At 74.3% G+C, this 90958-nt stretch carries 78 protein-coding genes and 1 pseudogene; 48 read left to right on the top strand and 31 right to left on the bottom strand.

Translation table 11 applies throughout. From position 1 onward, the window contains the following. Window positions 1-206: 206 nt before the first annotated feature. The 4 genes from O4J56_RS06220 to O4J56_RS06205 all read left to right on the top strand — a co-directional run bounded on the left by O4J56_RS06220 (window position 207) and on the right by O4J56_RS06205 (window position 5181). Complete coding sequence (locus tag O4J56_RS06220; RefSeq protein ID WP_270684241.1) at window positions 207-944, top strand: TVP38/TMEM64 family protein; 738 nt, start codon at window positions 207-209, stop codon at window positions 942-944. 131 nt (window positions 945-1075) lie between these two features. Continuing rightward, a complete protein-coding gene (locus O4J56_RS06215) occupies window positions 1076-3376 on the top strand; it encodes an ATP-binding protein (protein ID WP_270684240.1) in 2301 nt (766 codons plus the stop codon). 480 nt (window positions 3377-3856) lie between these two features. After that, the gene (locus tag O4J56_RS06210) at window positions 3857-4360 is read left to right on the top strand and encodes a MaoC family dehydratase (RefSeq protein ID WP_270684238.1); all 504 of its coding nucleotides are present in this window, start codon (window positions 3857-3859) and stop codon (window positions 4358-4360) included. After that, window positions 4357-5181 (top strand): HpcH/HpaI aldolase/citrate lyase family protein, encoded by an 825-nt coding sequence (locus O4J56_RS06205; RefSeq protein WP_270684237.1) that lies wholly within the window; start codon window positions 4357-4359, stop codon window positions 5179-5181. Before O4J56_RS06210 ends, O4J56_RS06205 begins: the two co-directional genes overlap by 4 nt. Window positions 5182-5205: 24 nt before the next feature. Here O4J56_RS06205 and O4J56_RS06200 read toward each other — a convergent pair whose 3' ends face one another. From O4J56_RS06200 to O4J56_RS06190, 3 genes are all read right to left on the bottom strand, one after another. Then, on the bottom strand, window positions 5206-6162 hold the full coding sequence (locus tag O4J56_RS06200; RefSeq protein WP_270684235.1) for a LysR family transcriptional regulator: 957 nt from the start codon (window positions 6160-6162) through the stop codon (window positions 5206-5208). Between the two features lie 18 nt (window positions 6163-6180). Further along, window positions 6181-7371, bottom strand: coding sequence for a cytochrome P450 (locus O4J56_RS06195; RefSeq protein WP_270684248.1), 1191 nt, complete (start codon window positions 7369-7371; stop codon window positions 6181-6183). Window positions 7372-7453: 82 nt separating this feature from the next. Next, window positions 7454-8086 (bottom strand): class I SAM-dependent methyltransferase, encoded by a 633-nt coding sequence (locus O4J56_RS06190; protein WP_270684233.1) that lies wholly within the window; start codon window positions 8084-8086, stop codon window positions 7454-7456. An 812-nt stretch (window positions 8087-8898) separates the two neighbouring features. On the opposite strand from O4J56_RS06190, the gene O4J56_RS06185 reads away from it, so the two are divergent. The 17 genes from O4J56_RS06185 to O4J56_RS06105 all read left to right on the top strand — a co-directional run bounded on the left by O4J56_RS06185 (window position 8899) and on the right by O4J56_RS06105 (window position 32467). Continuing rightward, the gene (locus tag O4J56_RS06185) at window positions 8899-10143 is read left to right on the top strand and encodes a YcaO-like family protein (protein WP_270684232.1); all 1245 of its coding nucleotides are present in this window, start codon (window positions 8899-8901) and stop codon (window positions 10141-10143) included. A gap of 27 nt (window positions 10144-10170) precedes the next feature. Further along, on the top strand, window positions 10171-10782 hold the full coding sequence (locus tag O4J56_RS06180) for a cyclodehydratase (RefSeq protein WP_270684230.1): 612 nt from the start codon (window positions 10171-10173) through the stop codon (window positions 10780-10782). 30 nt (window positions 10783-10812) lie between these two features. Further along, the gene (locus tag O4J56_RS06175; RefSeq protein ID WP_270684229.1) at window positions 10813-12435 is read left to right on the top strand and encodes a tpaE; all 1623 of its coding nucleotides are present in this window, start codon (window positions 10813-10815) and stop codon (window positions 12433-12435) included. A gap of 3 nt (window positions 12436-12438) precedes the next feature. Continuing rightward, window positions 12439-13137: a nitroreductase family protein gene (locus tag O4J56_RS06170; protein ID WP_270684228.1), complete on the top strand. Its 699-nt coding sequence runs from the start codon at window positions 12439-12441 to the stop codon at window positions 13135-13137. Window positions 13138-13232: 95 nt separating this feature from the next. Next, complete coding sequence (locus O4J56_RS06165) at window positions 13233-15008, top strand: hypothetical protein (RefSeq protein WP_270684226.1); 1776 nt, start codon at window positions 13233-13235, stop codon at window positions 15006-15008. Further along, entirely contained in the window at window positions 15005-16903 is a 1899-nt protein-coding gene (locus tag O4J56_RS06160) for a YcaO-like family protein (RefSeq protein WP_270684225.1), read from the top strand. The genes O4J56_RS06165 and O4J56_RS06160 overlap by 4 nt, the downstream gene beginning before the upstream one ends. 17 nt (window positions 16904-16920) lie before the next feature. Further along, window positions 16921-19614 (top strand): lantibiotic dehydratase, encoded by a 2694-nt coding sequence (locus O4J56_RS06155; protein WP_270684224.1) that lies wholly within the window; start codon window positions 16921-16923, stop codon window positions 19612-19614. Then, on the top strand, window positions 19595-20569 hold the full coding sequence (locus O4J56_RS06150) for a lantibiotic dehydratase C-terminal domain-containing protein (protein ID WP_270684223.1): 975 nt from the start codon (window positions 19595-19597) through the stop codon (window positions 20567-20569). Before O4J56_RS06155 ends, O4J56_RS06150 begins: the two co-directional genes overlap by 20 nt. 244 nt (window positions 20570-20813) lie before the next feature. After that, the gene (locus O4J56_RS06145; RefSeq protein WP_270684222.1) at window positions 20814-20969 is read left to right on the top strand and encodes a thiocillin/thiostrepton family thiazolyl peptide; all 156 of its coding nucleotides are present in this window, start codon (window positions 20814-20816) and stop codon (window positions 20967-20969) included. A gap of 136 nt (window positions 20970-21105) precedes the next feature. Further along, on the top strand, window positions 21106-22173 hold the full coding sequence (locus tag O4J56_RS06140) for a hypothetical protein (RefSeq protein ID WP_270684221.1): 1068 nt from the start codon (window positions 21106-21108) through the stop codon (window positions 22171-22173). A gap of 44 nt (window positions 22174-22217) precedes the next feature. Next, a complete protein-coding gene (locus tag O4J56_RS06135; protein WP_270684219.1) occupies window positions 22218-24158 on the top strand; it encodes a RiPP maturation radical SAM C-methyltransferase in 1941 nt (646 codons plus the stop codon). Between the two features lie 22 nt (window positions 24159-24180). Continuing rightward, window positions 24181-24858 carry a DUF5825 family protein gene (locus O4J56_RS06130; protein ID WP_270684247.1) on the top strand — a complete coding sequence of 226 codons (678 nt, stop codon included), beginning with the start codon at window positions 24181-24183 and terminating at the stop codon, window positions 24856-24858. 99 nt (window positions 24859-24957) lie between these two features. Beyond that, complete coding sequence (locus O4J56_RS06125; protein ID WP_270684217.1) at window positions 24958-25305, top strand: type 1 glutamine amidotransferase family protein; 348 nt, start codon at window positions 24958-24960, stop codon at window positions 25303-25305. 532 nt (window positions 25306-25837) lie between these two features. Then, the gene (locus tag O4J56_RS06120; protein WP_270684215.1) at window positions 25838-27451 is read left to right on the top strand and encodes an FG-GAP-like repeat-containing protein; all 1614 of its coding nucleotides are present in this window, start codon (window positions 25838-25840) and stop codon (window positions 27449-27451) included. Window positions 27452-27717: 266 nt separating this feature from the next. Next, complete coding sequence (locus O4J56_RS06115) at window positions 27718-30120, top strand: FtsX-like permease family protein (RefSeq protein ID WP_270684213.1); 2403 nt, start codon at window positions 27718-27720, stop codon at window positions 30118-30120. A gap of 35 nt (window positions 30121-30155) precedes the next feature. Next, window positions 30156-30944: an ABC transporter ATP-binding protein gene (locus O4J56_RS06110; RefSeq protein WP_270684211.1), complete on the top strand. Its 789-nt coding sequence runs from the start codon at window positions 30156-30158 to the stop codon at window positions 30942-30944. Window positions 30945-31411: 467 nt separating this feature from the next. Continuing rightward, window positions 31412-32467 (top strand): YeiH family protein, encoded by a 1056-nt coding sequence (locus O4J56_RS06105; RefSeq protein ID WP_270684209.1) that lies wholly within the window; start codon window positions 31412-31414, stop codon window positions 32465-32467. 223 nt (window positions 32468-32690) lie between these two features. On the opposite strand, the gene O4J56_RS06100 is transcribed toward O4J56_RS06105, so the two are convergent. Together O4J56_RS06100 and O4J56_RS06095 are read right to left on the bottom strand one after the other, a co-directional pair. After that, window positions 32691-33878: an ARPP-2 domain-containing protein gene (locus tag O4J56_RS06100; RefSeq protein WP_270684208.1), complete on the bottom strand. Its 1188-nt coding sequence runs from the start codon at window positions 33876-33878 to the stop codon at window positions 32691-32693. After that, window positions 33875-35341 (bottom strand): hypothetical protein, encoded by a 1467-nt coding sequence (locus O4J56_RS06095; RefSeq protein ID WP_270684207.1) that lies wholly within the window; start codon window positions 35339-35341, stop codon window positions 33875-33877. Before O4J56_RS06095 ends, O4J56_RS06100 begins: the two co-directional genes overlap by 4 nt. Before the next feature lie 351 nt (window positions 35342-35692). Here O4J56_RS06095 and O4J56_RS06090 point away from each other — a divergent pair, with 351 nt between their 5' ends. Next, window positions 35693-36415, top strand: a complete 723-nt coding sequence (locus tag O4J56_RS06090) for a DUF4389 domain-containing protein (protein WP_270684206.1) — start codon at window positions 35693-35695, stop codon at window positions 36413-36415. A 100-nt stretch (window positions 36416-36515) separates the two neighbouring features. On the opposite strand, the gene xylB is transcribed toward O4J56_RS06090, so the two are convergent. The 6 genes from xylB to O4J56_RS06060 form a co-directional block, all read right to left on the bottom strand. Beyond that, window positions 36516-37922: a xylulokinase gene (gene xylB / locus O4J56_RS06085; RefSeq protein WP_270684204.1), complete on the bottom strand. Its 1407-nt coding sequence runs from the start codon at window positions 37920-37922 to the stop codon at window positions 36516-36518. 90 nt (window positions 37923-38012) lie between these two features. Next, the gene (locus O4J56_RS06080; RefSeq protein ID WP_270684203.1) at window positions 38013-38960 is read right to left on the bottom strand and encodes a PfkB family carbohydrate kinase; all 948 of its coding nucleotides are present in this window, start codon (window positions 38958-38960) and stop codon (window positions 38013-38015) included. 132 nt (window positions 38961-39092) lie between these two features. Next, a complete protein-coding gene (locus O4J56_RS06075) occupies window positions 39093-39944 on the bottom strand; it encodes a carbohydrate ABC transporter permease (protein ID WP_270684201.1) in 852 nt (283 codons plus the stop codon). Then, a complete protein-coding gene (locus tag O4J56_RS06070) occupies window positions 39941-40897 on the bottom strand; it encodes a carbohydrate ABC transporter permease (protein ID WP_270684200.1) in 957 nt (318 codons plus the stop codon). The genes O4J56_RS06075 and O4J56_RS06070 overlap by 4 nt, the downstream gene beginning before the upstream one ends. Next, window positions 40894-42252, bottom strand: a complete 1359-nt coding sequence (locus O4J56_RS06065; protein ID WP_270684198.1) for an ABC transporter substrate-binding protein — start codon at window positions 42250-42252, stop codon at window positions 40894-40896. The genes O4J56_RS06070 and O4J56_RS06065 overlap by 4 nt, the downstream gene beginning before the upstream one ends. Window positions 42253-42290: 38 nt before the next feature. Beyond that, window positions 42291-43301, bottom strand: a complete 1011-nt coding sequence (locus O4J56_RS06060) for a zinc-dependent alcohol dehydrogenase family protein (RefSeq protein WP_270684245.1) — start codon at window positions 43299-43301, stop codon at window positions 42291-42293. A gap of 194 nt (window positions 43302-43495) precedes the next feature. Here O4J56_RS06060 and O4J56_RS06055 point away from each other — a divergent pair, with 194 nt between their 5' ends. From O4J56_RS06055 to O4J56_RS06045, 3 genes are all read left to right on the top strand, one after another. After that, entirely contained in the window at window positions 43496-44428 is a 933-nt protein-coding gene (locus tag O4J56_RS06055) for a sugar-binding transcriptional regulator (RefSeq protein WP_270684243.1), read from the top strand. A 94-nt stretch (window positions 44429-44522) separates the two neighbouring features. After that, entirely contained in the window at window positions 44523-44975 is a 453-nt protein-coding gene (locus O4J56_RS06050) for an SgcJ/EcaC family oxidoreductase (RefSeq protein ID WP_270684196.1), read from the top strand. A gap of 157 nt (window positions 44976-45132) precedes the next feature. Next, window positions 45133-45651 carry a hypothetical protein gene (locus tag O4J56_RS06045; protein ID WP_270684194.1) on the top strand — a complete coding sequence of 173 codons (519 nt, stop codon included), beginning with the start codon at window positions 45133-45135 and terminating at the stop codon, window positions 45649-45651. A gap of 13 nt (window positions 45652-45664) precedes the next feature. On the opposite strand, the gene O4J56_RS06040 is transcribed toward O4J56_RS06045, so the two are convergent. Next, complete coding sequence (locus O4J56_RS06040; protein WP_270684192.1) at window positions 45665-46921, bottom strand: MFS transporter; 1257 nt, start codon at window positions 46919-46921, stop codon at window positions 45665-45667. A 121-nt stretch (window positions 46922-47042) separates the two neighbouring features. Between O4J56_RS06040 and O4J56_RS06035 the strand changes: the two genes are divergently transcribed. After that, window positions 47043-47651 carry a TetR family transcriptional regulator gene (locus tag O4J56_RS06035; RefSeq protein WP_270684191.1) on the top strand — a complete coding sequence of 203 codons (609 nt, stop codon included), beginning with the start codon at window positions 47043-47045 and terminating at the stop codon, window positions 47649-47651. Between the two features lie 188 nt (window positions 47652-47839). Further along, the gene (locus O4J56_RS06030; RefSeq protein WP_270684189.1) at window positions 47840-49210 is read left to right on the top strand and encodes an HNH endonuclease signature motif containing protein; all 1371 of its coding nucleotides are present in this window, start codon (window positions 47840-47842) and stop codon (window positions 49208-49210) included. A 57-nt stretch (window positions 49211-49267) separates the two neighbouring features. Here the strand turns inward: O4J56_RS06030 and O4J56_RS06025 are convergent, their stop codons facing one another. Both O4J56_RS06025 and O4J56_RS06020 read right to left on the bottom strand, forming a co-directional pair. Beyond that, the gene (locus O4J56_RS06025) at window positions 49268-50734 is read right to left on the bottom strand and encodes an amidase (protein ID WP_270684187.1); all 1467 of its coding nucleotides are present in this window, start codon (window positions 50732-50734) and stop codon (window positions 49268-49270) included. 61 nt (window positions 50735-50795) lie between these two features. Next, complete coding sequence (locus tag O4J56_RS06020; protein WP_270684185.1) at window positions 50796-51416, bottom strand: TetR/AcrR family transcriptional regulator; 621 nt, start codon at window positions 51414-51416, stop codon at window positions 50796-50798. A gap of 143 nt (window positions 51417-51559) precedes the next feature. On the opposite strand from O4J56_RS06020, the gene O4J56_RS06015 reads away from it, so the two are divergent. Further along, on the top strand, window positions 51560-52060 hold the full coding sequence (locus tag O4J56_RS06015) for a DnaJ family domain-containing protein (protein ID WP_270684183.1): 501 nt from the start codon (window positions 51560-51562) through the stop codon (window positions 52058-52060). A gap of 257 nt (window positions 52061-52317) precedes the next feature. Here the strand turns inward: O4J56_RS06015 and O4J56_RS06010 are convergent, their stop codons facing one another. The 9 genes from O4J56_RS06010 to O4J56_RS05975 all read right to left on the bottom strand — a co-directional run bounded on the left by O4J56_RS06010 (window position 52318) and on the right by O4J56_RS05975 (window position 59238). Beyond that, window positions 52318-53820 (bottom strand): tyrosine-type recombinase/integrase, encoded by a 1503-nt coding sequence (locus O4J56_RS06010; RefSeq protein WP_270684182.1) that lies wholly within the window; start codon window positions 53818-53820, stop codon window positions 52318-52320. Then, a complete protein-coding gene (locus O4J56_RS32095; protein WP_408639086.1) occupies window positions 53817-53990 on the bottom strand; it encodes a helix-turn-helix domain-containing protein in 174 nt (57 codons plus the stop codon). The genes O4J56_RS06010 and O4J56_RS32095 overlap by 4 nt, the downstream gene beginning before the upstream one ends. A gap of 350 nt (window positions 53991-54340) precedes the next feature. Continuing rightward, on the bottom strand, window positions 54341-55759 hold the full coding sequence (locus tag O4J56_RS06005) for a replication initiator (RefSeq protein ID WP_333563784.1): 1419 nt from the start codon (window positions 55757-55759) through the stop codon (window positions 54341-54343). 230 nt (window positions 55760-55989) lie between these two features. After that, on the bottom strand, window positions 55990-56274 hold the full coding sequence (locus O4J56_RS06000) for a hypothetical protein (protein ID WP_270684178.1): 285 nt from the start codon (window positions 56272-56274) through the stop codon (window positions 55990-55992). A gap of 43 nt (window positions 56275-56317) precedes the next feature. Next, window positions 56318-56725 (bottom strand): UTRA domain-containing protein, encoded by a 408-nt coding sequence (locus O4J56_RS05995; RefSeq protein WP_270684177.1) that lies wholly within the window; start codon window positions 56723-56725, stop codon window positions 56318-56320. 334 nt (window positions 56726-57059) lie between these two features. Then, window positions 57060-57278: a hypothetical protein gene (locus tag O4J56_RS05990; RefSeq protein ID WP_270684175.1), complete on the bottom strand. Its 219-nt coding sequence runs from the start codon at window positions 57276-57278 to the stop codon at window positions 57060-57062. Next, window positions 57275-57625 (bottom strand): hypothetical protein, encoded by a 351-nt coding sequence (locus O4J56_RS05985; protein WP_270684173.1) that lies wholly within the window; start codon window positions 57623-57625, stop codon window positions 57275-57277. Before O4J56_RS05985 ends, O4J56_RS05990 begins: the two co-directional genes overlap by 4 nt. Before the next feature lie 68 nt (window positions 57626-57693). After that, on the bottom strand, window positions 57694-57903 hold the full coding sequence (locus O4J56_RS05980; RefSeq protein WP_270684172.1) for a hypothetical protein: 210 nt from the start codon (window positions 57901-57903) through the stop codon (window positions 57694-57696). Window positions 57904-58020: 117 nt separating this feature from the next. Then, window positions 58021-59238, bottom strand: coding sequence for a helix-turn-helix domain-containing protein (locus O4J56_RS05975; RefSeq protein WP_270684171.1), 1218 nt, complete (start codon window positions 59236-59238; stop codon window positions 58021-58023). Between the two features lie 904 nt (window positions 59239-60142). Between O4J56_RS05975 and O4J56_RS05970 the strand changes: the two genes are divergently transcribed. Next, window positions 60143-60541 carry a hypothetical protein gene (locus O4J56_RS05970; protein ID WP_270684169.1) on the top strand — a complete coding sequence of 133 codons (399 nt, stop codon included), beginning with the start codon at window positions 60143-60145 and terminating at the stop codon, window positions 60539-60541. Between the two features lie 404 nt (window positions 60542-60945). On the opposite strand, the gene O4J56_RS05965 is transcribed toward O4J56_RS05970, so the two are convergent. Further along, complete coding sequence (locus O4J56_RS05965) at window positions 60946-61755, bottom strand: helix-turn-helix domain-containing protein (protein WP_270684168.1); 810 nt, start codon at window positions 61753-61755, stop codon at window positions 60946-60948. 35 nt (window positions 61756-61790) lie between these two features. Here O4J56_RS05965 and O4J56_RS05960 point away from each other — a divergent pair, with 35 nt between their 5' ends. Then, window positions 61791-62231, top strand: a complete 441-nt coding sequence (locus O4J56_RS05960; protein WP_270684167.1) for a VOC family protein — start codon at window positions 61791-61793, stop codon at window positions 62229-62231. 22 nt (window positions 62232-62253) lie between these two features. Here O4J56_RS05960 and O4J56_RS05955 read toward each other — a convergent pair whose 3' ends face one another. Next, window positions 62254-62970, bottom strand: a complete 717-nt coding sequence (locus O4J56_RS05955) for a sulfotransferase family protein (RefSeq protein WP_270684165.1) — start codon at window positions 62968-62970, stop codon at window positions 62254-62256. Window positions 62971-63088: 118 nt separating this feature from the next. Between O4J56_RS05955 and mmuM the strand changes: the two genes are divergently transcribed. Then, on the top strand, window positions 63089-63982 hold the full coding sequence (mmuM, locus tag O4J56_RS05950; RefSeq protein WP_270684164.1) for a homocysteine S-methyltransferase: 894 nt from the start codon (window positions 63089-63091) through the stop codon (window positions 63980-63982). A gap of 117 nt (window positions 63983-64099) precedes the next feature. Further along, the gene (locus O4J56_RS05945) at window positions 64100-66301 is read left to right on the top strand and encodes a serine/threonine-protein kinase (RefSeq protein ID WP_270684163.1); all 2202 of its coding nucleotides are present in this window, start codon (window positions 64100-64102) and stop codon (window positions 66299-66301) included. 13 nt (window positions 66302-66314) lie between these two features. Here the strand turns inward: O4J56_RS05945 and O4J56_RS05940 are convergent, their stop codons facing one another. Then, window positions 66315-67238: a LysR family transcriptional regulator gene (locus O4J56_RS05940; protein WP_270684161.1), complete on the bottom strand. Its 924-nt coding sequence runs from the start codon at window positions 67236-67238 to the stop codon at window positions 66315-66317. A gap of 158 nt (window positions 67239-67396) precedes the next feature. Then, window positions 67397-68011, bottom strand: coding sequence for a MarR family winged helix-turn-helix transcriptional regulator (locus O4J56_RS05935; protein WP_270684160.1), 615 nt, complete (start codon window positions 68009-68011; stop codon window positions 67397-67399). A gap of 101 nt (window positions 68012-68112) precedes the next feature. Between O4J56_RS05935 and O4J56_RS05930 the strand changes: the two genes are divergently transcribed. The 5 genes from O4J56_RS05930 to O4J56_RS05910 all read left to right on the top strand — a co-directional run bounded on the left by O4J56_RS05930 (window position 68113) and on the right by O4J56_RS05910 (window position 76911). Beyond that, the gene (locus O4J56_RS05930; RefSeq protein ID WP_270684158.1) at window positions 68113-70389 is read left to right on the top strand and encodes an LLM class flavin-dependent oxidoreductase; all 2277 of its coding nucleotides are present in this window, start codon (window positions 68113-68115) and stop codon (window positions 70387-70389) included. Between the two features lie 140 nt (window positions 70390-70529). After that, entirely contained in the window at window positions 70530-70952 is a 423-nt protein-coding gene (locus O4J56_RS05925) for an SRPBCC family protein (RefSeq protein WP_270684157.1), read from the top strand. A gap of 112 nt (window positions 70953-71064) precedes the next feature. Further along, complete coding sequence (locus O4J56_RS05920) at window positions 71065-72084, top strand: zinc-binding dehydrogenase (protein ID WP_270684156.1); 1020 nt, start codon at window positions 71065-71067, stop codon at window positions 72082-72084. A 1841-nt stretch (window positions 72085-73925) separates the two neighbouring features. Further along, the gene (locus tag O4J56_RS05915; protein ID WP_270684154.1) at window positions 73926-75755 is read left to right on the top strand and encodes a nitroreductase/quinone reductase family protein; all 1830 of its coding nucleotides are present in this window, start codon (window positions 73926-73928) and stop codon (window positions 75753-75755) included. 55 nt (window positions 75756-75810) lie between these two features. Further along, entirely contained in the window at window positions 75811-76911 is a 1101-nt protein-coding gene (locus O4J56_RS05910; protein WP_270684152.1) for a pirin family protein, read from the top strand. A 64-nt stretch (window positions 76912-76975) separates the two neighbouring features. Here the strand turns inward: O4J56_RS05910 and O4J56_RS05905 are convergent, their stop codons facing one another. Further along, window positions 76976-77938 (bottom strand): TetR/AcrR family transcriptional regulator, encoded by a 963-nt coding sequence (locus tag O4J56_RS05905; RefSeq protein ID WP_270684150.1) that lies wholly within the window; start codon window positions 77936-77938, stop codon window positions 76976-76978. Window positions 77939-78062: 124 nt separating this feature from the next. Here O4J56_RS05905 and ribA point away from each other — a divergent pair, with 124 nt between their 5' ends. The 8 genes and pseudogenes from ribA to O4J56_RS05865 form a co-directional block, all read left to right on the top strand. Then, window positions 78063-78818, top strand: a complete 756-nt coding sequence (gene ribA, locus O4J56_RS05900; RefSeq protein WP_270684149.1) for a GTP cyclohydrolase II — start codon at window positions 78063-78065, stop codon at window positions 78816-78818. After that, window positions 78811-79656 carry an inositol monophosphatase family protein gene (locus O4J56_RS05895; RefSeq protein ID WP_270684148.1) on the top strand — a complete coding sequence of 282 codons (846 nt, stop codon included), beginning with the start codon at window positions 78811-78813 and terminating at the stop codon, window positions 79654-79656. The genes ribA and O4J56_RS05895 overlap by 8 nt, the downstream gene beginning before the upstream one ends. After that, window positions 79643-80491: a CDP-alcohol phosphatidyltransferase family protein gene (locus O4J56_RS05890; protein ID WP_270684146.1), complete on the top strand. Its 849-nt coding sequence runs from the start codon at window positions 79643-79645 to the stop codon at window positions 80489-80491. The genes O4J56_RS05895 and O4J56_RS05890 overlap by 14 nt, the downstream gene beginning before the upstream one ends. A gap of 4 nt (window positions 80492-80495) precedes the next feature. Further along, entirely contained in the window at window positions 80496-81470 is a 975-nt protein-coding gene (locus tag O4J56_RS05885) for a zinc-dependent alcohol dehydrogenase (protein WP_270684145.1), read from the top strand. Window positions 81471-81503: 33 nt separating this feature from the next. Then, window positions 81504-81902 (top strand): 6-pyruvoyl trahydropterin synthase family protein, encoded by a 399-nt coding sequence (locus tag O4J56_RS05880; RefSeq protein WP_270684143.1) that lies wholly within the window; start codon window positions 81504-81506, stop codon window positions 81900-81902. Next, window positions 81899-83026: a glycosyltransferase family 4 protein gene (locus O4J56_RS05875; RefSeq protein WP_270684141.1), complete on the top strand. Its 1128-nt coding sequence runs from the start codon at window positions 81899-81901 to the stop codon at window positions 83024-83026. The genes O4J56_RS05880 and O4J56_RS05875 overlap by 4 nt, the downstream gene beginning before the upstream one ends. Next, window positions 83023-83871, top strand: coding sequence for a class I SAM-dependent methyltransferase (locus O4J56_RS05870; RefSeq protein ID WP_270684139.1), 849 nt, complete (start codon window positions 83023-83025; stop codon window positions 83869-83871). Before O4J56_RS05875 ends, O4J56_RS05870 begins: the two co-directional genes overlap by 4 nt. A 446-nt stretch (window positions 83872-84317) precedes the next feature. Then, a pseudogene (locus tag O4J56_RS05865) lies at window positions 84318-85271 on the top strand (lysylphosphatidylglycerol synthase domain-containing protein); the annotation flags it as partial. A gap of 107 nt (window positions 85272-85378) precedes the next feature. Here the strand turns inward: O4J56_RS05865 and O4J56_RS05860 are convergent. Then, on the bottom strand, window positions 85379-86104 hold the full coding sequence (locus O4J56_RS05860; protein WP_270684137.1) for a creatininase family protein: 726 nt from the start codon (window positions 86102-86104) through the stop codon (window positions 85379-85381). A gap of 185 nt (window positions 86105-86289) precedes the next feature. Here O4J56_RS05860 and O4J56_RS05855 point away from each other — a divergent pair, with 185 nt between their 5' ends. Continuing rightward, window positions 86290-87024 (top strand): PIG-L deacetylase family protein, encoded by a 735-nt coding sequence (locus O4J56_RS05855; RefSeq protein ID WP_270684136.1) that lies wholly within the window; start codon window positions 86290-86292, stop codon window positions 87022-87024. Window positions 87025-87069: 45 nt separating this feature from the next. On the opposite strand, the gene O4J56_RS05850 is transcribed toward O4J56_RS05855, so the two are convergent. Further along, a complete protein-coding gene (locus O4J56_RS05850) occupies window positions 87070-88245 on the bottom strand; it encodes a 4-hydroxybenzoate 3-monooxygenase (protein WP_270684134.1) in 1176 nt (391 codons plus the stop codon). Between the two features lie 113 nt (window positions 88246-88358). On the opposite strand from O4J56_RS05850, the gene O4J56_RS05845 reads away from it, so the two are divergent. Further along, the gene (locus O4J56_RS05845; RefSeq protein WP_270684132.1) at window positions 88359-89189 is read left to right on the top strand and encodes an IclR family transcriptional regulator; all 831 of its coding nucleotides are present in this window, start codon (window positions 88359-88361) and stop codon (window positions 89187-89189) included. A 9-nt stretch (window positions 89190-89198) separates the two neighbouring features. Here O4J56_RS05845 and O4J56_RS05840 read toward each other — a convergent pair whose 3' ends face one another. Beyond that, on the bottom strand, window positions 89199-90386 hold the full coding sequence (locus tag O4J56_RS05840; RefSeq protein WP_270684131.1) for an AI-2E family transporter: 1188 nt from the start codon (window positions 90384-90386) through the stop codon (window positions 89199-89201). 396 nt (window positions 90387-90782) lie between these two features. Between O4J56_RS05840 and O4J56_RS32090 the strand changes: the two genes are divergently transcribed. Next, on the top strand, window positions 90783-90958 hold a 176-nt coding region (locus tag O4J56_RS32090), incomplete at its 3' end, for a helix-turn-helix domain-containing protein (RefSeq protein ID WP_408639087.1).

Here is a 90958-nt window from a genome sequence, read left to right as displayed (position 1 = left end):
GGGCCATGCGCGCCGACAAGGCCGCGCGCACGGCCCGCGAGCAACAAGCACTCTCCTTGGCCGCTTGACATAGAAGCGTCAACGGCGAGCACGCCCGCCCATCCGCGCGGGCACTACGGCGGGCGGATCGCTCCGCAGCCCCAGCCCCGATGCGCCGGGTGCGCCCGGCCGGTGCCTCCCGGCCCCCTCGACCCCAAGGAGAACCGGTGAACGAAGGGCGCCCTGTCGGCGGCCGGCGCTCCGCCGCCCGCCGCGCCGTCCTCTTCGTCCTGCTCACCGCGGCGCTCCTCGTCGCCGGGACCCAGCTCCCCGGGCTCGGGGAGATGCGCGCGGCCGTCGAGGCCGCCGGCCCCGCCGCGCCCCTGGTCGTCCTCGGCCTCTACCTGGTCGCCGCGCTCCTCCTGGTGCCCCGGCCCCTCCTCCACGCGGCCACGGGGGCGCTGCTCGGCCCGGCCGCCGGGTTCGCGGTCGCGAGCGCGGGCGCGGTGACCGTGGCGCTCGCCCAGTTCTGGATCGCCCGGGTCATGCTGCGCGGCGCGGTGCACGCCTGGGTGCCGCTCGCCGTCCGCGACCGCCTGGACCGCGCCGTCGCGCGGCACGGCCTGTTCGCCGTGCTCTACCTGCGGCTGATGCCGATCGCCCCGTTCTCGGCGATCAACCACGGCCTCGGGGCCACCGCCATGGGCGTGCGGACCTTCGTCGTCGGCACCGCAGTGGGCTGCATGCCCTACACCGCCGCCCTGGTCGTCCTCGGCGGCTCGGCCGCCGATCCGCTCTCGCCGGAGTTCCTGGCGGCGGGCGCCGCGACGGCGCTGCTCGTCGCCTCCGGGCACACCGCCGTGGTGCTCATGCGGCGCGCGGAACGCGCCCGCGCCGCCGAGCGGGGTGGGGACGGCACAGGGGCCCCGGAGGGCACCGCCCCGGCGGCGGCCGGCCGGGACTGACGGCCGGCGCGGAGCCGGGCCCCGCCGCCCCCGGCGATTCCCGGAAACGCCCCATACGCAGGACTCTGTCTCGGTACAGTGCGGACTGAGGCGGAGTCGAGCGTCGCAGCGGGCAGGGCGAGGACCGGATCATGATCCAGCGGACGGCGGGGGCGCTCCCCCGGCAGCTCACGGGGTTCGTCGGCCGTGAAGAGGAGGTCTCCCGGATCACCGGCCTGCTGGGCCAGGGCCGTCTGGTCACCGTCCTGGGCCCCGGCGGCGTCGGCAAGACCCGTATCGCCCTGCACGTGGCCGAGCGCGTCGCCTCCCGGTACACCGACGGCGCGCGCTTCGTGGAACTGTCCGGGCTGCGCGACCCCGAGCTGATCGCCCACACCGTCGCCTCCACGCTCGGGCTCGCCGAGCAGGACGCCCGCTCCCAGCTCGACGTGCTCCTGGAGTACCTGCGCGCCCGCTCCCTGCTCCTGGTCCTGGACACCTGCGAGCACCTGGGCGACGCCTGCGCGATGCTCGCCGAGGTCGTCCTCCGCGAGTGCCCCGGGGTGACGGTCCTGGCCACCTCCCGGCACGCCCTCAACGTGCTCGGCGAGTTCAGCCACCCGGTCCCGCCCATGCCGGTGCCCGACCCCGACGACGCCGACGCCGTCCGGCACAGCGCCGTCGAGCTGTTCGAGCGGCGGGCGGCCGCGGTGGTCCCCGGTTTCACCCTCACCGACGCCGACCGGCGCCACGCGGTGCGCCTGTGCCGCCGCCTGGACGGCATCCCGCTCGCCATCGAACTGGCCACCGTGCGCCTGCGCGCCCTGCCGCTGCAGCGCCTCGTCGAGCGGCTGGAGGACCGCTTCCAGCTCCTGACCGGCGGCACGCGGGCGTCTCTGCCGCGCCACCAGACGCTCCGCACCGGCATCGAGTGGAGCCACGACCTGTGCACGCCGCAGGAGCGGGTGCTCTGGCGCAGGCTGTCGGTCTTCGCCGGGGGATTCGACGCCGACGCCGCCGAGGAGGTCTGCGCGGGCGAGGGCCTTGAGCGCGGCGAGGTGCTGGAGGCGCTCATCGGACTCGTCGACAAGTCCGTCGTGCTGCGCGCCGACCGGGGCGGGGACCGCTACCGCCAGCTCGACACCCTGCGCGAGTACGGCGCCGAGCGCCTCGCCGAGGCGGGGGAGGAGCAGGAGTACCGGGGGCGGCACGTCGAACGCTGCCAGCGCCTGGCGGACCGGCTCGACCGGCGCTTCCCCGAGGACCAGCTCGGCCGCTTCCGCGCGCTGGCGGCCGAGCACGCCGACATCCGCAGGGGGCTGGAGTACGCCTTCGCCGCGCCGGGCTGGGAGTCGCGGGCCGCCCGCCTCGCCGCGTCCCTGTGGGGGTACTGGCAGATCTCCGGCCGCCTCAAGGAGGGCCGCTACTGGCTCACCAAGGCCGTGGAGTCCCTGCCCGACGACAGCCCGCAGCGCGCGTGGGCCCTGGGGGTAAGGGCCTACCTCGGCACCTTCCGGGGCGAACTCGACGCGGCCCTGGCCGACCTGGACGCGGCGATGCCCCTCCCCGAGGGGAACACCGACGAGCGGCTCAAGGGCCGGATGCACCTGTACCGCCACCTGGCCCTGGTGTTCGCCGGACGCCACGGCGAGGCGCTGCCCGAATACGAGGCCTGCACGGCCGCCGCCAAGCGCGCGGGCGACTTCGCGACCTCCGTCTCCCTGCTCGCCCAGCAGGGCTACCTGCACCTGCTCAGCGGCGAGCTCGACGAGGCGGTCGCGGTGTGCACCGAGGGGCTGGCGCGCCTGGAGGGGCTGGACGCCGAGATGTGGCTCCGCTCCTACATGCTGGTCATCACCAGCGCCGCGCTGACCTTCAAGGGCGACGCCGCGGGCGCCGACGCCGCCGGAGGGCCGGCCCTGCGCATGAAGTGGGAGCTGGGCGACTTCGTCGGGCTGGCCTACTGCCTGGAGGTCACCGCCTGGCGGGCGGTGGGCCAGGAGCGCTTCGGCCGCGCCGCGTGGCTGCTCGGCGCGGCCGCCCCGCTGTGGGACCGGGCGGGGGTGAGGCTCGGCGGCACCGCCATCATGGAGGCCTTCCACCAGGAGGCGGTGGGGTCGGCCCGCGCCGGGCTGGGGGACGAGCACTTCGCCGAGCTGTACGCGGAAGGGGCCGACCACCCCCTGGACCGGATCGCGGACGCGGCCGTCGCCGACGCCGACGCCCTGACCCCCGGGCGCCAGGACCCGCCCCCGGGCCGGGCCGCGCTCACCGCCAGGGAGCGGGAGGTGGCCGGGCTGATCGCCGAGGGGCTGTCGAACCGGGCGATCGCCGAGCGGCTGGTCATCTCCAAACGGACCGTGGACACGCACGTGGAGAACATCCTGGCCAAGCTCGGGGTGTCCTCCCGGGTGCTGGTGGCCCAGCGGCTGGCGGACGCCGACACCGCCTGAGGCGGCCCCCGCGCAGGGGGAGAGGGCCGCCGTGCCGCCTTCCTCCGCGCGGACGGGCGGCGCGGGCTGGACAGGAGGCGGTCACGGCGGGAGAGTGGTCCCTGGAGGAGCGGCGACGCCGCTCCCCCTCAAGCGACGTCCGCACACGACTCCCCCAGGGGATCCCCTCGGTGCGGGCCGGGATTCCAGGACTTCCGCGGCCGCACCACCAATTCTGGGGCCGCGAGGGGCGATGACGCCGCAGCTCCGGCCCGGATGGGTGCACGGAACTCGCACCGTGCCCCTGCCTAGAGGGCCTCCGCCCCCTTACCCATACGGATACGTGTCCGAGGGGACGGGAGTCACCGAGGAGGCGGCTCTAGGGGTACGGACGGCGTGCGACGGGAGCTCCCGGGCGAGGCGGGCGGGCAGGGGTGTGCAAGCATGTCGGAGTGATCACGGGCACACCCCGCCCGGACGACGGCTCGACGAGGAGGCGACGTGGAGGAACGCGGTCCCGAGGCGACCCCTGAGCGGATCGTGCAGCGCGGCCTGTACTTCGAGGAGCTGAAGGAGGGCGCGGTCTACCAGCACCGGCCCGGACGGACCGTCACCGAGGCGGACAACACCTTCTTCAGCACGCTCACCATGAACCCGCAGAGCCTGCACCTGGACGCCCACTTCAGCGCGTCCACCGAGTTCGGGCGCCCCCTGGTGAACAGCCTGTTCACCCTGTCGACCCTGGTGGGGCTGAGCGTCGCGCAGCTGACCCAGGCCACCACCGTGGCCAACCTGGGCTTCGGGGAGATCGCCTTCCCCCGCCCCGTCTTCCACGGGGACACGCTCTACGCCGAGACGACGGTGCTGGAGAAGCGGCTTTCGTCCTCGCGCCCCGGCAACGGGATCGTGAAGTTCGAGCACCGGGCCCTGAACCAGGACGGCGTGCTCGTCGCGCGCGCCGAGCGCAGCGCCCTCATGCTGTGCAGGCCCGAGGAGGAGCGATGAGCGGCACCCCGGGCATCCCGGGCCCGGCGCTGCTGTTCTGCCCCGGGGACCGGCCCGACCGCTACGCCAAGGCGGCGGCGCGCGCCGACGCGGTCATCATCGACCTCGAGGACAGCGTCGCCCCCGACGCCAAGGACGGCGCTCGGAGGATGCTCTCCGAGGCCTGGCCCGGACTGGACCCCGAACGCACCATCGTGCGGGTCAACCCCTACGGCGGCCCGTGGTGGGAGCAGGACGTGCAGGCGGTCCGGGACCTGGGCGTGCGCCTGGTGATGCTCCCCAAGGCCGAACGGGTGGAGGCGGTGCGCGCGCTGGCCCCGGCGCGGGTCGTCGCCCTGTGCGAGTCGGCCGCCGGGGTGCTGGCGGCCCCGGCCCTCGCCGCCGAGCCCGGGTGCGCCGCGCTCACCTGGGGCGGGGAGGACCTGATGGCCGACCTGGGCGGGGCGTCCAGCCGCCGGTCCACCGGAGCGCCGCACGACGTGGTCGTGCACGCCCGCTCCTCGGTGCTGCTCGCGGCGGCCGCGCACGGCAAGCCCGCCATCGACACCGTCTACCTGGACATCTCCGACACCGACGGGCTCGCGGCGGAGGCGCGCGAGGCGGCCGAGACCGGGTTCGCGGCGAAGATGTGCATCCACCCCGGCCACGCCGACCCCATCCGCGACGCCTTCCGCCCGCCGGAGGAGGACGTGCGCTGGGCGCGCGGCGTCCTCAAGGCGGCCGAGGAGAACCCGTCCGGGGTGTTCCGGTACGAGGGCCGGATGATCGACGCGCCGCTGCTGGGGCAGGCGCGGGCGATCCTGCGCCGAGCGGGGGAGTGAGGCCGGGGGCGGCCCGCCCCGGTGTCACTCCTCCTCGGCGCCCTCGGCCGCGATCCGGACGAGCAGGTCGGCCGGGGGGACCGGGCGGGTGTGCGGGCGGCGCACGGCCCTGAGCGGCCGGTGCAGGTCGACACCGGTGACCGGCACCTCCCGCAGGCGCCCGTCGGCGAGTTCGGCGGCGACGGCGAGTTCGCTGAGCACGGCCGGGGCCGCCCCGCTCTGGACGGCGACCTTCACCGCCGCGTTGGAGGGCAGCTCCAGCGCCGGGGGTTCGGGGTCGGCCCCGAGGGCCAGGCGCAGCGCCTGCTCCAGGGTGGTGCGAGTCCCCGATCCGCGCTCGCGGGTGACCAGCGGGGTCCCGGCCAGCGTGCGCGCGGTCAGGGGCCGCCCCCGGGCGGCCCAGGGGTGCCCCGGGGCGACGACGGCGACCAGCCGGTCCCGCCGGACCAGGAGCCGGTCCAGCCCGTGCGGGGCGTCCAGGGACTCGACGAACCCCAGGTCGGCGTCGCCCTCCCGGACGCGCTGGGCGACCTCCTCGGAGTTGAGGACGTCGAGGGCGACCTCCACCTGCGGGGCCTGCTCGCGCAGGCGGGCGAGCCAGCCGGGGACCAGGTACTCGGCGACGGTCATGCTGGCCGCCAGGCGCAGGGTGGCCCGCCGGTCGCGGCGGAGCGCGGCGACGCCCCCGGTGAGGTCGCGGGCGGCCTCCAGGACGCTCTGGGACCACCCGGCGACGGTGCGCCCCTGCGGGGTGGGCCGCGAGCCGCCGGTCGTCCGGAACAGCAGCGGCAGGCCCAGCTCCCGTTCGAGGGTGTCCAGGCGGCGGCCGGCGGACGCCTGGGTGAGCCCGGCCCGGGCGGCGGCCCTGCCGATGCTGCCCTCCTCGACGACCAGGAGGAAGAGTTCGAGGCTGGCGAGGTCGGGCCAGGCGCGCCGCACCCCCGCCCCCGGCGCGCCGTCGCGCGGGTGGCCGTTGGTCATGCGGTCACTGTATGCGGGTCACAGCAGCAGCGGCAGCTCCCTGACCCCGGTCATGCTCAGGCTGGGCAGGAAGCGCGGCGGCCGCTCGGGGGCGCGCCGCAGGTCCGGGAAGCGGTCCAGCAGGATGTTCAGCGCCACCCGCCCCTCCAGCCGCGCCAGCGGCGCGCCGATGCAGAAGTGCGCCCCCCGGCCGAAGGCCACGTGCGGGTTGGGGTCCCGCTTCGGGTCGAAGGTGTTCGGGTCGGTGAACACCTTCGGGTCCCGGTTGGCCACGCCGAGGAAGGTCACCACCAGGGAGTCGGCGGGGATGCGCTCGCCGCCGAGCTCGGTCTCGGCCGTGGTGGCCCGCGCCGTCCCGGCGAAGGGGCTGTAGTACCGGAGGGCCTCCTCTATCGCCGCGGGGAGCAGGGCCCGGTCCGCGCGCACGCGGGCGAACCACTCCGGATGGGTGTCCAGGCACAGGATGGCGTTGCCGAGCAGCATCGTGGTGGTGATGTGCCCGGCGATGAGCAGGACGTTGGAGAAGTTGACGACCTCGTCGTCGGTGAGCCGCTCGCCGCCGGCCTCGGCCTCGACCAGCTTGGAGATCAGGTCCCCGCGCGGGTCCCTGCGCCGGTCCTCCACGTGTTCGCGCAGGTAGTCCCCGAGCAGGGCGACCTTGTCCATGGCCTCCCGGAGCCGCTGCCGCTGCGTCTCGCTCGGCTCGGCGAACGAGAACTCCTGGGTGCTCTCCATGAGCGCTCCGCCCCAGTCCCGGAACCGCTCCCGGTCCGAGGCGGGCACCCCGAGCAGTTCGGCGATGACGATGACCGGCAGGGGGTAGGCCAGGTCGTCGACCAGCTCCATGCGGTCGCCGCGGGGCAGGGCGTCGAGCAGCTCGTGGGTCAGCTCGGCGATGCGCGGCTCCAGGTCGGCCACGACCTTGGGGGTGAACGCGTGGCTGATCAGCCCGCGGAGCTTCTTGTGCTCCAGCCCGTCCATCTGGATGAGGTTGCCCTCTTTGAAGCGGTCCTGGCCCTCCATCATCTCCTGGGGGATGACGCGCTGGGTGTTGGAGGAGAACAGCGAGGGGGTGCCCAGGACGTGCTGGACCTCCCGGTAGCCGTACACGCACCAGATCCCGGCCTCCGCGTCGTAGTGCACCGGCGCCTGGGGCGCCTGGTCGCGGAGCCAGAACTGCGCCTCGTGTATCCCCCAGGCGTCGGCCATGGAAGTCACGTATCGTCACCCTTCGCTCGATCGTCGGTGGGGACCCGCTCGGGGGAGCGGGTGGACTCGGTGCCGGGCGGCGCTAAGCGCCGGGCTTGCGGGCGGTGACCCGCTCGACGACTCCCAGCTTGAGCCGCTTGGAGTACTCGATGGCGAAACCGGCCCGCTCGACCAGGGGGAGCGGGCGGCGGGTCTGGTAGTCCCCGCACTGCTTGAGCATGTTCCTCTCCAGCATGCGCTGCCAGAGCAGGATGAGCCGGTGGTGGCTGCCCACGTGGTCGAGCAGCACCAGCCGCCCGCCGGGCCGCAGGACCCGGTACATCTCGGCGATCACCGGGCGCTCGTCGGGCACGCTGCACAGGCCCAGCGTGCACACCACCGTGTCGAAGGCCTCGTCCGGGAACGGGAGCGCGTGGGCCTCCCCCTCCAACAGCTCGACGGCGCGGCCGAGGGAGTCGGCGCGCTCCCGGGCCAGGTCCAGCATCGGCGGGCTCAGGTCGAGCCCGGTCAGCGATACACCCTCCGGATAGAACTCCAGGTTCCGGCCGGAGCCGATGGCGACCTCCAGGACCTCCCCCTGGGCCTGCGCGCACGCCCAGGAGCGCCCGTCGTCGAGCAGCATGCGTTCGAGCAGGCCGATATCGCGGTCATAGCGGTGCGCGTATTCCTGCCACAGGTCGCGGAGCCGCCTGTTCTCCTCGGTCACGTCGGTCACGTCGTCACTCCTCCTGTCGATCCGCCCGGCCCCTTCCCGTGAATACGCCGTGGCCGTATACCGCGGGCGCGATCGCCGCTGCGGCGGGCCATTCGGGAAAGCGGTGTCAATTGCGGCGCCGTATCCCCGGGACGGCCGGCGCGGCGCCGCGGCCGTCCCCGGCCGCGTCCCGGCGGCGGCCTTTCGGAATTCCCTCCCAATTGTTCAGTGTCCCGGTAGGGATTAGGGGTCAACGGGGCGGCGCCGCGGGCGCCGCGTCGGCCCCGGGCCCATCGCGCATGCGGATCAGAGCAGAGTTCGAGCTGGTCACGGCGTTGGTGTCCGAATCCCCCCGGAGACGTCCGAACGGCTGGGCGGCACCGCCACGCGGGTGGGCCCCTCGCCTGGCAGTGGAGAGTACCCCCGTCCGGCCCCGTGGGGGGAGGGCGATGCAGAACGGCGTTCTGTCCGTTTCCGGCCAGCGGTCAGGCGTGCGCTTTCGAACGCGTGCGGGATCGCAGGTATGCGGGGGATTCCCGGAGTATCGGGCGAACGTGAAGAGGTCTTATGGGGTGCGCCCCACGTATCCGGTTTGACCTGCGGACATAAAAGCGAGCAGCGAAAAGCGGCCGGTCACCGGATCGGCGATTGACAGTCTGGGCCCCGCAGGTCGACCATCACTCGGGGCGACCGCCGGGGGGCGCGGCCGCATCGCAGGAAGGGAACGGGGGAGATCCTGTTTGGACGTTAATCCGGACGATTCGGATGAACTTCGGCGAATTGCGGCCCTGGCCTCTCCGTACGGCCTCGTCTCGCGCACCGCGACGCTTCCGGTGGCCGACGGGGACCCGTCCTTCGCCGTCCGCGCCTCCGGCATCGGGGACCCCTCCAAGGCCCTGCCCGCCATGCGGGGCTGGACCGGCGACGGCGACCTGGGCAACCTCGACGGCGTGGGCAGCGCGCTCTCCGCCGAGCGCGCCGGGCTGGTCTCGATCGCCGAGGCGCTGGAGCGGTACTCGACCTGCGCCTGGCACGAGGAGGACCTCGTCGTCGCCGCCGAGGACGCCCTCGGCCCCGAGGCCGTCTCGCCCGCGCGGTGGCCCCGGTGCTCGGAGCGCGAGCTCGCCCGGGACGACTGCGGGCTGGTCCCCTACGACCCCTCGGTCCCGATCAGATGGGCCCGGGCCTGGTCGCTCACCCGGCGGCGCGCCGTCCTCGTACCGGCCGTCGCGGTCCACCTCCACATGGCGCCGCGGTCGCCGTCGGAGCTGTTCACCCGGGGGATCACCACCGGAGCGGCCGTGCACTCCGACATCCGCCGCGCGGTCCTGGGCGGGCTGTCGGAGGTGGTGGAGCGCGACGCGCTCTCGCTCGCCTGGCTGCAGCGCCTGCCGCTGCCGGAGCTGGCGGTCGACCCGGGGCTCCTCGGCACCCAGGAGCGCGCCGACCACGCCGCCGGCACCGGACGCCACCTCGACGTGCGGCTCTTCGACGCCACGACGGACTTCGGCGTCCCCGTGGTGTACGCCGTGCAGCTGTCCCCCTACGAGGACCGCCTGGCCCAGATCGTCTGCGCCGCCTGCGACGCCGATCCGCGCAAGGCCGTCGGCAAGGTCCACCGCGAGCTGGCGTCCGTGCGCGTGGCGCTGCGGGAGCGGGTGGCCGCCGGCCCGGCGGCGCGGCCGGACGACGGGACCGTCAGCGTGACCGGGTCGGCCGCCTACAACGCCTCGGCCGCGCGGCGCGGCGCCTTCCGGCACCTGCTGGAGGGCGAACGCAAGGTGCGGCGCCTCGAAGAGCTGCCGGACCTGTCCCTTGAGGCGGACCCGCTGGCGGCCGCGGTATCCCGGCTGGCCGAGTGCGGGGCCGAGGTCCTCGTCGCCGACATCACCACGGACGAGGCGCGGCAGGTCGGCATGCACGCCGTCAAGGTCATGGTGCCCGAGGCCGTCCCCCTGTCGTTCATCCACGGCGAGCGCTACCTCGCCACACCCCGGCTCTACACCGCCCCGGCGGCGATGGGGTACCGGAGCCGCGGTGAAGAGTCGCTGAACCCGGAACCGCAGCCGGCCGCCTAGCCGCTGCGTGGACAGGAGGTCGAACACGTGCCGGCGGAAGAGTCGCAGGACTGCCTGTACCTGGTCAGGGATGCGTTCGGAGAGCAGTACGCCGACGCCTACCTGGCGGCGGAGCCGATCCGGGTCACCGGAAGCCGCCTTCCCGACGCCGTCCGGGACGCGCCCGCGTCGATGATCGCGGTCGTGCACGCCGGACAGGACGGCGACCTGCGGGACGCCCTCGACCGGCTCGGCTTCGAGCGGGGCGTGCCGACGGTCGGGGTCGGCCTGCTCCCGACGCGGATCGTGTGCGGCCCGGCCGTGATCCCCGGATCCACGGCCTGCCACGCCTGCCACCGGCGGCGCATCGAGCAGCACCGGGACCCCGCGCACGCCGACGACGACCCGGACGGGGCCGCCCGGGGGCTGCCGGAGGGCTTCGGCCGGATGCACCTGGCCATCGCGCACGGCCTCCTGGAGCTGGCCAAGGCCGAGATGCGCGCCGGACCCGAGGGGATCGGCGGCACCGTGCGCAGCCACGACCTGGTCTCCGGGGGGCTGTCGACCGCCGCGACGGTGGCGGTGGACCGCTGCGCGCGCTGCGGCGACCGCTGGAGCGGCCTGCGGGACGGCGCCGCCGCCGTCTCCGGTCTCATGTGACGTTTCGGCTGTGGGGGAGGAGAGCAACCGATGGGTGCTGAACTGAGGGGGGACACCCTCGGACGGGTCGCGCGCCGGGACAAGCAGATCGAGGTCCCCGTCCGCCCCGTCCTGCGCAAGGGCGTCCGGCTGCGCCGCTCCGGCGACACCGTGATGCTCGACGGCGCGGAGAAGCGCCAGGCCTTCACCGGCAGGTTCGCCCGCGAGCGGCTGGCCGGACTCGCCGCCGCCTGCGACGGCACCGCCACGCACGCCGAAATCGCCGCCGCGCTGGGCCTCGACGAGTCGGTCGTGTACAAGTCCCTGGCCATGCTGTGGGCGTCCGGGGCCCTGGAGGAGGGCGACCGGGACGGCCCGCCCCCCGAGGTCCCGTCCGAGCTCGCCTGCCTGATGTCCCGGCTCGGCGGCTCCACCGGGGTCAACCCGTCGTGGACCGACGCGGCGGCCCGGCTCGGCCGGACCGTGGTGGCGGTCGCCGGGGACGGCGGCCTCGCGGAGGCGACGGCGGCCTGCCTCGACGGCGTGTGCGAGGTGGTCCGGGACGCCGACCGGCCGCCGGAGGCCGAGGGCGCCCTCGTCGTCTTCTTCGAGACCCGGAGCTCCCGGCCCGCGCTGGCCGCGATCCGGGACCGGTGCCGGACGGAGGGGCGGGCCCTGCTCAGGGTCCGGGCCGACGGCGCCTCGATGACCCTGGGCCCCTACGTGGACCCCGCGTTCACCCCGTGCCTGGAGTGCGGCGCGTCGGGCGAGGACGAGCCGGAGGACGACCCGCCCGCGCGCTCGACCGAGCTCATCGCCGGCCTGGCCGCCCACCACGTCCTGGCGCTGGTGTCCCGGGCGGTCCGCACCTTCCTGCCGCTCGACTCCGCCACCGTCGACCTGGCCACCCTGGCGACGCGGTACCGCCCGAGCGCCGTCCGCCCCGGCTGCCCCACCTGCTCGTTCAGCGAGGGCCCAGTGGCTCCCGAGCCGACGTCCAGCGCCCTGTACGAGGCCGCGGTGGCGCTGCCGCCGCGCGGGTTCCTGGACACCGCGGGACACCTGGCCCACTTCCAGTCCTCCAACGTCGAACTGCAGTGGCGGTTCCGCACCTGGCCCGGCTGCCCGCGGGTGGAACTGCCCGAGGCGGACACCTCGAGGCTGGCCGGGGCGCCCTCCGCCGGAGGGGACCGGACCGGCCTCGGCCGGCCGGAACTCGCCCTGCTGCTCGCGATCGCGTTCGGCGTGCGGGAGAGGACCGAGGGCTGGGTCCAGCGGTGGACCGCGGCCGGGGGCAACATCGGCTCGGCCACGGCCTACCTGATCAGCCGCGACGAGGACGTCCTGCCGGTGGGCGGCTACGCCTACCGCGACGGGGACCACTCCCTGGCCCGCGTCGCCGACGGCGGCCCGCCGGGCGGCCCGGGGCCCGGGGCGCCGGTGACGCTGGTCGCCACCGCCAACCTCAAGAAGATGGCCGCCAAGTACGGCACCTTCGGGTACCGGCTCTCGCTCTGCGACGCGGGCTGCGCGCTCGCGTCCGCCCGGAGGGTCGCCGACCGCCTGGGACTGGAGGTCTCCCTCGCCGCGGACTGGGACGACGGCCTTCTGAGCGGATACCTGGGCCTGAACCCCTCCGAAGAACCCGTCGCCGCCGTCATGGAGGTGGGCTGACCCGTGCGCTCCGACTCGTCCAAGCTGCAGGACCTGCTCGACGGCCTGGCCACCCGCGCGCCCACGGGCGACGGCCGCGCGGAGCAGCGGTCGCCGAAGCCGTTCCCCGGCGCCGCCCCCGTCGCGGTGGCCGAACCGGGGGAGGACCCCGGCCGCACGCGCGACCTGCGCGACACCCTGGCGGCGCGCCGCTCCACCCTGCACTACGCGGACACACCGGTCCGCACCGGCCTGGTCCTCGGCCTCGTGCGCACGGCGCTGCGGCGCGATTCCGAGGACTGGGGGCTCGACGGCGAGACCGGCCCGCTCGAGGCGTTCGTCTTCGCCCTGCGAAGCGAAGGCGAGCCCGCCGGGGTCTACCGGGTCACCGCGCGCGAGGCGTCGTTCATCGCCCCCGCGTCGGACCTGGGCGACCCCGAGCTCCTGGGCGTCCAGCGCGAATTCGCCGACGCGGCCGGGATCGTCGGCGTCTTCGCCGACCTCGACCGCGCGGACTCCTGGGCGGGAGCGCACGGCCACCGCATCTGCACGGTGCGCGCCTCCATGGCCCTCTACGACTTCCACCTCCGATGCCAGTCCCACGGCCTCGCCGGAACCCCCTTCGGGGGGTTCATCGGCACGGCGGTCCGCGGCCTCGTCCAGAACGACGGCGCGACCCGGCACCCCCTGCTGGCCGCCACCTACGCCCACCCGGTCTCCTGACCGGCGCCCGGCCGCCGTCCCCTGCCCCGCCGTCGGCCGGCCCCGCAGCCGCAGGCTGCGCGATGACACGCTGCGCGACGAAAGCGAGTGCGTTCATGAACAACGAGGGTGCGCCGCACGCCACCGGCGCCGTCCTCGCCCGCCCGGACGTGTCCGTGCTGCGGACGGGGCAGGGGGCATGGATCGGCGTGGGCTCCGCGTCCTTCACGGTCAAAGGGGCGGCCGCCTACACGGTGGTGTCGGCGCTGCTGGAGCGGTCGGACGGCGACCGCACCGGCCACGACCTGGTGAGCCGCTTCCCGGACCGGGCGCGTCCCGGGGTGTGGCGCGTCCTCGACGCGCTGGTGGCCAACCGGTGTCTGACCGTCCTCGACGCGCCGATGGGCCGCCTCGTCGCCGACAGGGGGCCCGCGGCGGAGTGGCTGATCCCCTTCCTCTCCCAACTGACCGGTGACCCGGTGCGCGCGCTGGACCGCGTGCGCGCCACCGTCCTCCACGTGTACGGGCGCCCCCGCCGGCTCGGCCGCCTGCGCCGCCTCCTGGAGGACGCGGAGTCGGCCGGCATGCGGACCGTCGTCCACGACGCCGCGGAGGACGCCGTCCCAAAGGAGGAGCGGCTCCCGCGGCCCGGCGCCGACCTGGCCCTCATCGACGCCGACGCCATCCCCCGCGAGCGCACCGTGGCGATCCAGGACGCCCTGCTCGGCCGCGGCGTACAGCACGGGGTCGTGGGAGAGGCGGGCGGCCGCCGGTGGATCCTCTGGTCCGACGAGGAGTCGACGGGCTGCTGGGCATGCCTGCACCGCTACGGCGAAACGGCGGAGCGGGGAGCCCCACCGCCGACCGCGTCCCCCGCGCCCGACGACGCCGTCGCGGCGGCGCTCCTGCACGCGGTCTGCAGGCGCGGCGCGGGGCTCGGAGGGGACGCGGCGGTCTCCCTTCCCCTCGGCGCCGACCCGCCGACGGTGAAGCCGCATCCCGCGTGGCCGGTCGCGGGGTGCCGCTGCCACCGGGCGCCGGCACCGCCCGCCCCCGATGGCGGCGGCACGGCACAGGACGAGCCGGTCCGCCGGAACATCGTCGGCCCCGACGACGACCCCCGGCTGGACGACGCCCACCAGGGCATCATCGACACCCTCGCCGGCTGGACGGACGAGTTCTCCGGCCCCTTCCGGTACCTGGACGGGGGCGACCTGGCCCAGATCCCGTTCGGACGGGCCCGGGCCACCGTCCTGGCGGGGGGCGCCGGGGCGTGCCGGGTCCGTGGGACCACCGCCGCGACGCTGTCCTCCCGGGAGGCCCTCTACCAGGCGGCGCTCAACGGACTCGAACTGTTCGCCCTCGAAGCCGGCCCCGAAGGCGCCCCCGAAGGCGGCACGGCGCCGCCCGGCGGGTCCGGCCCGCACGTGGGCGCGGGGTGGACCCTGGACGAGGCGGTCTACCGCGCCCTGCTCAGGTCGGCCCTGGCCCGGCCGGCCCACGGCGCCGGGGAGGCGCCGGTGGACCCGGACGACCCCGGCGACCTCGGCGACGGCGAATGCGCCGCATTCGCCCGGTACATCCGGCGGGGCGCAGGCCTCGCGGAGCTGCGGTGGACGGCCACCCGCCTGCCGAACGGCCTCCACCGGGCCACCGGGAGCGACACCGCGACCGGGAGGCCGGTCGCGCACGGCGCGGGCGCCTGCCGCGCCGAGGCGGTCGCGACGGCGCTGCTCCGCCTGGTCAACGACGGCGCCCTGGTCCCGCTCAACCCGCACTTCGCCACCTGGGCGGAGGTATGGCGGCACATCGCGCCGCCGGCGTGGACGGAGACGACCGGGCGGGTGCTCCCCTTCGCCCGCAACAAGGCCCGAATCGTGGAGGTGGCGTGACAACGGAAGCGCGGACCGCGCCCTTCGAGGACCTGGTCGCCGCCCTCGCGGACGGCGCCGGTGCACCCGCGCCCGCGGAGGTGCTCCTCGGGCCGCTGACCGCCCCCGCCCGGGTGCACGGCGCCGGGGACGGGACGGGGCCGGGCGTGGCGGTCCTGTTCTGGTGCGGAGGCGTCCACGTCCTGGCCTACGACCCGCCGCACCGGGGAGACGGAAGCGGCGGCGGAGGCGGCCGCGACGGCGGGTGCCCGCAGTGCCTGGCCTGGTTCCTCACCAGGAGCGCGGCCGACGCCGACACGCCGGCCGAGGCGGTGCCCGACAGCGGCCCGGAGGGCGACGCGCGCAGCCGCGCACTGTGGCGGCAGGCCGGACCGGCGCTGCGGACGACCACGGTGCGCCTCGCCCTGGACCTCCTGCGGGGGCCCACCCCCTCGGGGGCGCTCGCCACCATCGACCGGGCCGCGGGCACGGTCCGGCAGGGACGCGTGCCGCCGAGGGCGGGATGCCCGGCGTGCGGCCCGGCGACGGCCGCGACCACGGTGCCGTTCGGCTCCGCGCCCGAGCTGCTGGAAAAGGCCGACGGCACGCTGCGGGCACGGCGCCCGCTGCCGCCGACGCTCCTCTCCGACTACCTGGGGCCGCACTCGCTGTTCCGGGAGCCGCTCGTCGACCTGGACGGCCCGGTCCCCACGGCGCAGGTGAGCCTGCCCCTGGCCGACGGCGGCCGGGAACCGGGGGTCGGACGGACCCGGACCTTCGACGCCAGCAGGAGGACCGCCGTGCTGGAGGGGCTGGAGCGCCACACCGGCCTCTGCCGCCGGACGCCCCGGGACACCGTGGAGGCCACGCTCGCGGAGCTGGGGAAGCGGGCCGTCGACCCCCGCACCCTCGGCTGCCACACCGACGGGCAGTACGCGCAGGACGGCTTCCCCTTCGCGCCGCTGGGCGCCGACGAGACGGTGCGGTGGGTCCCGGTCACGCCGGTCGGCGGCGGCCCCGCCGAATACCTCCCCGAGGCCGCCCTCTCCTGGGTGCACCGCCCCGGCGAGCGCAGGCCGTTCTTCTACGACACCTCGAACGGCTTCGCACTGGGCCAGAGCCACGAAGAGGCGACCCTGCACGGGATCCTGGAGGTCGTCGAACGGGACGCCTTCCTGCTCGCCTGGTACCGCCGGCTGCTCCTGCCCGAGCTCAGGCCCGGACCGGCCGACGGGGGCGTCAGGGACGTGATGGCGCGCGTCGAGACGGCCACCGGGTTCCGCGTCCGCCTCTACTGGGCGACGCTGGACATCGACATCCCGGTCGTGCTGGCCATGGCCCGGCGCGAGGCCGACACCGGTCCCTGCACGCTCGTGTCGACCGCGGCCGGCCTGGACCCGCGGGCGGCGGCCGAGTCCGCCATCTTCGAGGTGGCCGCGCGCGTCGCCTCCATCCGGCACATGTACGACGACGACCCCGAGCACCGGCGGCGCCTGGCCGAGGACTTCGGGGCGCTGCGCACCATGGAGGACCACAGCCTGCTCGGCGCCCTGCCCTCCTCCCGCGAGTGGTTCGCGTTCCTGACCGAGCCGGACCGGCCCGAGATCGGCCTCACCGAGGCGGCCGAGGCGGCCCCGGCGCACGCCGCCCTCGACGAGGACCTGGAGTACGTGCGCGCCAGGGTCGAGGCCGCCGGCCTGGACGTCTACGCGGCCGACGTCACCACACCGGAACTGCGCTGGCGCGGACTCGTGTGCACGCGCAGCTTCGTACCCGGATGCCTGCCCATGACGTTCGGGCACGGCAACCGCCGGCTGGAGGGGCTGCCGCGGCTCGACGGCGGGACGCTCCCGTGGGCCTCCCGCCTGCCCCCCGGCCGGACCCCGGCGGACGTTCCGCCCCACCCGTTCGCCTAGAGAAGGAGGAGAGGCCCGTGGAATCCGAAGAGCGCCCGGAGCACCCGGAGCCCCCGGTCGAGGCCGCCGCGAGGATCAGCCCCTATGTCGTCTTCCGGCGGAGCCGGCTGCCCGTGGCCGAGCTCGACGCCCTCCGGTTCGACGGGTTCTGGGAACGGGTCGAGGAGGGCCGCCGCCTCCGGGCCGACTGCGCGCGGCGCGCGGAGGAGGTGTCCGACCGCCTGGCGGAGGAGGTGCCGCGGCTGGAGGGCGAGCAGCGCGCCGAACTCGTCCGGCTGCGCCGCGACGTCTACACCCGGCGCGCCGACCCCGCGGCGCGGCGGATCGGGGCCGTGGAGCCCTTCCTCGACGCGGACGCCCTCGCCGGGGTGCGGGAGTGGCACGGCCTGGCCCGCAGGGCGCTGCGCAGCGAGGAGGAGTCGCGGTCGCTGTTCGAGGAGCGGATGGCCGCGGCGCGCGCGGCGTTCGGCCGCATCTTCGAGCACGACGCGATGGCCAGGAGCATCCAGCTCTCGGGCGACCAGCTGTACGAGAGCCTGCGCCGGTACACCTCCGGCGGGTCCGGCGCGCTCAAGCCGAGCCGGCGGCGGGTCCTGGAGTCCTCGCTGGTGAACTTCGCCTACCGGGCCGCGCTGAAGCCCTCCCCCTTCGGCCGCTTCACCGAGGTGGGCGCCTTCCCGCCGGACCTGCCCGGGGCGGCCGGCCCCGGCGGGGGACCGGCCCCCGGAGGCCGCACGCACTCCACCGCGACCCTCAACCGGGTCCTGGTGAACTGGCTGGCCGCGGGGGTGCGCAGGGTCGACGGCGGGATCGACCTGGGGCGGGTGCTGCTGAACTCGTCGGTGCGCGTGGAGGAGCGGGCGATCCGGTTCATCGGGCTCGCCCCCGCCGACAACGAGCACGGGGTCGCCGAGGCGGTCGTGGCGCTCAAGCGCGACAGGGTCGTCGAGCGCGTCCTGGCCGTCATGGCCCATGGGTCGGCGCCCGTTCCCGAGGTGCTCGCGGCGCTGACCGAGCTGACCGGCGACGACGCGGTCAGCCGCAAGGCGCTGCGGGCGCTGATGCGCACCGAGCTGCTGTTCGTCGCCCCCGGCTTCGACGAGCAGGACCCGGACTACTCCGAGCGCCTCGCCGGCCTCCTGCGCACCGGGACCACCGGGCCCGTGTCGGTCCTGAGCGGGCACATGGACACCCTGCGGGAACTGGAGTCGGCGCTGCCCGACGCGCCCGCGGAGGAGCGCGGCCCCCTGCTCCGCGCCGCGGGCGGGGCCATCACGGGCGTCGCCGAGACCTGCGGGATCGACACGCCCCCGCCGGAGATCTCCCGGGCCCCGGTGTACGAGGACCTGTGGACCCCCGACCGGCCCGCCACCTGGGACCCCGGCTCCCTGGCCGCGGGCGTGCCCGCGCTGGAGAGCCTGTGGCGGCTCGCGTCGACGCTCGACTACGGCCACACCAAGCGGCTGGGGCTCCACGCCTTCGCGGCCTCCGCCTTCGGCGACCGCGAGACCGTGCCGTTCCTGACCTTCTTCGACCGGCTCGTCCGGCTCTCCGAGGCCGAGCAGGACGCGGTGTTCTGGGGGCACGGCTCCCCGGCGGCGGAGAGGTTCACGGCCCAGCGCGACCGGGCCCTGCGCGGCCTCGGCGAGAGCTTCACCGCCGAGGACGGGGTCGTGCGGGTGGCGCCGGAGGCGGTCACCGAGGCGTGCGCGGCGGTGGAGGACCGCATCGACCCGGAGTCGATCACCTTCCGGGTCCAGTTCGCCGGCGGCGCGCCCTCGCCCGACCTCGTGGTGAACGGCGTCCTGACCGGGTACGGCGTCTACTTCTCGCGCTTCGCCGCGTTCATCGAGGGCTCGGCAGCCGAGGGGTGGACGCTCCGGTCCGCCGTCCGGGAGCACCTGCGCAAGGCCTTCCCGGGGCAGGTGGACCTCAACATGGTCGCCGGGCTCAACTTCAACCTGCACCCGCCCCTGACCGACCGGGTGCTGAACTACCCCGGGACCTGGCCCACCTCGCCCGACGAGCTGAGGGCCTACGACCTGTCCCGGCTGGCCGTGCGGATCGACCACGACGCCCGGCGGGCGGTCCTGTGGGACCCCGAGCGCGAGGAGCCCGTCGACCTGATCCCGATGAACTTCCTGCTGCCCGTCGTGGTGCCGGTCCTCTACCAGCTGCTGGAGACGCTGAGCCCGACCATCCGCTACAACTGGAGCCCGATGGACGACATCGGGCGCGCGATGGGCCACCGCGGGTACCCGGGGTCGTCCCCCCGGCTGATGGTCGGCGACGTCGTCGCGAGCCGCCGGACCTGGACGGTGCCGGCGCGGGAGATCCCCGAGCTGCCCGAGCTGAGCAGGGACTCCTACGACGCGCTGCTGCGGTTCGACGCCTGGCGCGTCGCGCGGGGCCTGCCCCGGCACGCCTTCGTGCTCACGCAGCGCCTCGACGAGTACAACCTGCTGGCCGGCCAGGTCGAGGAGATCCCCCGGGACTGGTCCGACTTCCGGCACCTGCAGAGGGCCAGCGTCCACAAGCCGATGTACGTCGACTTCCGCAACCCGTACCTGGTGCGGAGCTTCGCCAAGTCCGCGCTGTCACGCGACGGCGTCCACGTATCGATTCGCGAGTGCCTGCCCGCCACCGACGAGTACGGGGGGAACGGGCCGGCCGCGGCGGAGGAGTTTTTCGTTGAGCTCTACTCGGACTGAACCCGTCGGGGAGTGGTACCCGCTCCACACCTACCTGCCGATGTCGCTGCAGACCGGCTTCCTCCGGGAGGTGGTCCGCCCGGCCGTGCGGGACGCCGGGATGGAGGGCCGGGTCTGGTTCCTGCGGTACTGGCAGGGCGGTCCGCACATCCGGCTCCGGCTGCACCGGCCCACCGCGGCCGCCGCCGCGTCGGTGCGCTCCGCCCTGGAGGCCGGATTGCCGGAGCTCACCGCCGAGCACCGCGCCGAGTTCGACCGGCAGGCCTCCCTCCAGCCGGGCCTGGGCGAGCTCGAAGGGGCGGACCCCCTGGAGGCCAGGGCGGCCGGCACGGTCGAGCACGCGGTCTATTCGCCCGAATACGCCAAGTACGGCGGGACCACGGGGCTCGCCGTCGCCGAGGAGCTCTACCGCGCCACATCGGGGGCGGTACTGGACCTGATCGCGAGCCGCTCGGATCTCGAACTCAAGGCGCCGGCCGGACTTGCCATCCGCACCATGGCCATGGCCCTCAAAGGGTCCGGGCTGGACATGAAGCAGAGCCGGGAATTCCTCGGCATCTACGAAGAGGAATGGCGGCGGTGGGTTCCGCCCGGCTACGACGATAAGTGGCCGGGCATGTACGAGAAGACGCGGGGAAAGGTCGTGGGCCTGTGCAGGGCGGTCTGGTGCGAGGGGGCGTCGGACGTTTTCCACGACGCTTATGCGGCCGCATTGGAATCCGCGCGGGCGGTGCAGTGGGGGGCGACGGGCGGTGACGTCCAGGACCTCGTTCTAGAGGAAACGCCCTACGCCCACTGCCTGGCCAACTACATCCACACGACCAACAATCGGCTCGGGATCCTTCCGGCGGCCGAGGCCTTTTTGGCTTATGTCGTCCAGCGTGCCATCACCGACCTCCAGGCCGCGCCGGACGAGGCGGAAAGCGCAGGTGAGCAGGGGGTAGCGACCGGGTGAGCCGCGGCCGGCCGGGTCGGTTCCGACCCGGCCGCACCGGCTTTCGAAGGCGCCAGAACCGAAGAACGGCCGACCCGGCCGCGCAAAGGGCGCGAGCAATTCATGCCGCCGCGCCCCTGGTCATTGATGCCATTTTCAGAAAACGATCGCGAACAGATTTCCCGGCATTTTTTCGCTCCGATCCCTACCGTTCCCCGAACCCTTTCGGTAGTGTGGCGGCGAACCACGAAGGGAGGTGATTCACGTGGATGCTGTTGAGGACTTCGACCTGAACGCCATGGAGATCTCGGACCTCATCGAGGACTCGAACTACAGCGACGAGACGCTGTCGCAGATCATGGCGGCTTCGTGCACGACCACCGGTTGCACGACCAGCTCGTCCTCGTCTTCGTCGTCCTGACACGGGTGATGAGGCACGCTGCTGTCGTCGGGCGCCATCCATCGGGTGGGCCCGACGGCAGCGGCATTCCCAGAGGCTTTCCCCTTTTTCCCGGCACATTCCCCGGAACCGTGCGTCGCGACCATTGGAGGCCCGAGTGCACGTCTTCGTGACGATCCCCCTCGACCAGGGCGGCACGGCGCCGGCGCAGGTCGTGCGGGAGGTCATCGCCGACCTCTTCGGGCCGCGGCGGCCGCCCTGGCCGGGCGGCCACTACGCCGTGCGGACCTGGGACCGGGCGGACGGCGGCGACCTGTTGCAGGTCAGCCTCGCCTCCGACACGGCCCCGGCCGACCGGGCCATCGACCGGGCCGAGGAAGCGGCCCGCGCCCACGGCCTGCGGCCGACCGCGGCCGAGGTCCCGCTGGAGGAGGTGCCCTCGCCGCTGTGGAACTCGGGGGTCGCCGGGCCCGGGTTCGACGCCGCCTCCAAGCGGCTCTGCGCCGCCGTGGCGCCCGCCCTCGCCCGGGCCGCGTCGGAGCTGGTCCACGACACCGGCAAGGCCGGGGCCTACCGGCTCGCGCTGCGCCTGATGGCCGCCAACGCCGGGGCCGCCGTGCTGGAGTCCGAACAGCGGCACCTGACCTCCCGGGACTTCGGCGAGCTGGTGAGCCTGCGGCTGCTCAGCTACCGCTCCCACTACGAGGGGGCCAAGAACGCCCGGGCCACGGACCCCGACGCCTTCGAGCGCAGGTGCGCCGGCTTCTACGAGGCGCTCGGGGCCTACGCCCGCGACCTCGTCCGCGACTGCGCGGCCTCACCGGTGCCCGCCGCCGGAGACGAGCCGGCCCGCACCTGGGTGGAGGCCGTCCGGGGGCGGTTCGGCCCGCTGCGGGACCTGTGCCGCGACGGGCTCATCGCCCACGAGGGGCCCACACTCGACGCCTACGGCGGGGAAGGCGGCGCCCGGCCTCCGGCGAGCGCCTTCCACGCGGACCTGTCCGAGGCGATGTCGGAGCTCCTGCACCGGAACCCGGACTTCATGGCGTACCGGATCCAGACGAGCCTGCTGTACAGCTGCCTCCACACGCTCGGGTTCACCCTGGCCGAGCGGTACCTCTTCTGCTACATCCTCGCGCGCGCCAACGAGGAGGTCGCCGGCAGGGGCGCCGAGGAGCTGGCCCAGGGGCTCGACGCCGTCGCCCGGGAAGTCGCGGCCGGGTAGCCGAGCGGCGGTCCGGCCGAAACCGACCTCAACGGAGGAGAGACATGCACATTGTGCTCGCTAATGTGCCGTGGAGTCCGATCGGGTTCCCGTCCCTGGCCCTCGGGCTGCTCAAGAGCCTGACGCTGAAGGAGTTCCCCGACGCCGACGTCGACGTCGTGTACGGGAACCTCGACTTCGTGGACTGGATCACCGCGCACCGGCCCGACTTCGACTACGAGGACTACCGGTACTACGACCTGGAGAGCTGCTACATCGGGACCGGCGACTGGGTCTTCTCCTCGGCGCTGTACCACGACCCGCAGTGGAAGGTCCAGGAGTTCCTGGAGAAGTTCGGGCCGCAGGCGGCGACCGAGCCCGGCCAGGACCTCGCGCACGGGAACACCCATGAGGCCCGGACGCAGACCACGCTGTGGCTGCACGAGCACGTCGAGGAGTTCACCGACGAGCTGGCCGGGCGCATCGCCGCCGGGGCCCCCGACATCGTCGGCTTCACCACCACCTTCCAGACCCTCACGGCGTCCCTGGCGGTCGCCCGGCGGCTCAAGGAGCTCTCGCCCGGGACGGTGACCGTCTTCGGCGGCGCCAACTGCGAAGGGGCGATGGGCGAGGCGCTGCACCGCAACTTCGGCTTCATCGACTACGTCGTCCGCGGCGAGGGGGAGCTGGCCTGGCCGGGCCTGCTGCGCGCGCTGCAGGAGGACGAGCCGTCCTTCGCCGGCATCGCCGGACTGTGCTGGAGGGACGCGGACGGGAACTCGGTGTACAACGAGGTGAGCACCAAGCCCCTGCCGCCGGCCGCCATGGTCCTGCCCCACTACGACGAGTACTTCGAGCGGTTCGCCGAGTCGCGGGCCCGCTTCTGGCTGGAGCCCCGGCTGGTCCTGGAGAGCTCCCGCGGCTGCTGGTGGGGCGAGAAGCACCACTGCACCTTCTGCGGGCTGAACGGCGCCAGCATGATGTTCCGCAGCAAGCGGCCCGACCAGTTCATCGACGACCTCGTCACGCTCGCGCGCCGCCACCGGGTCCTCGACGTGATGATCGTGGACAACATCCTGGACATGGCCTACCTGGACTCGCTCCTTCCCCGGCTCGCCGAGGAGGACGTCGACCTGCGGCTGATGTACGAGATCAAGGCCAACCTGCGCTATGAGCAGCTGGAGATCATCGCCAAGGGCGGCGTGGTCTGCATCCAGCCCGGGGTCGAGAGCCTGAGCAGCAGGGTCCTCAAGATCATGGACAAGGGCGTCTCCGGCTGCCTGAACGTGCGCATGCTGCGGGACGCCCAGTCGCTGGGGCTCACCGTCATCTGGGCCTACCTCTACGGCTTCCCCGGGGAGACCGATGAGGACTACGCCCGGATCATCGAACAGTTCCCGAAGCTGCACCATCTGGGCCCCGCGGGCGGGGACGACCGGCTCGCGGTCCAGCGCTTCGCCCCGTACTTCGAGAACCCCTCGCTCGGCTTCCAGGAACGGTGGGCGGCCACGCAGTACGGGCTCACCTACGACCTGCCCGAGGAGGAGCTGTTCGACATCGCCTACATCTTCGACGCCACGCACCGGGGCATCGGCAACGACATGGCGTGGAGGCTGCGGGCCGGGCTGGACGAGTGGCGCGAACAGCACTGGCGCAGCCAGCTGTCCTACTTCGCCACCGACGACGGCGTGACGATCACCAACACCCGCCCGGCCTTCGACTGGGACGTCGTCCGGCTCACCACCGACCTCGAGCTGACGCTCTTCCGGCTGCTCGACCAGCCCCGGTCGATGGAGTACCTGGAGCGCCAGTGCGCCGGGCGGTACACGCCGGCCGACATCGCCGCCGTGATCGAGCGGTGGACGGAGCTGGGACTGCTCTTCAGCGACGCCGGCCGCATGATCCACGTCGTGACCGAGGACCGCAACCAGCGGTTCATGCAGATCCAGGTGGGCCAGGGGCTGACGGCGTCCGACCGGCCGTCCCCGGCGCCCGCGGCAGTCTGAGGGGGAACACGCAGTGCCGACGATGAACGACACCGCCGCGGCGGCCGGGACCGGGGCCCAGGGCGGTACCGGTGTGCGGTACAGCATGTGGCGCCACGGCTCCGCCGCGGTCCGGGACCGGGTGGACAGCCACCTGGGCGACGGGGTCCTCGGCGGGGACGCCATCGCCGAGGCGCGCCGCATCCACGAGTCCCAGGCGCGGTTCGTGTCCATCGAACCCGTGGTCGACCTCGGCGGGCGGGGGGCCGACCCGGACACGATCCCCGCGCTCTCCTTCGTCCGCGAGCTCACCAGCCACGGGGTGGAGGTGGACTGGCGGGCGCGCCTGGTCGCGGACAGCCCCGAGTGGTGGGTGTTCGGCCACCTGTTCCCGCCGTCGGTCCTGGAGGGGCCGCGCGGCGACGAGGTGGCGGCCGTCTGGCGGGGCCGGTACCACGTCGGGCGGTGCTTCCTGCGCCGTGGGCCCGGGTTCGTGCAGATCCGGGACCGGCGCCACGCCGGCCTGCGGCGGCTCACGATCTCCGACGGCGGCCTCGTCTCGGCGATCGACGCGCTGCTGGCCGACCGCGGCGCGGACGCCGTCCCGGACAAGGCGGTCGCGGCGTTCGAGAAGCAGCACCTGGCCGTCCGGATCGGCGGCGGCGTCTGGTGGGCGCCCTACCGGCTGAAGCGCTGGGCCCTGCCGGCCTGGGAGGTCTGAGGGCACGGGCGGTGGGCCCCGCCGCGGGGCGGGGGCAGGACGACGGCCGGCCCGACCCGGCCCGTCCGGTGGGACTTCGGAGGGACTCGGAGGGACGGCATGTACATCAGCATCGTCGTGTGGAACCTGGCGGAGTCGGAGGCCACGGTCGAGAGCCTGCGCGAGTACCTGCGCGACTACGCCGTGGACGCCTTCTCCACGCTCCGGGGGATGCGGATGAAGACCTGGTTCGCGGACGCCGAGAAGGGGTACTGGGGGGCGGTGTACCTCTGGGACGGCGAGAAGATGGGGAATCCGCGCTCGGTGAGCAAGGCGATCGAGCTCATCGGCTACCCCCCGACGTCCACGAGCGTCTTCGCGGTCGAGGCGATCGCCGAAGGGATCAGCGCGATCGAGTCGTTCGAGGGCGTGGGCCGCGCCTTCGAGGAGGCGCCCGAGCGGGGGTGAGTCCCCCTCCCGGACGGCGGGCGGCGGTCCCGCCGGGGCACGACGCGTTCCGGGCGTGCCGGGTTGACCACGCTCCGGGGCCGGTTCCGGCCCGGCCGGCGCCGCGTCCATGAAATGGGCCCTACACGGGCGAATCGGCGCCTCCCCGGCCCGGAACGGTATCGGTCCCACATGTTCCCGTGCGCCGACCGGTGAGAAACGGCGACGCCTGGGCACAAGCGGGACATGGACGTGAGCGCCCCGCCCGGAACGCGCAGCCGCGATCGGCGCGTCCCCCGGGTGCGCCGGTGCAGGGGTCCGCCCCGGTGTGAGCGCGCCCCGCATCCGCCCCTCTGGCCCCTGCACTCGGCCTCGCACACGATCCCGATCCCCGGCCCCGCGCCACCGGCCCCGGCCCGGGCGGGCGGCCGGACCCGAACTTCGTCATCCCCTGCCAGCGCCGCGCGGCCGTCGGCCGCGCCCGGTCGATGCCCCCGCTCCACGGCCCGTGGCCGACGCCGCTCGCGTGCTGTGAGCGAGAAGGAGCAGACCGGTGTTGATCCGAACCATCGGCGCATTAGGGCTCGCCGCGGTGACGGCCGCCGCGGTGGCGGCCCCGGCCGCCGCGTCCCCGTCCCCCGACGGCCAGGGGCGGCCCCTGCCGTCGTCCCCGTCCACCGCCCCCGGAACGGCGGGGGAGGGCCCATCCGCCCAGCGGACGTGCCCCGGCTCCGCGTCCCCGACGCGCAGCGACTTCAACGGCGACGGCCACGCCGACGCCGCCGTCGGTGACCCGTTCGCGGCGGTCGGCGGCACCAACGACGCGGGCGCGGTCACCGTGCTGTACGGCGGTGGCGACGGCCGCGTGGGCGAGGGCGAGCGCGCCCGCATCACCCAGGACTCTCCGGGCGTCCCCGGAGGGGTCGAGGGCGGCGACTGGTTCGGCGCCGCGCTGGAGCCGGTGAACCTCGACGGCGACGGCTGCACCGACCTGGTCGTCGGCACCCACGGCGAGGACCTGGACGGCGCCGAGAACGCGGGCGCGGTCGTCGTCCTGTACGGCTCCCCGGACGGGCTGGGGGCGGGCCGCGGATCGCTGTGGATCGACCAGTCCACCGCGAAGGTGCCCGGGTCCTCCGAGCGCCTGGACGAGTTCGGCTACTCGCTGAGCGCCGCCCCGGCCGAAGGCGCCGACGCGGCCACCCTGGTCGTCGGCACCCCCTACGAGGACATCGGCTCTCTCCAGGACGCCGGCGCCGCCACCGCGCTGTGGTTCACCGAGGAGGGCGGGATCGCCGCCGCGGCCCGGTTCGACCAGGACACGCCGGGCGTCCCCGGGCGCCCTGAGACGAGCGACCTGTTCGGCCTCGGCGTCGAGCTCGCCCGGGTGTCCGGGAGCACCGGCCGCTGGGACCTGCTCGTCGGCGTGCCCTACGAGGACGTCGGCTCGGTGCGCAACTCCGGGGGGCTGATCCGCATCGGCGACATCGCCGAGGCGGCCGCCGAGTACCCCTCGGCCTGGTGGGACCAGGCCTCCCCGGGCGTGGCCGGGTCGGTCGAGGCCGGCGACCTATTCGGCACCGACCCCGAGTACGTCCCGACCCCCGAGGGCGGCTACGCCGCCGTCGGCGTGCCGGGAGAGGACCTGTCCGGCCGGCACGACGGAGGGATGGCCCAGTCCTTCACCGGCACCGGGGACGGCCTCCGGGCGGACCGCTCGTTCCACCAGGACAAGGAGGGCGCCGCAGGGGCGGTCGAGGACAACGACTACTTCGGCTTCGTCCTGGACGGCGTCCCCGGGACGGTCGCGGGCGGGGACGCGCGCGTCGTCTTCGGCCTGCCCTACGAGGACATCGGCGCCGAGGAGGACTCCGGCGCGGCCCAGTCCTTCTCCCTCGACGCCGCCGGGTACGACGACCGGTGGATCGACCAGTCCACCGCCGGGGTCCCGGGCACCCCGGAGGCGGGCGACTTCTTCGGCCAGGAGGTCGCCACGGCCGGGGACGAGGACGAGCAGGCGCTGCTGGTGGGGGCTCCCGACGAGAACGCCCACGGCACGGTGACGGTCCTGCCCTTCGGCGGCGGCGCCCGCGCCTGGGAGCCGGGCGCGGGCGGCGTCCCGGAGCCGGCCAACCGGTTCGGCGCGTCCCTCGCGGGCCACGCCTGAGCCTGTTCCGCTCCCTCCCGGAAGGAGGATGGGCCCTGGGGCGCTTCGGCGCTCCGGGGCCCACCCCGTGCGGCTCCGTGCCCGTCCCCGGGGAGGGGCCCAGGGACAGGCGCCGGGGCTCCTAAGGGCCATCTCCGGGTGGGCCCAGGGGACTGCCGGACTCCCGGGAGGACGGGGGGAGGCGAGTATCGGGGTGCGCGCCGCTGAGGCGCCCACCCCCCTCGTCACGGACCGGGCGTCCGTGCCGGAAGGATCGGAGTCCCCCTGTGATCACGAGAGCCCTCCTGCACCTCAGGCATGTGGGCAACGACCTCTCCCGCGACAAGGGCGTGAACCTCGCCCTCGCCGCCGTCCTGGTCCTCAGCGCGTTCCTGATGGCCACCGGGGCCATGGTCATGGAGCGCGTCGTCGGGTCCGTCGACCAGCTCTTCGAAGAGGCCCGGCCTCCCCACTTCCTCCAGATGCACAGCGGCGACTACGACCCCGGGGCCCTGGAGTCCTTCGCCGAGCGGCACCCCGACGTCGAGGCCTGGCTCATCGAGGACATGCTGGGGTACGACGGCGCGGCCCTCTCCTGGAGCCGCGCATCGGACGGCGAGTCGGGGGACTTCTCCGACAGCCTGATCGACAACCTCTTCGTCACGCAGAACGACGGGTTCGACCTCCTCCTGGACGGGACCGGCGCGGCCCCGAGGCCCTCCCCGGGAGAGGTCTACGTGCCGGTCGCCTACCAGCAGGCGTACGACCTGCGGGCCGGGGACGAGCTGACGGTCGAGACCGACGCCGGGAGCCGCGGGTTCCGCATCGAAGGATTCGTGCGCGACGCGCAGATGGGGTCGTCGCTCAACGCGTCCACCCGCGTCCTCGTCTCCGAGGAGGACTTCCGCGAGCTGGGCCGCGCCGGGGGCGGCGCCCCGGAGATCATCGCCGAGTTCCGCCTGGCCGACCCGTCCGCGGCGGCCGACTTCCAACGGACCTATGAGGCCGACGACGCCCTGCCGAAGAACGGGCAGGCGGTCACCTTCGACATGATCCGCCTCATCAACGCGGTCGGCGACGGCCTTCCCGCGGTGGCGCTGGTCTTCGCGAGCCTGGTGCTCATCGCGATCGCCGTCCTCAGCGTGCGCTTCGTGATCCACGGAACCCTGGAGGGCGAGGTCCGGGAGATCGGCGCCATGAAGGCCGTCGGCATCCCCGACCGGTCGATCATGGGCCTGTACCTGACCAAGTACGGCGTCATGGCGTCGGCCGCGTGCGTCGTCGGCGGAGCCCTGGCCGTCGTCGCGACCGGCCTGCTCACACGCGGCGTCGAGGCGAACTTCAGCCAGGCGCCGCCCGGCGCCGCGACGGTCCTGGTCCCCGTGGCCGCGCTGGCGGCCGTGTTCGTGTTCGTCATGGCGGTCTGCCGCGGCGTCCTCGGCAGGGTCGCGCGGATGCAGGTCGTCAACGCCCTGGTCCACGGCAGCCTCCTCGACGAGCGGCGCGAGGCGCGCCGCGCGCGCAGGCGGGCCCGACGGCTGCGCCCCAGCGCCCTGGGGTCCCGCAGGGGCCGGGCGGTCAACAGGCGGCTGGCCCTGCTGGACCTGCGCGCCGAGCGCGGCCGGTGGATCCTCCTGCCCGTCGTGTTCTCCCTCGCCGCGGTCCTGATGGTCCTCCCGATGAACCTGCTGAGCACGTTCGCGAGCCCCGGCTTCGGCGCCTACCTGGGGGTGCCGGACAGCGGCGTGCGCGCCGACGTCCGGTTCGCCGACGACGTCGAGGCCGTGCACGCGGACGTGGTCGAGGGCATGCGCGGCGACGACCGCCTGACCGACGTGCGCTCCTTCGGCAACGTGCTCATGGAGGCGGAGGACGCCGACGGGCCGGTGAACCTCCGCGTCGACGTGGGGGACCACCGGCGGGCCGCGGTCGAGTACCTGGAGGGCGGGCGGCCGGAGTCCGGGGAGATCGCGCTGTCGCTGCTGAACGCCGAGCGGTTCGGCGTCTCGGTCGGCGACGAGCTGGTCGTGGACGGCGGGGACGGAGCGGCCCCGCTCACCGTCAGCGGCGTCTACCAGGACGTCTCCAGCGCCGGGTACACCGCGAAGATGCAGGGGGAGCCGCCGAGCGGGGCGGACGCCTACGTCGTCTTCGCCGACATGGCGGGGGAGGAGGCCCCCGGCGACGTGGCCGCCGAGTACGAGGAGCGGTTCCCCAGCGCGTCCGTGATCCCCATGCGCGAGTACATCCAGCAGACCATGTCGTACGCGACCGACGCCCTGCGCGGGGCCGCCGTCCTGTCCGCGGTCTTCGGACTGGGTGTCGCGCTGCTCATCACCAGCCTGTTCCTGCGCCTGGTGCTGTCCCGGGACCGCGGGAAGACCGGCCTGCTGTCCGCCATCGGTCTCTCCTCGGGAGAGATCGTCGGCCAGGTGTGGCTGAAGGTGCTCGTCGCGGCGGCGGCCGGGACGGCGATCGGGGTCGTGTTCGCGGCGACGGCGGGGGAGTCCTTGGCCGGCGCCCTCGTCGCGTCGGCGGGGCTGGGGATCGGGGAGCTCACGTTCATCCCGGACCCGCTGATCGCATACGCGGCGTACCCGATCGCCCTCATGGGCGCCGCACTCCTCGGCACCCTCATCCTCACCGCCCCGCTCCGCAGGGCGGACAAGAGCTCATGGCTCGGACAGTGACTCGGGAAATGCTTCGGACGACGACGGGAGCGACCATGACGCAGGCCGTGACGCAGGCGCCGACGGCGGCACTGGAGTGCCGCGACCTGGCGAAGACCTACTACTCCACCGACCCTCCGACCGAGGTCGTCGGCGGGATCGACCTGGACGTGCGGCAGGGTGAGTTCCTCGCCGTGATGGGGGCATCCGGGTCGGGGAAATCGACGCTGCTGTACAACCTCAGCGGGATGGACCGCCCGACCGGCGGGCGGGTACTGCTCGAAGGGCGCGACCTGACCTCGCTCGACGACCGGGAGATGAGCAGGGTCAGGCTGACGCGGGTGGGGTTGGTCTTCCAGCAGGCCTACTTCCTGCGCACGCTGAACGTGCGCGACAACATCCTCCTGCCCGCCCTCAAGGCGGCGTCGGGGAAGCGGCAGGCGGCGGAGGCGGCGGCCAGGGTGGACGCGCTGATGGAGCGGTTCGGGATCGCCCACGTCGGGCGGCACGGGATCACGCAGGTGTCCGGGGGACAGCTGCAGCGGGCCTCGATCTGCAGAGCGCTGGTGTGCGAGCCGTCCGTCCTGTTCGCGGACGAGCCGACGGGTGCGCTGAACAGCAGCATGACGAAGGAGGTCATGGACGCGCTGACCGACGTGCACTCCGGGGGCGCGACGATCGTCATGGTGACGCACGACCCGGCGTGCGCCGCCCGCGCCGACCGGGTGGTGTTCCTCCGCGACGGCCGGATCGTCGATTCGCGCGAGTTCGGCACGTGGAGCGGGGAGGAGGCCGGGCGCCGCGAGGACGACCTGATCACGTGGCTGAGGAAGCTGGGCTTCTAGAGCGGGTCCCCGGGCTTTCGAACGGGAAACGGCTCCTCCCTGCGCGGGAGGAGCCGTTTCCGGAGGCGCACCCCCGAGATCGGGAGGTCGAAAGCGGAATTGTGCCCAATGCTCTACCGACTGAGCTACACCGGCCGGGCCGGTGGCAGGATTCGAACCCGCGACCCTTGGATTAGAAGTATCCGCCGTCTTCGCACCGGGAGTGCGTGAAGAACGGTACCGGCGCCTTCTACGGCGATGCAACGGATTTTCCGGCCGCCGGGGCGTGCAGAGCGGCGGTTCCACCACCCGATCGCTGTCAGCGCGGCGTTTTCACCACGCTGGATGCCCGGACGGGCGGTCTCCGAGCCCAGCACGCGGGCGGCCGGGGCGCGGGGAGGAGTGCGGGGCGGGACATGCAGTCACTGCATGCCCTGCTCCGGAATCGGCGGCTACCGGCGGAGGACCGGCGGCGGGAGCGTGGGGGCATGCTCAAGAAGTCGCCTTCCTCCGGCCCGTCCCCTTCCCGGATCCGGGTGCGCCTCGCGCCGTTGATGCCCGGGGCGCTGCTGGTTGCGGCGGGCGTGGCGGGGGCGATGGGCGTCCACGCGGTCGTGCCGGGAGCGGGAACCCTGGTCGTCGCGCTGGTGCTCGGGGCGGTCCTGGCCAACGCCGGCCTGGTTCCGGGCCGCGCGCGTCCGGGCCTGAAGGCGGCGGCGAAGACGCCGATGCGCGCCGGGATCGTCCTGCTCGGGCTGGGGCTGTCGCTCCCGGACGTGCTGGCCCTGGGAGGCCCGGTGCTGCTGGTGGTGGCCGGAGGGCTCGTGGCGACGTTCGGCGCCACCGTGGCGATGGGGAGGGTGCTGGGCATCGGCCCCGAGCGGAGGATGCTCATCGCGGCCGGGGTGTCGGTGTGCGGGGCGTCGGCGGTCGCGGCGGCCAATGACGCGGTGGGCGGCGACGACGATGACGTGGCCGCGGCGGTGGCCCTGGTGACCGTGTTCGGGACCATTGCGATCCCGGTGCTGCCGGCACTGGCGGCGGGGTTCGGACTGGGGCCGGACCTGACGGGGATGTGGGTCGGCGCGAGCGTGCACGAGGTGGGCCAGGTGGCGGCGGCCGCGGGAGCGGTGGGCGGGACGGCCCTCGCGGCGGCGGTGGTGGTGAAGCTGACCCGGGTGGTGCTGTTGGCGCCGCTGATGGTGGTGCTGGGCGTCTGGCGGCGGCGGAGAGCGGACGTCGGCGCTGACGGAGGGGATGAGAAGGGGAGACAGACGGTCCGTCGACCGCCGCTGGTGCCGCTGTTCGTGGTCGGGTTCCTCGCAGCGGCGGCGCTGGGCGGGACCGGATGGCTGCCGGAGGGCGTGCTGGTGGTCGGGGGAGTGCTGCAAACGGTCCTGCTGTCGGCCGGGCTGTTCGCCATGGGGACGGGAGTGCACCTGCCGACCCTGGCGAAGAGCGGCGCCCGCCCGCTCGCGCTGGGGGCTGCGGCGAGCGCGTTCATAGCGGCGGTGACATTGGGAGGACTGACGGCGGTCGCGTAATGGGGATGGTCGCCTGCGTTGCGCTACCGTTGCCGGGAGCACCAAAGTTGCATGAGAGCGTGTCCGACGCTGAAGAACCCCCAGGTCAGTAAGACTGCTCCCCGCACACGCGGGAATGGACACAGTGCAGTGGTCACGTGGAGGCAGTAAAATGCCCCGCACCGGCCGGGGATGAATACAGAGGGGCGGGGCTTCGCACCGCCCCTCCGCCTTTCGCCGCCTTTTACGGGTTCGGATTTCCCGCCCAGAAGCGGTCCAGGATGTCCTGCCTCAGCAGGTGCTCCATCCCCGCCGACCGCATGCGCGTGATCAGTCCCCGGCGGTCCGTCCCCAGTGACGCGGCGGTCGCGTCCAGGTGCCACCCCGCCGCGGCCAGCCTGCTCAGCAGGTGCCCCCGCTTGGTCTGGGCATTGGAGAGCACGAACGTCTTCAGGTACCCCAGCTCCCCGTCCTCGCGGGTGATCGCCTCGCCGATGTGGTTCGTCCTGGCGGGGTCGAACGACGGCAGGAACCGTTCAAGCGTGAAGTCCCCCATGCGGTGGACCGGGGTCAGCGTGTAATCGGCATCGGTCAGCGGCGCCAGCATCGTCTCGTCGTGGAACTCCCTCCACGACGCCCGCTGCTCCTCCAGCGCCGCCCTCAGCCCTGCCAGGTCCGACACACCGCGCGTCCTCAGCGGCGCGTGCAGGTGCGGCGACTCGGCGAACATCGCGTTCCGGTAGATCGCCTCCCCGAACATGTCCAGCACCAGCGTCGGGTGCAGCGCCCGGTAGTCCTCCGGGTGCGGCGTCACGACCACCGACGCCAGCTCGTCCCCGACGTACAGCGCGACACCGCACTGCCCGTGCACGATCTCGAACGTGCGCAGCGCCTCGGCCAGCCCATCCACGTGCAGCCCCAGGTACGACTCCTCCTCGCGCGGCGACAGCCCCCGCCGGAGCGTCGTGCGCGACCACTCCTTCCACGCGATGTCCGGCCCGCCGAAGTGCAGGCTCAGGTACCCCTCCATCGCCAGGTGCAGCGGCAGGAAGCGCAGCCGCGTCCGGGCCGTGCGCTGGACCTGGCGCCGCAGCCCGAACAGCCTGATCCGGGGCGGCCCGCCGGCCGCCTCCTCCTCCGCCGCACGCGCGGCCTCGGCCCCGGAGGGCACCCCGCGCTCCACCTCCGACAGCCAGGTGCCGTACGCGGCCGACGCCGCCTCGTCCCCCCAGGTCGCGACGTAGGCGTGCGGCACGTACCCCACGTAGCGCGGCCGCCGCTGCGACCCCACGACCGCGATGTCGCCGCCGGTCAGGCGCGGGTGCAGCCGCAGCCCCTCGACGGGGCGCCGCCTGAGCAGCGGCACCATGCGCACGCCGCCCCGCACCTGCGCGCGGCCGGTCTCCAGGCCCTTCAGGGCGAGGCCGGTCATCGGACCTCCTGAACCGTGGGCTTCTCGTCCACGTCGGCGATGTAGGCGGCCACCCGTCGTTCCAGGTGCTCGCGCAGCTCGGACAGGCCCGACCGGCCCTCCCCGAAGCGGGCCAGCTCCACCAGCGACGGCAGCGCCGAGGCGTCCCGGATGCCCACCGTCGGCACCGACCGCGCCAGCCGCGCGGGCTCCATCTCGTCGGCGTCCATCACCGGGTTCAGGTGCACCGCCGCCGTCCGGTGGCCCGGGTCGACCCGGGTGCGCCAGGCGTCCAGCAGCGCCGCGGGGACGGGCGGGCCGTCGTCGTACCCGTCCGAGACGACGACCAGCCGTTCCGGTCCGTCCTCCAGGGCGTCCAGGATGGTCTCGGCCAGCGGGGTCGCGCCCTCCGGGCGCACGGTCAGCGCGTCGCGGTGCCCCGACACCCAGTGCGCCGTGTACCGCACCGACAGCTCCGCCAGCACGAAGTGGCACGCCAGCGCCACCGCCAGCGGCCGGTTCCGCTTCACCGGCGACCCGAACGAGGAGTAGCTGTCGTCCAGCACCGCCGCCGTCGGCCCCCACGTGCCCGCCTGCCCTCCGGCGATCCGCCGTGCCGCAGCGCGCAGGGCGGACGTCAGCTCCTCGCGGCGCTCCTCCCGCTCGGCGACCGGCAGCGCCAGCACGTACGAGCACAGCCGGGTCAGGCCCGCCCGCCGCAGGTCGGCGCCCTCCAGGCCGTGCCCGCGCAGGCTCCGGTCCAGCCGCAGCAGCTCGCCTCCGGTCGCCGAGGCGCGCGCCCGGGACAGGAACTCCTTGCGCGGCACCCCGTGCTTGGCGGCGAACCCCTCGCCGACGCTGAGCGGCAGCTCGTAGGCGGCCTCCATGCTGTAGTGGGCGGCCCGGTAGGTCTCCAGCAGGGGCGTGGCGAAGAACCCCGCCCGGTGCGGCGGGGTGAAGCAGAACTCGGAGATCTCGCCGGGCTGGCGCAGGTGCGCGTGGCGGGCGGCGGCGGTCAGCCCGGCGCGGTACTTGACCGCGTCGAACGCCAGGTCCCGCCGCCGCGAGATCCACCGCGCGATGACGGCGCGCGTGCGCCGGTTGTTGACCCGCTCGGCGGCCAGGCGCCGGAACAGGCGGTACACGCGCTGGGGCGGCATGTGCGCCAGGCGCTGCGAGACGAGGGCGCCCTCGGTGCGCCGGTCCAGGGCGGCGGCCCCGGGCTCGCCGGGGTCCGACAGCAGGCCGTGCACGATCCGGGCGGCGTTGTGGTCGTTGACGTCCAGCGCCAGGGACGCCGCGTACAGGTCCCGGTAGTTGATGCGCACGTAGTCGTGCAGGAAGTCCAGGGTGAGCCGCTGCTCGGCGGCGCCGGAGCGGAACTCGCGCTGGCCGGTCCCGCTGATCGCGGCGTTGGCGAACCTGAGCACGTCCTCGCAGGCGAGCAGGTCGGTGTAGGTGTCGCCGCCGTGGGTGTCGCGCATCGCCGCTCCGGGAGGTGGTCGAGGGGGCCGACCGGGGAGAAGGGGAGCGAGCTGCTTGATAGTCGCGGTAAAGGCGAAATCCGGAAGTCGCGCCGGAGTCCCACGGTCGGCCCGGAGAGAGGCTAGCAGCGCGCTCCCGCCCGGTTCACGGGGTTTTCGCGCCGCCCGGCGGCCCCTGCGCCGCAGGGGCGAAGTGCCGAAGGTCCCCGCCCTGGAGGCTGTTCACCCCTTCAACCGTGCCGTCCTCCCGAGTTCCACTGGAAACCGCCGCCTACGGGTTCGGCGTCCCGGGGGGACGGCTCTTCACAGGGCCGTACGCAGGATCTTTCCCTGTGCCTGGAGGGCAGACAGATGTCGACCACCCCGGTCCGGATCGAAGGCGACCCGGACGGCCCGAGCCGCTGGATGTGGCTGGTCAAGTGGCTCCTGTTGATACCGCACTACATCATCCTCGTCTTCCTGTGGGTGGCCTTCCTGCTGCTCACCGTCGTCGCCTTCGTCGGCATCCTGATCAACGCCCGCTACCCGGGCTGGATCTTCCGCTTCAACCTCGGTGTGCTGCGCTGGACCTGGCGCGTGGACTACTACGGCTACGCCGTGCTCGGCACCGACCGGTACCCGCCGTTCACCCTCGGACCGGCCGAGGACTACCCCGCGCGGCTGGACATCGCCGAGCCCGGGGTCCTCTCCCGGGGACTGGTCCTGGTCAAGTGGTGGCTGCTGGCGATCCCGCACTACCTGGTCCTCATGGCCTTCGTGGGGGGCGCGACGTTCTTCATCGAGAAGGGCGGCGACCGGACGCAGGCCGGCGCGGCCGCCATGGACGCGGCCGCGAGCGGTATCGGCCTGGTGGCGGTCCTGCTCCTCATCGTCGCGATCGCGCTGCTGTTCACCGGCCGCTACCCCGGCGGGCTGTTCGACCTGCTGATGGGCATCGCGCGCTGGCGCGTGCGCGTCGGGGCGTACGCGGCCCTCATGACCGACTCCTACCCGCCGTTCCGGCTCGACCAGGGCGGGCGCGAGCCGGGCCGGGAGGGGCCGGCGCTGCGCGAGGGGCCTCCGGCGGCCGGCTGACCGGAGGCGGACACCGCGCGGCGGCGGCGCCCGCAAGCCCTGGGCGGCACCCCGGGAGGCCGTGCGGGGCCGGACCCCGCCCGGCCCCCGCACACCCGGGTCACGCGTGCTGCGCCTCCAGCCGCGCGCGGACCTCGGCGTAGCGCTCCCGCACCTGCGGGGCGGGCTCGCCGGTCCGCTCCTCCGTCTTGGCGCCCGTGCCCCACTCCGGCGGCTCGGCGCCGCCCAGCAGCGCCCAGGCCGCCTGGCGCGCGGCCCCGTCGGCCACGTACTCGCTGTCCTCGGGCACCAGCACCGGCCGCCCGAACACCCGGGGCGCCAGCGCCTTGACCGCCTCCGACCGCGCTCCGCCGCCGATGAGCAGCACCCGTTCCACCGGGACGCCGTTGTCGGCCAACGCGTCCACCGCGTCGGCCAGGCCGCACAGCATGCCCTCCACGAACGCCCGGGCGATGTTGGCGGGCCGCAGGTTGGCCCCGGTGATGCCGTCCAGCCGCCCGGTGGCGTCCGGCAGGTTCGGCGTGCGCTCGCCCTCCAGGTACGGCAGCAGCACCAGCCCTTCGGCGCCCGGCTCGGCGGAGAGCACCAGCCGGTCGAACTCCTCGCGGCCGACCTGGAGGGCCGCGGCCCCGGCCTCCAGCACCCGCGCCGCGTTCAGCGTGCACACCAGCGGGAGGAAGCCCCCCTCGGCGTCGGCGAACCCGGACACCAGCCCGCTCGCGTCCGCCGTGGGCGCCTGGACCGACGCGAAGGCGGTCCCCGACGTGCCCACCGACACCGCCACGTCGCCCGGGCGCAGACCCAGGCCCAGGCCCGCCCCCATGTTGTCGCCGGTGCCGACGCCCGCGACGCGCACGCCCTCCCGGCCCGGCGCGGGGGCGCACTCCAGCGCCTCGCCCGGCGCCGCCACCCGGGGCAGCCGCAGGTCGTGCCCGAGCGCCAGGCGCACCAGGTCGTCGCGGTAGGCGCCCTCGGCGGGGGAGTAGTACCCGGTGCCCGAGGCGTCGCCGCGGTCGGTCACCGCCTGCGCGGCCCCGGTGATCCGCCGCGTCAGCCAGTCGTGCGGCAGCACCGCCTCGGCCACCCGGGAGGCGTTCTCCGGCTCGTTGGCGGCCAGCCAGCGCAGCTTGGCCACGGTGAAGCTGGACACCGGCACGCTGCCCACGGCGTCGGCCCACGCCTTGGGGCCGCCCAGCTCGGCGACCAGGTCGGCGGCGGCGCCGGCCGCCCGGGTGTCGTTCCACAGCAGTGCCGGGCGCACCACGCGCCCCTCCTCGTCCATGGCCACCAGCCCGTGCTGCTGGGCGGCGACCGCGACGGCCTCGACGCCCTCCAGCAGCCCGCCCGAGGAGGCCTCCTCGAATGCGCGCCACCAGGCCTCGGGGTCGACCTCGGTGCCGTCGGGGTGCGGGGCGCGCCCGGTGCGCACCAGGGCTCCGTCCTCGGCGCGCCGGACGACGATCTTGGTGGCCTGGGTCGAGCTGTCGACGCCCGCTACGAGTGCCATGCGATCTCCCTCAGGGGACAGGGGGCGCCCCTCACGCCGGGGGCGCGCTCCGGGGACGGTGGTGGTGTGACGGCCATTACGCGCAACACCCTAAGAGACCGCCTTGCCGAGGGCGGCCTCCACTTCGGGCCGGTCCGGCGGGGAGGAGCCCGCGCGCGTGCACGCCAGCGCCGCCGCGTGGGCGGCGAAGACCAGCGCCTCGGAGGCCGCGTCCCGGCCCATGCCCTCCAGCGCCGCCGGGCTCTCCAGGAGCCCGAGCCGCTCCAGCTCGGCCAGGTAGGCGCCGATGAAGGCGTCGCCCGCCCCGACCGTGTCGACCACGTCCACCGGAGGCGCGGCGGCCCGCAGCGGCTCTTGGCCGGGCAGCAGCGCCACGGCGCCCTCGCCGCCGAGGGTGACCAGTGCGAGCAGCAGGCCGTGCTCCTCCACCAGCGCTTGGGCCGCCTCCACCGGGTCGCGTTCGGGGAACAGCAGCGACAGGTCGTCGGCACTGGCCTTGAGCACGTGCGCCACGTCGCACCAGCCGCGCGCGTTCTCCCGGTAGGCGTCCATGTCCGGGCACGCGACGGCGCGCACGTTGACGTCGTAGGAGACCACGGTCTCCGCGCGCCGCGCGCGCAGCCACGACCGCAGCACCGACGCACCGGGCTCCAGCACCGTGGCGAGGGTCCCCACGTGCACGCACGCCCCCGCGGTCTCCGACGGCAGCTCCACGGGCGACCACTGCCAGTCGGCGGTGCCCGATGCGTAGAAGGTGTACTCGGCCGACCCCGCATCGTCGAACGCGACGAAGGCCAGCGTGGTCTGCTCGGGGGCGTCCACCGCCCACCGCAGGTCCACCCCGTTCTCCTCCAGGTGGGCGCGGAGCATCCGCCCGAAGTGGTCCCGCGACAGGCGGCAGAGCAGGGGGGCGGGGACGCCCAGCCGGTTCAGGGCGATGGCGGCGTTGGCCGCGCCGCCGCCCGGCAGCGCCCGCCAGTCGCCGGGGGAGCCCCCGGGGATGAGGTCCACGAGGGCCTCGCCGCAGACGATGATCATGTGTCTCCCGACGTTCGGCGGTCCCGGTGGGGCGGTGCCGAGCACCGCCCCACCGGGACCGGGACTGTCCGACGGTTCTCCATCATGGCGGGGACGGCCGGGGCCGCGCCCCGCCGCCCCCGCCGTGGCCCCCTATTTCACCGCGCCCATCGACAGGCCGCGCACCAGCTGCCGCTGGGCGGTCCAGCCGACCACCACGATGGGCAGCGAGGCCATCACGGCCGCCGCCGACAGCTGCGCCACGAACAGGCCCTCGCTGGTGATGAACCCGGTCAGGAAGACCGGCACGGTCGCCGCCTGGGCGGCGGTCAGGTTCACCGCGAAGAAGAACTCGTTCCACGCGAAGATCGTGCAGATCAGCGCGGTGGCGGCGATGCCGGGCGCCATCACCGGCAGCATCACCGACCACAGGATGCGGCCCAGCCCGGCGCCCTCGACGCGCGCCGCCTCCACGATCGCCCCGGGCACCTCCAGGAAGAACGAGCGCAGCATCCACACCGCGATCGGCAGGTTCATCGCCGTGTAGAGCACGACCAGGGTCCACACGTTGTCCAGCATGGACAGCCACGACGCGGCCACGTAGATCGGCACCACGACCGCCACCACCGGCAGCATCTTGGTGGAGATGAAGAAGAACAGCACGTCCTGGGTGCGCTTGACCGGCGCGACCGACAGCGCGTACGCGGCGGGCAGCCCCAGCACCAGGACCAGCACGGTCGAGGCGGCGGTGGCGATGAGCGAGTTGCCCAGGTACGGCAGGAAGTCGGCGCCCAGGACCGCGGTGAACCGGTCCAGCGTCGGCTGGAAGAACAGCGTGGGCGGGTCGGTCGCCGCCTGGTTCTCCTCCTTGAAGGCGGTCAGCACCAGCCACAGCACCGGTGAGACGAACAGCAGCGCGATCGCCCATGTGGCCGCGGTCAGTGCGGTGCCGCGCGCGCTCCCGCGGGGGCGGCGCGCCGGGCGCTGGGTGCTCACGGCGGTCACGTTCTCGCCTCCTGTGCGTTCATGAACGTCCGGAAGATCAGCCGGAGGGCGAGCGTGGCCACGATGATGGTCCCGACCACCACCACGACCCCCATGGCCGCCGACTGTCCGATGTCGAACCCGAGGAAGGTCCGCTGGTAGATGTAGAAGGGCAGGTTGGAGCTGGCGGTCCCGGGGCCGCCCTGGGTCATCATGTAGATCGTGTCGAAGGTGTTCACCACGTAGATCGACCCCAGCAGCACGCCCAGCTCGATGTAGCGGCGCAGGTGCGGCAGCGTGATCCAGACGAACATCTGCCACCGGGACGCCCCGTCGACCTGGCCGGCCTCGATGACGTCGCGCCCCTGGCTCTGCAGCCCCGCCAGCACCAGCAGGGTCATGAACGGCGTCCACTGCCACACCAGGGCCACCACCACCGAGAACACCGGCGACTGCGACACCCAGTCGGTGTCGGCGGCGCCCAGCGGCCCCAGCACGAAGTTCACCAGGCCGAACACCGGCTCGAACATGATGTGCTTCCACAGCAGCGCCGTGGCCACCGGCAGCACCAGGAACGGGGTGATGATCATGGTGCGCGCCACCCCGCGCCCGCGGAACGGGCGGTCCAGCAGCAGCGCCAGGCCGATGCCCAGCAGCATCGCCACCACCACGCAGGAGGCGGTGATCAGGACCGTGTTGGCCGCCGCCCCGAGGAACTGCCGGTCGGTGAAGACGCGGGCGTAGTTGGCCAGGCCCACCCACGCCTGGGAGTCGGGCCGCAGCAGGTTCCACGACCGCAGCGAGTAGAAGATCGTCGCCAGGAACGGCAGCTGGGTGGTGGCCAGCAGGAACACCAGGGCGGGCAGGAGGGGCGCGCGCCGCGCCCACCCGGCCGCGCGCCGGCTCCGCTCCTTGTCCGGCCGCCGGGCGGGCGCCGCGTGGGCCTCGCGCGCGGGCGCTGTCGCGGCGCTCATCGCTCGTCCTCCTTGTAGGTGTCGCCGACGTCCTGGGCGTAGCGCTGGCTCTGCGCGAGCGCCTCACCGACGGTGACCTGGCCGGCGATGGCGGCGCTGAGCTGCTGGCTGACGCGGGTGCCCAGGTCCTGGAACTCGGGGATGGCGAGGAACCCGATGCCCTGGTAGGGGACGGGGCGCGTGCCCGGGTCGGCGGGGTCGGCCTGCTCGATGCCCTGCAGCATGGGGTCGGCGTAGGCGCCCGCGGCCTCCTGGTACCCCGGCTCCTCGAAGGTCGAGAGCCGGTTGCCCGGCGGGACCCGCTGCCACCCGTACTCGTCGGCCACCAGGCGGATGTAGTCCTTGTCGGTCATCCACTCCAGGAACCGCCAGGCCTCCTCCTTGTGCTCGGAGGTGGCGGGGATGCCCAGCGACCAGGTGTAGAGCCAGCCGCCGTAGTCGGTCTCGGCCACCGGGGCGGGGGCGTAGCCGTTGAGCCCGGCCACCTTCCCGGCGCTGTCGTCCTCGATGGTGCTCACCATGGAGGTGGAGTCGTAGAACATCGCGGCCCGCCCCTGGGCGTACCGGTTCAGGCAGTCGCCGAAGCCGCTGTTGGCGGCGCCGGGCTGGCCGTGCGCGCGCACCAGGTCGACGTAGAAGTCGGCGGTGCGGCGGAACTCGGGCGAGTCCAGCTCGGCGTTCCAGCCCCGGTCGTACCAGCGCCCGCCGAAGGTGTTGAGCATGCTGTTGAACGGGCTGAGCATCTCGCCCCACCCGGCCAGGCCGCGCATGCAGATCCCGGACACGCCGGGCTCCACGCCGTCCAGCTCGGCCGCCAGCCCGGCCACCTCCTCCCAGGTGGGGTTCTCCGGCATCTCGACCCCGGCCTCCTCGAAGAGGTCCTCGCGGTAGGCCAGGAAGGAGGACTCGCCGTAGAAGGGCACCGAGTACATGTCGCCCTCGTGCGAGAGGTCCTCGCGGATGGAGGGGATGAAGTCCTCGTCGTCGTAGCCCTCCGAGGCGTCGATGTAGGGCTGCAGGTTCTCCAGCCAGCCGAACTCGGCCCACTGGCGCGTCTCGTAGTTGCTGATCATGACGGCGTCGAACTCGCCGCCGCCGGTCGCCACCGATGTGGTGATCTTGGCGCGCGCCTCGTTCTCCGGGAGCGAGACGAAGTCGACCTCGATGCCCGGGTTCTCCTCGCGGAACCGGTCCTGCAGCGCGATCGCGTCCTGCATCTGGGGGTTGGAGACGATGGCGACGGTCAGCCGGACGGTGTCGCCGCCGGAACCGGTGGCACCGGCCCCGGCACAGCCGGCGAGCAGCAGGCCGGCGGCGGCGAGGGCGGCCGTGCGGGCGATGGGGATGGAGCGCATGGGGTGCACTGTGCTGCCTCTTCCGATCGCTTCGGGTCTCAGGAGGCGCTGTCGTCGGCGCCGGGCACGACCTGGATCTTCACTCCGGTCCCCGATCGCATCATGTCCAGCGCCTCGGGGAACTTCTCCAGCGGCAGCGCGTCGGTCAGCAGGGGGGCGGTCTCGATCACGCCCTGGCCGATGAGGTCGACGGCGGTGCCGAAGCTGTTGAGCACCGCCATCGAGCCCACGATGGTGATCTCGTCGTTGTAGATGCGGAACGGCGACAGCGAGACCTGCGCGTCGTCGGCGGCCACGCCGAAGACGAGCAGCCGCCCGCCCCGCCGCAGGGAGGAGAACGCGGCCTCGATGGCCGACGGCGCCCCGGTGACGTCGACCGCGGCGTCGAAGCGCTCGTCGTCCAGCTCGGCGGTGTCCCGCGCGGTGGCGTCGGCGCCCAGGTCGGCGGCGATCGCCAGGCGGCGCGGGTTGCGGTCCACGACGGTGACCCGCGCGCCGGAGCCCTGCAGGAGCTGCTGCAGCAGCAGCCCCATGGTCCCGGCGCCGACCACCAGGAAGCGCTCGCCGACCTCGGCGCCGATGCGGCGGACGCCGTGCACCGCGCACGACAGCGGCTCGACGAGGGCGCCCTGGCGCATGCTGACCGAGTCGGGCAGGCGGTGGCAGTTGGCGGCGGGCACGGCGACGTACTCGGCGAAGGCGCCGTCGACGGTGTCGCCGGTGGCGCCCCAGTTGGCGCACAGGTTGCCGCGCCCGGACCGGCAGGGGCCGCAGTGGCCGCAGAACAGGGACGGGTCCACGGCCACGCGGTCGCCGGGGCGCAGGCCGCCGGGGGCGCCCTCGCCGACGGCGGCCACGGTCCCGGCGAACTCGTGCCCGGGCACCAGCGGGTAGGGGCTGGGCGGGAACTCGCCATCGGCGATGTGCAGGTCGGTGCCGCAGATCCCGCAGGCGCCGACGCGGACCACCACGCCGCCGGGGGCGGGGACGGGCTCGGGCCTCTCGCCCACGGTGACGGTTCCGGGCTGGGAGATGATGGCGGCACGCACGAGGTACTCCTGGTGTCGGGGACGGCCGTGACCGGCATCGCTCATGTGAGCGTCCTGGGTCACAGATGTTTCGTGTATTGAAAACCCATTGGAAATGCGGTGTCAATGTGCGGCGCTCGATCGAGTACACTGCTGCGCATATGAGCGAACGGCGGAGTGAGGCGCAGGAGGCCGCCCCGAGCGGCCCCGCGGAGATGGTGCGGCTGGCCGCGATCGCCCGCAGGTTCTACCTGGACGGGCGCTCGAAGGTGGAGATCGCCGAGGAGTTCGGGCTGAGCCGGTTCAAGGTCGCCCGCGACCTGGAGGCGGCCCGCGGCGCGGGCATCGTCCGCATCGACGTGCGCCTGCCCGAGCGGCTCGACGGCGCGCTGTCGGAGCGGCTGCGGGAGGCCTACGGGCTGCACCGGGCCATCGTCGTGGAGGCGGCCGAGGACCCGGTCGAGACCCGCAGGGCGCTGGGGTCGGCGGCGGCGCGCCTGCTGCCGGAGATCGTGCGCCACGGCGAGGTGCTGGGCCTGGCCTGGAGCCGGGTGCTGCAGGCGATGGGCGCCGAGCTGGCCGAGCTGCCCCGGTGCACGGTGGTGCAGCTCAACGGGGTGCTCTCGGAGTTCGCCGAGGGCGGCGGGTCGGTGGAGACGGTGCGCCGGGCGGCGTCGCTGGCGGGCGGCACGGCCTACCCGGTCTACGCCCCGCTGATCCTCCCGGACGCGGCCACGGCGGCCACGCTGCGCGCCGACCCCGGCATCGCGGCGGCGTTCGCCCACTACGACCGGCTGACCACCGCGGTGGTGGCCATCGGCGGCTGGGACGAGCGCAACTCCACGGTCTACCAGGCCCTCGACCCGGACTCGCGGGCCCGCTACGAGGGCCTGGGGGTGCGCGCGGAGGTATCGGCCCAGCTGATCGACGCCGAGGGCGAGCCGGTCCACTGCGACCTGGACGAGCGCGTGATCAGCATCCGGGCCGAGCAGCTGCGCAAGGTGCCCGAGGTGGTCGCGGTCGCCGGGGCGGGGGACGAGGCCAAGGCCCGGGCGATCGGGGCGGCGCTCAAGAGCGGGCTCGTGACGACCCTGGTGACGGACAGCGCGGTGGCCCAGGTCCTGCTGGACAGCCCGGCCGACGACTGAGCGCCGCCGGGGCGGCGCCCTGGGGCGCCACGGCGTGGGCCCGGTGGTGGGACGGCGGTCACATCGCTCTAGGCCTTGACCTCAACTGAACTTGATGTCCGAGGGTGGGGCCATGGACACCACGGAGTTCGAGAAGACGGAGAACGCCCCCGCGGACGCGGAGGCCCAGATCAAGGCGATCGAGAAGGTCGTCGCCGGAGTCGAGCACGCACAGCGCAACGAGCTCCCTGAGGAGTTCATCCGGTACTTCCGCAGTGATGCCATCTGGACCACGGGGCACGGCAAGCGCCTCATCGGACGGGAGGAGATCGGCGCCTTCACCCGCAAGGTGCTTCCCGGCGCGATGCAGGGCAACACGCCCACCTACGAGGTGCTGAGCGTGCTGTTCATCCGCCCGGACGTGGCCGCGGTCAAGGTGCGCCAGCGCTACTGGGGGCCCAACGGCGAGCAGGTGGGGCCCGAGGGCAGCCCGCTGTACGTCATGGCCAAAGAGGAGGGGGAGTGGCTCCTCACCGCCTGCCAGAACACGGAGGTGGTAGAGGAGTGAGCGAGGGGGCCCATCCCGGCAGGGGAATGGGCCCCCTCGTACCACCGGTGGGTGGTCCGCGCACCACCCACCGGTCACGTGAGCGCCCTCCTGACGGGCCAGGGCTCCGTGCCCGAGGCTGGGGTTCCGATACCGGACCCCAGCCTCGGAGGCGCACATGCCCGGCACGATCCCCACCTCCACCACGCCGACCGCCCCTTCCGCCGACGCCCCGAGAGCCGGGGGCGCGTCGGCCTCCGTGCCCCGGCCGCTGCGCGTCGCGTGCCTGTTCTGGCTGGTGGCGATCGGGGCGGGTGTCGTCGAATCCGTCATCGGGGCCACCGGCATGGCGCTGGAGGAGGGCATGACCGCGGGGCTCGCCGCCGCGATCGCCCTGCGCGTCGCCGTCTACTCGGGTGCGGCCGCGCTCGTCCTGTTCCTCCACCGGGGCCGGGCCTGGGCACGGATCGCCCTCACGGTCCTTCTCGGGGTCATCGGGTTCGGGACCCTGGTCGTCCCGCTCGCCGCCTGGTTCGCGGGCGGAGGCGACCCCGCGGCGGCCCTCGCGCAGGCGGACGGGGCGCGGCTGGCCTACTTCGCCGTCCGGGCGGTGCACATCGCCGCGGTCCCCGTGGCCCTGGTCGCGATGTTCCTCCCCGCCTCGGGCGCCTACCTCAGGGCCCGGTCGGGGCGATGAGCGCCGCCGGGGCTCAACGGCGGCGGTCGGCGGCGGTGAGCAGGGCCCACGCGGCCAGGGCGACCGCGACGGTGGCCGCCGCCGCGCCGCTTGCGGCGACCCACCCGAAGGCCTCGTACAGGGCGGCGCCCACCCCCGACCCGGCGGCCCCGGCCAGGAAGGTGCCGAACATGAAGACCGTGTTCATGCGGCCCCCGGCCTCGGGGTTGGCCGCCAGCACCGCGGTCTGGTTGCCGACCTGCGCGGCCTGGAGCCCGGCGTAGAGCACTGCGATGCCCACGGCGGCCACGGGCGGGCCCAGGTGCGCCGCCATCAGCAGGGCGGCCCCGGCCGTGATCGTCGCTAGGCCGGCGCCCCGCACCGGCCAGGTGCCGAACCGGTCGATCGCCCGCCCGGCGACGGGCGCCACCAGGATGCCGAGGGCCCCGAAGGCGCCGAAGAGCGAGGCACCGAGGGTCGAGAACCCGTACCCGGGCCCGGTGAGCAGGAAGACCAGCGCGGTCCAGACCATGTTGAACGCGGCGAACGCCGCCCCCTGGAACAGCAGCGACCGGCGCAGCGCGGAGGTGCGCAGCAGGCCGGGCAGGGACGCCAGCAGCGCCGGGTAGGACGGGCGCGCGCCCCCGGGTGCGGCCGCGGGGGCGTCGGCCGAGCGGGGGAGCAGGGCGATGGTCAGCGCGCCGACGGCCGCCGTGGCCACCGCCGCCGCGATGAACACCGGCCGCCACCCGGCGAACTCGCCGAAGGCGCCGCCGACCACGCGCGCGGCGATCGCGCCGGTGAACACCCCGGCCTGCAGCAGGGAGACCACCCGTCCGCGCCGCTGTGGGCCGGCCAGGCCCGCCGCGACGGGCACGAGCAGCTGCGGGATGACGGTGAAGGCCCCCGCCGCCAGCATCGCCGCGGCGAGCGCGGGCAGCCCGGGGGCCGCCGCGGCGGTGGCCAGGCCGGCGACGGTTCCGACGACCAGGGCGACTAGTAACGGGCGCCGCCGCACCGTGTCGCTGAGCGGCAGCAGGAACAACAGGCCCAGCGCGTAGCCGAGCTGTCCGGCGGTGGTCACCAGCCCGGCCTGGTCGGCGCTGATGCCCATGGTGTCGGAGACCAGCCCGAGCAGCGGGGCGCTGAGGTAGATGTTGGCGACCGTCACGGCGCAGGCCAGGGCGAGCACGGCGGTGAGCGTCCCGGTGATGCCCGCCGGGGCGTCCGCTCCGGGGGCGTTCGCGGGTCGGGACCCGGCCGGGTGCTCCGCGGTTGACGGTGCGGGCATGGTCGACCTCCGAAGGGGAGAGGAAAGAACGAACCAGATGGTTCGGTTGGTGGCGAGGGCGACTCTACACCTCGGAGCGAAGAGAACGAACCGTCTGGTTCGAAAATGTAGTGTGGATCCCATGGGATACGACGCCGCCGCCACCCGAGCCCGCATCCTCCGCGCGGCGACACGGGAATTCGCCGACCACGGGATCGCGGGCGCCCGCGTGGACCGGATCGCCGCCGCGGCCGAGGCCAACAAGCGGGCGATCTACGACTACTTCGGCGGCAAGGAGCAGCTGTTCACCACGGTGCTCTCGGACGCCTGCTCGCGGCTGTCGGCGGAGGTGCCGCTGCAGGAGGGCGACGACCTCGCCGAATACGTGGTGCGCGTCCACGACTACCACCGCGAGCAGCCCGAGTACCTGCGGCTGCTGATGTGGGAGGAGCTGCACTACACCGACGGGCCGGTCCCGGCGGAGGACTGGCGGACCGAGCGCTACCGCCGCAAGGTCGAGGTGATCGCCGAGGCCCAGCGCAGCGGCCGCGTGCGCGCGGACATGCGCCCGGAGGTGCTGCTGTTCATGCTGCTGTCCCTGGTGAACTGGGCCGTGGGGGCCGGGCAGCTGCGCCGCCTGATCACCGGCGGCATGGGCGAGGACGAGTTGCGCGCCTCACTGCGCGCGTCGGCGTCCGCACTGCTGGCGGGCGGAGACGGCGGCGAGGCGGGCGAACGGCCCGCACCGTAGTGCTGTCGGGTGGCAGTCGTGTGCGTGGTCACCGTGATTGGCGGCGACGGAACGAGCAGGGCGGTTCCCCGGCCCCGGTCCTCTGCCCATGGAATGATCTTGATGGCTCTGACCTGCAAATACGTGGTTTTCCCACAGGTTCGAAAACGGCCCCCGTTCTGTCGTACCTCTGTTCTAACGTTGGGAGTATGGCAAGCCAGCAGCACCCCAGCGGGCCCCCGCCCGGATCGCGCGCCCAGCGCATCCAGGCCGGGCTCACCGGAGTGCTCGACCAGGCCCACGGGGCCCTTGCCGAGGACTTCCCCGCAGGCGCCCAGCACCTACTGTGCGACCTGCTCGCGGTGCTGGCCGCAGGACTCGGGGCGCTCGATTTGGCCCTGGCCCGCCTGGCCGCCCGAATCAACCAGACCGGCGCCCTCGCCGGGACCGGCCACGCCACCGTCGCCGGGCTCCTGCGGGAGCACGGCCGCTCCTCCTCCCAGGCCACCGCGATCATGACCGTGGCCGACCACCTGGACGACTACCCCCAGGCGGTCAGGGCCGCCGAGGAGGGGCGGATCGCCTTCGCCCAACTCGCCCAGATCATGGGAATGGTCGACAAGGCCGTGGGAGGGCGGGACGCCGAGCGCCACCCCGACGCCGCCGACTACCGGGGCCGGGCCGAGCACATCATGGTCACCGCCGCCGAGTCCGGTGTGGCCGATGGCGGGCTCAAGCGGCTCGGCAGGGAGCTGCAACGGCGCCTGTGCCCGCAGGAGCACGAGGAGCGCCACCGCGAGGCCTACGCCGACCGGGGCGCCGAGACCACCGCCAACGCCTTCGGGTTCAACTTCCACGCCTGGGGCGACGCCGCGTCCGAGGAGATCCTCCGCGCCGCCCTGGACCACCACACGGCCCCGCCCGGGGACGGGCGCACCATCAAGCAGCGCCGCTACGACGCCCTCATCCAGATATGCGAGAACAGCCTGCACGCCGAAGGCCTTCCCGTCCCCACCCCCGCGGAGGGGTCGGATGTGGCCGCCGCCCTCGCAGCCCCCCGCCCCGACCAGGCTTCTGGGAAGCGGCGTCGGGGTATGAGCCGCCCCCAGGTGAACCTGGTGGTGTCCCTCGACGCCCTCCTCCTCAAGGAGGGGGCCGAGCCGGCCACCACCGACCGGGGCCGCCTGCTCCCGCCCTCGGCCGCCCGGGCGTTCGCCTCGGACTGCGTGCTGCGCAGGGTGGTGACCGACCCCGTCAAGGGGCTGGTCGACATCGGAAGGGCCCGCCGCACCTTCCCCGCCCCGCTCCTGCAGGCCCTCGGCGCCACCGCCGGGACCTGCCAGTGGGAGGAAGGGTGCTCGGTCCCGGCCCGGTGGTGCCAGGGCGACCACCGCACCGAATGGTGGGAAGGTGGAACCACCACCCCCTCCAACGCCCAGCTCCTCTGCGGACGCCACAACCGCGAGAAGCACATGCGCCGCCTGGAGGCCCACTACCGCGCCCGCCGCCACAACACCCGCACCGGAAAGCACGAGGCGGGCGGGGACGATGAGGACGGGGCCCTAGGCAGGGCCGCATAGGCCACCGCCCCGCCCGCTGGATGGATTCCGTTCAACGGGACATCCGAATCTACGCCGTCAAGGCGTGGATCCTAGGCGCGGACGCAGCCTCCCATGCCCCGTCGCCGCCTCGAACGCCGCGGCGTGGCCGAGCAGGCGCCGCTCCGACCGGTGCGGCCCGACCATCTGCACACCCACCGGCAGTCCGTCCGGCGTGAACCCGCCCGGGACCGACAGCGCGGGGCACCCGGTCGCCGTCACCCAGTAGCAGGACGCCATCCACTCCAGGTAGTCGCCCATCGGCCGGCCCGCGACCTGCGACGGGTACTCCTGCCCGGCGTCGAACGGCGGAACCTGGCTCACCGGGAGCAGCAGCAGGTCGTAGCGCTCGAAGAACACGCGGAGGCGGTGGTACAGGCCCGCCAGGCCCTCCTTGGCGCGCCCCACCTGTTCACCCGTGAGCGCCGCCCCTTCGGCCGCGTTGCGCACGACCGACTCCTTGACCTTGCCCGGATGCGCCTCGATCACCGGGCCGAACGTCAGATGGAACTGCCAGGCCCGCAGCGTCCGGAAGACCTCGTCCGCCCCGGAGAAGTCGGGCAGCGCCTCCTCGACCGAGGCGCCGAGGCGCTCCAGTGTCCCGGCGGCCCGGGTGACGATCTCCGCCACTTCGGGTTCGACCGGGAGCAGCCCGCCGAAGTCCGGCGCCACCGCCACGCGCGCGCCGCGCACCCCGCCCGGCTCCGGGTCGGCGAACCCCGTGCCCGGGTCCTGGAGCGCCATCGGTGCCCGGGGGTCCGGCCCGGCGAGCACCGACAGCAGCAGCGCGGTGTCGGCGACGGTCCGCCCCATCGGGCCGGGCGTCGACAGCGTCTCCCAGGGGAGTGCGGACGGCCACGCCGGCACCCGGCCCGGGGACGGGCGCAGCCCGACCACGTTCGTGAACGACGCCGGGTTGCGCAGCGACCCGCCCATGTCCGAGCCCTCGGCGACCGGGACCAGCCCGGCCGCCAGCGCCGCCGCCGCGCCCCCGCTGCTGCCGCCGGCGGAGCGCGAGGGGTCGTACGGGTTGCGCGTCGTGCCGAAGACCGGGTTGAAGGTGTGCGACCCGGCGGCGAACTCGGGCACGTTGGTCTTGCCGACCACGATCGCCCCGGCGGCGCGCATCCGCTCCACGACCAGGTCGTCGGCGTCGGGGACGTGGTCGGCGAAGACCGGGGAGCCGAGCGTGGTGCGCACCCCCGCCACGGCGTGGGTGTCCTTGACCGCGACGGGCAGCCCGTGCAGGGGGCCGGGGGCGGCGCCCGAGGCCAGGCGCTCATCCGCGGCGGCGGCCTCCTCCATCGCGCGGTCGGCGCACACCGTCACGACCGCGTTCACCTGCGGCTCGACGGCGGCGATCCGGTCCAGGTGCGCCGCGACGACCTCGCGGGCCGAGACCCGCCGCTCCCGGACCATGCGCGCCAGCTCGGCGGCTCCGGTCCAGTGCAGTGCGTCGTCGTGCTCGTCTCGGGCGGCTCCGGCCGGGGGGTGGGTGTCGTGCATGGGGGAATCATGCCGCCCTGCTCCGGAGGGGCGGGAGGGCGGGGGCGGGCTTGTGCCTCCTCTACGTGTCGGTCGTGCTGCGCGCGCCGAACACCCGGTCCACGTGGTACCCCGCGACGACGAGTGCGCGCTGAGGGGTGAGGCGCCCGGTGAGGACGTCCGTGCCCAGGCCGTGGGTGACCGCGAGCAGGCGGGTCGCCTCCAGCGCCGGGTCCTGGTCGGTGGGGAGGGCGCCGTCCGCGTGGGCCTCCGTCAGCAGGTCGGTCAGCTGGCGCTCCAGGCGTTCCGGGCCGGAGACGAAGGGCTGCTCGGCGAGTGCGGGGTCGGTCATCGCCAGAACGGCGAACGAGGTCCACAGCAGATGGAACACGCGGCTGTCGTCGTCGTCCGGAATTGCTTCGGCGACGAAGGCGTGGACGCGCGCGCGGGGAGAGGCGGGGGAGGGGAGGGCGGCGAGCCGTTCGTTCCACCGCCGGTGGCTGCGCTCTTCGAGGTGGAGCAGGGCGGCGTGCAGGAGGCCGGCCTTGGTCTCGAAGTAGTACTGGACCAGGCGGAGCGACACCCCGGCCTCGGCGGCCACCGACCGCATGGTGGCCGCGTGCAGGCCGTCGCGCGCGGCGGTGCGGACCAGGGCGTTGCAGATGTGGGCCCGCCGCTGTCCGTGGTCGACGGTCCTGGGCACGGGCGTGCGCTCCTTTCGGGGGTCTCCGGACTCTTCCGGGGGGTGGTGCCGGTCTGGCGCACCTTCATGATACAGACGTATCATGAAGGTCGGGCGCGGAACCGGTGCCCGGACCCGGCTGACCACGGAGGTGGGGGAGCGGCATGGCCGAGCGCAAGCCCGCGGGCATGGAGTGGGAGTCCTGGGCGGACCAGCAGGTCCGCGAGGCGATGGAGCGCGGGGAGTTCGACGACCTGCCGGGGGCGGGCAAGCCCATCCCGGACATCGACCGCCCGCGCGACGACCTGTGGTGGGTCCGGCGCAAGACCGAGGAGGAGGGGGTGGCGCCGCTGCCCCCGGCACTGCGCGTCCGCAAGGAGGCCGAGGACGCGCGGGCCGCGGCGGTGGGGGCCCGCACGGAGGACGAGGCGCGCCGGATCATCGCCGAGATCAACAAGGAGATCGTGCGCACGGTCAAGTTCCACACCGGCGGCCCGCCGCTGAACATGATGCCCTTCGACGTCGAAGAGATCGTGGCCGAATGGCGCGAGCGGAGGAAGGCCGACCTGCGCAAGGCGGAGGAGAGGCGCGCCGAGCGCGCGCGGGAGGCCGAACGCGAGGCCGAAGCGAAGCGCAAGCGCCGCTGGTGGAACATCTTCGGTTAACGAGCCACAGAGCGGACCGATCAGTAAAGTGGTTCAAACCAAGAAGTTGCTTGGTGAATCACCCCAGGCCGGTGAGGGTGCTCCCCGAGCACGCGGGGATGGTCCCGGTGAATCCGGCCCCTGATATCACGGGCGGTGGTGCTCCCCGCGCACGCGGGGATGGTCCCAACGCCCACGTGTACACCGACGAGGCCGGGGAGTGCTCCCCGCGCACGCGGGGATGTGGCCTGTTCGCCGATGCGACCCCGCTACCTGCATCAACGCCCGTCCGGGGCGCCGGATTCGTCGTGGTGGCCCGTGAGGGGCCCGGCCTTTTCCAGAGCCGCATCGATCCTGGCGTTGGCCGCGTTGGTCTGGCCGGTGAACCAGTGCGCGTAGGTCTGCATGAGCACTTCCACCGTGTGGCCCAGGCGCCGGGCGACCTCAGGGGCGGGGACCCCCGTGTACAGCAGCCAGGAGGCGCACCCGTGCCGCAGGTCATAGGGGCGGGAGGCGACCCCTAGCGACAGCTCCGAGGGCGTGAGCGCCGCCTTGCGGGCCCGGGACCAGGCCGCCCGGTACAGCTTGCCCGGGAACACGTCGTGCTCACCGTGCGGGGAGGCGTGCCACCACAGCCGCCCGTCCGGCGCCGTGCCGTACCGGGCCAGGTGGCCCCGCAGCAGAGCGACGAGTTCCGGGCACAGCGGCACCGGCCGCACGTCGTCGGCGGCGCGCTGTTTCAGCTCGCGGTCCTCCCCGTGCTCCCCGTCGTCGGTGTAGCGCCCGGCTACCTCGGTACGCGACCCCGAGGCCATCAGCACGCCCCACCCGGGCACGGCCTCAGGGTCGCGCACGTCTTCCGGCCACACGATGTCCTGGACCCGTATGCCCCGCGTCTCCCCCGGGCGCGTGCCCGCCAGGTAGGCCGTGGCGAAGAACACCGACAGGTAGCCGTCCCGCTCACGTCCGCTGTCCATCAGCGCCCGGATGAGGCGGGAGGCCTGTTGGTAGTCGGGGACCGTGCGGGGGTTGACCGCATCGGCCGAGCGCGCCCGCCGCATCCGCACCCCCGCGATCGGGTTCGCGCCGATGAGCCCCCGGGCAACGGCGTGGTCCAGGGCGTTGGACCAGATCCCGCGCCGACGCCGCAGCGTGTCACCGGCCACCCGGCCTTTGCTGTCGGCGCGCATGGCCGAGCGGTCCAGCACCTGGCGCGCCCCCTTCTCCGAGCCCGCGTCCGACACGGGCAGGGAGACCTTTTCCAGCCAGGCCAGGCATTCGCGGTCCAGCTCCGACAGCGAGGCCGGGTCGGGCGGAACCACCCGGTCCTCTGCCTTCTCCGCTCCCGCGTCGATGCGGAAGGCCAGCGCCGCGTGCACCGCCTTGCGCACCCGCCAGGCCGGAGCCGGGGCCGCGCAGCGCTTGACCGCAGCGTCATCGAGTGAGGCCAGCGCCAGGCGGGCGACGTTGTCACCGATGGTGCGGCGGGTGTTGCCCGAGGACGTGTCAGCCCAGGCGTGGCGCACATAGGAGCGCAGCAGCGACCACACCGACTCCCGCGAGGCGGCCCAGGACTCGGGCTCACCGGTGACGGTGGAGAAGCGCTCACCGGCCCGCGCCGCACGGTGGAGCGCCGTCTTGTGGTTGTTCGCCAGTTCCTTCGTCAGGAATGAACGTGACTTCTCCACCGTGTCGATACGCCACCGCAGCTCCCACGGCTTTTTTCGGTTGGCCCGCTTGCGGACCTCCCAGAACTGAATATCCTGCGCCGCTCCGCTCATTCGCCGTTCCTTTCGTCTAGCTGCCTGTCTTTCACCCATTCTATGAAATCCGTCCGCCGGATCCGCTTGTGCCCACCAGGGGAGATGAACGTTCGCGGCCCTTTTCCGTTCCGCAGCCACCGGTACGCCGTCCGGCGACTGAAACCCAGCTCCCGCGCCATATCGGCCACGGTCAGTGCCCCATCCTCACTCAACGCCCCACCTCCACAGAAACCGACTCAGAGCCATTCGCCACGGGCCATCCACGGGCCACGAAAAGCGGCCGAAAACGGCCAAACAAAAATCGGGAATTCCATTCCACCAGGTTGACGGGCGCGCGGCGGGCGGCCCACAGGCCAGACCCCCGACCACCCACCCCTTCGCCCGGCGGGCGCCGAGGCGCATAGGACGCGCTTCGCGCGACTGTGTTTCCTGCTCTGTGGCCGGGGCCGCCGGACAAGCGCCATGCCGGGCACGGAGAGGAGTGGACGCGCTTCGCGCGCGGATTCCCCCGTAAGCGCCGCCGGGGCCCAGGTGCGCCTCACAGCTCACGCGCCAGCGCGGCCTCACGCGCTATCAGCTCGCGGTACTCCTGTCGGGCGTGTTCCAGGTCGGCGGTGATGCCCGCCGCCAGGTCCGCATCGGCCAGGCCGGTGTAGCCCGACCCGGCGTAGGACCACTGGCCCAGGAGCACCGCGTCCCCGGTCGCGGCTTGCGCCCACGGGTCCGCCCCGCCTTGTTCCACGCGTTGGCGGGCGCGCCAGGTCCGCCGGAGGTTCCGGAGCGCGGCCATCGTCGTGCTGAACCGCCTGCTCTTGGTGGCCAGGTGGCCCCGGTAGCCCAGCGTGTGGGCCCACCGACGCAGCCCCAGGTGCGCCAGGTCGCGGCGCCCGCCCAGGGCCCACGCGGTGGCCGCCATCCGCGCCAGGTGCGGCCCCACCTTCGCGACCAGGCCGGGCAGGTCCAGACGCCGCAGCCGGTGCGCCAGCGCCGCCGGGGCGCTGTCGGCCGCCGTCTTGGTGGCGTATTTCGCGAGGTAAGCGGCGATCCTCGCCGGGTCGTCCTCACCGGTGGCGGTCACGTCCCGCACGTCGGCTTGCGGGCCCCACTCGCACGAGCGCAGCTGCCCGTCCGGGGAGGGCAGGGGGAAGGACACCAAGGAAGCCGCCGAGCGGACGGCATCGGCCAGCAGCGCGGGCGTGGCCCAGGCCGGAGGCGCCACCACCGCGCCCCTGTCGTCGGCATCGACTCCGTCCAGGCGCACCACCGCGTGCAGGTGCACCAGCCCCCGCCGCTGGTACTCGGCGACCTTGACGTAGGACACCCGCAACAGCCGGTCAACCTCGCGGACGGTCACCCGGCGCCCGAGCGCCGCCGAGGCCGCCGGAGCCAGCGCCCGCCCCACCGCGATCCGGGTACGCCGCCACAGTTCACCGACGTGGGCGTTCCACAGCGTGGCCCCGGCGTAGTCCCAGCACTCCGGACAGATCGGCGTGCCCACCACCCGGTGGTCCGCCTCATGCACCAGGTCGCAGCCCACCGGCCGACCGTGCACGCACCTGGCACCCGACCGGCGCGGACGGCACGCCCCGCCCCGCGCAGTGTGAACCGGCCCGAAGCTGGGAGCGGTCAGCGTCACGAACAACTTCGGATGCGCCCCGACCGTCCCGGGCACCGCGTCGTCGGCCGAGGCGCCGTCGCGCCCCCGCATGCCCGAGGCCACCAGATGCCACAGGTCCCGCCTGTAGCGCTCCGAGCAGGCCGGACACACTGACGCCCGCCGGTCCCCGCACGCCACCAAAACCACACCATCCGGCGCATCCCGCGAGGAGAACGCCGCCAGCACCTCACCCGAGGCCGAATCCGCCGCAGCAGCCGACCCCGCCACCCGAACCGGCCGAACACAACCCCCGACCCGCTCCACCTGCGAACGCCAGGAGGGGAAATCCTCCCGGACCATCCGCCTGTGGGCCGCCTCCGCCCACCTGCCACTTATTGCATTCACGCCGCCAGAAGACACAGCACCCCCACCGGATTCCGCGAAGAACGCGTTTCCCTTCCCGCGCTTCCAGTATCAAACAAAAGCGCCCGAGTGGATCGCCTATCGTCGTCGTTTCAAATCCGCGCAGGTCAAGGATGTGCGAATAAAAGATCCCCTTCCCCGAGGGCGGGGGAGGGGAGAGCGGGGTGTCAGGTTCGTGCTCCGTGCCGTGGAGGTTGCAGGACGGCGTGTACAACGCTGGTGTGGTGGGAGAAGTGGTGCCACCACGCGCCCGCCCGGGTCTTGGTACTGGTCTGCCCCACCTGGACCACCGCCGAGCGCGCCAGGGCGTTGACCACCGGGACCGCTTCCCGGGACGCAGGGACGAACAGATGCGTGCCCGCGCGGTCCAGCATCAGCAGGAACCCGCCGCCGTCAGGGCGGGCCCGAGCCTGCACAGCTCCGGCATCGAGCATCAGAAGGGGGTGTTCCATCAAGAGGGGTCCGTTCAAAGGGGAGGGAAAGCGTGGGGAGGGGTCAGGCGGAGTAGGCATAGGAGAGCACGTGCCGGTGCCCGGCCAGCACCAGCCGCGCGACCTCTACAGGCGAGCCGTCGTCGGCGAAGGCCGTGCGCACCACGTCGGCGACGGCGTGCTGAGTCCGGAACAACTCAGCCTCACTGGCCGTGGGAGGGCGGGTGCGCACCTCTTCGCGGAAGCGGGCCGGGGCCCACCCCTGGTCGGCCAGGCGGGCGTAGATTCCGCCGGGGCCGGTGTCGGTGCGCCACACCCACTCACCGGCCACCTCCAGGGGCACGAACGACGTGGCTAGCTCCACCGGGTTCCCTGAGGTATCGGCATAACGGCGTCGGCGGCAGGCGACCGGGACCCCCGGGGCCAGCCCCAGGATGCGGCGCACATCGTCGGGCGGAACCGTCTTGTCCACGCGCACCCCGCGCGGCTGAAGAGGGTTGACGGGCTCACCCCGAGCCCACGCCGAGAACATCTGCGGCATCGATCTACGGATGTCGTACAACAGCAGCACCTTCCATCGCGGGACTACAGGAAGGCGGCCCGGGGCCGGGCAGGGACCGATCCCCATTACAAGAACCCTGCCGAGGCCGCCGGGCCGCCGCCCCCTGCCCCCGGGCCGGATAGGCGGCGAAAGGCCCGGGGCGGGGGCCGTGCGCACGGGAGCCTCCCGGAACTGCCCGTGGCACGGTGGGTGCCCACCCGCCCGCCGGGAGAAGAGGGGGAACACCGGCGGGCGGGGGGCGGCTTCAGGCGTCTATGTCGCGGGCGCGCAGGAACCTTTGGATATCGCCCAGGTACACGTGCTCCACGACCGAGCGCAGCGTGGCCCCGTCGTGCAGGGTGTAGAGCTGCCCGAACCGGGTGGGGGTGCGGGTGAGCTTGTAGCCGCCGCGCGCAGCGGCCGCCTTCACCTTCGCGATCGCGGCCCCGTACTCACGCCCCAAAGGTCGGCGCACCCGCTTCACGCCGCGCTCCCGCCCGAGGGCTGTGCGAAGGCCGGGGTGGGCGCCCACTTCCCCGACGCCTGCGCCTGCATCTCCTGTGTGACCACCGAGGACAGCGCGTCCAGGTCCGGGGCGTACAGGCAGGGGTGGAACCCGCGCACCGCCTCGCGGGGGTCGAGGGGCCGGTTGCGGTCGGCCACCCACTGCCAGTCCGACGGGGCCTTGGGAAGGTGCGTCGCCACCCACCCGGGATGCTGCCGGTTCCACTCACGCGCGGCCGAGTCGATACCGGGCGGAACGTCGGGAAGGCCGTCGCCTCCAGGGCCGGGGTCGGGTGCGGGCGGGGGGTTGTACGGGATATCGTCCATGTCGTCTCACCTCATAACCAGGTGGGGCCACGCCCCGGGGCCGTTGCGACCGGCCGCCGGGGTCTCGTCTACTTCTGTTCCTCGGTCCCTTCCAGCAGCGCGCGAAGCTCCGGAACGGTGGGCGCGGACAGGGCGATGTCGCCGCGCACCGCACGCCACTCGCCGGGGTCGTCGGGAAGGTCGCGACTGATCTCCCAGTCGGGGAAGTCGGCGGCCAGCACCTCTGCCGCTGTCGGCCAGCCGTGAAGGTTCTCGCGCTCCCACGCTCGCGGCCTCATCGCTCCTCCAGGGATCGGGGATGGGCACGAAGCTACGGAGCACACGAGTCCGGAAACAGAAACGGGGCGCAGCCTTTCGACTACGCCCCAAGGGCAAAGGGATACGGTGCGTATCCCCTACACAGGAACACCCAGGAAGTCAGCCAGCTCGCGCTGTTCAGCGCTGGGCATGCGCTTGGGAGCCGCGAGGATATCCTCAGCGACTTCCCGGGCGGCCTGCTGGTAGCGCAACCACTCAGGCGCGTCCTGCCGAAGACCTTGCAGCACCTCAAGGGCGGCACCGGGGTCGCCGGTCTGGAGGTGGGCCTTGGCCTGGTCGATGCGGTGCCTGTTCACACCTGTCTTCAGGCGCGCCCCTACGTCGTCGGGAACGTGCTCCGACTGTTCCAAGACGCGGTCGGGGTGTCCGGTGACCAGCTCCGATTCGATGGTCTTCAGTTGCACCGTGGTCCTGCCGAACATCAGGTGCTCAGCGGTGTCGACCTCTTCATGGAGCCGGGCCGCAGCCGAAGCCGCCATCGAATGGAACTCCCGGGACTCCTCCGCGCGGTTGTTGCGGGCTGCAGCAGCGCCCGCGCGCAGGAGCAGCCAGCCCCATGCGCTCAGTTGGTCGGAGGTGGCCCGGGACATCCGGGGTTCGATCTCGTCAGCGGTGCGCACGCACAGCGCTTCCACTTCCGAGAACCGGGCCTGCCGCATCAGTGCCCATGCCTGCGAGGAGATCGCGGCGGCGGCGAGCGGCTGGTGGCCGATCTCCAGCGCGTCACGAAGGCTGTCACGAAGGGCGGTCAGGGCAAGGTCGTGCTGGCGGACCTGAATCAGGTAGCGGCCCGCGACTCCCAGGATGTCCGCGCGCAGGCGGTGGGCTTCGTCCTTGTCCCGCCCGTCGAGTTCACGGACGTGGAGGTGGGCGGAGCGGATCACGGAGGGAGCGAGCCGGGCGACATCGTCGTAACGGTCCGCGTAGTAGGCAAGCGACACCGACTTCGTGGCGCGGCCGAGCATGACGAGGTCGGGTTCGTCGCTGCCGAGGTTGAGCAGAGGATCCCCCGTGATGCCGGTCGGGGGGTTGATGGCGGCGCGGATCGCGGCCAAGGAGGTATCCGGGGAGTCATCGCCGGGCGTCGGGGCGGCCGGGGTGGCGAAGGCGAGGGTGGTCTTGCCCAGAGCGCGAGCGATGGCGTTGTAGCTCTCCATCCTCGCGCTACCGCCTTGTTCGATCTTCTTGATCGTGGGAAGGGCCAGGTGGGCGGCTTCGGCGAGGCGTTCCTGAGTCATGCCACGGCGGCGGCGCAGCTCCCGTATGCGGTCGCCCGGGTTGATGTCGTGACTCATCAGTCAGGTCCCGTCCTCTTGGGGGTTCGCAGTCCCAGGGTAGGACGGGACCTTTCCGGTGTCGTCGGCCCCAGCGGTTCGGGTTCCTGACGGGGTGGCTGACCTGCCGAGCCGGGCGCGCTCAGTAGGGGGCGCGGCGACGGCGGCCCCCTCATGTGTGTGAGGAGTTTCCCTACAGGATCGAGCCGGGCGCGCTCAGTAGGGGGCGCGGCGACGGCGGCCCCCTCATGTGTGTGAGGAGTTTCCCTACAGGATCAAGGCCCGCCCGCGCTTCGCGCGGGCGGGCTTCGCTGTGCTCGCGGTGGGTCGGCCGTGGGTCGCTCCGCTCACGCGGGCATCCGTGCTGCGCGCGCTCCTTCGTCGCGTGCTCGCACGGCGCCCGCGCCGCCTCGCTCCCCGGCCTCCCGCCGCTCCCAGCGCTCACCGCCCCCGCATCTCGCCGTGGGCGCGCCCGCCCGCGCAGAAAAACAACCCCAGACACCGCGTTTCCGCAGGTCGCGGCGCGCCGGCCGCCGCTCCGCCAAGGCCACAGGGCCACGGGGCACCGTCGACTCTGCGCCGGTCGGCCGGGTCCGTCCACGCTCCCGCGCCGGGGCGGGACCCCAAGGCCGGGCGGCCCCGGACGGGTAAGGCCGGTGGAGCCCTCCGGGCCCGACCGCGCGCCGAGCTTAGGGCCGCCCGGCCTCCCGCCCCGCCGCTCCCGCCGTGGCCGGACCCGTCCAACCTCCGCTGCGCGGCCGGGAACAGCGCAGAATCCGGGGCCGGGCCACGCCCCGCCGGGGCATCGAGCCCCGCCCGGGCGTCGGAGCAGCGCCCGCGCCGCCAGCCCGCGCCGTCCGGGCGCGAGGACGGATTCCCCACCGGCCCGAGACAGGCGGCCCGGGGCCGGGGTAGCGTCGCCCCTATGACCGACAAGGCCCCCGTGGTCCGCATCGACGCCGCCCCCACGGCCCGCCGCGCCCACGCCGAGGAGGAGCACCGGCGCGCCCAGGCCCGAGCGGACCGCACCGCCTACGCCCACCGCATCGCCGAAGGGCTCAAGCGCACCGGGGCCGTGGTCATCGACTGCCAGGACGACGCCCAGCGCCAGGAGGCCCGCGCCGCCGGGCGACTCGCCGGACGCATCCGGGGCGCGAGCGTGCGCACCACCGTCGTGGAAGGCCGGGTCGCGGTGTTCGAGCCCGACCGGGCCGCCAACCCGCTGCAGGTTCGCTTGGACGAGCGCCGGGCGAACCGGGCGTTGGACGAGGCGTACCGCAAGGCCGGGCCGCTCACCGGGCCGTGGCCCGACGAAACCCGCTGACCAGCATCGATGGCGTCCCGTTGGCCCGTGTGTGGCCCGGGAAGAACGACATAGGCTGTCTTCTGGTGTCACACGATGGCACACCGCCGAGTTCCCCGCCGCGACACCGCAGGTCAGGCACCCCCGCTCTGACATGCGAAAGGGCGACGCCCCCGAAGGAACGCCGCCCCAACACACGCGGGGATGGTCCCCTGACCCTGCTCAACCGGTTGAGCGCGGAGCGGGTGCTCCCCGCGCACGCGGGGATGGTCCCCGGCGAGCGGACCCGGACTACGTCGAAGCGAAGTGCTCCCCGCGCACGCGGGGATGGTCCCGCCTGCTCCAGGGCGTCGGCCGGGTAGAGGTTGTGCTCCCCGCGCACGCGGGGATGGTGTTCTTGGAACTCGGGCAGGCTGGCAAGAGGTTCAGGCTGATACCTCGGGCACTATGACGCCCACTCCTGCGGCGCGTTCCCTCAGCAATGCCTTCGGGGTGAGGCCCGACATCCTCCGTACCTCCCGGCTCATGTGGGCCTGGTCGGCGTAGCCCGCTTGAACGGCCAGCTCGGCCAGGCTCCGCCCCGGGCCCCTGTCCGCCAGGGTCAGGAACCGCTGGAGGCGCATCACCCTCTGCAGCTCCCTCGGATCCAAGCCCGTCGCGTCCCGTACCAGGCGGCGCAAGTGGCGCTCGGACACCCCTGCCGCCTCGGCCGCGCCGGCCACGGATGCGGTCGGCGCGCCCACCGCGCCCAGTGCGTGCAGCGCCGTCCGCACACGCGCGTCGGGGCGGCGGCGCGGTCGCAGCTCCGGAGGCTTGCGACCCCAGACCTGCTCGGCCAACCGTCGTGCCTCGGCCGGGGGCAGGACATCCTCCAGGTCGGCGTCCGCGTCGCGCAGGTCATCGGCGGGCCACCCCAGCACGGGCCCGATCGCCGACGGGCGCAGGCGCAGCCCCCGCACCGTTGATCCGGGTTCCAGCCGGGCCAGGGCGGCCTGAGCCGTGGGGCCGACCAGGTGGGCCCGGCCGCCCGCGGTGACCACCACATCCGCGCAGGCGTCGGGCAATACCCGCTGGACGTAACCGCCCCCCGCGCCGATCCGCTGCTCCCACGCGCACACCACTCCCGGGAGTGTGGGCCCAGCAGGCGAGAACTCCCGGTAGGACGACCGGGAGCCGATGGCCCCCGAGCCGCCGACGGGGGTGGGCCCCGATCCGCGCATGTCCGTTTCGTTCAAGACCGGCCACCCCCCACACCGCCATCATCGGGGGCATGAACCAGTCCGTCCACTTCATCACCTTGTCCGCGCCCGACGTGGATGCCGCCAGGGACTTCTACACCACCGGCCTCGGTTGGACCCCGCTCATGTACGTCCCGGGGGACATCGTCTTCTTCCAGGTCGCCCCCGGCGTGGTGCTCGGCCTCTTCGAGGCGGGCGCGTTCGCCGCCGACATGGAGGGCGGGCCCGAGGACGCCCGCCTGTCAGGGCTGACCCTGTCGCACAACGTCGCCTCACCCCAGGAGGTCGACGCCGTCGTCGACCAGGCCCTCAAGGCGGGCGCCCGCCTCGTCAAGAGCCCGAAGAAGGCCGACTTCGGCGGCTACCACGGCCACGTCGCCGACCCCAACGGGGTGGTGTGGGAGATCTGCCATAACCCCGGCTGGAGCGTGGCCGAGGACGGGACCGTACGCCTGGGGCCGGTCGAGGGGTGACGCACCTGCGGGGGAGAAGCCCTCAGTAGGAGGGCGCCTCCCCCTTCAGCACATCGGCGAAGTGCTTCTTGACCTCCTGGGCCTCGTTGAGCCGGGGGAAGGGCTCGCCCTCGGGGACCGGCACGCCGAGGAAGTCGCACAGCGGCTCCCAGCCCTGCGACACCTCGAACACCAGCAGGTCGTCCGCGGGCACCGTCGCCCGAACGTGCTCGATGTGCCGTTCGTAGGCCGCGATCGCCGTCGCCTCGTCCGGCACCACGTCGGCGTCGACGCCGAAGGCCCCGCGCCACATGGTGTTCAGCAGTGTCTTGCGCAGCTTGCCGATGCGCTCCAGGGCCTGCGCACCCTCGGAGCCCGGGGCGGGCCCTTCGGGCGCCTCCTCCCCGGCCTCCCCGGTGGCGATGATCGTGGGAGAGGCCTGGAAGATGGTCTCGTAGGCGCTCTTGTACCGGCGCCTGGGGTCGCGGACGGTGAGCAGGATCTTGGCGTCCGGGTTGGCCCGGTGGACCTCCTCCCAGTAGTAGCCCGTCGGCCAGTCGACCGCGGACACGTACCCCTCGTAGAGGCGGTCCCAGGCCGCCTCGCCCTCGCCCGGGGTGAGCGACCACAGCGCGGTCTGCTCGGGGCGGCTCATCACCTCGAACATGTGGTGGCAGGGTCCGAATCCGAGCCGCTCGAGCGCGACCTTGGTGGAGAGTGTTCCGGTGCGCGGGTACCCCGCGCCGATGACCTTGAGCATGTGCACCGTCCTCGGCGGTTCGCGCCTGCCGCCCACGGCCGGGGCGGCCTCGGTTCCGAGCGTCCTCCTGCCGCGAAGGGACCCACAAGGGCCCCTTTCCGGTTCTAGAGTGGCGGTCATGGAGGCCCTGCTGAGAGACCGGGACACCGTGGTACTGGACGGCGGGCTGGCCACCCGCCTGGAGGAGTACGGCTGCGACCTGTCCGGCGGCCTGTGGTCGGCGCGGCTGCTGGCCGACGCCCCCGACCTGGTGCGCCGCGTGCACCGCGACTTCTTCGACGCCGGCGCCGACGTGGCCGTCTCCGCGTCCTACCAGGCGAGCTTCACCGGGTTCGCCGAGCGGGGCATCGGCCGCGACGAGGCCGCCGCCCTCATGCTCCGCTCGGTGCGCCTTGCGGAGCAGGCGCGCGACGAGGCCGGGGGCGGCCTCGTCGCGGCCGGAATCGGCCCCTACGGCGCGGCGCTGGCCGACGGCTCCGAGTACACCGGGGACTACGGCCTGGACGCCGACGCGCTCGCCGACTGGCACCGCGAGCGCTGGCACCTGCTGGCCGGATCCGGCGCCGACCTCCTCGCCTGTGAGACGGTGCCCTCCTTCGAGGAGGCCCGCGCGCTGGCGTCGCTGATGGAGGAGAGCCCTGAGGTGCCCGTGTGGGTGTCCTTCTCCGGCCGCGACGGCGCGCACATCAGCGACGGCACGCCCATCGCCGACTGCGCCGCGCTGTTCGCGGACCGGCCGCAAGTGGTCGCCGTCGGCGTCAACTGCACCGCGCCCCGGCACGTCTCCTCACTGGTGGCCGCCGCCGTCGCGGCCTCGGGGCGTCCGGGCGCGGCCTACCCCAACTCGGGGGAGGCCTGGGACGCGCAGGCACGTGCGTGGACCGGGCCGGCCGACCCCGAGGAGTTCGCGTCCGGCGCGGACGACTGGCGGTCCGCGGGGGCGCGCCTCATCGGCGGATGCTGCCGCACGGGCCCTGGCCACATCCGGCGGATCCGCGCTCGCATCGGGTGATGTCGCGCCCCCGAGACTGCTGTGCAGGCGACGGGAGCACTAGGGTTCTGTACTCGACGCCTTCCGCGGCGGCGCGCCGCGGGCGGGCGATCGGCGGAGAGGCGAACAGGGGAGCGCATGACGGACGGACCCAGGAGACTCGGCGGTTTCACCCTCTACGGGGAGCTCGGGCGGGGCGGGTTCGGCACCGTGTACCTGGCGGTGGACGACGAGGGCCGCCAGGCGGCGGTGAAGGAGCTCCACCCCCACATGCTGGAGGACGCCCACGCCCGGGAGCTGTTCCGCCGCGAGCTGGACGCGGCCCGGGGCGTGCGCGGCTTCTGCACCGCGTCGGTGCTGGACGCCGACGCCGACGCCGAGCGCCCCTGGATCGCCTCGGAGTACGTGGAAGGGCCCACGCTGCTGGCCGAGGTGCGCGACAACGGGCCGCGGCGCGGCGCCGACCTGGAGCGCCTGGCCGTGCACACCGCCACCGCGCTGGTGGCCATCCACGCGGCCGGGGTGGTGCACCGCGACTTCAAGCCGGACAACATCCTGCTGGCCGAGGACGGCCCCCGGGTGATCGACTTCGGCGTGGCCCGGCTGGCCGAGGCAGGGGCGGCCTCCACCGCCGCCGTGGGCACCGTCGGCTACATGGCGCCCGAGCAGCTGCAGGGCGGTCGGATCGACGACCGGGCCGACGTGTTCGCCTGGGGCGCCACCATGGTCTACGCGGGGAGCGGCGGGCAGGCCTTCCCCGGCCCCAACGTGGGCGCGCGCATGCTGCGGGTGATCAAGGGCCCGCCCGAGACCGGCGCGCTGTCCGGGTACCTGCGCACGATCGTGCTGCACTGCCTGGCGAAGGACCCGGCGGAGCGGCCCTCCGCCCGGGGCCTGCTGGACATGCTCACCGGTGCCGAGGAGGTGCCGCCCGCCCCCGACCCGGGCACCTTCGCGGCTGGGCCCACCGTGCGGGTGGCGCCGCCGCGCCGGGCGGCCGCGGCCGAGCAGGAGACGCAGGCCATCCCTGCCGCAGAGGCGGTACCGTACGCGGCCGGGCGGCCCCGGCGCCCGGCGTCGGCGCCCGCGCCTCAGTCGGATCCGGGACCCGGGCCCGCGTCGGATCCGGGCCCCGCGTCCTCCGCGCCGGCGTCCCCGCCGCCCCCGAGGCAGGCCCCCGACCGCTGGTCCGACCCGACCGGGACCCCCTCGGGCGGCGTCCCGTCGGGCGGTGGGCCCGACCCGCGCGCCCGGCTCGCCGCCGCCGAGCGGCACCTGCTCACCGGCGACGGCGAGGCCGCAGAGGAGCCGCTGCAGCAGGCGATCACCGGCTTCGACCAGGCGGGCGACAACGGTCGGGCCGACTACGCCCGCATCCTGCTGGGCGACCTGCACAACGTGAACGGGCGGCACGAGGAGGCCTGGCGGCTGCTGGACACCCTGCGGGAGCGGTTCGAGCGCGCGGGCAAGCGCGTGCACCTGGCGCGGTGCCTGCGGGGCATGGCCCTGCTCGACCACGGCGAGGTGTGGGACGGCCGCTCCGGCGGCGGACTGGGCTCCCTGGTGGGCGGCCTGCTGTCGCGGCGGGGTCCCGACCCGTGGCGCGTCGAGGCGCGCCTGGAGCTGGCCGAGAGGTCGCTGCTGCTGTTCCACGAGCTCAACCACGGCAGGGAGAGCGCCCGCACGCGGCTGGTCCTGGGCCAGGTCCTCAGCGAGGTCGGCGAGGCCGAGCGGGCCGTGGACGCCTTCTCCCAGGCGGTGAGCGGGTTCGAGGCGCTGGGCGACCGGTGGTGGGAGGCGCGGGCGCGCCGCATCACCGCCCAGACCCGCTTCCATGCGGTGATGGAGTCGCAGATGGCGGTGGGCGTCTACACCGGTCCGCCGCGTGAGGGCAAGGAGCTGTCGCTGGTGCTGGACCACGCGCGGCGCGCGGTGCGGCTGTGCGGCAAGGCGGGGGATCAGCGGGGCCGCATCGCCGCCCAGATCCTGCTGGCGCGCGCGGTGTGGGCGACCCTGGGGCACGAGGGGGCGCAGGCGCTCCAGCAGGCGGAGGTGTCGCCGTCGGCGACGCCGTCCTCGGGGCCGGGGACCTCCGCGCAGACGGCGTGGTACGAGCGGATGACCACTTCCGACGAGGTGGAGGCGCTGCTGGAGACCAGCGCGGCCGAGGCCCGGTCGCAGGGGCTGGAGAAGCTGGCGGCCCAGGCGCGGCTGTGGCAGGAGCGGTTCTTCCACGAGAGTCCCGGCGTGCACGTCCAGGGGTGGGAGCTGCACAAGAAGCCGCAGGAGGTCCCGTTCGAGGAGAGCGGCCTGACCCGTGGGGACCGCTGCGCGGTGTAGGCGCGGCGGCGGGTCAGGAGGCGCGCGCGGCGCCGTGTCGGCGGCAGTGGCCGACGAACTCCTGGGCCCGCCGGTTCAGGCGCATGCTCCTCGGCCAGGCCAGCACGACGGCCTCCTCGCGGACGGGTTCGGCGATCTCCTTGACGACCACCCGCATGCCCTCATAGGTGCGGTCGTTGGCCGGGCGCTGCACGAGGACCCCGTAGCCCATGCCGCGTCCGATCAGCGCGCGCGCCGTCTCGAACGTGGTGGGGCGGTGGCGCACCCTGGGCGTCACGCCGAAGCGGTGGAACAGCGACAGGGCGTGGTGGGAGCTGGGCGCCGCGTCCAGGAGCACCATGGGCTCGGCCTCCAGGGCGCGAAGCGACACCTCGGGCAGGCCGGCCATGGGGTGGTCGGCCGGGAGCAGGACGTGGGGGCGGACGGAGAACAGGACGGTGCGCTCCATCTCGGGCATCAGGTCCATGTCGTAGAGGACCGCCATGTCCAGCTCGCCGCGGAGCAGGCGCCGCTGCAGCACGTCCTGGGTGTCCTCGGCGAAGTCGACGGTGACCTCCGGGTGGAGGGAGGCGAAGCCCTGGAGCAGCGGGGGCAGGACGGTGGGGGCGAGCGTGACGTAGCAGCCCAGGGAGAGCACGCCGGTGAGGGCGCCTCCGCCGCTGGCCTCGGCCTCCAGTTCCTCGGCTTCGCGCAGGAGGCGGCGGGCGCGCGCCAGCAGGCTGGTTCCCGAAGGGGTGAGCGTGACGCCGTGCGCCTTGCGGCGGACGCACAGCTGCACCTTGAGCGCGCGCTCCAGGTCGTTGAGGGCCAGCGACACGGCGGGCTGGGAGATGTGCAGCCGCTCGGCGGCCTCGGTGAGGGTGCCCGCCTCGGCGATGGCGACGAAGTAGGCGAGCTGGCGGAGGGAGAACCGCGGCGGCGCGGGCGGCTCGGACACAGGGGGCACCGGACCTTTCCGGGGCGGTGGTGTTCCGGAGGGGCCGGAAGGGGCTCCGGCCTGGGGTGATGCCACTCTAGAGCGCCGTGTCCGACTCCGCCACGGGTGAGCGGTACCTCCCGGGCAGGGGCGTTTGTCGCGGCCGTCGGCGGGCGCGCCTATGCCCCCGCCGTCGCGTCGCCTCCGGTGCCTCCGGTGCCGCCAGGGCCCAGGCCGCCGGGGCCGAGTCCGTCGGCGGCCAGGACCTCGCGGACGGCCGCGCAGGGGTCGGTCGCCGGCGACTCGGTGCGGATCAGGCGGGCCGCGCGCTGGGCCAGGTCGGCGAAGACCGCGCGCTCGGATTCCGACAGGCCGCTGAGCACCGCCTCCTCCGCGCGGTGCACCCGGCGCTCGGTCTCGGCGAGCTCGGTGCGCCCGCGGGCGGTGGCCACCACGCGCCGGGCCCGCCGGTCGGCGGGGTCGGGGACGCGCTCGACCAGGCCCTCGGACTCCAGGGCGTCGATCACGTAGGTCATCACCGTGCGGTCGATGCCCGAGTGCGCGGCGAGGGCGGCCTGGTTGGGCGGCTCCTCGTGCACCACGGCGTGCAGCACGTGGTACCCGCGCGCGCCCAGCGGCAGGTGGGACAGGACGAACTCGGCCGCCTCGTGCCACCGGCGCAGGACGAGCGCCAGCGCCCACCCCAGGTCGCCGTCGGCGGGCGCGGTTCCGGGGGCGCTTCCGGAGCCGGTGGCGGGGGTGGAGGCGGTGGCGGAGCGTTCCGGGTCGGCCATGCCACGAGGCTACCAGGAATAGGTGGCACGGCAGATAGGTTGTCGGGCATATCATCTGATCGGCAACGTATTCTGTGCCGCACCGGAAGGGACCCGCGACCATGACCGACTACGGGCACGAGCCGCTCTTCGGCACGTTCCTGACCCCGGACGCCGCCGACCCCGAGGGCGTCGTCGAGCGTGCGCGGGCCGCCGAGCGCGCCGGACTGGACTACGCCACCTTCCAGGACCACCCGTACCAGCCCGCCTTCCTGGACACCTGGACCCTGCTGAACTGGGTCGCCGCCGCCACCGAGCGCCTGCGGGTGGCCCCCAACGTGCTCAGCCTCCCGCTGCGCCCACCCGCGGTCGCCGCGCGCGCCGCGGCCTCGCTCGACCTGCTCTCTGGGGGCCGCCTGGACCTGGGCGTGGGCGCCGGCGCCTTCTGGGACGGCATCGCCGCCATGGGCGGACGGAAGCTGACGCCCGGGCAGGCCGTCGGGGCACTCGGCGAGGCCATCGACGTCATGCGCGGGATCTGGGACGCCGACGCGCGCGGCGGCGTCCGGGTGGACGGCGAGCACCACACGGTCCTGGGCGCCAAGCGCGGGCCGCGCCCCGCCCACGAGATCGGCGTCTGGGTGGGGGCGTACAAGCCGCGCATGCTGCGCCTGACCGCCCGCAAGGCCGACGGGTGGCTGCCCTCCATGGCGTACGCGGACGAGGCGGCGCTGATCGAAGGCAACCGCGTCATCGACGAGGCCGCCTCCGAGGCCGGGCGCGACCCGCGCGAGGTGCGGCGCCTGCTGAACATCAACGGCGCCATCGGCGCGCGCTCGGCCGGGTTCCTCCAGGGGCCGCCGGAGCAGTGGGTCGAACAGCTCCTGCCCTACGTCCTGGAGCACGGGTTCAGCGCCTTCTTCCTGGCCACCGACGACCCCGGCCAGATCGCCCGCTTCGGAGAGGAGGTCGCGCCCGCGCTGCGCGACGCCGTGGCGCGCGAGCGCGCGGCGGCCGGGACGGTCGTGGGCGGGCGCACCGCCACCGGGCTCGCCGCGCGCCGGGGCGGTATCGACTACGACGCCGTCCCCGAGGCGCTCAAGGACACGGCGGTGGAGCCGGGCGACCACGACTACGCGAGGGTGCGGCACAACTACATGCGGCCCGGGGCGCCGGGACTGGTCCTGCGCCCCGCCACGGCCGACCAGGTGGGCGAGGCGCTGCTCTACGCGCGCGAGCAGAAGGCGCCCCTGGCCGTGCGCAGCGCCGGGCACGGCATCAGCGGACGTTCGGTGGGCGACGGCGACGTGGTGGTCGACCTGTCCGCCCTGGACGGCGTCGAGGTGCTGGACCGCCGGGCGCGCACCGTGAGGGTGGGCGCGGGCGCGCGCTGGGGCGCGGTGGCCGAGCGCCTCGCGCGCGACGGGCTGGCCGTCAGCTCCGGCGACCACGGCGGCGTGGGCGTCGGCGGGCTCGCCACCACCGGCGGTGTCGGGTGGATGTCGCGCTCCCAGGGCCTGACCATCGACCGGGTGCGCGCGATCGACGCGGTCCTGGCCGACGGCACGCAGGTGCGGGCCTCCCTGGAGGAGCACCCCGACCTGTTCTGGGCCATGCGCGGGGCGGGCGGCAACTTCGCGGTCGCGACCTCCTTCGAGATCGAGGCCGCCGAGGTCGGTGACATCGTTTTCGCCGACTTCGCCGTGGACGCCGCGCGCCCCGCCGACGTGCTGCGCCGGTGGGGCGACGCGGTGGAGGCCGCACCGCGCGAGGCGACCAGCTTCCTGATGCTGCTGCCGGGGCACGGCGGCCAGGGGCCGCTGGCGCGCTTCCAGGTGGCCTACGCGGGCGACGACGTCGAGGCGGCCAAGCGCGCGCTGGAGCCGTTCCTGAACGTGGGCCGGGTGCTCGACCAGCAGGCCGTCCTGGCGCCCTATCCGGCGGTCCTGGTCGCCCCGCACGGGCCGCACACCGGCGGGGGAGGGGAGCCGGTCATGCACTCGGCCCTCGTGGAGCACTTCACCGACGAGGCGGCCGGCGGGCTGGCCCGCGTCCTGTCCTCCGGGCAGACGATGGCGGTGCAGATCCGGGCGGTCGGCGGGGCGGTGAACGACGTCGCCCCTGACGAGACGGCCTATGCGCACCGGCACCAGAACTTCTCGGTGGCCGCGCTCGGCGCCCTCGCGCACACCCCCGGCCTGGACGCGGCCTGGGAGGGGTTCCTGCCCTTCGCCGATGGCATGTACCTGAGCTTCGAGACCGGATCCGGCCCCGGCCTCCTGGAGCGGGCCTTCCCCGGGGCCACGCTGGAGCGACTGCGCGAGCTGAAGGCGGTGTACGACCCTGACCAGGTGTTCGACCGCAACATGCCGATCCCTCCGGCCGACCGGACCGCCTGACGCGGATCCAGGGCCGTCGCGCGTCCGTCGGCCATGGGCGACGGACGGCCGCCGCCCATGGCGGTCGGCGACGACGGGGCCGACAATGGCGCCACACACCCCGGTCCGGGCCGGGGCGCGCACGGAGAGAAGGCGGTCGGATGGCGATGCGGTACGAGAACACGACGGAGATCGCGGCGCGGCCGGAGGAGGTGTGGCCGGTGATGGCCGGGCTCGAGCGCTGGGCCGACTGGGTCCCCACGGTGGTCTCCGTGCAGGCGCTCGACGGCGGCCCGCTGCGCGTGGGCGCGCGCTACCGGCTGGTCCAGCGGCGCACGCCCCCGGCCGTGTGGACGGTCACCAGGGTCGCCGAGGGGCGCGAGTTCACCTGGGAGACCCGGTTCTTCGGGGCGCGGATGAGCGCCGAGCACCATCTGGAGGCCGCGGGCGGGGGCACGCGGGCGCGCCTGGTGCTGACCCTGGAGGGCCGCGCGGCACCCGTGCTGGCCTCCATCGCGGGGGCGAGGATGCGCCGCTTCGTGGACATCGAGGCGGCCGCGCTGAAGTGGCGCTGTGAGCCGTGATGCGGTCGCCCCCGCACGCGAACTTGACCTCAACTGAACTTGAGGTGTGAGAGTGGTGCCCACGCCCTCCCGGGAAGGCCGGGAGGACAGGACCCGGAAGGGGAGTGGCGCCATGCGCGCGGTGCGAGTGGAGCGGTTCGGCGGCCCCGAGGTGCTGGTCCCCGCGGAGGTCCCGGCGCCCCGGGCCGGGGCGGGCGAGGTGGTGGTCGGCGTCGAGGCGGCCGACGTCATCTTCCTCGACACCCAGCTGCGGAGCGGTTGGGGCCAGGAGTACTTCGCCTTGGAGCCGCCGTACATCGCGGGAGGCGGCGTCGTCGGCACGGTGGCCTCGGTGGGCGAAGGTGTCGACCCTGCACTGGTGGGAAGGCGGGTGCTCAGCAGCACCGGTGAGCGGTCCCCCGAGACCGGGCGCACCACCGCCCCTCAGGGCGGGTACGCCGAGTTCGCCACGGCGCCGGCGGCCAGTGTGACGGAGGTGCCGGACGGGGTGGACGGCGAGCAGGCCCTGGCCCTCCTGTCCGACGGGATCACCGCTCAGCTCATCGCGGACACGGTGGCCTTCAAGAGAGGAGAGACCGTCGTGGTCGCCGCCGCGGCCGGAGGGCTCGGGTCGATCCTGGTGCAGCTGGCGCACGCGGCCGGTGCCCGCGTGATCGGGGCGGCGCGCGGGGAGCGCAAGCTCGCCTGGGCGGCCGAGCAGGGGGCCGAGCACACCGTCGACTACTCCGAGGACGGCTGGACCGACCGCATCCTGGAGCTGACCGGCGGGGCCGGGGCGGACGTGGTGCTCGACGGCGCGGGGGCCGCCCTGGGGACCGCGGCCTTCTCCCTCACCAAGGACGGCGGCCGTTTCGTGGGCTATGGCGCCTCGGGCGGCGACTTCGCCGAGATCGACCGCGACCGGGCCGAGGAGCGGGGGATCCGTGCGCTCTCGCTCCTGGAACTGCCCGCCCTGGACAGCGCCAAGGACCGGCACTTCCTCCAGCGGCTGCTGGACAAGGTGAAGCAGGGCGAGATCTCCCTAAAGATCGGCCAGGCGTTCCCGCTGGAGAAGGCGGCGGACGCGCACCGCGCCCTCGCCGAGCGCGCGACGCTCGGCAAGACCCTGCTGCGGGTGGCAGACGGCAGCTGACCTGGAGAGGGAAAGGGGGCGGACGGTGAGGCCGCTTGGTGCGGACACACCGTTCGCCCCCTTTGTTATGCGCATGGACGGTCCGGGGTTCAGCCGAAGGTGGGCGGCCCCTGCGGCAGCGCGGTCGGGCGTGCGGCGTGTGGGTGGTCACCGTTCTGGGCGGCGACGGAGCGAGCGGGGCGGTTCCCCGGCCCCGCCTGCCGTCCGTCCGGTCACTCCCGGTCCGGGCGGGTGGGGCGGCTGGGCTGGTACCCCGCTTAGGGGCCCCGGCCGGGAGGCAGGTCAGCGGGGTGTGGCGTGGAGGGCAGCGACGAGGAGAGGTCAGCGGCCCTCGCCGCAGCGCCGTCGGCCGCCGGGCGTGCGGGTGGTCGCCGCGGTCGGCGGCGACGGAGTGAGCCGGGCGGTTCCCCGCCCCTGCCTGCCGTCCGTAAGGTCACCGGCGGTCCGGGCGGCGGCGCGACCGGGAGGGCGCGTGCCCGCCCGCGCTCGTGGCGCCCGCACCCCCGGTGCCCCCTCCTCGATGATCTCGACAAAGGTGCTGTCAAAACCGCCGGAATGACAGCTCTCTTGTCGAGATCATCGAGAGGGCGGCGGTGCGGGGGGCGCGCTGTTGTTGATCTCGGGGAAGTCGGGCTTATCGTGTCCGGTTTAACCCCGAGTTCCCCGAGATCATCGCCGAGGGGGCTATCCGGGTGGTGCATACCGGGCATAACAGGCAGCGAGCGAGGGGGCGCGCATCCAGCGTCGTGGAATCGACGCTTTTTGGCTGATCAGGCGTCGATTTTACGACCCAGGATGGCCCCGGGCCGTCCGAGGTGCCTGGAAGGCGGGTTCCGGACGAGCCACTACCGCCCCGGCGTCCGGTTTGCCCGGTTTCCAGGGGGGCGGACCCCCTCCGGCGCCCTGTTCGACGCCCGGAGCCGACCGGCGGGCGTCGCGGGTGCACGGTCATCGCGATACCAGAACGGGAGCGGGGTACCTGCTCAGCCGCCTTCTTCCTGGACCACCTGGGGCCTGGCGGACGGCAGGCGGGGGTGGGGAACCGCCCGGCTCACGCCGTCGCCGCCGACCGCGGCGACCACCCGCACGCCCGGCGGCCGACGACGCTGCGCTGAGGGCCGCCGACCTTCGTCGTCGCCGCCATCCCCGCCACACCCCGGCGGCCCGCCGCCCGGCCGGCACCCGTGAGCGGGGGACCTGCTCAGCCGCCTTCTTCCTGGACCGCCTGGGGCCTGGCGGACGGCAAGTAGGGGGGAACCGCCCGGCTCTTGCCGTCGCCGCCCTCCACGGCGACCGCGCACACGCGCTGCGCTCGACGGCGCTGCGCCGCGGGCCGCTGGCCTTCGTCGTTGCTGCCCTGCCCGCCACGCCCCACCGGCCCGCCGCCCGGCCAGGGCCCTTAAGCGGGGTACCTGCCCAGCCGCCGACTACGTCGACCATCCACGCTTCCTGCAACCGTTGGCACTGGGGTCGGACCCGGCCACCACCTCCTCCGGATCGGGCTTGACGGCCTGCTGTTCCAGGGATTGAATATCGGGCGTGCCGCGTGGCGCCGCAGCGACGAAGGCGGCGGCCGGGCGGTACCCGACCCTGGAGAGATGTCGTGATGGAAGCACGCGTCTGCGGACTGATCTAGCGCACGGCGCCGTGTGACTCCGCGCCCGTCGGCCTTTTCCCTGCCCGGCGCGTGAGCAGGCGCCCCCTTTCCCCGCCGCACCGGCGGCGACCCGTGATTCGACGAGGTCTCCGCGTGCCCATGCGCTGATGACGACGCCCGCCGTCCATTCCCACGCGTGCGCGGAGACACCCCTATCCGCTTTTCGCGCGCACCCGGTGACCGGGTGTGCGCCGACCATTCGTGCATTCAAGGAGATGCCACCATTACCACCGACTTCAACCAGCAGGTCATCGACGAGTACCGCGCCACCCGGGGACGCCTGTCCGGGCCCTTCGCCAATGCGCGCCTGCTGCTTCTGACCACGACCGGCGCCCGCACCGGGCTCCGGCGCACCACCCCGCTGGGGTACCTCAACGACGAGGGCGGCCGGATCCTCGTCATCGCATCGGCCGGGGGATCCACGCGCCACCCGGCCTGGTACCGGAACCTGGTGGCCGACCCCCGGGTCACCGTGGAGAGCGGCCCCTTCACCTTCACCGCCACCGCCGAGGTGCTGGAGGGGGAAGAACGCGACCGCGTCTTCGCCCGCGCGGTCGAGGCCGACGCGGGCTGGGGCTCCTACCAGGAACAGGCGGGCCGCACCCTGCCCGTGGTGGCGCTGCACCCCGTCGAAGGGGGGCCGACCGGCGACCCGGCCGCCGGCGACTTCCTCGTGGCGGTGCACGACGCCTTCCGCCGGGAGCTGGAGCTCGTCCGCGACGAGGTCGCCTCCACCGGCACCGCCGCCCTCGGGGCCCAGCTCCGCATCAACTGCATGGCGGTCTGCCAGGGGCTGCACCACCACCACACCCAGGAGGACGAAGGGGTCTTCCCGGCCGTGGCGGCCGCGCGGCCGGACCTGGCGCCGGTCGTCGAGCGTCTGAGGGCCGAACACGTCCGCGTCGCCGAACTGCTGGCGGCGCTGCGCGAGCGCCTCTCGGACGGCGACCCCGACACCGCGGCCGTGCTGGCCGACGTCGACCGCCTCACCGCCGACCTGCTCGCCCACCTGGACTACGAGGAGCGGGAACTCGTGCCGCTGCTCAATGCCGGGATCGGGGAGCCGGCCCCCGAGGCGGGGGAGCGGGAGCCCTCCCGCCCGCGCCCCGATGTCGAGCGTGTGCGCGCCACCGACCGTGAGCGCGACGCGGTACGCGCGCTCATGACCGGTGGAGCCCTGTCCGGTGCGGCCCTGCCCGGGTCGGCCCGGATCGAGCCGCTGTCGGCCGACACCGGAGGCGTCCCGTGCGACTGGGTCGATGCCGACGGGGCCGGGCTCGACGCAGGCGTGGTCCTCTACGCGCACGGCGGGGGCTTCGAGTTCGAACACCCCGCGGCCGAGCGCGTCATGGCCCACCGGCTCTCCCTCGCCGCGGGCCGCCCCGCCGTGCGGGTCGGCTACCGGCTGGCGCCCGCGCACCCGTTCCCCGCGGCGGTGGAGGACGTGGCGGCGGTGTACCGCTCCCTGGTCGCCCAGGGGGTGCCGCCCGGGCGCATCGTCCTCGCCGGGGAGTCCGCAGGGGCCACGCTGGTGCTGTCGGCGCTCCTGCTGCTCAAGGAGGCGGGCGACCCCCTGCCCGCAGGGGCGGTGTCGGTCTCGCCGGTCACCGACTTCGCGGCCGAGGGCGGCTCCCGGGTGCGCAACGAGGGCCGGGACCTGGTCCCCGCCGGGCTGATGGCCCACATCGGCCCCGGGTACCTCAACGGCGCCCCTGCCGACGAGGCGCCGCAGTCGCCTCTGTACGGGGACCTGTCCGGGCTCCCGCCGCTGCTCCTGGTGGCGGGCGAGGACGAACTGCTGCTCGACGACGCGGTGCGGTTCGCCGAGGCCGCCGCCGAGCAGGGGACCCGGGTCGCGCTCGACCTCTACGAGGGCATGCCGCACGTCCCGCACATGCCCGTGCTCGGCGAGGAGCCCCGCCTCAAGACGGCCGAGACCTTCCTCGACCGCCTCGCCGCATGGGTGCGCGGCCTGGAGGACGGCCGGGGCGGCCAGGACGGCCAAGGCGGCTGATTCCCGGCCCGCGTGGAGCCTGGGCGGCGGCCCGGGCCCGGTTTACGGTGGGGCGGTGAGCAACGTCGAGACCCGCCCCTCCGAGCAGACCGTGTGCGCCCCGGGCACCGTGCCCGGGGCGCCCGGTCCCGCCCTGGCCCCGGCGCCCCCGGCCGCCGAGCCCGACATCGAGCTCCTCGCGCCGCGCGAGGTGCCCCTCGGCGGCCCGCGCGCCATGCCGGTGCAGCGCAGCCTGCCCAACCGCGAGCGCCGCATGGTCGGGGCGTGGTGCTTCGCCGACTTCTACGGCCCCACCGACGTCGCCGACGGGCCCGGCATGCAGGTCCCTCCCCACCCCCACACCGGCCTGCAGACGGTGAGCTGGCTCCTCGAAGGGGAGGTGGCCCACAAGGACAGCCTGGGCAGCGACCGCACCGTGCGCCCCGGGGAGCTGAACCTCATGACCGCCGGGCGCGGCATCACCCACTCCGAGCGGTCGCCAGGGGACCGGCCCTCGATCCTGCACGGCGTGCAGCTGTGGGTGGCCCAGCCCGAGGCCGACCGCGACGGCCCCGCCGCCTTCGACCACCACACCGACCTCCCCGACCTGCAGAGCGCCGCCGGAACCGTGCGCCTGATCGCCGGTGAGATGGCGGGGGAGACCTCCCCCGCGCGGTTCTTCTCACCCATCCTGGGGGCCGAGGCGGTGCTGGTGGGGGACGGCCCGCTGCGCCTGCCCCTGGAGCCGGAGTTCGAACACGCCGTCCTGTCCCTCATCGGCCCGGTGAGCGCCGAAGGGTGCGACATCCCGGTGGGGGCGATGCTCTACCTCGGGCGGGGGCGTGGGGAGCTGGCCCTGAGCGGGCACCGGGGGTCGCGCGCGCTGCTGATCGGAGGGACCCCCTTCGAAGAGGACCTCGTCATGTTCTGGAACTTCGTGGGGCGCAGCCATGAGGAGATCGTGGCCGCGCGCGAGGCCTGGGAAGAGGAACGGGCCGCAGCGCGCGCGGATCGGCCGGAAGCGGACGACGGAGCCCCCGGACCCGGGCGGCCCGGTGCGGGGCCGCTCGGCGCGGAGCGGTTCGGGACGGTCCCCGGAGACCTCGGGGCCCCTCTTCCCGCGCCGGCCCTGCCCAACGCGCACCTGCGCCCCCGGCCCAGGTACAAGCGCAAGTGAGAGGGCTCCCCGGCCCAGGCGACGGCGGCCCGGGGCGGCGCCGCGATCGGCGCCGCGAGCGGGCCTAGCGGTCCCCGCCGTCGTCCGCGTGCGCGGCGCCCTCGGTGTCCTCCGCGTGCGCGGTGTCCTCGGCGTCCCCGGCGTCCCCGGTGTCCTCGGCTCCGGTGCCGTCGAACAGGCCGCCCCGGGCCAGCACCCGCCGCACCTCCTCGATGCGGGCGTCGTCGAACTCGACCTGCGGGTCGGGCTCCAGCAAGGCCGTCGCGACCGAGGCGAGCGCGAGGGCGGGCAGCGACCAGTCGGACCCGCCGGGCACGCCGAGCGCGTCGGTGTGCACCGTCCGCTCCGACAGCTCGGGGGTGGTGGGCGCCATCACCACCATGCCGCGCACGGTGGCCCCCGCGATCGCGGCCAGTGCCTCGAACCCCGCCCCCAGCCCCGGCCGCAGGCGCAGCCCCAGCAGGGTGCTGCACCGCTCGTAGAAGGCGGCCAGCCGGGAGCCGACCCGGCGCTCGGACTCGGCCAGGGCCAGGCGCACCCGCTCGCGGAAGTCGGTCTCCGGCAGGCTGAGGAACGTGGCGTGCAGGGCCAGGTAGGTGCGCCACTCGGGCGACCCGAGGAACGTCTCCAGCTCGCGGGGCGCGCCCCGGCGCAGTACCTCGGCGGCCACCCCCACGCGCTGGGAGGGCACGCGGAGCCGGTCGAGGTGCTCCAGGACCGTCCGCTCGACGCCGCGCACCGCCTCGGGGTTGCTCCTGCCGATGGCGGGGCTCGCCCCGCGGGCCAGCTCCAGGAGCAGGTCGCTGAAGAACAGGTCCTTGTAGGGCCACCGGCGGTAGACCGCGCTGCGCGAGACGCCCGCGTCGCGGATGACGTCCTCGAAGCTGATGTGGTCCAGGCCCACGGTCAGGCCGGCGCCGTTGACCTGTTCGACGGCGGCCCGGAGCATGCGCCGTTCGGTCTCGGTGTCGGACAGGCGGCGCCGCCGCCGTGTCGGTCCCGCGTCCTGACGGGGGTGCCCGTTCATGGATCCGTCCTTGGGATACGATGTCTCAAATTCCGAATATCAGGATCATTCTATTGCGCGACGCGCGCGAACGCGCGGGGCCGGGCCGCTCCCCGGTGGTCCCCCCGCCGGCGAGGGGAGAAGGATGCCTGACCACGACGCCGCACCCGGCGGTTCCGAGCCCCTGGAGACCGCCGAGTCGGAACTGGCCACCCGCCGCGGCCCCTTCCGGGCCGTGGCCTTCCGCGACCCGCAGGAGGGCGGCGAGCACCTGGCGCTGGTGCGCGGCCCCGTCTCCGGCGGCGGGCCGGTGCTGGCCCGCGTCCACTCCGAATGCCTGACCGGGGACGTCTTCGGCGCCACCCGGTGCGAGTGCGGCGAGCAGCTCGACGCCGCCCTGGAGGCGATCGCGGCCGAGGGGCGCGGGGTGCTGGTCTACATGCGCGGGCACGAGGGCCGCGGCATCGGCCTGCTCGCCAAGGTGCGCACCCACATCCTCCAGGACGAGCAGGGCCTGGACACCGTCGACTCGGCCACCTCCCTGGGCTTCCCGGTCGACGTGCGCGACTACCGCCCGGCCGCGCGCATCCTGCGCCGCCTGGGGGTGGGGTCGGTGCGGCTGATGTCGAACAACCCCGACAAGGTGGAGGCGCTGGAGGCGCACGGCGTCCCTGTGGCCGCCCGCGTGCCGCTTCTGGCCCCCGCGCACAGCGGCAACATCGCCTACCTGACCGCCAAGCGCGACCGCCTCGGCCACGACCTACCGCAGCTCGACGGCGTGGCCGACGGTGCCGCCGACAGCGCGGCCGGCGGCGCGGCGGCGGGCGATGGGCCCCGGGGCCTCAACGGGCACGGCGGACCCGGCGGCGCCGCCCGGGCGACGGGGGGCCGCCGTGGGTGAGCACGGGCACGGCCGGGGCACCCCGCCCCCGCCCCCGGACCCGCACGGCGCCGACCTGCTCCCGGTCGCGCGCGAGGCGGCGGCCCTGGCCCGGAGGATCATCGCCGACCGCGCCCCGCGATCGGTGTCGGCCAAGGGCGACCGCGACATGGTGACCGACGTCGACCTGGCCGTGGAGGAGGCGCTGCGGGACTTCCTGGGCCGGGAGACGCCCGGGCTGGGGGTCCTCGGCGAGGAGGGCGGGCGCACCGGCGGTGGCGCGGACGCGCCCTACTGGGTGGTCGACCCCGTCGACGGCACGGCCAACCTGGCCCGCGGCATCCCGCTGTGCGGAGCGACCGTCGCGCTGGTGCGGGGGCGCACGGCCGTGGCCGCCGCGATCGACTTCCCCTTCCTGGGCACCGCGTACGCCGCGGCGGCAGGGGTAGGGGCCTACTGCGGGGACGAGCGGCTGCACGTCTCCGAAACCGCCGATGAGGCGGCGGCCCTGGTCTCGGTCGGCGACTTCGCCGTGGGGCCGGGCGCCGAGGCCAAGAACCGCGTGCGCCTGGGCCTGCTGGAGCGGCTGGGCGCCCGGGTGCAGCGCATCCGGATGCTCGGCACCGCCGCGGCCGACCTGGCCTGGACCGCCCACGGGCGGCTCGACGCGGCGCTGATCCTGGCCAACCGGCCCTGGGACACCGCCGCCGGGGTGCTGCTGGTGCGCGAGGCGGGAGGGGCCGTCCTCGACCGCGACGGGTCCGAGCACACCGTGGACTCCGAGGCCACGATCGCCGTGGCCCCCGGGGTGCGCGAGGCCTTGATGGCGGAGGTGGAACGCGCTTATGGGAGTCTGTGAGGTCCCCGCCTACGCGCGGCCCGCCGCGCCGCCCGCGGGACCGTGGTGCGGGACGGCGCTGGGGGCCCTGGCCCTGCCGGTCCTGATGTCGCTGATGGCCTCGACCGTCGGCCTGGGAGCCGCGGGGTGGGCGGCGGGGTCGGCCTACGCGCTCGTGCTGTGGGTGCTCCTGGCGCGCGGGCTGCGGCGCGACGGCGCGCCTGCGCTGCGCCCGGCCGACCGCGTCACCCTGGCGCGCGCGGTGCTGGTGGGCGCGGTCGCCGCCCTGGTGGCCGATGCGGCCTTCGGACGGCCCGGACATACGTGGGTCCTGGTCGTGACGGCCTCGGTGGCGCTGGCCATGGACGGGCTCGACGGGCCGGTGGCCCGGCGCACGGGGACGGCCTCGCGGCTGGGCGCCCGCTTCGACATGGAGGTCGACGCCTTCCTGATCCTGGCGCTCAGCGTGCACGCCGCGTTCCTTCTCGGGCCGTGGACGCTCGCGATCGGCGGGGCGCGCTACGCCTTCGCCGGTGCCGCGCGCGTGGCCCCGTGGCTGAACGGGGACCTTCCGCCCAGCACCGCGCGCAAGGCGGTGGCCGTCGTGCAGGCGGTGGCGCTGATCGCGGCCGTCAGCGGCGTCCTGCCCCACGGTCTCGCGGTCGCGGTGGCGGCGGGGGCGCTGGCGCTGCTGGCGTGGTCCTTCGGCCGGGACATGCTGTGGCTGTGGCGCGCGCGGGAGCGGACGCAAGTAGACGGGGCCGACGGCCACCGCACCCCGCACGCCGTTCGGCACACCACCCGCCGCCCGGACGGCGCCCACCCCGCGCATTCGCCTCGGCCGAACGGAGGATGAACACGTGGAGCGCACAGCGCGCGCCTTCTGGGTGACCGCACCCGGGCGAGGGGAGATCCGGTCCGCCGCCCTCCCCGAGCCGGGCGATGGCGACGTCGTCGTCCGCACCCTGTACACCGGTGTCAGCCGGGGCACCGAGGCCCTCGTGTTCGGCGGCCGCGTGCCCGACAGCCTCAAGGAGGACATGCGGGCGCCCCACCAGGAGGGCGAGTTCCCCGGCCCGGTCAAGTACGGCTACCTCAACAGCGGCGTCGTCGAGCAGGGGCCCCCGGAGCTCGTCGGGCGCGAGGTGTTCTGCCTGTACCCGCACCAGACCCGGTACGTCGTCCCTGCGGAGGCCGTCGTCCCCCTGCCCCCGGGGGTGCCCGCCCGGAGGGCCGTGCTCGCCGGCGCGGTCGAGACGGCGGTCAACGCCCTTTGGGACGCGGCGCCCCGGGTCGGCGACCGGGTCTGCGTCGTCGGCGCGGGGATGGTGGGCTGTTGTGTGGCGAGAATGCTGTCGTCCCTGCCCGGGGTGCGGCTGCAGCTCGTGGACACCGACCCGTCGCGGGCGCGTGCCGCCGAACGGCTGGGCGTCCCCTTCGCCGCGCCCGACGCCGCCGAGGACGGGTGCGACCTGGTGTTCCACACCAGCGCCTCTGAGGAGGGGCTGGGCCTGTCCCTGGGGCTGCTCGGCACCGAAGGCGAGGTGATCGAGCTGAGCTGGTACGGCGACCGGCAGGTGCGCGTCCCGCTGGGGGAGGCGTTCCACCCCCGGAGGCTGGCGGTGCGCTGCAGCCAGGTGGGGCGGGTGTCCCCGGCGCGCAGAGCGCGAAGGACCCTGCGCGACCGCCTGACCCTCGCGGTGGGCCTGCTCGCCGACCCCGCCTACGACGCGCTCATCACCGGAGAGAGCCCCTTCGAGGAGCTGCCCGCGACCATGCCGGGCCTGGCCGACGGCGGGATCCCCGCCCTGTGCCACGCCATCGCCTACCCCTGACCGACGACCGCCCCCCTTCGTGAGGAGAGCTCCTTGTTCCATGTCACCGTCCGCGACCACTTCATGGCCGCGCACAGCTTCCGCGGCGACGTCTTCGGCCCCGCCCAGGCCCTGCACGGCGCCACGTTCGTCGTGGACGCGTCCTTCCGCCGCCCCGAGCTGGACGAGGACGGAGTCGTCGTCGACATCGGCCTGGCGAGCGCGCGGCTCGCCGAGGTCCTGGCCGACCTGAACTACCGCAACCTCGACGAGGATCCGGCGTTCAAGGGGGCCAACACCACGACGGAGTACCTGGCCAAGGTCATCGCCGACCGGCTCGCCGAGCGCATCGGGGCCGGGGAGCTGGGGGAGGGCGCGCACGGCCTCACCGGCCTCCAGGTGACCCTGCACGAGTCCCACGTGGCGTGGGCGGGCTACGAGCGCGCGCTGTGAGCTCCTCGGGCGCTGTGGGGAGCGGGGCGGTCTTCGTCGTCCCCGGGGGCATCGCCGACCCTGCGGTGCCGAGCGGGGGGAACGTCTATGACCGCCGCACTCTGGAGGAGCTCGCGCGCGCGGGGGTGCCCGTGCGAGAGGTCCGGGTGGACGGGGCGTGGCCCGACCCCGACTCGGCCGGGCGGGAGGGGCTGGCGAGGGCCCTCGCCGACCTTCCGGACGGAACGCCGGTCCTGATCGACGGCTTGGTGGCGTGCGGGGTCCCCGAGGTGGTCGTCCCGGCCGCCGCCCGGCTGCGGCTCGCGGTGCTCGTGCACCTCCCGCTGGCCGACGAGACGGGGACGCCTCCAGAGAGCGCCTCGGTGCTCGAAAGCCGGGAGGGGGCGGTGCTGCGCGCGGCGGAGCTGACGGTGGCCACCAGCGGCCACGCGGCACGGGACCTCGCGCGGCGCCACGGGCTCGACCCGGCGCGGGTGCACACGGTGGAGCCGGGCACCGATCCCGCCCCCGTGGCGCCCGGGACCGACGGGGCGACGCGGCTGCTGTGCGTGGCCTCGGTGACCCCGCGCAAGGGGCACGACGTGCTCGTCGAAGCGCTCGCCGCCAACCGGGGGCGCCGGTGGGAGTGCGTGTGCGCTGGGCCCGAACCCGCGGGCTCCGCCTTTCCACGACAGGTGAGGCACCGGATCGGCGAGCACGGCCTCTCCCACCGCGTCCGATTCACCGGCCCCCTGGAGCCGCCCGCCCTCGATCGCGCCTACGCCGAGGCCGACCTGGTCCTCCTGCCGTCGCGTGCGGAGACGTTCGGCATGGCCGCGGCCGAAGCGCTGGCGCGCGGCATTCCAGTCGCGGCCAGCACGGCGGGCGCGCTCCCGGCGACGGTCGGGCGGTCGCCGGACGGGACGGTGCCCGGCCTGCTCGTCCCGCCGGACGACGCCCCCGCGCTCGGAGCGGCGATCGGGCGCTGGCTGGAGGAGGCGGACCTGCGCGACGAACTGCGCGCCGCCGCGCGCGCGAGGAGAGCGGAGCTGCGCACCTGGCAGAGCGCGGCGCGGGACATGGCCGGTGTCCTGGAACGGCTCACGGCGGCGGCAGCCCGCCGGACACGGGAGGAGGCGCGATGAGTGCGCCGGAGCGGTCGGGGTTCGCTCCGGACTGGCTCGCCTTGAGGGAGCCCGCAGACGCCGCCGCACGCGACCGGGGCCTGGTCGTGGAGGCCGCACGGCACCTTCGGCGGCCCGACGCCGGCGCGCCGCTCGTCATCCGCGACCTGGGCGGGGGCACCGGCTCGATGGCCCGCTGGCTGGCACCGCTGCTGCCCGGACCGCAGCACTGGGTCGTCTACGACCACGACCCGGGCCTGCTTGAGCGCGCACGAGAGCACCCCCCGAACACGTCCGCCGACGGGCGTCCGGTGACCGTCGAGACGCGCACGGCCGACCTGGCGGGACTGCGAGAAGACGACCTGCGCGGGGCGGACCTGGTGACCGCCTCGGCGCTGCTGGACCTGTTCACACGCGAGGAGGTCGAAGGGGTGGTCGCGGCGTGTGTCGGCGCGCGCTGTCCGGCGCTGTTCACCCTGTCGGTGAAGGGGAGGGTGACCGTGACGCCGGAAGACCCTCTGGACCGCGAGATTCAGGAGGCCTTCAACGCGCACCAGCGGCGAATGGTCGGTGGCAGGGCGCTGCTCGGCCCGGACGCGGTGGAGGCCGCGGCGGAGGCGCTCTCCAGGGCCGGGGCCCGGGTCGTTACGCGGTCCAGCCCGTGGCGACTGGGTGCCGACCGGCGCGCGCTGGCGGCCGAATGGCTGGAGGGGTGGGTGCGGGCCGCCGTCGAGCAGCGTCCGGACCTGGCCGCGAGGGCGGAGGCGTACCTGTCCCGCCGCCGCGCCCAGTGTGCGGATGGCGGCCTGTACGTGGAGGTCGGGCACGAGGACGTCCTGTCCCTGCCACCCGGAGGGGCGCGGTGACGCCGGAGGCCGGTGGCCCTGCGGCAGCGCTGTCGGTCGCCGGGCGTGAATGTGGTCGCCGTCTTCGGCGGCGACAGCGGAAGCAGGGCGGTTATCCGGCCTTGCCCGCGGTCCGGCAGGCCGCTCGCGGGCCAGGTGAGCGGCAGCACCTTCGTCGTATTCATCGAGGGGCCGGTAGAGGAGCGCGCTTGGTGATCTCGGGGAGGTCGAAGCCGACCGGGCGCCACATCCCGGGCATATGGGGTGCGGGATGGGTGGTGCGGGCATCGGGCGTGGTGGAAGGGGCGCCCTCGGTGCCGCCACGGCTCTACGCGGACAGGGGCTCCGGGTCCCCGGCGGCCGGGTGGCCGGTCGAGGCCGGGCGGGGTGCCCTCTGTCCCGCCGCGCCGCCTTGACCTGCGTTGATCCGGGGGCTCCAGGGCAGGTCCAACGAGAGGGGGCGTTGAATGTTCGCGAATCGGGGCAAGCGGTGCGGGCTGCGGTGGCATCATGGCCCCCTGGCCCGCCCGCAGGGCGGAGGGCCGTACGGGGGCGCGATAGTGATCGAGGCGACCGAACCTGAACAGCGGCGGCGCACAGGGATGCCGTCCGCGTTGTGGCCCTGGCTGCGGGTCCTCGCCGCCGTCGCCGTGCTCGGCGTCGTGGCCTGGCGACTGGACCTGGGCGCCGTAGGGGCGGCCCTCGGCGCGGTCGGTGCCGGCCCCGCCGCGGCGGCCACGGCCGCGGCCCTCGCCATCGGGGCCGCCACCACCCTGCTCAGCGCCCGGCGCTGGGTCCTGGTCGCCCGCGCCCTGAACCTCCCCCTGCGCACTGGGCCCGCCGTCGCCGCCTACTACCGCGCCCTCTTCCTCAACGCCGTCCTGCCCACCGGCGTCCTGGGCGACGTGCACCGCGCCGTCGACCACGGGCGCCGCAGCGGCGCCCTCGGCCCCGGCGTGCGCGCCGTCGTACTGGAGCGCACCGCCGGGCAGGCGGTCCTCATCGCCGCCGGGGCCCTGCTCCTGGCCGCGTTGCCCACCTGGTGGGGCCTGCTGGACCCGGAGGCGGCCGCCGTCGCCGTCCTCGCCGCCGCCGCGGGCACGGCCGCCCTGCTCGCCTGGGCGCGCCGGGGCACCGCGCTGCCGCGTGTGCGCCGGGCGGTGCGCGACGTGGCCGCCGACGCCCGCGCCACCCTGTTCGCCCGCCGCCTGGGCCCACGGGTCGCCGCGCTCTCGGCGGCCGTCCTGGCCGGGCACGTCGTCCTCTTCCTGGTGGCCGCCCGCACCGCCGGGTCCGTCGCACCCGCCGTCGACCTGGTGCCTGCGGCGGTGGTCGCCCTGCTCGCCATGGCCGTCCCCGCCAACGCCGCCGGATGGGGGCCGCGCGAGGCCGCCACGGCCGCCGCGTTCGGCACCGCCGGGCTCGGCGCCGAACTGGGCCTGGCGACCGCCGTCGTCTACGGCCTGCTGGCGCTGGCGGCGAGCCTGCCCGGGGCCGTCCTGCTCGTCCTGAGCCGCCGGGCCGCGGCTCAGCCGCCGCGCGGCGACAGCGCCGACAGCGGCGGCAGCGCGCCGAAGGACGAGCACAGGCTCTCCAGCACCGCCGCCCCCTTGCGCGCCGTGGCCAGCGACGGGCGTCCCACCACCCCGGACGCGGTGTAGGCGCGCAACCCCAGCGTCAGCAGGTGCGGCCGGTCCTCGGCGTCGTGGTCGGCCTCCGCATACCCCGTACCCACCAGCTCGGGGTGGGCGTGCAGCAGGACCGACGTCTCGATCTCGCCCGCGTGCATGTCGGCGTCGGCGCTGGTCTCCAACCCGGCGGCGGCGCGCGCGGCGGCCCAGTCGGACGGCCCCGGGAACAGCGCCAGCTCCCCGCGGGCCTCCTGCACCGCGTTGCCCAGCGCGTAGTTGCCGCCGTGCCCGTTGACCAGCACCAGCCCCGCCGCGCCCGAGCGCCGGACCGAGGCGGCGACGTCGCGTACCACCGCCAGCAGGGTGGAGGCCGAGATGCTCACCGTTCCCGGCCAGTCCTCGTGCTCGTGCGAGCAGGACAGCGTCAGCGGCGGGAGCACCTGTACCGGGTACCGCGCGGCGATCTCCCGGGCGATCGTGCAGGCGATGACGGTGTCGGTGGCCGAGGGCAGGTGGGGTCCGTGCTGCTCGAAGCTGCCGATCGGCAGCAGGGCCGTGCGCCCCCGCCGGCGTCCGGCGTCGGCGGAGGTGTCCATGGGCAGCAGGTGCCGGTGAGCGTCCATGGTCTCTCGACTACCACAGGCGGCCCGGGGCGGCGGCTTGGCCGTGCGCGGGTCGCCCGGGCGGGGACCGCACGGTGTCCGGAATCGGCCATGCGCGCGGAAAAGCGGGCACGGAGGCGGATAGTTCCCCCTCCCCGCCGGGTGGCGGACCGGGCCCGGACGGTCCCCGCCACTAAAGTCCCCCTATGACCGCGAACGACACGCCCCTGAAGCCCTTCGACGAGGACTGGACCCGCGCGCTGGCCGTGGTCGCGCACCCGGACGACCTGGAGTTCGGCGCGACGTCCGCCATCGCCAAGTGGGCGGGCCAGGGCAAGCAGGTCTCCGAGCTGCTGGTGACCAAGGGCGAGGCCGGGATCGAGACGGTGCCGCCGAGCGAGGCCGGTCCGCTGCGCGTGGAGGAGCAGCGCGCGGCCGGGCGCATCGTGGGCGCCCACCGCGTCGAGTTCCTCGACTTCCCCGACGGCACCCTGGAGTACGGCCTGGACCTGCGCCGTGCGCTGGCGCGCTCGATCCGTGAGCACCGTCCCGAGGTGGTGCTGTCCATCAACTTCCGCGAACACTTCCCGGGCCAGGGTTCCTACAACCACGCCGACCACCGGGTGCTCGGGCCCGCCCTGCTCGACGCGGTCCGCGACGCCGCCAACACGTGGGTCTTCCCCGAGCTGGCCGAGGAGGGCCTCAAGGCGTGGAAGGGCGTGCGGGCGGTCGCGTTCGCCGCCTCGCCCCGGCCGACCCACTTCACCTCCTTCTCGGAGGAGGACCTGCGGACCGGGATCGCCTCCCTGGACGCGCACGAGGTGTACATGGCGGCCCTGGAGGGCTTCGACCACAAGTCCATGCTCCGCACCGCGGCCACGGAGGCCGGGGCCCGCAACGGCGTCGGCCTCGCCGTGGAGTTCGAGGTCCTGGACGCCTGAACCGGGGGAGGGCGAGGGGACGGCCCGGGCGGCCGGGGCGCCCCCTCACTCCTCCAGCGGCCACCCCGTGTAGGCCTCGGCGAGGTAGGCCGACCCGGCGCGGCTTCCCGTGACCATGTCCAGCTCGCCGAGCTGGCGCTGGACGTCGAACGGGGACGCGTCCGGAGGGGTGTGCAGCATCGAGGTCATCCACCACGAGAAGTGCTGGGCGCGCCACACCCTCCTCAAGGCGGTGGCGCTGTAGGCGTCCAACCCCGCCTCGGAACCGGTCGAGAAGTACTCGGCCAGCGCGCGCGACAGCACGGCGACGTCGGCCACCGCCAGGTTGAGCCCCTTGGCCCCCGTGGGCGGCACCACGTGCGCGGCGTCCCCGGCGAGGAACAGGCGCCCGTACCGCATCGGCTCGCAGACGAAGCTGCGCATCGGGATCACGCCCTTCTGGAAGATCGCCCCCTCCTGGAGGGAGAATCCGCCCCCGGCCACGCGCGCCTGCAGCTCGTCCCAGATCCGCGCATCGCTCCAGGAGTCCGCGTCCTCCTCGGGCGCGCACTGGAAGTACATCCGCTGCACCTGGGGGCTGCGCGTGCTGATCAGCGCGAACCCGCGCTCGGAGTGCGTGTACACCAGCTCGTCGGAGGACGGCGGCGCCTCTGCGAGGATGCCGAACCACCCGAACGGGTAGGCGCGGAAGTGCTCGGTCCGCGCGGATCCGGGGATCGACCGGCGGCTGATGCCGTTCGACCCGTCGCACCCGGCGACGACCGCGCACACCAGCTCCTCCCGCACACCGTCGGCGCCGGTGAAGGCGATGGCGGGGCGGTCGCCGCCGATCCCGCTCAGTTCCACCTCCGAACAGCCGAAGCGGATGTCCGCCGACGCGGCACAGCGCGCGGCGATCAGGTCCTTGAGCACCTCGTGCTGCGGGTAGAGCCACACCGATCGGCCGACCAGGCCGGCGAAGTCGATCCGGTGCGGCGCGCCGCCGAACCGCAGCTCGACCCCGTCGTGGCGCGCGCCCTGGGCGAGTGCGCGGTCGCCGACCCCGTGCCGCACCAGCAGGTCGACGGTCCCCTGTTCCAGGACGCCCGCCCTGATGGTCCGTTCGATCTCCTCACGCGTGCGCGTCTCGACGATCACGGACTCGATGCCCTGTTCGGCCAGGAGGAGGGACAGCACCAGGCCCGCAGGACCGGCTCCGAGGATTCCGACTCGTGTGTGCATGGGGCCACCCAACTAGGTGGCCTGAGTCACGGGCTAGTCTTGGCTTCCGTTCAGTGGAAGGCCCCGAGGGGCCCGTCCGGGGCCCGAGGGCGGGGGCCTGGAGAGGGGCGTGCATGGCCGCTGAGGCCGAGCGGGACGGCCGCTCCGTGACCGGGCGTGCGCTGCGGCTGCTGGCCGCCTTCGACGTGGCCCATCCGGCACTGACGCTGACCGAGCTGGCGCGCCGGGCGGATCTGCCCTTGGCGACCGCGCACCGTCTGGCCGGTGAGCTGGAGTCGTGGCGCGCGCTGGAGCGGGGGAGCGACGGCCGCTTCAGGGTGGGCAGCCGGTTGTGGGAGATGGGCCTGCTCGCGCCGGTGTCGAGCCGCCTCAGGCAGGTCGCCCTGCCGTACATGCAGGACCTGTACGAGGCCACGCGGGAGAACATCCACCTGGCGGTCCGGGACGGTTTCGACACGCTGTACGTGGAGAAGCTGTGCGGCCACCGGTCGGTGCCGATCGTGTCCAGGGTCGGCGGGCGGCTCCCGCTGCACGCGACCGGGGTCGGCAAGGTGCTCCTGGCGGGCGCGGGCCCGCAGGTGCGGGAGGGCTACCTCGGCCGTCCCCTGCCGCGCCCCACCGGTTTCACGGTGGTCGAGCGCGGGCGGCTGGAGCGCGAGCTGCGGCAGGTCGCCAGGCGCGGGCACGCACTGACGCGCGAGGAGATGACCCTGGGGTCGGTGTCGGTCGCGGTCCCGGTGGGGCCGGCGTGCGACGGCGAGGAGGGCCCAGACACCGAGCCCGCGGCCGCCCTGGGCATCGTCGTCCGCAGCCACCGGGCCGACCCGGCGCGCCTCGTCCCGCCCCTCAAGGCGGCCGCCCAGGCCATCGCGCGCCGTTTGGAGGAGACCGCACGGGACCCCGCCCCCGGGCTGGAGCACGAACTGCCGCCGATGCCGCGCTGACCCCTTCGGTCAGGAACCGCCCCCGGAGGCCGCGCCTCCGCCCGGGCTCTTGTCCTCACCGGGCTTGGAGCCGCCCTCTGCCGGGGACGTCTTCGCGGCCGCCTTGGCTTTCCCCTTCTCCGGGGCGGTGCCCTCGGCGGGTCCGCTCTCGGCATGGGCGAACGGGCGCTCGCGCAGGAGGGTTGCCACCACCGCCGCCACCGGGGTGGCCAGGAACATCCCCAGGATGCCGCCGATCACGCCGCCGCAGGCGATGGCCACCAGCACCACGGCGCTGGGCAGGTCCAGCGCCTTGCCGTAGACGCGGGGGGCGAAGATGTGGCTCTCGGCCTGCTGGACCAGCAGCACCACCGCCACCACGATCAGCGCGGTCACCAGGCCCTCGGTGACGAAGGCGACCAGCGCCGCCAGCAGGCCGGAGATGAAGGCGCCGACGATCGGCAGGAAGGCGCCCAGGAAGGTGAGCAGGATCAGCGGCGCGGCCAGCGCCGGGTCGATGAGGAACAGCAGTGGGACACCGATGCCGACCGCGTCGATCAGCCCCACGATGGCCACGCCGCGGATGTAGCGGCCCACCACCCCGTAGGCGGCCTCGGCCGAGGCGCGCAGGCCCGGCCGGGAGGCCGAGGGCAGCAGCGAGTAGCTCCAGTCCATCAGCCGGTCGCCCGAGTGCAGGAAGTAGACGGTGAGCACCAGCACCAGCAGCGCCCCCACCAGCACCTCCAGGGCGGCGGTCCCGGCCGACCACACCCCGGTCACGAGCTGCTGGCGGTTCTGCTCCACCATCCGGGTGACCTCCTGGGAGGCCGAGTCCACCAGGTCGTTGAGGAGCAGCGGGTCCAGGCCCAGGGCGGTGGCGTAGTCCTGCAGGGTGGAGGGCACCCGGCCGAGGCTGGCGACCAGGTCCTCGGTTCCGGACACCGCCGGGCGCACGACCAGCGTGACGACGCCGCCGAGCACGATGAGGGCCCCCAGGAACGCGCCCGTGGTGGCCGGGCCGCGCCCCAGCCCCAGGCGGCGCAGGCGCAGGACCAGCGGCATCAGCATCGAGGTGAGGAAGACCGCGAGCACCACGGGGACCGAGACGACCTTGACGTAGGCCAGCCCCCACAGCAGCAGGACGATGACCGTTCCGATGAGCAGCATCCGCCAGGCGGCGTCGCCGAGCCGATAGAGCAGGGACGGGTCGTCTTTCACGGGCGGTCCTCGGTTTCCGGCGGTGCCCGGGCGCCGAACGGGGCGGGCGGCCGGACGGGCTGGGGCGGGTCACGGGGGAGCCGGCCCCGGCGGTTCCCGGGCGCCTCCCACCTCCGGTGGTACCCGATCGGCGCCCGTCCGCGCGCGGGGCCACGCGGCGTTTCGTGATTTCTCCCCGCGCGGGCGCCCCGCTCCCTCCCGGTTCGCGGGGGTATCGGTCCGCGGCCGGGAGCGCCCGCCCCTCCTCCTGTGCGCTCTGTCGAGCTCGGTCCTGTCCGGATTTCCCCCTCACCCGGCATCTCAGACGTTGATCTCGACGAAAGTGCTGTCATTCCGGCGGTGGTTTCTAGTGTTCAGTGCAACTTGTGTAGATGCGCTGGACGCTAGGAGTAGACCGTGGCCCGACCAGGGGCGTTGACGCCGGGGCACCGCCAGGTGCTGGAGAACATGTGGGCCCAGGGCGCCTCCATGGCCGCCATCGCCCGGGCCATGGGGGTGTCCCCGGCCACCGTGGGCCGGGAGCTGGACCGCAACGGAGCCCACCACCGCGGGGCCCGCAACCCCCGCATGCA

It is taken from the genome of Nocardiopsis endophytica, assembly GCF_027706725.1.
Taxonomy (GTDB): Bacteria; Actinomycetota; Actinomycetes; order Streptosporangiales; family Streptosporangiaceae; genus Nocardiopsis_A; species Nocardiopsis_A endophytica.
The sequence above is the reverse complement of the archived record's forward strand: the minus strand, read 5'-3'. Positions and strand labels throughout refer to the sequence as shown.

Bases quoted from the DNA above. Each gene is read 5' to 3' on its own strand.
- O4J56_RS06215 (WP_270684240.1), top strand. From the start codon at position 1,076: ATGATCCAGCGGACGGCGGGGGCGCTCCCCCGGCAGCTCACGGGGTTC.
- O4J56_RS06205 (WP_270684237.1), top strand. From the start codon at position 4,357: ATGAGCGGCACCCCGGGCATCCCGGGCCCGGCGCTGCTGTTCTGCCCC.
- O4J56_RS06200 (WP_270684235.1), bottom strand. From the start codon at position 6,162: ATGACCAACGGCCACCCGCGCGACGGCGCGCCGGGGGCGGGGGTGCGG.
- O4J56_RS06195 (WP_270684248.1), bottom strand. From the start codon at position 7,371: ATGGCCGACGCCTGGGGGATACACGAGGCGCAGTTCTGGCTCCGCGAC.
- O4J56_RS06175 (WP_270684229.1), top strand. From the start codon at position 10,813: ATGGGTGCTGAACTGAGGGGGGACACCCTCGGACGGGTCGCGCGCCGG.
- O4J56_RS06165 (WP_270684226.1), top strand. From the start codon at position 13,233: ATGAACAACGAGGGTGCGCCGCACGCCACCGGCGCCGTCCTCGCCCGC.
- O4J56_RS06135 (WP_270684219.1), top strand. From the start codon at position 22,218: ATGCACATTGTGCTCGCTAATGTGCCGTGGAGTCCGATCGGGTTCCCG.
- O4J56_RS06130 (WP_270684247.1), top strand. From the start codon at position 24,181: ATGAACGACACCGCCGCGGCGGCCGGGACCGGGGCCCAGGGCGGTACC.
- O4J56_RS06125 (WP_270684217.1), top strand. From the start codon at position 24,958: ATGTACATCAGCATCGTCGTGTGGAACCTGGCGGAGTCGGAGGCCACG.
- O4J56_RS06110 (WP_270684211.1), top strand. From the start codon at position 30,156: ATGACGCAGGCCGTGACGCAGGCGCCGACGGCGGCACTGGAGTGCCGC.
- O4J56_RS06105 (WP_270684209.1), top strand. From the start codon at position 31,412: ATGCTCAAGAAGTCGCCTTCCTCCGGCCCGTCCCCTTCCCGGATCCGG.
- O4J56_RS06100 (WP_270684208.1), bottom strand. From the start codon at position 33,878: ATGACCGGCCTCGCCCTGAAGGGCCTGGAGACCGGCCGCGCGCAGGTG.
- O4J56_RS06095 (WP_270684207.1), bottom strand. From the start codon at position 35,341: ATGCGCGACACCCACGGCGGCGACACCTACACCGACCTGCTCGCCTGC.
- O4J56_RS06090 (WP_270684206.1), top strand. From the start codon at position 35,693: ATGTCGACCACCCCGGTCCGGATCGAAGGCGACCCGGACGGCCCGAGC.
- xylB (WP_270684204.1), bottom strand. From the start codon at position 37,922: ATGGCACTCGTAGCGGGCGTCGACAGCTCGACCCAGGCCACCAAGATC.
- O4J56_RS06080 (WP_270684203.1), bottom strand. From the start codon at position 38,960: ATGATCATCGTCTGCGGCGAGGCCCTCGTGGACCTCATCCCCGGGGGC.
- O4J56_RS06070 (WP_270684200.1), bottom strand. From the start codon at position 40,897: ATGAGCGCCGCGACAGCGCCCGCGCGCGAGGCCCACGCGGCGCCCGCC.
- O4J56_RS06065 (WP_270684198.1), bottom strand. From the start codon at position 42,252: ATGCGCTCCATCCCCATCGCCCGCACGGCCGCCCTCGCCGCCGCCGGC.
- O4J56_RS06055 (WP_270684243.1), top strand. From the start codon at position 43,496: ATGGTGCGGCTGGCCGCGATCGCCCGCAGGTTCTACCTGGACGGGCGC.
- O4J56_RS06050 (WP_270684196.1), top strand. From the start codon at position 44,523: ATGTCCGAGGGTGGGGCCATGGACACCACGGAGTTCGAGAAGACGGAG.
- O4J56_RS06045 (WP_270684194.1), top strand. From the start codon at position 45,133: ATGCCCGGCACGATCCCCACCTCCACCACGCCGACCGCCCCTTCCGCC.
- O4J56_RS06040 (WP_270684192.1), bottom strand. From the start codon at position 46,921: ATGCCCGCACCGTCAACCGCGGAGCACCCGGCCGGGTCCCGACCCGCG.
- O4J56_RS06035 (WP_270684191.1), top strand. From the start codon at position 47,043: ATGGGATACGACGCCGCCGCCACCCGAGCCCGCATCCTCCGCGCGGCG.
- O4J56_RS06030 (WP_270684189.1), top strand. From the start codon at position 47,840: ATGGCAAGCCAGCAGCACCCCAGCGGGCCCCCGCCCGGATCGCGCGCC.
- O4J56_RS06025 (WP_270684187.1), bottom strand. From the start codon at position 50,734: ATGCACGACACCCACCCCCCGGCCGGAGCCGCCCGAGACGAGCACGAC.
- O4J56_RS06015 (WP_270684183.1), top strand. From the start codon at position 51,560: ATGGCCGAGCGCAAGCCCGCGGGCATGGAGTGGGAGTCCTGGGCGGAC.
- O4J56_RS06010 (WP_270684182.1), bottom strand. From the start codon at position 53,820: ATGAGCGGAGCGGCGCAGGATATTCAGTTCTGGGAGGTCCGCAAGCGG.
- O4J56_RS06005 (WP_333563784.1), bottom strand. From the start codon at position 55,759: ATGGTCCGGGAGGATTTCCCCTCCTGGCGTTCGCAGGTGGAGCGGGTC.
- O4J56_RS06000 (WP_270684178.1), bottom strand. From the start codon at position 56,274: ATGGAACACCCCCTTCTGATGCTCGATGCCGGAGCTGTGCAGGCTCGG.
- O4J56_RS05985 (WP_270684173.1), bottom strand. From the start codon at position 57,625: ATGGACGATATCCCGTACAACCCCCCGCCCGCACCCGACCCCGGCCCT.
- O4J56_RS05980 (WP_270684172.1), bottom strand. From the start codon at position 57,903: ATGAGGCCGCGAGCGTGGGAGCGCGAGAACCTTCACGGCTGGCCGACA.
- O4J56_RS05975 (WP_270684171.1), bottom strand. From the start codon at position 59,238: ATGAGTCACGACATCAACCCGGGCGACCGCATACGGGAGCTGCGCCGC.
- O4J56_RS05970 (WP_270684169.1), top strand. From the start codon at position 60,143: ATGACCGACAAGGCCCCCGTGGTCCGCATCGACGCCGCCCCCACGGCC.
- O4J56_RS05960 (WP_270684167.1), top strand. From the start codon at position 61,791: ATGAACCAGTCCGTCCACTTCATCACCTTGTCCGCGCCCGACGTGGAT.
- O4J56_RS05955 (WP_270684165.1), bottom strand. From the start codon at position 62,970: ATGCTCAAGGTCATCGGCGCGGGGTACCCGCGCACCGGAACACTCTCC.
- mmuM (WP_270684164.1), top strand. From the start codon at position 63,089: ATGGAGGCCCTGCTGAGAGACCGGGACACCGTGGTACTGGACGGCGGG.
- O4J56_RS05945 (WP_270684163.1), top strand. From the start codon at position 64,100: ATGACGGACGGACCCAGGAGACTCGGCGGTTTCACCCTCTACGGGGAG.
- O4J56_RS05935 (WP_270684160.1), bottom strand. From the start codon at position 68,011: ATGGCCGACCCGGAACGCTCCGCCACCGCCTCCACCCCCGCCACCGGC.
- O4J56_RS05930 (WP_270684158.1), top strand. From the start codon at position 68,113: ATGACCGACTACGGGCACGAGCCGCTCTTCGGCACGTTCCTGACCCCG.
- O4J56_RS05925 (WP_270684157.1), top strand. From the start codon at position 70,530: ATGGCGATGCGGTACGAGAACACGACGGAGATCGCGGCGCGGCCGGAG.
- O4J56_RS05920 (WP_270684156.1), top strand. From the start codon at position 71,065: ATGCGCGCGGTGCGAGTGGAGCGGTTCGGCGGCCCCGAGGTGCTGGTC.
- O4J56_RS05905 (WP_270684150.1), bottom strand. From the start codon at position 77,938: ATGAACGGGCACCCCCGTCAGGACGCGGGACCGACACGGCGGCGGCGC.
- ribA (WP_270684149.1), top strand. From the start codon at position 78,063: ATGCCTGACCACGACGCCGCACCCGGCGGTTCCGAGCCCCTGGAGACC.
- O4J56_RS05890 (WP_270684146.1), top strand. From the start codon at position 79,643: ATGGGAGTCTGTGAGGTCCCCGCCTACGCGCGGCCCGCCGCGCCGCCC.
- O4J56_RS05870 (WP_270684139.1), top strand. From the start codon at position 83,023: ATGAGTGCGCCGGAGCGGTCGGGGTTCGCTCCGGACTGGCTCGCCTTG.
- O4J56_RS05860 (WP_270684137.1), bottom strand. From the start codon at position 86,104: ATGGACGCTCACCGGCACCTGCTGCCCATGGACACCTCCGCCGACGCC.
- O4J56_RS05855 (WP_270684136.1), top strand. From the start codon at position 86,290: ATGACCGCGAACGACACGCCCCTGAAGCCCTTCGACGAGGACTGGACC.
- O4J56_RS05850 (WP_270684134.1), bottom strand. From the start codon at position 88,245: ATGCACACACGAGTCGGAATCCTCGGAGCCGGTCCTGCGGGCCTGGTG.
- O4J56_RS05845 (WP_270684132.1), top strand. From the start codon at position 88,359: ATGGCCGCTGAGGCCGAGCGGGACGGCCGCTCCGTGACCGGGCGTGCG.